Raw genomic sequence first — 115,343 nt, forward strand, 5'->3', positions numbered from 1 at the left:
ATCATGCATGAGTTTATTTGCTTCATTTTCTGATAGAAAGCCTCCATTAACAAGAGCTGATAGTCGGTGATTCATCCTGCACACTCTCCTTTTCTGAGAAAATATGTTCCGCAAGCTGAATGGCTTTCAAAAGTGCTCCTGCCTTGTTACAAGTCTCTTCCCATTCATTTTCCGGGACAGAATCAGCCACAATGCCGGCGCCTGCTTGTATAGAAGCGGTCTGATTTTTGACGCTCATCGTACGAATGGTAATACAGGAGTCGATATTGCCGTCGAATCCAATATAGGCAATACAGCCGCCATACGTTTCTCTTGGCTCAGGCTCCATTTCATTTAATAATTGCATCGCTCTTATTTTCGGGGCACCTGTTAATGTGCCTGCAGGGAATGCGGACATGAGCGCATCGACTGGATGTGTATCCCGCTTTAGCTTTCCTGTCACAATGGAGATGATGTGCATGACATGTGAAAAATTCACTACTTTTGTAAAGGTAGGTACGGATACACTGCCGTATTCTGCCACACGGCCAACATCGTTTCTGGCAAGATCCACTAACATGTAATGCTCGGCTTTTTCCTTTTCATCTTCAAGCAGCTCTTTTGCTAGCTCAGCATCCTCTTCTATCGTTCTTCCTCGTTTTCTTGTGCCAGCAATAGGATGAATTTCTAAATGCCCATTTTTTGCATGGATTAATCGTTCTGGCGAGCTGCCGACTAAATCACGATCTTTTAATTTCATAAAATACATATAAGGAGATGGATTCACAATCCGAAGCACGCGGTATAATTCAAATGAACTCACTGACACAGGGATATCAAAGCGCTGCGAGAGTACGCCTTGAAAAATGTCACCCGCTCGAATGTATTCTTTTATTTTTTCAACATCTTTTAGAAATTGCGCTTTTTCATAGGTTGACGTCACATGTTCAAAGGACGGCGGCTCATTCATATTCCCTGATAAAATCAGTTCTTTCATATCAACCTTTGAATGAAGCTTGTGAATCATCTGTTCAAGCTGTTTTTGATTTTCTTTGTAAGCGCGTATTTTTTCGTCTTCTGTTTCATGTCCGGTTAGCTGGGTGTACTGGATAAAATGAACATGATTTGTTTCATGATCAAAAGCAATCATCGTTTGGCAGACAAATAATGTGCAATTTTCTGCCAGCGATGCGCTGCGGTGAGGCCTGACAGAAGGTTCAATGTTTGGGATTAGATCGTAGCTTAAGTACCCAACAGCCCCGCCTGTAAATGGGATATCAATATCTGGCGTTTTGATTTGATATTGCTCTTTCATCCAATCCAGCAGTTTTTTCAGCTCTTGCTTTTGCATGACTTCCTGCCCCGCAGCGTCACGTGCAACGTATTTGTTTTGGTCATCATGTAAGGTTAAAAACGGATGCAATCCAATGAAGGAATATCTCGACCAGCTGGAAGACTCATCTTTGCTTTCTAGCAAATACACAATATCTTGTTTGAGTTTTTCAACAATTTGAATCGGTGAGAGCGTATCGACTGTAATGGTTTCAACAATTGGGATCGTTTTGTAGGACTCACTATCCTTTAAAAATTGAGTCAGGTTTGATTGGGAATTCATAAGCACACTCCTTAAATGGGATTAAGGAGAATGAGGGGACATATAGAGGGTTTGTATGAGTATACAAAATAAGCCTAAAAGAGGGTTACTCTTTTAGGCAGTATGATTAAATAGAAGTATCGTATCTCTGCTCAACTCTACTCATCTCAACTACCCTAGTCTCATTCTCATCTTCTCTAAGCTTGCAATGCCGTTTACACCTGTGTGTAAACTTCGGCTGTTCATATCGTATTATAATTCCTTGTTTTTTGTCAACTGTAAATCAGGGCGAAGCGTCACAGCTTCTTCCAAGTATACATGCTGTATGTCTTCCTGCTTTGTATCTGTCTGGACAGTCATTAAGACACGAATACATTGCTTTAAACCGCCATCAATGTCCAGTTCCTGCATACAAGTAACCGGTACATATGTCCATCCTTCAAATTGACGAAGTGCTTTTGCCGGAAAAACGGAGTGAATATCTTGTGTAGCTGAAATCAAGATCTGCACGACACGTTCTGGATCTACTTGGTTTCTTGAAATGATCGCTTCTAGCAGCTGTTTCGTTTTATTTAACACTTCTGTTTCTGTATCTTCTATCACAGTTGTAGCCCCACGTATCCCGCGAAACATCATAGACATCCCTCCTCCCGTTTCCATTCTTCGAGCCAGTAGTGCAGCTCATCTTTTGTGAAAGACTGTAAGGTGACGTCTCCAACCTGTTTTAATAAAACAAATTGAACACTGCCGCCTCTTGCTTTTTTATCACCAATCATCCGGTCAACAAATGTTTTCGTGGAAATATCTTTTGTGACTTTGACCGGGAAACCGAGCTCTTTCATCCACTCTTTTAGTTCCAAACGATTAAGGCTGAGCCCCAGCTGCTTTTCGCTCACATACAGCGCAAACTGCATGCCGATTGCAATGGCATCTCCGTGCGTGATGGCGCCATATCCATACTCTGCTTCAATGGCATGCCCTAGTGTATGGCCTAAATTCAAAAATGCACGCACACCTTGTTCTTTTTCATCTTCTTGAACGATTGACGCTTTGACTTGAATGCCTTGATACAGCATATGTGCCAGCTCGCTTTTTGATAAATCCGTCAAAGAACGAATGGACATGAGTTCTGATAAAAATTCTTCACTTGAAATCAGTGCATGTTTGATGACTTCTGCAAAGCCTGATCTTCGTTCAATTTGAGAGAGGGTCTCAAGCATACTAGTATCATAGATCACAGCTTTCGGCTGATGAAACGCACCGATTAAATTTTTACCGAGCGGATGGTTGATCCCTGTTTTCCCGCCAACTGCACTATCATGTGCCAGCAGCGTCGTCGGCACTTGGATAAAATCAATGCCTCTCATATAAGTGGCAGCAGCAAAGCCAGCCAAATCTCCAATCACGCCTCCTCCCAGCGCAATGATGCAGGAGGAACGATCAAGCTGAAATTGAATGGCTTTCGTATGAATATGCTCAAATTCGGCAAAGGATTTTGACTGCTCTCCGCTTGGCACAACCACTTTGTTCACAGGCCACTTCTGCTGAAGTAAGCGAACCATCTCATCCCCATAAATGGCATCAACAGCTGCATCTGTGACGATTAAGAGCTTCGTATAGGAATGCCCAGTGGAAGTTATCAAGTCGACGATATTGCGTTTAATCCCATCACCGATAAATACAGGATAAGTGGCTGAAGACGTCTTAACTTCCAGTGTTTTCATTAAAATTCCCTCTGAAGCTGGCGCATTTTCTCAACATTTTCTTTAATGCGGTCGATTTGGTCAAGGCCAAACTGCTCCACAACTGCATTGGCAATTTCCCATGCAACGACTGCTTCTGCAACAACACTTGCAGCAGGAACAGCACAGCTGTCAGATCGTTCAATACTTGCAGAGAAAGGTTCTTTTGTTTCAATGTCAACGCTTTGAAGCGGCTTATAAAGCGTTGGGATTGGTTTCATAACCCCTCTTACGACAATTGGCATACCGGTTGACATTCCGCCTTCAAGACCACCTAGGCGATTTGTTTTTCTCGTATAGCCCTTTTCTTCATCCCAGATGATTTCATCATGGACCTCACTGCCGTTTTTAGAGGCTGCCTCGAAGCCAATACCGAATTCAACCCCTTTAAAAGCGTTGATACTAAGTACAGCGCCCGCAAGCTTGCTGTCCAATTTACGGTCGTAATGAACATAGCTGCCAACCCCAACCGGCATCCCTTCAACGATGACTTCAACAATTCCGCCAATTGAATCGCCGTTTTTCTTCGCTTCATCAATTGCATCCATCATTTTCTGACCTGCTTCACTGTCATAGCAGCGAACAGGTGATTCTTCTGTTACCTTCTGCAAATCTTCAATAGACTCATATGCTGTATGAGCTGCTTTCACTCCGCCAATTTCAAGAACGTGGCCAGCTACTTTAATCCCTAGATGTGCCAAGATTTGTTTGGCAACTGCGCCTGCTGCTACGCGAACAGTTGTCTCGCGGGCTGATGAACGCTCTAAAACGTTTCTCATATCACGGTGTCCATATTTGATCGCCCCATTTAAATCCGCATGTCCTGGTCTTGGACGGGAGATTTGACGCTTCATTTCACTTTCTTCTTCTTCCGTGATCGGCTCTGCCCCCATCACCTTTGTCCAATGCTTCCAGTCGTTGTTTTCAACAACAAGTGCGATTGGGGAACCTAATGTTCTTCCGTGGCGAACACCACTTAACACTTTCGCCTGGTCTTTTTCAATCTGCATTCTTCTTCCGCGGCCATGACCTTTTTGTCTTCTAGCCAATTCATAATTGATGTCATCCTGCTCTATGTAAAGTCCCGCTGGAACTCCTTCAATAATTGTGGTCAGTTGTGGACCATGTGATTCACCTGCTGTTAAGTATCTCATGACTCAATCTCCCTTCATCGCATTAACGCTTTTAAGTAAAAATATAATAACACACTTGCTACTAAAAAGTCAGCTACATACCCTTCTTTTGATAAAAGAAAGTATCAGCAGATGTCAGTCCAAACTTTTCTGGGTGAAAAATTTGCTCTGTAGAACCAACAAATAATACGCCATTTTGTTTTAAACTGCTGCTCATTTTTAAGTAAATTTCTTCTTTTGCCTCTTCAGTAAAGTAAATCAGTACATTTCGGCAGACGATGAGGTCAAGCTGTTTTTCATATGGATCTGCTAAAAGGTTGTGCTTCTTAAATTGAATATGCTTTCGAACCTCATCCTTCACAGTGTAAAATGAAGAATCTTCTTTTGTGAAATATTTTTGCTTGATATGATCTGGCACCTCTTGCAGAGAGCGTTCATGATATCTGCCTTTTTGAGCTGACTGCAGAACTTTATCATCAATATCAGTTGCAATAATTTGGAAGTCTTTCACAAGAGGATGGCTTGACAGCAGCATGGAGAGTGTATATGGCTCCTCTCCTGTCGAACATGCTGCACTCCAAATCTTTAAGGTGCCGCCATTTTTCGAAAGCAGCGGCAGAATTTTTTGATCAAGTACTTCCCAGCGCTGATAGTTTCGGTAAAATTCTGACACATTTATCGTCATGCGGTCCATCGTTTCATCTAATAATGCTCTATCCTTTTCAAGCGCGGCCGCGAATGCTTCAAAATTTTTATATCCTTTTTTATCATAAAGTGATGTTAATCTCCGTTTCATTTGTGCTTCTTTATATAAATTCAGATCAACCCCGGTTAGTTTTTTCCATTTTCCAACAAATACTTGATATGGATCCATCAATGTCCTCTCCTGTCTCATCTATCTTTGTCCTAGTATAGCTGTTTTTATCGAAAATTTGTATCTTCTCATGCGAAATTTCGTGCAGAAAGTTCAATATAAAAAAAAGCCAAAGTGCCCATTAGATGAACACCTTGGCTTGAATCTTAATAAATCCAGCTTGAGATGGTTTGATCCCAGCTTGTGAGTTCTTCTTGTTTGAAGAATAAGTTAATTTCTCTTTCAGCACTTTCTGGTGAGTCAGACCCATGGATAATGTTTTTCCCAACAGTCAATCCATAGTCTCCTCTTATTGTTCCTGGAAGCGCTTCCTTTGGATTTGTTTTGCCGATAATCTGTCTTGTTACGTCTACTACCTGTTCACCTTGCCATACCATTGCAAATACAGGTCCTGACGTAATAAAGTCAACCAATTCCCCGAAAAATGGTTTTTCTTTATGCTCTCCGTAATGTGTTTCTGCTACTTCCTTTGGAATACTCATTAGTTTTGCACCAACAAGCTGAAGCCCCTTTTTTTCGAATCTTGACACAATGTCACCGATTAATTGTCTTTCCACACCATCAGGTTTGACCATAAGAAATGTTTTGTCCATATACGTTTTCCACCCCGTCGTTATGTATGTATAGGCTTACATTGTTACAAAGTGATCGTATCATTTTTTTTTATAATAATCAATTTTTGACAAAAAATTTCACAAAAAAACCAATCAACATCACGTTGATTAGAATTTTCGTTTCCCAATATATTTTGCAATGGAGGCAAGTGACGTTCTCGCTCGTCCTCGAGGAAGTTTGTCGAGCTGTTCAAAAGCTTTTTTCAAATACATTTCACTTACTCGAATCGAGCGGTCGATCGCATCTGTTTGTTTAAGGCTTTCAATGACAGGCTCCAGCTGCTTCTCCGTCGTTTCACTATTGATCAGCTTCAATTGGCCTTCTAGTGTCGGATTTTTCAGTGCATATAAGACTGGGAGTGTGACATTCCCTTGTAAAAGGTCTCCTCCGACAGGCTTGCCCAGCTCTTCTTCAGTTGATGTGAAATCAAGGACATCATCAATGATTTGATAGGACATGCCGACATAGTATCCAAACCAATAGAGGGCTTTATGTGTTTTTTCATCTGTTCCTGCTGCAATGGCGCCTAATTGACAGCTGCCTGCAATGAGCAAGGCTGTTTTTCGTTTGATTCTTCTTAAATATGTACGGAGGTTTTGATCCATATTATATTTATCTTTCACTTGCTCTATCTCACCAAGACAAAGCTCAACAACCATTTTTGACAAAATTTCATGTGCCATTGGGTGATTGATTTTTGTCATGTATTCAAGTGATCTCGCAAACATATAATCCCCTGTGTACATGGCAATTCTGTTATCCCATTTTGCCTTTATCGTTGGTTTGCCTCTTCTCAGCTCTGCATCATCAATGACATCATCGTGAACAAGTGATGCCATATGAATCAGCTCGAGGGCAACGGCAACATATTTAATTTTATTAATGTCATAGTCACCAAACATGCCTGAAAGGAGAACAAAAACGGGGCGGATTCGTTTTCCGCCCGCTTGCAGCAAATGAAGACCTGCTTCACTTAACAATGCATAATCAGAGCGAACGGTTTGTTCAAGCTCTTTTTCAATTATATCGATATCATGATTTAAAAAAGAGATCATTGCTTTTAGTTTCATTATCTTCACCCAAATATCGTTTATTCAAAGCTTCTTTCCGATATGTGTTGCTGCTACACCGCCTGTAAATGGATGATACGAGACATCAGACAACCCGGCCTCCTCGAACAGAGCCGCCAGCTCTTTCATGCCAGGGAACGTTTTGGCTGATTCTTGAAGCCATGAATACTCCTGATAACTTTTGGCAAACAGTTTACCAAAGAGCGGCATAATGTATTTGAAATAGATGTAGTAGCCCTGTTTAAAACCGATCATCTCAGGCTGTGATGTCTCAAGACAGACAACCATTCCGCCAGGCTTCACTACTCTTGTCATTTCCTTTAGCACCGTTAAATAATCAGGAACGTTTCTAAGTCCAAAACCGATGGTGACATAATCAAATGAGTTGTCTTCAAAAGGAAGCTCCATCGCATTGCCGTGAAGCAATTCAATCTGATTGTAGCCCCCAGTCTTCACCTTCGTTTCTCCAACACTCAGCATGTTTTTACTGAAATCAAGGCCTTTGACCTCGCCTTTTTCTCCAACAGCATCTGCAAGCGCAATTGTCCAATCGGCTGTCCCGCAGCATACATCTAATGCTTTAGAGCCTTTTTGCACATTCATGAGCTTCATTGTTTTATCGCGCCATTTCTTATGCTGTTTAAAGCTGATGACAGAGTTCATTTGATCGTAGTTTTTATAAATTTTTTCAAATACACCGTGTACTCGCTGTTCTTTTGATTGCTGCATGACTTACCCTTCTTCCACTTTCTGATGGTACGCAGGCTCATTTTTCATATGATCCAAGCGATTTAATAGCTCTTTTTGAACGACCGGAGATGACACAAGATGCTCCTCGATCGGTCGTTTGGCCTTTTCATAGCCTTCATTCTCAAAGTTGTCAAAACACGAATAGGCGTCCGTATAACGATCGTTCAAAAAAAGTTTTAAATGTTTGTCATTTTCTGCTTGTTTCATGAAGCGTTTATAAACAAGAAAACGACTTGCAATCTCATTCCAATGCGTTAATTGAAAGTGCTCAGAAATCCTTTGGAAAAGCGCAGATTCAACTGTAGCTACACTTTTGTAAAAGTGCGCTGCATCTTGAATGGACCGGTCATACAGTCTAATTTTATGTTCATTGATCTCTTTGATCGCCGTAGCGAGCGTGCGGATCATATAAATGTCTTTCATGTCAGAGAGAAGAGAATAATAGAGACCACTGAAATAGTCTCCTGCCAGGATGGTCAGCTGACGATTTTTGAATTCGTCTTGCTTGATGGCTGCAGCAGTTGTGACTTCGTCATGGGTATCAAGGGCAATTTGCACAAGCATCGCCGTTAAAATATAATTTTCTTTTTTCTCTGCATCAATTTGAGCTTCTTCAAACATTGCATGAAAAAGAAGGAGCTTATCTTCATCGATGAGTGGTGCGCGTAAATGCTTCGCCAAATAAGGATGAGAAAGCTTTTTATTTAATTTTATATTTAGATTAGATAAAATTCCGTAGATGTCTTGCAAAGATATCACCCTTGTCCCAAAAATTACAGTTTCATATGTAGACCTGCACATTGTATAGAGATTTATTATACCATATCAGCTCTCACTTTTATGCTATCAAGTGCTACAAGTTCTTTATTTCTTTGCTTCGCTTTGAATTTCGCCGAAGCTTGTTTGAATGACAGCATCGCCTCTTACTTTGATCGCTGACGTATGCTCAGTAAATTGTGCAATGATCACTTCACCTTTATCGAGTTTCTCGGAATGGTGAAATCTTGTATCAGAGCCTCTTGTTAGGCCGATGACGTTTACACCATTATCAATGGCTTTAATCACCACAAAATCAGATGCTTTATTTTCACTCATTTTGTTCACCTTCCATCTATTGAATTAGTCGTTTTTAATAAAGGAAAGCACTTCTGCTCTTGCGGCTGCATCATTTGCAAATGTGCCGCGGACGGCTGAGGTCACTGTTTTAGCGCCTGGCTTTTTCACTCCGCGCATCGTCATACACATATGCTCTGCTTCAACGACAATCATCACGCCATGCGGATTAAGTGTTTCCACCATACTATCTGCAATCGTTGATGTAATGCGTTCCTGAAGCTGCGGGCGTTTTGCCACGGCTTCTACAGCTCTTGCCAGCTTACTAAGTCCCGTTACTTTTCCTCCGCGCGGAATATAAGCGACATGGGCTTTCCCGTAGAAAGGCACAAGGTGGTGTTCACACATTGAATGGAAAGCAATATCTTTTACAAGGACGAGTTCTTCGTGGTCTTCGCCAAAAATGGTTTTAAAATGTTCTTTTGGATCTTCATTTAATCCCGAGAACACTTCTTCATACATTTTTGCGACTCGTTTTGGAGTATCAAGAAGTCCTTCACGATCCGGATCTTCTCCGATTGCTTTTAATATATCGCGTACTGCGTGTTCGATTAATTCTTTATTTATTTCACTCATGTATTATATCCTCCAAAGGCGATTACATTTCATTCAGATTCTAGCACACTTCAGATCCTAAAAGCAAAGGAGAGCGTTCTAAACGAACCTTTTGATTCAAAAGGAAAAGCCCCTTATGAAAGGGGCTTTTCTAGACCAGTGTGAAACTGTATATGTATAACTCCTTCAACAGGATCATTACACATAACGATTATTTACCTGCCACCGCGTCTTTAAGTGCTTTACCTGGTTTGAAAGCAGGTACTTTGCTTGCAGGGATTTCGATCTCTGCACCAGTTTGTGGGTTACGTCCTTTACGAGCTGAACGCTCACGTACTTCAAAGTTACCAAAACCAATAAGTTGGATTTTGTCACCATTTTTAAGTGCATCTAAAATTGTATCAAAAACAGAATCAACTGCTTTTGTCGCGTCTTTTTTAGATAACTCGCTTGCTTCAGCAACCGCGTTAATAAGTTCTGTCTTGTTCATGCCTTTCACCTCCTCCCAAAAATATGCATTCAGTAGATTGTTATCATTTCTTCACAATTCATCTTCTTTCTATACCCTTTTTCAGAAAAAAAGAGCGTCTAGAAAGCGTTATACATGGCTTTTCATTAGAAAACATCTCTTTGAAGGAATGTTTGTCCAACAAAGTGAAGATTTTCTGTAAGTAGATTAACACATATGAAATACCATATCAAGCATTTTAAAGGGAAGAATCCTTATTCGTCAAGGATTAAGGGCACTTTTACGAACGAATATTCCTAATTTCAGCCTGAATCTGACTAATCTTTATACAATTGTCTTTTTATGACTCATTCTACACGCAAAAAAAAGACCCCATCAATGAGAGGTCTCACTTGCTATAAAATAATCGCGATCAAACCGCCTGATCCTTCGTTGATGATTCTTTCAAGTGTTTCCTTCAGCTTATATCTTGCGTTTTCCGGCATAAGAGACAGCTTCGCTTGAATGCCTTCTCTGACAAGGGAGCTGAGGGAGCGGCCAAATATATCTGAATTCCAAATCGAAAGCGGATCATCTTCAAAATCTTGCATTAAGTAGCGGACGAGCTCTTCACTTTGTTTTTCTGTTCCGATAATCGGTGCAAATTCACTCTCTACATCTACTTTGATCATATGAATAGATGGAGCGACCGCTTTTAATCTCACACCGAATCTTGATCCCTGCCTAATGATTTCTGGCTCATCTAAACTCATATCGGACAACGCTGGCGCTGCAATCCCGTAACCAGTCTGCTTCACCATTTTTAATGCGTCTGATACTTGATCATATTCTGTCTTAGCATGAGCAAAATCTTGCATCAGCTCTAGAAGATGGTCTTTTCCTCTAATTTCTACACCAACCACTTCTTTTAAAATATGATCATATAGATCATCTGGCGCATACAGGTCAATCTCTGCAATCCCCTGACCCATTTCAATTCCTGCTAAACCCGCTCTTTCGATAAAATCAAATTCACTGAATTGACCAACGACACGGTCGACATCTCTTAATCTTTTAATATCCTTTACAGTTTCCTTTACTGAATCCTGATAGCTTTCTCTCAGCCAGTGATCTTCTTTTAGCACCATCACCCAGCTTGGCAGGTTCACATTCACCTCTAGGACTGGGAATTCATATAATGCTTCACGAAGAACGCTGAGTACGTCTTGCTCTCTCATACTTTCTACGCTCATGGCGAGTACTGGAATATCATACTTTTGGCTAAGTTCCTGCCGGAGCGCTTCTGTTTCAGGATGATATGGCCTCACAGAGTTAATGACCATAATAAACGGCTTTCCAACCTCTTTGAGTTCATCAATCACACGTTCTTCAGATTCAATATAATCATGTCTTGGAATTTCTCCAATGGAACCATCTGTTGTAATCACTACACCTATTGTTGAATGCTCTTGAATGACCTTGCGTGTACCAATTTCCGCTGCTTCATGAAACGGGATTGGCTCTTCATACCACGGCGTATTGATCATTCTTGGGCCATTTTCATCTTCATACCCGCGCGCACCAGGGACAGTATATCCCACACAATCGACAAGTCTGATGTTGACATCAAGGCCGTCACTCACGTGAATTGATGCGGCTTGATTCGGTACAAATTTTGGCTCTGTGGTCATAATGGTTTTTCCTGCTGCGCTTTGCGGCAATTCATCCTGTGCTCTTGCACGATCTGCCTCATTATTGATATTCGGGAGCACCACGAGCTCCATAAACTTTTTAATAAACGTAGATTTCCCTGTACGAACAGCGCCAACGACTCCTAAATATATATCGCCTCCTGTTCGTTCAGCGATATCCTTGAAAATATCGACTTTTTCCAAGTGATCCCCTCCCGGACTTGCTATCCTCGTTTTCAAATGAAATACTCTATTCTTCAATCAAACTGTGCTTGAAAGGTGTCTGGACAATATATGTGTATGACGTTGTCCTATTTGAATATGACACCTTTTTGTTTTGAGAGTAAGTTTAGCCATAAAAAAACCTTTCTCCTCATTTATATGCAGAGGAAAAAGGTTCATTCTTGTTTATGACGTCTTTTTTTCTAAAAAGGCAGGCTCACCTTTTTTGTTGATGGTATATGGGACAGAAAACGCGGGTACAAACGGGGTTTCCTGCCAATATACATCCTGAATGTTTTCACCTGGTTTCAGCTTTTGCTTCGTATTCTTCAAAATATGAGCAAAATCACTGCGGTAGTCCACATAGATGTCACCGTTTGATGAAATCAGTAATGGGAGGGAATTCCCTGTCACAGGACTTATCACCGCAGGCGGCGATTTTAATCCTAGTTTTTTTTCATTTAACGTATATAAATTGGCTGATACGACTTTGCCGTATGGCGGATATGTATGTTCATCTTGATACACCTTGATTCTAAGCCGTAATTCATTGATGGTCTGCGTCATTTTGACATCAAGCAGTTTCACAGTGGGTTTCTTTTCGACGTCTGTGAGGACATAAATATATTCGCCCCCGCCTTCATAAGATGTAGACGGTACATCGTGTAAATATCTTGGTGACAAGCGCTTAAAGTCGATGACATATTTCTGATAAACCGGCGTGTCTGCTTCTTTTGTTTCTATAGGCAGAAGACCATTTGTTGCTTTTTGAAATTCCTCAATCGCTGTCTGTACACTTTGCAGCTGCTCTTCGTATGGCACCCGGTTCTCAGCTTTGCGATTCTCTGGATACAGACATCCTGTTAATAAAATAAGTGCTAACAGCGTGACACTGACTTTTGCTTTGATCATCACATTCTTCCTTTTTCTTTATTCATTAACCGGTCCGCTAATGACAACTAAAAACACAATGATACCTGATATAAGCATCAAGCTGTACGCAACGGTCGAGGCCGTTATTTTAAGAAATTTGCTTTTCAGCTTAAACCTGCTGAAATAAATGGTTACTACGGCTAAAAACATGAGCCCCATTGAACCAAGCGCAAACCACATCTTGATTAAAGCAAAACTCATCGTGCCTGTCCCCCTTCAAAACGAACGAATTGTAAGCGTTTATATTTCATTTTAAACCAAAAATAAGGTAAATATCAATCATTTTTCCAATCATTCAGAAAAAAGCGCATAAAAAAACTGAAGCAAAGAGGGGGACTCTGCTTCAGTCATTGGATCGACTATTTTCCTCATTCTGTAGAGGCAAAGCTCTATTCAAACTTCATTGCTATGTTATGCAAGTCTTCCCCTTCTTGCATCCTCTACATGCCTAAGTTCAGTCTTTCCTTTTATTTTGTTTGGTTTTCAAACATGTTCACAAGGTCTTCCATCTCATGTGTTTTCACACGTGCCATCAACGATTCTACAGCATCGTCAACCTTTTTCCCTTCAAACAGGACGCCGTAAAGAGCCTCTGTAATCGGCATGCTGACCTTGTATTCTTTTGAGAGCTGATAAGCGCCTTTTGTTGTGCGGACGCCTTCGACAACCATGCCCATTTTTTCAAGCACTTCTTCGAGCTTGTATCCTTTACCGAGTAAATTCCCGCAGCGCCAGTTACGCGAATGAACACTTGTACATGTCACGATCAAATCACCAACGCCTGTTAATCCGGCAAATGTAAGGGGATTCCCTCCCATTTTCGTGCCAAGACGTGCGATTTCAGCAAGTCCTCTAGTGATAAGCGCCGCTTTTGCATTGTCACCATATCCAAGTCCGTCTGTGATACCAGCCGCAAGAGCAATGATATTTTTCAATGCGCCGCCAATTTCCACCCCAATCACATCAGGGTTGGTGTACACTCTAAAATGATTGTTCATGAACAAATCTTGAACAAATTGAGCTGCTTCAATGTTTTCTGACGAGACAGTGACAGTTGTCGGATGACGCAGACCTACTTCTTCTGCATGACTCGGCCCTGATAGGACAACGACAGCCTCTCTTTTCTCAGATGGAACTTCTTGTTCAATCATTTGAGAAATTCTAAGAAGTGTATCTGGTTCAATTCCCTTACTGACATGGACAAATGGCACCTTCGATGAGATCAGCTCATTTGCCTGCTTCAATACCTCACGAATGGCCTTTGTTGGCACAGCGACAATAACCGCCTCTGTCCCCTCTAAAGCCTGCTTCATATCGGTTGTCGCCTGAATAGACGCTGGCAGTTCGACATTTGGCAAGTAATCATGATTTTCATGTTTCTCATTGATTTGATCAATGAGCTCTTGTCTATGTCCCCACATGTGTACATCATGATGATTATCAGCTAATACAAGCGCAAGAGCTGTTCCCCAGCTGCCTGCTCCAAGTACTGAAATTTTCTTCATCCTGCTCACCCTTTTTATTTTCTCGCTCTCGCAAATATTTTAATCGGTGTTCCTTCAAAACCAAATGCATCTCGAATGCGGTTTTCTAGAAAACGCTCATAAGAAAAGTGCATAAGCTCTGGATCGTTGACAAACACAACAAAGGAAGGAGGCTTAATGGCCACCTGTGTTGCATAGTAAATCTTTAGGCGCTGTCCATTATGGGTCGGCGTTGGATTCATCGCCACCGCATCCATGATGATATCATTTAAAATATTGGTTTGAACGCGCATTGCATGGTTTTCGCTTGCTGTGATAATAGACGGCATTAATGTATGAATTCTCTTTTTCGTAAGAGCAGACATAAACAAGACAGGTGCATAATCAAGGAACTGAAAATGCTCGCGGATGTTTTGCTCAAATTCCTTCATCGTGCGCTCATCTTTTTCAACAGCATCCCATTTGTTCACAATGATGACAACAGCTTTACCAGCTTCGTGTGCATAGCCCGCAATTCGTTTATCCTGCTCAATAATGCCTTCCTCGCCGTCAAGTACAACAGCGACAACATCAGAGCGGTCAATGGCTTTTAATGCACGAAGTACACTGTATTTCTCTGTTGTTTCATATACTTTCCCTTTTTTCCTCATACCTGCTGTATCGACAATGACAAAGTCACGCTGATTGTACGTAAACATCGTATCGACAGCATCTCTTGTTGTACCAGCAATGTTGCTGACAATGACGCGGTCTTCTCCGAGCATCGCATTCACTAAAGAAGATTTTCCTACATTCGGGCGGCCAATTAAGCAGAACTGAACAACTTCTTCAGCATATTGCGTATCCGGTAAGTTCTTAAAGTGTTCTGCCACTGCATCAAGCAGATCACCAAGACCTAATCCGTGCGTTCCAGAAATCGGAAACGGCTCGCCAAATCCGAGTGCATAAAAGTCATACACATCGCTTCTCATTTCAGGGTTGTCCAGTTTATTGACAGCAAGTACAACTGGCTTTTTCGTACGATATAAAATTTTTGCGACTTCTTCATCCGCAGATGTCACGCCATCTCGGCCATTCACCATAAAGATAATGACATCCGCTTCATCCATTGCGATTTCTGCCTGATGGCGAATTTGCGCCAAGAATGGCTCATCTCCAATATCAATTCCACCAGTATCTATTAAATTAAAGTCATAATTTAACCATTCAGCAGAGCTATAGATTCGATCTCTTGTTACACCAGGTGTGTCTTCTACAATCGATATTCTTTCGCCTGCGATTCGATTAAAAATTGTAGATTTTCCAACGTTGGGCCTTCCAACAATGGCTACGACAGGTTTACCCATAGTACCCTTCCTTTCAATCCAGCCGCGATTCAATATGTTCATCATCATGTTTCAACCGGGATTTATAATTTTCATTCAGTTTTATGAAATAAACCCTTCAAACATGAAGGGTTCAACTTATATATTATATCAATTTTTAATCAGACCACAATGAATAACTTAAAAATGTTTGACAATCAAGTAAAGATCTTCTCCAATGCCGTGTGCAATTCCATCTAAAATGGCCTCTAAATTCATGGCATACATGTCGAGCTCTTCTTTATTTTCACAGAAAAAAACCGCTGTTCCGCCAATGACCCGCTCTTTATTAGTTGTCGCCACAGCCAATATAAATTGTTCAATGGTGTTCGCCATATCTCGTTACCTCACTTTCTTTTTAATGAAATCTGTCGGCATTCTAATGGCATTTTCTAAAATAGGCACCTCTTCTAATACACGGACAGCCAAATCTTCACGCTGCCATTGCGGTAATATGAACACACCAAGTGTACCGGTATTCAGATCACGTTTTGCGAGCGGACAGAGCGATGGTTCACCAGAATCGCGGTACACGCCAAGCACGTTTGATAAATCAAATAAAATGGCTTGCCGCTGTCCAAGGTTGGCAATCGTTGTAGCAGAGTTGAAATTTTTCGGTGTCAAAATAAAGCCCATCCCATGTTCTAAAATGAGTTTTTGCTTTTCAGGCAGCCCGATATTCATAATGTATATATCATTCACATAAAGCCCTGCCCCATCAAAGCGAAGTTCCCCTTTTTGAATGCTGACGATATCCTTTAATTGACTGCCTGACATTAATAGCTTTGCCATGAAAAAACAAAGAATACCGACTACTGTTCCAACAACAAGCGAGAAGAAAATACAGGCTGTCGTTGTAATAAGTGCAGTGAGAATGGCAATATAATTTCGACTTTCAAAGGCAATGGCAATGCCTTCTATATATGTACTGCCTCGTGAGACAAGCTCATACGAATCCATTTGGGTTAACGTATTTCTTTCCATATTTCGGACATCTCGAAATTGTGTGGCTGCCAAAGTGAGAAAGGTAATCGCTGTAAATTCCTCCTGAATTAGTGCAGGCATAATGATCGCACCTAATCCTGACGCAATAAAACCAAGTGCAATGTGAATCACTTGTCCATGAATATACGTCGGGTATTGCCGGTAATCCGTTCTTAACATGTAAAGTCTGGCCGCCATCCCAAAGATGACACCAATAATCACAGGAAACGTATAGTCTGTCATGTTGATTTTGCAGCCCCTTTTACTGATTTTCTTGATGAACGGGCGTTTAAGAGCTTTTCAAGCTGATCGACACCTAATAGGAAGACCGCTCCTTGTACAACGAAGGAAAGAAAAGAGAGATCCCCTAGGACAATTGATGATGTGAGGCGGTGAATCGTCAGCGCATAAAGGGCTTCGCCGAGACATACTGACATCATCCATAAGGTGATTCTTTCCGTTAACGGCTGTCCATATGTCATACACATTAAGATCAGCAGGGCAAATACGACCCAATCCACCTTTATTATCGTGAACCAAACAGGGTCATATAATGCAAACATCATAAAAAAGGCATACGCGCTCACCATCGAGCCCAATTGCATGATTCTCATCATTCGGTAACTAGGCCTATATATGACGAAAGCAGCACATGCATATAAAAAAGTCATCAAGAATCCCGCATTGATGCTCATATCTAAAACGGATATCATGATATGACTGAATATAATATGGACAAGTACACAGATGCCCAGCACGCTGCGCCACAAACTTTTTTCCATGATAAATGTCACCATAATCCAAACGAACCATATAGACCAATAATAGTACAAAGCCTCCAACGCCTCATCACCTCAATTACATTATGGGAAAATCTCCAATTTTTAAACATGCGGATCGTTACCGGCTCTGTATGAAATAAACAAGCGGTGACACCCTAATAACCTGAGGAGGGATACATGATGGGAAAAGATAGACAGGAAAAACGTTTAAAGGCGTCAAAAAGAGTGGAATCTGACCGCGATCAATCCATTCATCATAAAGGTGCAACAGCATTAGAAGGTCCAGAAAGCGCTCGAAAAAGAAATCAATAAAAAAAAGGCATGTGATATCACATGCCTCTCTGACTATAGTACGTTGTGTCAACGCCTCTTTCTTTGAGCCAATGACTTGTTTCCCCTGAGATCACAACTTGAGCCTGTCTCAGTTCTTCAATCGTCTTCACGCCAAGCACTGTCATCATCATCTTGATATCTTCTTGAAGTTCCATGATATCTGCGATGAGGCCGCTTTCTCCTCCACTGGTCAATGATTTTAAGAAAAATCCAGCTAGACCAGCAGCAGATGCGCCAAGAGCCATTGATTTGGTTACATCAAGAGCATCTTGAATACCTCCGGAGGCTAAAATCGTTTGATTCTGAAAGGCTGTATGTACTTCAGCAAGACTCGCTGCAGTTGGAATTCCCCATTGATCAAAATAACGAAGTGCTTTTTGGCGTCGGAGATTTTCAATCTTGGAGAAGTTCGTCCCACCAAATCCGCCTACATCAACGGCTGCAACCCCAGCATGAAATAACTTTCCTGCCGTCTCCTTGCTCATGCCAAACCCGACTTCTTTTACAACAACAGGCACACCAACAGATTCAACGATCGCTGCAATCCGCTCAAGCGCCCCTCTGAAATCGCGATCGCCTTCAGGCATGACAATCTCTTGGATGACATTCAGATGAATTTGGAGCATATTTGCCTCGAGCATGTTGACTGCTTCTTGAGCTTGCTTCATTGTCGCTTCACTGCCTAAATTCGCAAAGACAATTCCATCCGGATTGACTTTACGAACGACTTCATATGTTCGTCTTTCTTCTTTATCTTTCAGTGCAGCCATTTGTGATCCAACTGCTACTGGGATATTGGTCTCCTTCGCTGCGATCGATAAAGAGCGGTTGATCTCATAGGTGGATTCTCCGCCTCCGCCAGTCATTGCATTGATAAAAATTGGCGAACCGAAAGTCAGTCCGCCAATTGTCGTTTGTGTATCAATTTGTGATGTCGCAAGATCTGGTAAACTGGCGTGAACGAAGGAAACATCATCTAAACCTGTTGCTGCATGCTGGCCAGTGGACAACGCATGCTCAATATGCTGCTTCTTTCTTTCTGCTCGCGTCAATTTTGATCACCAAATTATTTTAGTTTATTGAGTTTATCGCCGATCAGATCACCAAGCTGGAATCCGCTTGTGTTTTCTTCTTTCGCCTGATATTGACGATAATCCTCTTCGATTTGTTTTTCAGGATTTTCTTCTAAATCACGGATGCTTAGTGAAATGCGCTCTTCGTCTTCATTCACATCAAGCACTTTCACTTTCACAGTCTGCCCTTCTTCAAGGACTTCTTGCGGCGTGCCGATATGTTTATGAGAGATTTGGGAAATATGCACAAGTCCTTCTACACCTGGCAGAATTTCAACAAATGCACCAAAGCTCACAAGACGTTGAACGGTTCCTTCAAGCACATCACCTTGTTTTACCTTTTCACCAATTTGGCTCCAAGGTCCTGGTAATGTTTCTTTAATAGATAGTGAGATACGTTCGTTATCACGATCAACAGCAAGTACTTTGACCTTGACTTCCTGTCCTTCTTCTACTACGTCAGATGGCTTTTCTACATGCGCATGGGATAGTTGAGAAATGTGAACTAATCCGTCAATGCCGCCAATGTCAACAAATGCACCAAAATCAGTAAGCCGCTGCACTTTACCATCAATCACACTGCCTACTTCAAGCTTTTGCAGGAAGTCTTGCTTTTTGTCTAATTGCTCTTGCTCAACGACTGCACGGTGCGAGAGAATCACGCGATTTTTTTCGCGGTCAAGTTCTACCACGACTAGTGAGAGTGTTTTCCCTTTGTAATCTGTGAAATCTTCTACATAGTGTGCTTCTACAAGAGATGCAGGAATAAATCCGCGCACACCAATGTCAACGACAAGACCACCTTTTACAACGTCTTTTACTTCAGCTTCAAATACTTCTTTTGTTTCAAACTTTTTCTCTAGGTCTTCCCAAGCGCGGTCTGCATCAACAGCACGTTTAGATAAAATCAAAGCATCGTCTTCGACCTTTGTTACTTTAAGCTCTAACTCGTCGCCATCTTTCACGACATCTGATGCTTTTTCAACGTGAAGACTTGATAATTCACTGATTGGGATGATACCAGGTTGTTTCACATTGACGATATCTACATTGACATGCTTGTCCTCAACTTTAGAAACAATCCCTTTCACTACATCTCCAACCTCTGGTACCTGAACATCGATTTGATTCATTTCCTCTGTCATTTCGATAACCTCCTTGGTCCAAACCTACACAGCTTAGTTAAAACGACTGGGCGAATATGTGTCTTAAGCATGATGATTGCCAGCCGAATATGTATTATAGAAACATTCAAATCAATATAATTGCTTGAATGATCAATAAAAATAGTATTAGTATAAACTTCTAATAAAAGACCTTGTTTGTCAAGAGATAAACCTCTAACTTATAAAAGTTTTCTAAAATTTCTTACTGTTTCTCCACGCGGTCTGCTGCATCTAAAATTTTCCCTGCCACCTCTTGAATAGAAAGGGAAGTGGTGTCAATTTCAATGGCGTCATCCGCTTTCTTCAAAGGTGAAACTTCGCGCTCAGAATCAAGCTTATCGCGTCTTGCAATCTCTTCGATCAGCTGATCGTAATTGACATCGTAGCCTTTTTTCTGATTCTCTTCAAAGCGGCGTTTTGCTCTTTCTTCTACTGATGCAAGCAAGAAAATTTTCACTTCAGCATCTGGAAGTACATGAGTACCTATGTCTCTTCCGTCCATAACGACGCCGCCTCGTTTGCCAAGCTCTTGCTGCCTGCGGACCATTTCTTCCCGAACAGCTCTGTGCTTTGCAACAACCGATACCTGGTTGCTTACGCGGTCTGTGCGAATATCCTCTGTGACATCCGTATTGTTTAGATGGACTTTTTGACCCTCGTCTGTTGTTACTAGTTCAATGACCGTTTTTTTCAGTAATGAATCAAGTGCCTGTTCGTCTTCAAGGTCTACACCTTGATTGAGTGCCGCAAGTGTAATCGCGCGGTACATAGCACCTGTATCAATATAAATATATGATTTTTTGGCTGCGACAATTTTTGCCACAGTGCTTTTGCCTGCTGCTGCAGGACCGTCAATTGCTATAGATAATTTCTTTTTCATAATACCTCTCCTTGATTGAATCTCCCTTATGAATTGTAACACGATCACCGCTCAAACGGGGGAATTTTCTATCAATCCTTCTGCTTAAACGTTTCAATCCATTCTTCAATACTCATGTTATTCACACCCTCATACTGCACGACTTTTGACAAAAAAAGCTCTCCTTTCGTCAAATGAAGTGTAATCTGAACAGTTAGCAATAAAACAAGCTGAATGAGCACCACTTTCAATAACCATCTTTCCATTGTCTTCATACAAAAAGCCTCCACGCTAGATTCTTTCCTCTCTAGTATGGAAGCTTTTTACACCCTTTATTCTTATGCTTTTTTCACACGTGTTAAAAGCTGCTGCTGGAAGCAGTATTTCATGATGTGCTGCTGGTGATCATTTGTGATCTCTGAAAACTCCATGATCGCTCTTGTTTTGCCAGACTGTTCATCTTGATATACTCGATTCATCTCTGCAACCGCTTTTATTTTCACGGGCTCTTTTAGGGGAAGTTCAAACTCTGTGACCACTTCTCCATATTCTTTCAATGACACGCCCTCAGGAACAGAGATTGCTACGCCGCCAGCACTCATATTCACAATAAACGTTTCAAAGGCCTCTTCATCCGTTTGCATAATGGTGGCTTTGACCATCGTATCCACTCTCAGATATTCTCTTCGCTGAAGCCGAATCATTTCTTCTTTTGGCGGAATGGAAATAACAATCATCGGGATATCTTCTTTTCTTTTTCCGATGACTTCGCTTGTACATTTGTATGGAATTTGGTTTTCGTCAAAAAAGAAGACGGTGATTTCTGTTTGCTGGTTTAAGTAGATGGTGCGTCCCGTTTCTTTATCAGCTGGATAATTAATGCAAATATCATCGTTATTATTTTCCAAAACCTTCGATTTTGCTGTTTTCACTTCTTTGTTCTCATTGACATATTCAATTGTGATTGCATCCCCTATTTGTAACATTCCTCATCACTCTTTTCATCTGTGAAATCGTATCCTCTCCTATATTAAACCATGTCTAAAACAAAAGGAAAAGACTTATTAGCCTTTTCCTTGTTTCCTTTTCTATAGGTCTTTATATATAGGTTCTGCGTTTTTTAGTTTATCTACTCGTTCTTCTTTTCCAGTATCTGCATTAATGAACATGCGATACGTATCGTTTTTTATCGTTCCGAGGAACTCATAGCACAGAACTTCCTCTGACATATCATTTTGCACAATCGCTAAATGAGTATCTTCGATCTTTACATGCTGATTTAATGTTTTCTTCGCTTCTTTTTGCGAGATTTTAGGTGATTTAATGTCACGTGTTTTATGATTCGTTAAATAATCCTTCGCTGAAAACCCAACAACCTCACCATCGTCCAATGCGACTTTCATGCGTATGCTATCTGGATAAAGCAGAACATTTTTCTGAAGAGGAACATAGGTAAATACACCGATATTATCAAATTGTGCACTTTCATCTAAATGGAACGATTCTGTATCAAACCCTTGCTTCTTTAAAAAGCTGAGTGCTTTTTCTGATGCATCATTTAAACTGATTTTCTGTTTTTTCACGTCACGATTCTGAAGAAGGTAAACTGGGTGTCCTCCTTTTTCAGTTAAGTCTAAATAAAAGTTTGCATGGCTGTCTGGATCAGACATCGATAAGCTGTACACGTCGCGATTGGTTTTGCTGCCGCTTTTTCTCACTTTAAAATGTTGATTATGGTCAGGTGTGAATTGCTGTGCAATGCGGATCGCTTCTTTTTTTGAAATCTTATCGCCTTTTAAATGATTGTATCCTTGTGTTTCTTTTTCTGTGGACACATTTGTAGGCCCAAGATCGACATCTGCAAATGCATCTGCATTTCTCTCGACTGTTTTCAGCCCGTCAATGATGGTGTTGTCGTTCTTTCGATCGCCGTCAGCGAGCGCCATTTCAACATCCATCCATTTTAAGTTTTTATTAAGTACGAGGTGCTGCACTTGTCTAAGTTCGTTTTGGATATCTGACGCTTGATTATATAGAGCTGTAATGGTTTTGTGTGTATCTTTATTTAATGGTTCATCTGATAAAGATTTGACTGATGATTTGTAGCTAAAGTCTCCGACATTCGCCAGAAATTCTTCCGTTTTATTAAAAGGCATCAATGTAAGCGGGAGCTGGCTGACATTGTTATGCGCTTCTGATGACATTCTCCATACATCTGCAAGTGCTGGTGAGATGGATGTTTGGCTGTTCATCGCAAGTGTTGCGCCCAGTTTGTCATGCAGCTGATCCACCTGATACGTTAAATCGTGGAAGGCTCTTTGGTAGTTGTTCTCAGCATGAAGCAGCACGGCGTCTTTTTCTTGATGTTCTTTATAGCCCCAGTAACCTGTTGAGATGACAGCAATTCCTAAAATAGCAATCAATATTCCTCTGATCATTTATTTACACCCCTTTTTATTCGCAGAATATATGTTTCCCGATTCGTTTAATTTGTGGTCTTCCCCAAATCCATGGACTTGTTGCTGTATCAGGATTAAAGTAATAGATGGCGCTCTCAGATGGATCCCAGCCATTGATTGCATCAAATACAGCTTTTTTTGCCGTTTCATCTGGCGTCATATAAAATTGCCCATCTGCTACAGCAGTAAACGCAAGCGGTTCAAAAATGACTCCTGCGATCGTATTTGGAAAGGTCGGATTGTTCAAGCGGTTTAAGATAACGGACGCGATGGCCACCTGTCCTTCATACGGCTCACCTCTTGCTTCACTGTAAACAGCTTGCGACAAGAGCTGAATGTCATTACTAGAAAAACCACCAGGCATGTTGGCTGCTGTTTGTTTTGGTGTTTGATTTCCCTGCTGGCTGCCTGACTGATTGCCGGACTTCCCAGATGATCCACTTTGACTTTTTTGATTTTCTTTTGTACCTTGGGCTGTCTTTTTTTGCGAGCTTTTTTGCGCAGGAGCCTTTGTTTGCTGATCAAGAGGCTTTCCGCCATAATGGGTAAACTGGTTCCCTTGCTGCAGCTGTTTTTGAACAAACTCTTTGTAGTATTTCGTCTTTTGAACTAATAAGTTTTTTGTTTTCTCACCTACAAGTCCATCGACCTTCTTCATGCCAAATTGGCTTTGAAAGTTGCGAACGGCCCAGTACGTCCCCCAGCCATAGACGCCATCGATTTTGCCATTGTAAAACCCATTGTATTGGAGCCGCGCTTGCAGCTCGACTACATCTTCTCCTGTTGCCCCGCGCTGGATGACTTGGCCGGTGAATGCTTCACTTTTACTGGCTGTCAAAAGTGAAGACGCAAGAAGAACGATTGAGAAGATAAGAACAATTTGTTTCATGAAACGAGCTTTATCCATATTTGATCCTCCTGTACTTTTGATGTTTGAATATATGTTTCTTCCGATCCCTATTTTTATACATTCAACACAGGAGAGAATTGGATGGAAAAGACAAAAAAACGCCCTATAAACAAATAGGACGTTTTCCAAATTAAATTTGCACCATTTTTACCGCACGGGCTTTTTTTGCTTTCCTTAAACCAAACCACCATAAAAAAATCATGAACGGCACCATGATATATCCCCAGTTTTTCATCCCTAATAGAATGAAATCATACAGGCCGTGAAACAGCACAGGGAGCGTTAAAGAAAGGATCAGCCATTTGCGCTGCTCTTTTTTATCAGAGAAGCGGGCTTTTCCGATATAAAATCCCATCACAACACCAAATAATGCGTGACTTGATACAGGTAATAAAGCACGGGTAAACGCATATTCGACCCCGTGGCCGACTAAGTAAAGGATATTTTCAAGTGTTGCAAAACCAAGTGAGACACTCGTTCCATACACAATTCCGTCATAGTGTTCGTCAAACTGGGCATGTGCATAAACGCTGACCATTAAAATAAACCATTTTAATGATTCCTCTAAAAAGCCCGACGTCACAAATGAAATCAAGATAGGATTTGTTGCAATATTTTCCTCTTGAAGGACATATTGAATAAACATGGTTGGAAACACAAGTATGACACCTAGCATAAAAGATCTGATGACCATGTGAACCGGCTCATTGTCGTACTGATCTTTCAAATAAAAATAACTTAAAAGTGCGATGCCGGGAGCTAAACCTGCTGAGATGATTGCGATCATAACCAGACCTCTTTCCCTACATTATCCTTCATTATCGTACCATGATTTACCCTTTTTTTATATGACTCGGGCCCATTTTTCTAAAAATACCTTTCTATATAATCCCAATTTATAAAAAAAAGAACCGAACCCCTTTGAAGGATTCAGTTCTTTTTTTATCCGTTAATTCTTTTTTTGATTTCTTCTGCAATGAGTCCGCCATGAAATCTTCCATTTTCGATAAAAATTTCATTGGCATTATTTCCAGCTGCAATGACTCCTGCAATGAAAATGCCTTCAACATTCGTTTCCATCGTCTCTTCATCAAATGCTGGACGGCCTGATTCTTGGTCAATCGTGACACCCATTTTTTCTAAGAAAGAATGATCTGGGTGATAGCCAGTCATGGCAAATACATAGTCACTTTTCACTCGATCCGTTTGATTTTGCTGGTTTGTGAAGATCACATCTTCTTCTGTGATTTCTTTCACCTGCGCACCAAACTCCATTCGAATCGTTCCATTACGGACAAGCGCTTCAAACTCTGGTAAAATCCAAGGCTTGATGCTGGATGAATATTCAGTTCCTCTATACAGCACAGTGACTCTGCTTCCGCATTTCACAAGTTCTAACGCAGCATCAACACTGGAGTTCTTCCCGCCGATCACCGTCACATCTTTATCAAAATATGGATGTCCTTCTTTAAAATAGTGATATACGTGGGGAAGGTCTTCTCCTTTGACGTTCATATAGTTTGGATGATCATAGTAGCCAGTCGCAATGACGACGTAATCACATGCATAGTCGTCTTTTGATGTATTCACCGTAAAACGGCCATCTTGTTTCGTCACGGCGTTTACTTTTTCAAAAGCATGCACACGCAGTTTTTTTCGTCTGACGACCTCTCGGTAATAGGAAAGCGCCTGAATACGAACGGGCTTACGGTTTTCAGTAATAAAAGCAACATCACCGATTTCAAGCTTTTCACTTGTACTAAAAAAGGTTTGATGTGTTGGGTAATGATAAATACTGTTCACGACATTCCCCTTTTCAATCACAAGTGCATCAATCCCAATTTGCTTGAATGCAATGGCAGCTGATAACCCGCATGGGCCGCCTCCTATTATGATCGCTTTTTCTTGTTTCATTTGTTCCACTCCTGTCATTTCACTGCAATAACAATTGCTGGGCTGTTTGATTCTTTGTTCCATTCCATAAAAAAATCTCCTATTTAAGGATAGGAGATTTTAAGGCGCGATGCAAATCAGCCGCTTAAATCCAGCCTCTGAATCGAGAAGCTTCAGCCATTTTACGTACACCGACCATATATGCAGCAAGACGCATATCAATTCGGCGGTTTTGCGCCATTTCATAAATATTATTAAATGATTTCACCATCATATCTTCTAAACGAGTTTCAACTTCTTCTTCTGTCCAGTAGAATCCTTGGTTATTCTGAACCCATTCAAAGTAAGAAACAGTTACACCACCCGCACTCGCAAGTACGTCTGGAACAAGCAGTACACCACGATCTGAAAGAATTTTGGTTCCTTCCAGTGTCGTTGGGCCATTTGCTGCTTCTACGACAATTTTGGCTTTAATGTTTGCCGCATTATCTTCTGTGATTTGGTTTTCAATGGCTGCAGGTACTAAGATATCACAATCCAGCTCAAGCAGCTCTTGGTTTGTAATTGTATCGTTAAATAGTTTAGTGACGGTTCCAAAGCTGTCACGTCGGTCAAGCAAGTAGTCAATGTCTAGACCATCTTCATCGTATAATCCGCCGTACGCATCTGAAATTCCTACGATTTTTGCTCCAGCATCATACATGAATTTAGCTAAGTAGCTTCCTGCATTTCCGAATCCCTGTACGACAACACGAGCCCCGTTAATGTCAATTCCTTTTTTCTTCGCCGCTTCTTTGATGCAGATCGTCACACCTTTTGCTGTTGCCGTATCACGTCCGTGTGATCCTCCAAGAACAATTGGTTTTCCTGTAATAAATCCTGGCGAGTTAAATTCATCAATTCTAGAATATTCATCCATCATCCATGCCATAATTTGAGAGTTCGTAAACACGTCTGGTGCTGGAACATCTTTTGTTGGTCCAACGATTTGACTGATGGCGCGAACATAGCCGCGGCTTAGTTTTTCAAGCTCTCTGAATGACATTTCTCTTGGATCACAGATAATACCGCCTTTTCCTCCGCCATAAGGAAGATCCACAATTCCACATTTTAAACTCATCCAAATTGAAAGCGCTTTTACTTCTTTTTCCGTAACGTTCGGGTGGAAACGGATTCCGCCTTTTGTTGGACCGACAGCATCATTGTGCTGTGCGCGGTAACCAGTGAAAATTTTCACCGATCCATCATCCATACGTACTGGAATTTTGACCGTTAATAGACGAATTGGCTCCTTCAGCAATTCATACACTTCCTGCGGATACCCTAATTTGTCTAGCGCTTTATGTATGACGGTTTGAGTTGACTTTAAAACATCTAGCTTATCTTCTGCGTTATGAGCGGCGTTTTGATCGGCTGCCATTAAAATAAACCCCCTAGAAATCTTTCATGATCTACTGCTCCCTTTCAAGCAATAGTATACACCTTCGTACTGGTAAAGCAAAGGTAAAAAGCGTTTTTTATCAAAATAAAATATCAGCGTTTATAAATATAAAAAAGGATATAAAAAAATACTGTTGTTTCATCACAACAGTATTAAATATAATAGAAAAAAGTGATTAAAAATACATTTGAATCGTTTTCACAGCATCTTCTTGCATGATCACTTTTCCATATTCTTTTAGCCGGTGAATGGTGAGTGTCGTAGGTGAACCAAACTCTGCTAAAATCGAAATGACTGTATCAGCAGATAATTCTCCAACATCATCCAGGCTGAGGTAATATTGACCTTCATAATGGTAAACTGTACCCCCTAAAAGTCCAATACGACTTAAACTATGGGACAGTTGAATCACATCTTCAAACGAGGCAAATTGATAGAGCACATGCTTACTCTCGTCGAGCTTGACTTGCATCTCAATGTAATCTTCATCAAACTCATCATCAGCATCTTCCTGCTGACTCTTTGTGACAATGACGACCATCCCCTGCGCCTGAAGAGAAAATACTTCAACAGCAATCGGTCCATTCGCTTCAAAACCGAGCTCCTGATTCGCTTCGTTCATCATGTCTTTAAACAGCTGATGGACTTTGAACGAATCTTTCCAAAGGTCTTCTTTCGTAAGACCTCGGTCTGTCAGGTCATCTAGTGTGAGAAAAATTTTGATTTTATTATAATTCAGACGCTCCAGTCGCATAACGTTCCCTCCTGCCTCTTCTAAACACACATCATACTGTAGTATATGAGATGATGAGTCATAGGTTCTTAATTTTGTATTCAGTTTACACTGTGTCATGACGGAAGACAAGCACGAAGCTACGCTTACGGTGACTTTTATGGAAAATATTGAGGGTGCCGCAAGTTAACGCGTTTTTAGAGGCATTAAATAGATCAGATGGGTTTCTGGTTCTGCTCCGAGACGCAAGGGAATTTTTGTTGTTCCGTAGCCATTACTAATGAGAAAGAACGCACCTTTGACCTGGCCTGTTCTTCCTTTTTCATACGGTCCAAATTTCCCAATTCGAATCTGTCCCCCATGCGTATGACCGCTCAGGACAAGATCGATTCCTTCTTCTTCACTCATCAAATGATGTACATCTGGATTGTGTGATAAGAGAATATTGACATCATCTTTCACAAAATCAGGCCGTATCGCTTCATAATCTGCTTTTTCAAGCCGAATATCATCAATTCCTCCAATTTTGATTCGCTGCCCTTCGAAATTCCATACAGCCGTTTCATTTTGCAAAGTCGTGACATCGTATGCATGAAGAATTTCTTTAAACCTTTGCTGGTGCAGCTCATGATCATTATTTCCCCAGACAAAATAAACCGGCGCAATTCTTGATAAACGTTTCACATTTTCTTCAATCCTTGCATAGGGTACACCTTTTTCTGCTAAATCTCCGCCAATCATAATCACATCTGGCTCTTCCTGTCTGATTTCTGCTAATAAAGTGTCACTGATGAGACGTCTGTGTGTATCAGAAATAAAGAAAATGACAGCAGGCCGGTCTGATTGAAGTGCTTCTATTGTAAAGTAATGCTTTTTGATGTTGTTTTGTTTTGCCGTTTTCACCATTTTTGCCGTTACACACACACCTGTTGTAACAGCCGCAATGGCGGCAGTAAATCCGATGGCATATTTCATCACAAATGGCTCCCTTACATATCTTTCTTTCATAAGACGCTTGAATGAAAAAAGACGTTTCAACTGTTAAACGTCTTTTTTTCTCATTTATTTACTTTCATAATAGAGATTAATGTCGTATTGCTTCTGCATATAGTGAAAAACCGTCTCGCGCTCTTTCCACTGATTTGATTGCGGCCATAAATCTGTGCTTTTTTGTATAATTTCACATCGAAGCCGATGATATTCATCCTCAGCCTTTTCTTCTTTTTTCTTGTAGTAATAAGAGGCGTAAAAAGCAAAGACTTCAGCCATGATCCAAAACAGAAAAACTTCATGACCAAGCAGTGTTGCAATCATGGCTTCCGGCTGAAGCGAGCCGCCTCCCGCATTTGCCGTGATCACAAAATAAAACAAAAGAATGGCCAGCGATAGAAGGGCTGTCCATTGCCATCTTTTGCACTGCTTGGCAAAGCCCTCATATTTATGCTTTCTTTTGATCAATGTTTCCATCATTTTCCGTGTCGGCTGATCCATATATCGGCTGATTGCGTGCAATGTCATCACATACACCCTGTCCCTTTTTTCTACATATGTATGTGCGTGCTTCTTCATTCATGTCAGGTGATTAGTTTTCTAGTGGAATATTCAGCACTTGACCACTATACACGCTGTTACCTTTCAAATGATTATAGGCTCTAATTTTCTCTTCACCCGAACGGTTTTTGTAATACTTCATTGAAATTCGATACAGGTTTTCCTCTGGACCAACGGTGTGCTGCACGACACGAACTGGTTTTTCTTCCTGCTTCTTTTTCTCTTCGGCCTCTTTTCGTTTTTTCTCTTCCTGTTGCTTTTGCAAGGCTAGCTGCTGCTGTTCACGCTTTTTGGCAGCTTCGGCTCTCGCGCGTTCTTTTTCTTTCGCTGCTTGTTCACGCTCTTCTTTCTCTTTAGCAGCTTTTTCTTTTTTCTGCTGTTCAGCTTTTTCTTTCGACCGCTGTTTTTCTTTCTCTTTCTTTTGCTTCTCATCATCAGACGCATCCGCTTTATCAACGCTTGAGTCATTTTTCGTTTCGACAAGTGCTGACGGGACTGGGTCTGTGTCAGCACTTGATGTAGAATCAATATTATATACATCTTGATTATTATTATGGTTGATTTCCTTTGATGTGTAGTAGATCAAAAGAAAGAACACTGTGACGACGATAATAGGAAAGATAATAGCAAGTGTTGTAAACAATGGATTACGCACCTTTTTCGTGCGCTGCTTTTTATATTCATGAAAATCTTCTCGTGTAGGAAAGTGAGAGTCATCTGAAGGCTGCACTTCTTCTTCAAAAATTTTCTCTGCATCATCGTCATGGATGTTTGTCAGCTGCTCCTTCTTTCTCTTCATTCTCGACATTTCTTCCATGTTCATCCCTCCCCCTATATTTCAAACGAATTTGACAAGCAAAGACTAAGTCAATGACAAAATGGGTCATGACAGGAACAAATAAATTCCCAGTCCACTCGTATAAAAGTCCTAAAAAAATACTAATTGAAACCACAAGGATAAACAAGAGTATTTTTGATAAGTAGCGAAAGTGAAGGAGCGCAAACACAATACTGGCAATCTCCAATCCAAATTGCTGCTGGACGATCCCTCGGAATAGAATTTCCTCTGAAAAGGCGATGAGCAGTGTTAACCAAACAATATGCGGGATGCTGCGGTTTTTGAACATTTTTTCATTTAATCCGCCATCATCATACATATGAGCAGGAAACACCTTCATAACAATCGCATCCACAATGATCACAAGCACAGCGCCGCCAATTCCATAAGTCAGTATCCGCGCATCTTGGATCTCCCAAAGGGATGTAAAATCTGTCCAATGATCGAACATAAATATACCTAGTAAAAAAGAAATGATCAGCATCAGCAGCTGCGTGAAATACAGCTGTTCTACAACTTGTCGATCGGTTAATTTTTCGATGATTCGGCGATGTTGTTCAATCAATGCTGCGCCTCTTTTGTCAGATGAAACATACGATCCAGCACGGTCTTCCAGTGTTTCATTTCATTCAGCTCCAATGGTTGATCTTTTTTTTCATAATCAGACAGGTCAAGTCCGCAAGAAGAGCAGCAGCTGCCAGAGGATGCGCTCTCCGTTTGATCAAGCTGTTCGTAAAAGTATGATAACAGAGATTGTCTAAAGCAGCTATGATCTGTGATCCGCTCCTTAAATTGCCACACTTTTCTCAGTTTTTCAGTTTGTCTGTCCTGCAATTTCTCTTTCAGTTTCATCAGGAGCACACGAGGCTCGTCAGATTGATACATCCTGTAATAATGGATCAGCATTCTTGCACGTGTCTCCTGAAGCCCTGATTCCATCAATTGTTCACGTAGTTTCTTTTCATCATTTGTCTGCATTTGTGTCAGCCTGGCTAAGAAAAAATCAATTTCTGGATCATCAAAGCCCTCTGCTTGTATTAAATGCTGTTGAATATCCGCGTCCTCTTCTGTATATAAAAGAATGCTCACACTATTTTTCCCGTCCCGTCCTGCTCTTCCAATTTCCTGCATAAATGCTTCAATAGACTGCGGCGGGCTCATATGAATAACAAATCGTATATCTGCTTTGTCAATTCCCATTCCAAAAGCACTTGTACAACAAATGAGGTCAAGCTGTCCGCTGATAAATTGCTGCTGAATAAGCATGCGGTCTCCTGCATCCATTCCGCCATGGTAATACTCTACACGCTGATGGGTTTTTTGTTTCATTATGAGCGCCATATCTTCTGTCATTTGCCGGGTCGGGCAATAAATCAGGCCAGGGCCTTGCAGGAATTCCACAAGCTCAATGGCCCGTTTCTCTTTTGCTTCTTTCGTTTCGTGCGCTTCTTTGACTAATGCGATGTTTGGCCGGTTGACAGAATGGATATGAAAGTCTGGATGCTGCAATCTTAACGTTTGCACGGTATCTTTTAGCGTTTGTTTTGTTGCAGTTGCCGTGAGTGCTAAGGCGACAGGATAACCTAACGCTTCTCTCCATTCTCCCAGCTTGGAATATTCCGGACGGAAATCATGCCCCCATTCGGATATACAATGGGCTTCATCGACGACGAACAGACCAATATGCATCGATTTGAGCTGTTCTAGCAGCACCTCTGACATTAATGCCTCAGGCGCGACGAATAAAAATTTATATGATGGCAAATGCCGAATGATATGCCGTCTCTCCTGAAAAGATAATGTGCTGTTCAGTGCCGCCACTCGTTTTTCTCCGCGCATTTTCATTCGTTCGACTTGGTCCTCCATAAGCGATAACAGCGGCGAAATAATGAGAACTAATCCTTCAGTCATATAGCCGGGAATTTGATAGCAGATGGACTTCCCTCCGCCAGTAGGCAGCATGGCAACCGTATCTTTCTGATTCAGTACACTTTGAATAATGTCCTCTTGACCTGCTTTAAATGAGTCGTAACCAAAATATCGCATGAGCGTCTGATGAAGCTTATCCATTTGCTTTCACCATCCTTGTCAGAGCCAATCTTATTTGAAAATAAGTAAATGGATGTTCGAGTTTTTCTTTAATCAGCTTCATTTTATTTGTTTGAAGCTCCCTGGCTACTGCATGAATGGCCTGCTGCTCTTCTTCGCTCACATACGGCTCTATTGAGAAGCTCGGTTCATGTATGGACAGCTCGACAATATGGTCTTCGATCGTTGCCTTTTTTAATGAACGAATGTGAGCAATCTGATCAATATCATAGCCTTTTTGCACAAGCTCGAGCGTTTTATGGGTAGAGGTTGTTAGCACGCGTTTGAATTCAAGGTCACCTACGAGCTGCTGCATGACCTGCGCTTCACCTTTTTGGGCAGCATGAATAAAATAATGGAGGACATTCCAAAAAAGCAGGTACACATACCACACATCTTCTTTTAGCCACTCTGCCATTTGCTGATACGTACGCCCAATTCTTTCATTTGACGTCAATGAGTAAACAAAAATCAGCGCCTCTTGATCACTTATACGGGAAAGGAGCTTGTCTAGTTCATGATGCAGCTCTTCCGAAAGCTTATTCTTCTCGTGATGCTGTTTTAAGAAGGATTTCGTCCAGCTTTGTACAGATACATCTCTTTGTATTGGAACATATTGATGCGATCCAGCCAGATGGTGAGACAGCACTTGTACAAGTAAAGAGAGTCTCATCCATAGCACCTTTGCTTTATCATGATATTTGGCACCGTGAAAATAAGCGGGCATCGGTTTTTCTGAAAAATACTGGTTTAGCATACGCTGTCCTGCATTTGTAACAGTGAATGTCTCCCCTGTTTTTACAATGTAGTGCTTTTCGTCAAGCTTTATAGCAGAGCGATTCAGCTGATCCCTCGTAAACCCTGGGTAACAGCCGAAGTACTTTGAAAGCTGAAACAAACTGGCATCCTGTATGGTTTGTGATGATTTCTTTCCTTTAAAAAGATGGTAGACAGCACTTATGGAGCGTTCGCCGTTCAATTTATGTACGCTGTCCATTAACATGACATCCAAGTAATGAAGAGTCATTCGCCAAAGCACCTGTCTTCCTGACAAAATTCGAATATTTTCTCCCTTTATTTTAACAGATTTCATAGAAGAAGAAATGTTTAAACTCAATTTGTGGGGGAAAGTTATGAACAAACCCTTATGTGATAAGCATTCTCAATCACTTTACAGTTGAAATGTGAAATTAAAATCATTACAATAAGGTTTGAGGAAATTGTTTTTTATCGGTGAAACTAAAAAGGTTAGACCATTTGTTCCATCGAACAATCTGGGAGGTATTTTTTTAACATGGCAAAATATACAATTGTAGACAAAGACACATGTATTGCTTGCGGCGCATGCGGTGCAGCTGCTCCAGACATTTATGATTATGATGATGAAGGCATTGCATTTGTTACGCTTGATGACAACCAAGGGACTGTAGAAGTTCCAGAAGTACTTGAAGAAGATATGCTTGATGCATTTGAAGGATGTCCAACAGATTCAATCAAAGTTGCGGACGAATCTTTCGATGGTGACCCGCTTAAGCATGAATAGTATAAAAGCCCCTTATGCAGGGGCTTTTTTTATATTAACTATTTTGAAGTCGGCGTTTATTTTCAAACCATGGACGCATTTTCACAAAAATGAGGCTAAACACGATGGTAATGATGATTCCTTTAATAAGATTAAAAGGCAATATCCCTGCTGTTATCGTCGCCTTGAGCATATTATCCGAAAGTTGAGGCGCATTTAAAAACCATGTGTAAGCCGGCAGAAACAGGAAGTAATTTAAAATACTCATCATCACAGTCATAAGCACTGTGCCCAAGAACATAGACCATACAATGCCCTTTGCCGATTTGATTTTTTTGAAAATGAAGGCCACTGGTAAAATGAACAATACACCTGCTGTAAAGTTCGCTACTTGATCAACAGGAACACCAGACATACTGCCATGAATGAGATAATGCAGTACATTTTTTAATGCCTCAACAGCAATCCCTGCACCCGGCCCATAAATTAAAATCGCAATAATCGCTGGAATATCGCTGAAATCAATTTTCAAATATCCTGGAAGCCCAGGGAACGGGAAGTTTAATAACATTAAAACAAATGAAATACTGCTAAGCATACTGATTACAACTAAACGCTTTACTTTACTTTGATTCAATATTCTCTCTCCTTTTCGATCAAATCTTTCGAAAAGAGGATTGTTCCATTTTAGCCACAAAAAAACCGCCCTTGAAAACAGGAGCGGGGAAATTGGGCTAGACAAATAAACGTGTGAACATCAATGTTTTCAACGTTTATGAACCTCCATCTTCTCCCATCCAGACTATACTGTCGGCTTCGGAATCACACCGAATCCTGCCAAAAAGGCTCGCGGGCTTAGAGACTATGCTCATCACCGCCGGTAGGGAATTACACCCTGCCCCGAAGATTGATCATTATTCAATTCGACATCATTATATATGATATATGAGCATTTGTACAGATAAAAATCTGAGCAAATTCATCAGTTTTAAGAAATCGTAAAAAACACAAAAATTATAATGACAAATGCGCAAAAATTGGTTATCTTTTGTTTAAAGGTGTTCATTCTTTATAAAGACACAAAGAAATGTTCGTGTTTTCTTTTTCACTTTACTGCTTTAATTTGATTGACACAGTGAAAAGGAATATGGTAAATTATCAGATATTTATGACGTTTATTTTAGGAGGAAATCTTACGATGTTTCGAGTATTAGTCTCAGATAAGATGAGCAATGATGGTCTTCTACCACTTTTAGAATCAGATTTTGTTGAAATTGTCCAAAAAAATGTAGCAGAAGCAGAAGATGAATTACACACGTTTGATGCCTTACTTGTCAGAAGTGCCACGAAAGTAACGAAAGAGCTTTATGAAAAAATGACTTCATTAAAAATTGTCGGCCGTGCCGGTGTGGGAGTAGACAATATTGACATTGATGAAGCGACCAAACACGGCGTCATTGTGATCAATGCACCAAACGGTAATACGATCTCGACAGCTGAGCATACGTTCGCTATGATTTCATCACTTATGCGTCATATTCCGCAAGCCAACATTTCTGTCAAATCAAAAGAATGGAACAGAGGTGCATATGTTGGTGCTGAGCTTTACGGAAAATCTCTTGGGATTGTCGGCTTAGGCAGAATCGGAAGTGAAATCGCGCAGCGTGCAAGAGCATTTGGCATGACAGTCAACGTGTTTGACCCATTTCTCACAAAGGAACGTGCAGAAAAAATTGGCGTCAATGCGAAATCACTTGATGAAGTACTCGAAGTATCAGATATTATTACTGTACATACGCCATTAACAAAAGAAACAAGAGGACTTCTCAATAAAGAAACGATTGCAAAAACGAAAAAAGGTGTTCGCCTTGTAAACTGTGCGCGCGGCGGCATTATTGACGAGGCTGACCTTCTTGAGGCACTTGAAAGCGGCCATGTCGCAGGAGCTGCACTCGATGTATTCGAGGTAGAACCGCCAACTGATAATCCGCTTGTGGATCATCCACATGTCATTGCAACTCCGCATCTTGGTGCCTCTACAAAAGAAGCACAATTAAATGTAGCGGCGCAAGTATCTGAAGAAGTCCTTCAATTTGCAAAAGGTCTTCCTGTCATGTCATCTATTAATCTACCAGCGATGACAAAAGACGAGTTCAAAAAGATTCAGCCTTATCATCAATTTGCAGGAAAACTTGGACGTCTTGTCTCTCAATCAATGAGAGAACCTGTAAAAGAAGTAGGCATTTCTTATGAAGGCTCTATTTCAAAACTCGAAACATCCTTTATCACAAAGAGTCTTCTGTCAGGCTTTTTAAAAGAGCGTGTTGATTCGACTGTGAATGAAGTAAATGCTGGAATGGTCGCAAAAGAACGAGGCATTAGCTTTAGTGAAAAAATTTCTTCCAGCGAATCTGGTTACGAAAACAGTATTTCCATTGAAGTCAAAGGTGATCTTTCAACCTTTACTCTAAAAGCGACTTACATCCCGCATCTAGGGGAGCGCGTTGTTTCTATTAATGGTTTTAATATTGATTTTTATCCAGATGGACACCTTGTCTATATCCAGCATACAGATGCACCTGGTGTGATTGGAAAGGTTGGACAGATTTTAGGCGACCATGATGTCAACATCGCCACAATGCAGGTGGGACGTAAAGAAAAAGGCGGCGAAGCCATTATGATGCTTTCTTTCGACAAGCATCTAGAGGACGAAATTGTGAAAAAATTAACTGAAGTGCAGGATATTCTTTCTGTCCGCCTGATTGATCTATAAAAAACAGTGATAAACCTCATGCTTTGCATGAGGTTTTAGATTGTCGACAAAGAGCTAAAATGATTTTCATTTTAGCTCTTTGTCTTCTTTTCAGCGTGATTGAAAACCTTTGCAGCCCTAGGAAGGGCGGCTTATCTTTGCGGAGCGAATTTGACATTCGTGAGCACCGGCACGCAGCCCTGACAACGAATGCGAGGGTTTGTCTACACGCTGACCTCATGCAAAAGCATGAGGTTTATTTAGTTGAAACCATTAAACGGTCTCCTGTTCGAATGAGGTGAGTGGTCAGCTCATTAATCTTTTTCAATTGTTCTACAGTCATTTCATGCGCCTTTGCTATCGACCAAAGGGTATCCCCTTGTTTAATGACATATGTATTTTTTTCATGTCCATTTACATGAAGAGCCGGCTCTTGGAAACGTTCCACAGCAATCATTTTGAGCGGATCTACCGCATCCTTTTTGCTGACTGACCAATTGCCACGATGTACTTCAAAATGCAAATGAGTGCCTCTGGAGGCTCCTGTGTTGCCAATTATGCCAATCGGCTGTCCCGCTTGTACATGGTCACCCTTTTTCACAAAACGCTCGTGTAAATGAGCATAGACGGTTTCGTATCCATTTGGATGCTGAATAAATATAACTTCTCCATATGTAGCCGATACATACGAACGCGTGACCACACCTTCACTTGCAGCAAAAATGGATTCTCCTTCTGGCGCAGCTATATCTAATCCCTTATGCGAGCCGCCCCTTGTCCCAAACAAGTCAGTGACTTCTCCTTTCACTGGTTCCACCCATTCGTTTGTCTTCTGCGCATGGGCAGATGGCGCTAAGATCAAGAGCAAAAAACAGCTGGCACCTATGAAGCAATACCTTTTCATCAGTGACTCCCCTTTTTTGAGGTTCTTTTCATGACAGCTTAGTATACAGCAAGAAGACCCTTTTCTATACATCAAAAAAGAACGCATTGAAATGCTTGCGTCCTTTAACGATCTTTAATGACAACTGGATTCGGCAGGGCCGGTACCTCTATTGGTTCATTTAATTCATATGGTCCTACTTGATCTGTTCCTTCATATTGAATGGTGACATCTGTAAAACCAAAATCTTTCGCTGTGAGCAGCAGACCTTCAATGAGTAGAGTATGATCAATTGAGTCCGATAATTGTGCTGATGCTCCAAACGTGATGGTTACATGCTTACCTTTTGATGTCACTTCTTTAATGGGTTCTTCTTTAATTAATGGTTCAAGTCCAGAATCACTCGTGCGTTTCATGGCCTCTACAGCTTCTTCATAAGAAGAATAATGTGTTTTGGAGGGCACCAAAAAAGTCCCGCTCTTATTTTCTAACACGTAATAAGCTTTCTTCGTTTGTTTATCAATTGATATTGCGCCAATGCTGCTAGCCCCTAATTGAAGATGAGAGCCTTTGACTGATTTGACTTCCACTTGTTTATACCTGCTCCATTTGAGCGTTTCTTTTACCATATCTTTAAATCGATTGGCTTCCTTTATCGTATCAAGGGACAAATCATTTTTTAACTGAAAAACAAGTGTATTCCCATTTTCACGAAGGTCCACCATCTCAAGATAAGATTGAAGTGGCTTTGTCATTTCAAGCAGCTGCACCTGTTCATATGTGTTCATCATTTCCTGCAAATGGTCATGTTCATTCTCTTTTTCAATACTAATGGGAACCACTTGAGATGTTGATTCATCTATGTATGCAACCGTCATATACTTTTGCTTGTCTTCATGAGAAACAACGTGTGTGGTACCATTTGCCTGTTTGACCGGCTCTAATGTGGCATTTGCCTGTCCTTTGTCAGCACTTGAGTCCATTTTTATCTGTTTATGCTGTTCTTGAGCAGCCGGCTGAAATAAATGAGGAGAAATTAAAAACGCCATAAATAAAACCACAACGGTTGCCACCGCTGGACCGATCCATTTGACACTTTTCTTTTTCTTCCCGCTTGCCATCAGCACCTGCTGGTATATCTGCTTAGATGAACGGTTGTCCTCCACCTTTGGAAGCTGACTTAGTAACACCTTGATTCGTTCTTCGCTCCAATCGGACCTGTTCGTTTTCATTCACTAGCTCCTCCTTCAAAAGCTCCATATGTTTTCGGAGCACTTTCAGGCCTCGGTGCTGCGTTGTTTTGACTTTGCTTTCCGAGAACTTTAGCGCCTTTGCCGTCTCCATGATTGAGTAGCCCTGGATAAACCTTAAAATGATGACAGCTCTTTGATCAATCGTGCAGTGATCAAGCGCGGCATAAATTTCTTTAGTATTTTCATCCTGTACAGCCAGTTCGTCTGGGAGCAAGTCTGGGTCTTTTACATCCTGCTTATCCCAATCAAACGTGCCGAGTACCCGTTGTCTAATGGTTTGCTGCTTGCGAAACCAGTCAATCGCCACATGCCTTGCAATTGAAAACAGCCATGTTTTCTCGCTGCTTCTTCCTTCAAAAGTTTTATATGAGTGAAGTACCCGAATGTAAACCTCCTGTACGAGATCCTCTGCCTGATTTTTATCTTTAACCATATAAAATAAAAACTGGTACAAATCTTGATGGTACGAATCATATATTTTTTGAAAGGTTTCATGCATAGGAAACCCCTCCGTTCACTTATTTTTGTCGAGTGACTCTTATAAAACGTTACATTACAACTTTATGACAAATATATTACAAGTTCGACAGTTTGGAAAGGGCTTTTTGTTTAACTTCTCCTTAAAAATTTTAAAATAGAAAAAACACTTCATTTTCTTTACGAAAAGAAGTGTTTCTCATGTAACAAGATTCTTCGTCAAGATTAGACGAGTTCCTGCTTTTTTCTCGGAATATAGAATGTGAAGTGTGTACCTGCCCCCGCTTTGCTGTGAGCATGTATAGAGCCTTGATGCGCCTCGATGATGTTCTTCACAATCGCAAGGCCAAGTCCAGTACCAGAACGCCCTCTCGTCCTTGCTTTATCGGCTTTATAAAAGCGTTCGAAAATAAAGGGCAGATCCTCTTCCGGAATTCCGCTCCCCGAATCTTTTACATCCATTTTCAGTCCGTTTTCCACCGATTGAACCGAGAAGTGAACCTCGCCGCCCTCTGGTGTATGACGAATAGCATTATCAATGAGATTCGTAAACACTTGCTCAATCTTATCTGGATCGAATACAAAGTGCGGTTCATCCACTTGAATATCATACGTAAGGTCGATTTGTTTTTCTTTCGCAATCCCGAGAAACTTACGGTAGATCTTCTCTGTCAGCTCTTCCGTATCTGTTGATTCAAGATTCAGTGTAATGTGACCTGCTTCCATTCTCGCTAGATCTAGAAGATCATTCACAAGTCGTCCCATTCGCAGTGATTCATCATAGATAATTTGCGCAATCTCTTTCTTTTCTTCTTCTGATCCTGCAATATCATCTACAATTGCCTCGCTGTACCCTTGCAGCATGGCAATTGGCGTACGAAGCTCATGACTGACATTGGCAATGAAATCTTTTCTCAGCTTATCAAGTCTTCGTTCCTCCGTCATATCACGAAGGACTGCAACTGCTCCTCTGACATCCTGCTGATTATACAGAGGAGACATGAGAAGAACCCAGGTACGCCCTTGCAGCGTAACTTCGATCATTTGCTCTTTTTCTGTACTGACAGCTGTATGAAATAGCTCGCGCGCTTCTGGCGGCAGTTCATCTCCATCTTTGATCTTCATATTTTGCTCGTAATACCATGCCTGTAAAAATCGTTCTGCTGGAGGATTTGTCATCAAGATCGTTCCATCAATATTGATGGTGATGACGCCATCAGCCATACTGCTTAAAATATTAGATAAATGTTCTTTTTCTTGATTTAAGGCTGTGATATGGAATTTAAGCTGCTTCCCCATTTGATTAAAGGCGATCGCCAGTTCTCCAATTTCATCTTGCGTTAAAATAGGAATCTTTGTATCAAATTTCCCTTTCGCCAAATCTTGTGCACCCTCTCTCATCTTTCTGAGAGGATAGGTGACACGTGTTGACAAGAAGAAAGCGAATATAGTGGTCAGTACAATCGCAATTCCGGCGGCTAAAAAGATGTAGCGTGTCGTATGTTTCGTTGTTTGTTCTACAGCGAGGAGTGACTGAGAAAGAAAGACCATGCCTTTTTTTCCGTTCGCCTCATATGGAACACCGACTACAATCCGTTCATCTTTTTGATTGCCTGCATCAGGTTCTGCACGTTTACTGATTTTTTTACGATCTTTCAGTGCTTGATTTAAATCGCTGTCTGCTTCAATTTGTTTCTTTGTAATCGCAGGAAGCTTCCCGTCTTTTTCAGACGAATACCACTCTAGCCCGTCCTCTTGGATGATCGCAATACTCGTCAATTTGTCAGCGAGCTCTGATGTAATCGACCTTGCAAGCGATTGATCCTCATGGCTTTCTAAAATGACCGCTACTTTGTTTGCCATTTGTGTTAAATCAGATTTTGCTTCTTCTACATGATAATTCTCAATGAACTCTAAAAGAAGCACAGTTAAAATAGATAAAACGATCAGGACGAGGAAAAGAATGGTTAACCATAGCTTTCCTACAACACTTTTCCACAGTTTCATTCAGCGCCGACCTCAAATTTGTACCCGACACCCCATACAGTTACGATTTTTTTCGCTGCTTCTGGTGACACTTTATTCAGTTTTTCACGAAGTCGTTTGACATGCGTATCAACTGTTCGTAAGTCTCCAAAGAATTCATATTGCCATACTTCTTTTAGCAGCTTTTCTCTGTCATAGACCTTATCTGGTGTTTTTGCAAGGAAATATAAAAGCTCATATTCCTTCGGCGTGAGGCTGACTTCTTTGCCATCAGCCGTCACTCTATGTGCATCATGGTCAATAGAAAGATGAGAAAACACAAGAACATCCTTTGTTGTTGTCCCAGTATTCAAATAAGACGTTTGAGACGATCTTCTGAGCAATGCCTTTACACGTAAAACCACTTCACGCGGGCTGAAAGGTTTGACGATGTAGTCATCCGTTCCTGCCTCAAATCCTTGAACGCGGTTGGCTTCTTCTCCTTTTGCCGTCAGCATAATGATTGGAGTCGCTTTTTTGTCTCGAATTTGATTACACACTTCGATTCCATCTGTACCAGGCATCATTAAATCGAGCAAAATGAGGTCGTAATCGGTTTGAAGCCCTTTTTGAATCGCCTCATCTCCATTTTCCGCTTCATCGATTTCATAATTTTCACGTTCTAAATACATTTTTAAAAGGCGGCGAATTCTTGCCTCATCATCTACGACTAATATTTTCGTTTGAGTTGTGTGTTCCATTAGACAGTCCTCCTGCTTTCTCCGTTGTTACATTCATTTTAACAAAAAGCCGAATTGAATTATAAAAGTTGGCTTTTCCTTGTGATTATGCGTAAGAATGAAGCCCCGCAATGACAAGGTTGACAAAGATGAGATTAAACATAATAATGGCGAAGCCGATCACAGCAAGCCATGCGGACTTTTCACCATGCCAGCCTCGCGACAAGCGAAGATGAAGATAGGCAGCATAAAAGAGAAACGTAATCAATGCCCATACTTCCTTCGGGTCCCAGCCCCAAAACCTAGTCCATGCGATTTGCGCCCAGATCATGGCAAAGATCAGCCCGCCTAACGCAAATACAGGGAAACCAATCGAAACCGCCCTATACCCAATTTCATCAACTAAATCTAGGTTCACCTGTTTCACTAGCGGTTGAAGCAGTGCGCTCAGCCGTTTGCGAATGATCAATCGAATGAGCCCGTATATGATCAGCCCTACGCCAAATGACCATAACACCGTATTGACCTTTCTACCTGAAAAAACAGGCGGCAGCTCAACAAACGGTTCCAAACGATCTTCCGTCACAAGCTCCCCTTTATGAGGTCCGACAAGAGCTGGCAACTCATAGACCATCTCACTTTTTTCTTTATTTTTATCGATCCAATTAAATGTCGCTTCATACCCTGTCATTCTAAAGATAGACGTAACAGCGATAAATGCAAGTGTGACCACAATCATAAACATGACAAGCTCTAAACCAAACGTCTTCTTCCCTGGCTTTGTTTGATCCACATGCTTTAATAGAAAGATGACACCTGCCACAAAGCTGATGGCTAAAATGGCTTGGCCAAGTGCTGCTGTTGTCACGTGAATATAAAGCCAATTACTTTGAAGTGAAGGAATCAGCGGTGAAATATCTGATGGGAACATACTTGCATAGGCAATAATTAATAAAGCGATTGGAAGTGTGAATAAACCAAGTACAGACACTTGATACACAAAATATAAAATGATGAATGCAAGCACCAGCATCATGCCAAAAGCCGTTGTGAACTCAAACAAATTACTGACTGGTGCATGGCCAGATGCGATCCATCTTGAAATAAAATAGCCCAACTGGCTCAAAAAACCGATGATGGTAAGCGTAATGCCAATGAGTGCCGCCTTATTCCTGCGCGGTCCTTCTTCTTTTTTTCCCTTAATGGCACCACCAAAAAAAGGAACTGCCGCTAAATAAAATAGAAAAGCTGCAAATAACAGATTTTCACTGACTGCCGCCATCTAATCCTTCCCCCTTGCTTTTGCTGATACTTGTTGTATCAGGCAGTTCTTTTTGATCAACTGGCTGTTTGATGCCACTGCCATTCAGTAACACACCAAGATCGGACTTTAACCCGAACCAGTTTTTGTTTGTATGTCCTGCCACCAATACTTTTCCATCCTTTGCCGACAGCCAGATTCTTCTATGCTGCCAATACATCCCCTGCACGACACCAATCATGAAGATGATTCCGCCTACTATGAGCACGCCAAGTGTTAAATCCTTTCTAACTGTTAACCCTGTGACGTTTTTCGTTTCAACCCGATCAAACTTCATTTTATATAGATTGTTATCAGAACCCTCTACTGTCTCTTGAATGGCGACAAAGCTTTTTTCACCTTTAGGTTTTTCAGGAGAAATCATTTCGAACACGAAAGCAGGATTATTCGGATTCCTTGTTTTCGTACTCGGCGTTCCATCATCGTCAAAATAAAAATCAGGCAGATAGCTCATCACCTTGACTTTGTAACCGCTACCAAGATCATATTCTGACTTAGGCTCCAGCAGATTAATCTTCACTGTACCGAAAGATTTTTCTGTATCTTTACGAATCAGCTGAAAGACCATTTGATCGAGTTCATTTTGCTTAAAATCTACTTGATATAATGAGAAATTGTCAAACTTGAGCGGTTCATTCACTTTGATATCGTGTTCTGTTACCTGCTTCAGCTTGGGCTTTTCACCAAATACAACTTCTCCTTCACGTTTGTATAAAATGGCATCCGTTTTATAGCTTTTCACCACTTGACCGTCGCCAGCTTTTTCAATGGCATTCTCAAACACTTCTTTCTCATTTCCAGCTTCATAGCGATCAATTGAAAACGCATTATTTTTCAAGAAGTATTGACCATCCGTACCTGGAATTGGTGCAGTTTCCCCTTCTCTGACCCAAAGCGTTTCATCCACGTACATGCCCGGGACAAACCGGAGCATCGCTCCAATGAGAAAGATGATTAGTCCAATGTGATTGACGTAAGGTCCCCAGCGTGAAAAACGTCCTTTTTCGGCTAAAATATGCCCATTTTCTTCTCGCACGCGGTAACGCTTTTGTTTCATTGCTCTTATGATGCCTTCATATGTATGCTGATCTAATGTTTTGTCTGTCTCGCTAAACAGACGCTGTCTTCTCATAAAGCCTTCTTTTTTGATAACCCCTTGGTTTTTGAGTGCTCGATAAAGAGGAATAACGCGGTCGAGACTGCAAATGACAAGGGAGATTCCGATTGATGCGACAAGAGCTAAAAACCACCAAGAATTATAAAGATCATGAAATCCAAGTGTGTAATACAGCTTGCCAAACGATCCATATTGCTCTTCATAATACGTGGAAGCAGATGCACCTGGCGGAATAAATCGCTCCTGCGGAAAAATCGTTCCAAGCGAAGAAGCGAGCAGTGTAATGACAATCAGCCACACACCCACTTTAACGGAAGAAAAAAAGTTCCATACTTTATCAACAATCGTTTTGTTGTATGTTTGCGAGCGTCTTGCACTGCCGTCATATCTCATATCAAGCAGCTTTGAAGAGTTTTTCTCTTTAGCCGCAATGGGATTCCCGCATGATTCACATAGAACAGTACCGATTGGATTAATATGTCCACACTCGCACTTTACCTCTTTCATTCTATGACCCCTTTGGTTTAATCAAATTCATATATTCATAGACATTACGTTCTGTCATCGTTCCCTTTATGACTTTGATTACCTTGCCTTCAGGACTGATTAAAAATGTGGTTGGCAGCGGCGTAATATCATATGCCTCTGTCACTTGGCGATCTTTGTCCATGGCAACAGGAAAATTCACGCCATAGGACTCCATAAAATTTTTCACGGCAATCTTGGATTCCGCTACATTGACTGCAACAATTTCCACACCGCGATCCTTGAACACTTCATATTGATTCGCCATATAAGGAAATTCTTGTTTACACGGACCACACCATGTACCCCAAAAATTAAGAAAGACACCTTTGCCTTTTAAGTCCTTTAACTCAATCCGATCCCCATCGACAGATTGAAGGACAAAGTTTGGCGCAATAGATCCTTCTTTGACTCGATCCTGTTTGGCAAATACTGAGTTATACATTGTATAACATAGTGCAGCAAGCATCACGAGGAGAATGCCCGTCCGTATGAAAAACCGTCTTTTTTTCATCTGAAGTACCCCTTCCCCATAGACATTCAGGTAAATTATAGCATTCTCCTTCTTTTGATGCTTCTTCATTTTTTGAAGTTTATGTGAAAATTAAAAAGCGCTTTTCCCATGATCAGCAATTGCTCTCAGGCGTTTTACTTCATGCGGAGACAATTCTCTGCGGTCTCCTGGTCTCATACCTTCAATATGAAGGAACGAATATTGCTCCCTTTTTAGCTTTAACACATCATGTCCAATCGCTTCAAACATGCGGCGCACCTGTCTGTTTCTGCCTTCGTGAATGGTTAATTGAACAATACAAGTTTGTTTTCGTTTATCAATAGAAAGCATTTTCGCACGAGCAGGTGCTGTTTTTTTATGATCTAACATGATCCCTTTTTCTAGCTTTCTAAGCAGTTCCTTTGATGGAATGCCTTTTAGCTTCGCTGCATACGTTTTATCAATTTCGTATTTCGGGTGCATGAGCTTATGGGCAAATTCCCCATCATTTGTAATCAAAATCAACCCGCTCGTATCATAATCTAACCGGCCGATTGGATAAAGGCGCTGCGGGACATCATCAAAGAAATCTGTGACGACCTTGCGTCCTTTATCATCCTCGGCAGCAGAAATGACGCCGCGCGGTTTATAAAGCATAAAGTAAACCGGTTCTTCTCTTTCAAGCTTTAATCCATTGACTTCAATTTTATCTGAAGAGCCCACCTTCACTCCGAGCTCTGTCACTGTTTGACCATTAACGGTAACTCGTCCTTCTTTAATTAATTCTTCAGCCTTTCGTCTTGAAGCGACGCCGGCATGTGCAATTACTTTCTGTAAACGTTCCATTTGTCTTTCACCTCATGTACTATCTTACTTGCTTGACTTAAAACAAACAAGCATTCGTGGAAAAATAAGCGTTTCGTCTGTCTAATTTCAGCTAAAAAGCGATTTTCCATCCATGAAATACAAAAAAGCGCCTGATTAGGCGCCGCTAAATAACAAACTGACGATAATCACAGAGGCAATGACACCAATGAGATCTGCTAGCAAACCTACTTTCAACGCATCTCCCATTTTTTTAATCCCGACTGCTCCAAAATAGACCGTTAAAATGTAAAGGGTGGTGTCTGTTGACCCTTGCATGACAGCTGCAAGCTGGCCAATAAATGAATCTGGGCCATAGGTCGCTATTAAGTCAGATGTCATTCCGAGTGCAGCCGTTCCTGATATCGGGCGAATAAACGCAAGCGGCACGACTTCTGGCGGGAAACCAATCGCTGTAAAGACTGGTTTTAATAGTCCCATAACAAAATCAAGCGCACCTGATGCACGAAATATCGTAATGGCTACAAGCATACCGACTAAATAGGGAATGATTGAAAAGGCAATTTGAATGCCCTCTTTTCCTCCCTCCACAAATGTTTCATAGGTTGGTACCTTTTTAATGGTTCCAGCAATCAAAATTCCTGCGATGATCAGTGGAATCAAAGCAAGTGACAGCCAGTTAATAAATGCCACAAGATCACCCCCGCCTGCTTCTGCGATAGTGGAAATAACGATCGATGATAATTGCACCGATTCCTGAAATGAGTGTTGCTAAAATGGTTGGCCCTACAATGTCTGTTGGCTGATCTGCCCCATAGGTCATTCTTATTGCTATGACGGTTGTTGGCACAAGTGTGATAGAGGATGTGTTGACCGCTAGAAATGTAATCATAGAACGGCTTGCTTCATTTTTCCCGCCGTTTAATGATTTCATCTGCTCCATCGCCTTAATTCCAAGCGGTGTAGCGGCATTCCCGAGACCAAAGAAATTCGCCATGAGATTGGACAAAATATACCCCATTGCAGGATGATTAGGCGGAATATCCGGGAATAGCTTTGAAATAAAGGGCCGGCACAATTTACTAAAGAAATTTAACAGCCCTGCCTCTTCGGCAATCTTCATAAGCCCGAGCCAAAAAACGAGGACACTAATCAAACCAATTGAAATAGTAACCGCTTCTTTTGAGCCTTTAAATACAGCCTCGTTCACTTCCTGCATCGTTCCATTAAACATCGCATAGACAAGACCGATGACAGTGAGAAATACCCAAATTAGATTGACCATGAAGATCCGCCTATAGATGTCTGAAAGACAGACTTAAACATTTCTTGAAAGCTTTTTTGAGGCATGCGGTTTCGTTTATTTTCATAAAAAATCGGTAATTGCTCGATCACCTGTCCATCTAATAAAATCGTCATTTTTCCGACAACATCTGGGATGGCTTCGGCGTTTTTTTTCCACTTCTTTTTAGGAGCGAGCATTTCCGTTTCAATTTTCACAAGTTTTTTTTCATCTTCATTTAAAAAATAGTCCACATCACGCTTGATAAACGCTTTTTTTTCGTAAAAGGTCCCTTTTAACGAAGCAAGCCTTCCTTTTTCAGCAAGCACATACGTTTTATAGTGATCAAATGCATATTCAAACATAGAGATATGATCCTTCCAGTCGTCCGGCGCATTAATGGTCACAGCGATCAGCTCGGCATCACCTTTTGCAGCGGTGGAGACAAGTGTTCGTTTTGCAAGCTTTGTATATCCTGTTTTCCCTCCGGTGGAATATTCGTATAAACCGGTGAGCAGCTTATTTTTATTTTTCCAATAGCCTTCCATTGTCTTCGCTTTATAGAAAGTTGTACCGGCAATTTTTTGATATTGTTTATGCTTCATTGCGTATTTTGTTAGGATCGCCATGTCATAGGCTGATGAATAATGATTTTTATGATCATCGAGTCCGTGCGGATTTTGAAAATTTGTATTCTCCATTCCTAGTTCAGCCGCCTTTTGATTCATCATAAAAATAAAGCCTTCTAAGCTGCCGCCAACATGCTCTGCAATGGCAACAGCTGCATCATTTCCAGAACGCAGCATGAGCCCGTATGTCAAATCTTCTAAGCTCACCTTCTGCCCTTCCTTTAAATAAATGGATGACCCCTCTGCCCCAATCGCACGTTTTGATACTTTAACGGTATCTTTCATTTTTCCTGATTCAATGGCTAATACAGCCGTCATGATTTTTGTAATACTGGCGATTCTTCTTTTTTCGTGCTCGTCCTTTCCAAATAGGACTCTGCCTGACTGTCCATCTATTAAAATGGCGCTTCTTGCACTCACTGATAATGAAATGTCTGCTTTGGCATGTGAAGAAAAAGGCAGTAAGAGTGTAAATAGAAGAAGGACTGCTGTTCCAATTTTTAAATAGGGCATGTTCATTCACGTCCTTGTCCGTTTTGTACAAGTGTATGCTCAGCTGAAAAAGTTATGATGCCTCGTCCATAAAAAAAAGCGCCTCTACATGTAGAGGCGCTTCTTCAAGTTGCTTATACCATTTTCACTTGCTGATGAGATGCCGTATATTCCAGCTCTTCTCTCATCGCTAAAAAGTCTTTTTCTAATGAAGAAAATAATTGTTTCATATCAGCGGATACTTCATGGTGAAAGACAATGCTGCTTTTTCCTGTATAGGCCGATCGGCTGTCTTCATACCATGTATCCTTTTTTGGCGTGAAAAATTCTTCAATGCATTGATGATAAATACGGTGAAGCATCTGCTGTGCGGCCTGCTGCGGGAATGTCTGCTGCTGGCCCATTTTCCTGCAAATGGCTGCTGCATCCTCGCTGTACACTGCAAGCTTCCGTAATGTACTCAATATGTCACAATAATAGGCTTCCGCTTCGGGGTTTAATCGTTTCAAGCTTGATAAGGTGGCTTCGTTCAGAAAACCATTCATTTCAATTGCAACCTTTGATAAAAAGACGCCTGCTTGATCAACTTGAGCCTTTACATTCATATGTGCCATTTGTTTCGTGTTTACCTTCCCCTCATGGCTTTGTCACCATTTTATCTGTCATCAAAAGATTTTAGACCTAAAATCTTTTTTATATTTTATCATACATTTTTCCTTCTTTTGAACTATTTTATGTCTTCAAATGTTTGATTGAAGTTTTCAAAAAATAGATCAGCCTCTTCTTGTACCCCGTCTGCTTCCACATTTTCTGGAAGCGGCGGTAATTCATCTAAGGCTTTTAAGCCAAATTGCTCTAAAAAGGTAGGGGTTGTCCCATAAAGAATCGCTCGTCCCGGACCATCGGCACGTCCTACTTCACAGAGCAGTGCTTTGGCTACTAAGCTATGAAGTACCCGCTCTGATTTGACTCCTCTAATCTCCTCTACCTCACTGCGTGTAATCGGCTGTTTATAAGAAACAATGGCAAGCACCTCCAGCGCTGCCTGCGACAAACCCTTGGATGGTGTCTCGACTAATTTTTTTAAATACATGCTGTATTCTTTTTTCGTCAGCAGCATATATGAATCTGCATATTCAATGAGCTCAATCCCTCGTTCTTGTTTTTGATATTCTTCCTTTACGGAAGACATAATGTCGAGTAATACCGACTCATCTACTTCAAGAACAGACATGAGCTGTTTTCTTGTTAAGCCTTCGTCCCCTGCTGCATACAGCAGCGCTTCTAAGATGGCTTTCCAATTCACGATATCAAGCGTCATGAATCGTTTCACTCCCTATGATATAAATGTCTTCAAAGTTCCCTTCCTGCTCTAACATGATTTGATGACTTTTCATCAATTCGAGAACAGCAAGAAACGTCACGACAAGGTGCTCCTTTTGATCATGCTGAAATAGAGTCATGAAATTGGTCCGCTTTTTTGTTTTTCTTAAATGGTTCATAATCTCATTCATTTTGTCTTCAATCGGGATTTCTTGTCTTGTAATCCTTGATGGTGCTGGTTTCGTTATTTTCTTTCGATTTAATACCTTTTGGAACGCACCTAACATATCATACACCGTTACGTGTAAATTTGTGTCCTTCGCTTCTGATTCTTTTGCAAATTCGCTTAAATCACTCGGTGGTTTTGTAAAGGCATTTTGCCTTTCTTCTTCGCGTTCCTTTAGTTCTTGTGCTGCATTTTTATACTTGCGGTATTCAATCAATTTGCCAATCAGCTCTTCTCGAGGGTCTTCTTCCTCTTCGAGCAGGTCTTCATCAAACAGCTCTTCCTCTTGTTTCGGAAGAAGCATTCTGCTTTTAATACTCAGGAGGGTTGCAGCCATGACCAAATATTCGCTCGCAACATCGAGCTCAAGCTCCCTCATCGTGTGGACATATAATAAATACTGCTCCGTAATTTTAGCGACGGGAATATCATAAATATCAATTTCCAACCGGTTAATTAAATGCAAAAGCAAGTCCAAAGGACCCTCGAACGAATCTATTTTCACCTGATATTCCAGCATCTTTTTCTCACCATTTCTACTGTCTTCTAAGTACCGTTTCACCGGCTAACCTTTAGTATAAGACAGGATAAAGCTCTCGTCCAATATAATTTCGGCCATAATGCCTTAGGCAAATCAAGAAAAACAGTGGATCCGCCCATACCAATAAGGGCATTTATACATAGAATACCATTGTAATCAGAACTGATGAAAAAGGAGGCCGTATCATTATGGGAGATGGCTATAACTTCGGCGGAGGATTCGCGCTTATTGTCGTGCTTTTCATCTTGCTGATCATCGTTGGCGCGGCTTGGGTTTATTAAAGAAACAGAGCGTCCTTTTCACTAAAGGGACGCTCTTTCTTCTTTTCTTTTCGATATGTTAGACTGAGAGTGGAAAAGGAGATGACCGCTGTGTATCCTGAAGCGTACGTGGCTTTTTTACACGAATTTCATACGACAAGAGATTATTTTGAGTGTCATGAAATTCTAGAGGAATATTGGAAAGAAGATCCCCCTAAGCAGCGCAAAGACTATTGGGTCGGGCTCATTCAGCTCGCTGTTGCCTTGTATCATCAAAGACGGGGAAATGGAAAAGGAGCAAAACGGCTCATTTCTAACAGTCTTCATTTGTTAGAAGCAAACCGTTCAGTATTATCGAATCTCGGTCTGGATGATGAGGCATTTCTGATGCTTCTGAGAACGCTGAAAAAGAAAATGGATGAAGATATGCCCTATGAGAGTGTGATGCTGCCGATCAAAGATGAAGCACTTCTTTCTTTATGCCAAGAAATGGCCCAAAAAGAAGGACTGCTCTTTGGACAGGAAAGCAACTTATCCCATACATTTTTAATCGAAAAACATAGACTCCGTGACCGGACAGAAGTTTTGCTTGAACGAAAAAAGCAGATTGAACGTAAAAAAAGCAGAGGACTGTAGCCTCTGCTTTTACATGTGTGATATTTAATTTGATTCGCTGTGACACTTATGAAAGAAGCCTTGCGTTAATTCATTTGGAATGAGTGTTTTGGTTTTAAATATTTCTTCCACGGCTAAAACCATTTCCTTGCCGATTCCTTGATCACGATGGGATGGATTCACACTAATATGCTCAATTTGTACTTGGTCGTCTGTTTTGAGCACACCAATAGCACCTACAATATCCTCGCCATCTTTCCATAGGAACAGCTGCCGATCTTCATCCATTTCATATGACTTCATCGTCTGCTGAAGCTGTTTGACGTCTTTCTCACCCGGCATAAAGGACAGAAGTCCCATGGCAATTTTTTCAAAAGACCTCTTGTAACGAATTAACATATATACCCCTCAATATTCAAATTATCCTAATTTCCAGCAAATGTCTTATGATTCATTTGCTCATCACACATTATAAACATTTTTATACCGTTTTTAAACTCTTTTTCACTAAATTAAGAGAACGTTCGATTGAGATTCGCCATTTCAATAGCAGCTGCAGCCGATTCGCTGCCTTTATTTCCTGCTTTTGTACCAGCTCTTTCAATGGCTTGTTCAATAGATTCTGTTGTGAGTACACCAAAGATAATCGGTACCCCTGTTGACATAGCACTCTGAGCAATTCCTTTAGCAGCTTCATTACAAACGTAATCATAGTGAGTCGTTGCGCCTCTGATCACGGTTCCAAGTGTGATGACTGCATCATATTTTTTGGTTTCTGCTAATTTTTTTGCCATGTACGGGATTTCAAAAGCGCCTGGTACCCACACAACATCGATATCATCACCATTTGCTCCGTGTCTTAGTAATGTATCTTCTGCTCCATCTAACAGTTTACTTGTAATAAAATCATTGAATCTCGCTACAACGATTGCAAATTTTAGTCCTTCTGCTACTACATGGCCTTGTATTGTATTCATATGTTGATCATCCTTTTTTGTGATTTTTATTTTGTTTCAATAGCGGCTGTTCGATTGTTGTTTAAATATGTCTGTAATGCTTCGATTGTCAGCATCTTTAAATCATGCTGTTTTTGGATCTCCTTTAGTTCAGGGACGCGCGCCATTGATCCATCTGCATTCATAATTTCACATATGACACCCGCTGGCTCTGAGCCTGCCAGTTTAGCAAGATCAACCGCCGCCTCTGTATGACCTGGTCTTTCTAGTACGCCGCCCTCTTTTGCAATGAGCGGAAAAACATGTCCTGGTCGGGCAAACTCTTCTGGTTTTGCGCCTTTATTTAACATGGCCAGCATGGTCGTCGAGCGCTCAAAAGCACTAATACCAGTCGTCGTTGTCACATGGTCGATGCTTACTGTAAATGCTGTATGGTGTGCATCCGTATTATGTTCAACCATTGGATGCAGATTCAGGTGTTTGGCGATCGACGCATGGACTGGCGTACAAATGAGGCCTCTTCCATGTAATGCCATGAAGTTAATCACCTCAGGTGTGGCATGCTCAGCGAGTGCCACAAAGTCTCCTTCATTTTCTCTGTCTTCATCATCCACTACGATAATGATTTCTCCTTGTTTAAGGGCATTTACTGCCTCATCAACGGAATGATACATACAATCGCCTCCTAGAATCCGTGCTCTTTTAGAAATGATGGGGTCAATCGAGATGGCTGTTTTTCGCTCTGCTCTTTTGTTAAAAAGCGATAAATGTATTTACCGATCATGTCACACTCTATATTCACGATATCCCCCATAGATTTAGTCGGGAAAATAGTTCCTTCAAGCGTGTGAGGAATAATAGAGACTGTGACATGTGAATCTCGCAAATCGAAAATGGTCAAGCTGACACCATCTATTGCGATCGAACCCTTTTGGGTGAGCATATCTGTGAGGGTCTTGTTCATCTTTAAATCATAGTAAATGGCATTACTCTTCTTTTCTATCCGGGTAATGACAGCCGTTCCATCAACATGGCCTGAGACAAAATGGCCGCCAAATCGTCCATTTGAGGACATGGCTCGCTCTAAATTCACTGGACTGCCTTTTGTCAGCTGATCCAGCGATGTGGCTTTGACCGTCTCTGGCATCACATCTGCCGCGAACTGTTCTTTTGTGAAGCTAGTGACTGTGAGACATACTCCATTAATGGCGATACTGTCTCCGAGGTGAACATCTTCCAGCACACGGCTGCATGTAATGACAATTTCCATGGCATCTGCTGACTTTTTACTTAATGACTGAACGGTGCCAACTTCTTCAATTATCCCCGTAAACATGTGATCCTCCCTTTCGTTTCATTTGTATTTCTCACTTTTAAAAAAAGCGATGTTAGGGACATGTGATCGATTGAGCACCTTCGTCGCTTTTTATGGTCCATACAAGGTAGATGAGGGATCACCTAATAAACACTGTATGCAGTCTATTAAAGACAGAAACATACAGAAAGCCCCGGAAAAAATTCCGGGGCTGTGGTTTTTTTGCATCAGAAATAAGACTATGATCAACAAATATTTTTCGTTCATAGCTTTCTTTATCCTTCTCCCATCCAGACTTTCACTGTCGGCTTCAGCTTTTCACTGAATCAACCGTTAATAAATTAACGGGTCACGGGCTGTAAAGCATTTGCTTTATTACCGTCGGTCGGGATTTTCACCCTGCCCCGAAGGATACAATCGATATTTAGCTGTCCTTAGGGGCTATTATAGCGATCCTTGTTGTCAAATGCAACAATCAAGATTTCTTCACAAAAAAAGCCTCCTTATAGGAAAGGAGACATGTTAATTGACGACTTTTACAACTTTTATCAGCCCATCTATTCTTTTTTCATTACTAAAGTAGGCTTTAATACGATCTCCTTTTTTCAGATCGGCCACATCATCTTCAAATTTCTTACCATTAAAAATGATTTTTGTGCCATTCTTCGCTTGACCGTAATATTCATCTCCATCAATTTTCGTAATGGTATATTCATAGATGGTGTAATCTTTATCATTATTTGTTAAGCTTTCGCCAATAGCTGTTGGCACATCTTCAATTTTCATGCCATTCATGTATAAATAACCTGCGCCTAAACAAAGCAGTAAAACAAATAAGATCGCAATTTTTAATTTAATTTTCCCCATATTTAGAACCTCCATCATCTGCACTTCGCCTATTTGTATGTTTTATTCCTTCTTTTATTGAAATAAAACCAAAAAAGCTGATTTTCATTAATGGTTACTTATATAACGATTCAGATGGCCTTTTGGTTCCACCTCTTAATCATTACATATGATACGAATATGCGTTCTTTATTAAGGGGGTCTTTTTCCTGTTTATTAGTTCGTAACACACCATACTGCAAGCTTTTCATTATATTCTTTTTTCGAGTGCAAATAAGTCTTCCTCTAACAATTGTGACCGCTGAACAGCGATGCTGCGGCTGTCGCGAACCCCTTGATTATAGTAGTAGCTTCCAAGGTTTTTTGTGATAAATTCTAGTATATTAATGGCTGCTAATTCACCAATCTCTTCTTCTCGTTCTTCGGCAAAATAACGCTGAATGGCCATCGTCATTTGATTTTTCTCTTCTTTTGTGAGTGGTTTCAAAGTATCCCCTTCTTTCTTTCCGATTTCTTCATTTGCATTTGATATGCTGGCACCCCGCAAATACGAATGTTTGTTCTCCTATCATATCATAAAAATACATTCTGCGCATGACTGCCCTATAAGAAAAAGCGTATTTTGATGTAATGGATCAAATACGCTTTCACTATGCTGTATGATTTTTTCATGGAAGCTGTCATAGCGTGTTGTCCATTTTATTTTAAAATGGATAGGATCGTCGCTACAGAATGATCTACAAATGAACGCTCTGGACGTGACTTCATGAGGACGGTAAGCCCGATGAAAGAAACGACCAGTGTCTGTGCTAAGGCTTTAGCATTCAAGCTGCTTTCAAGCTCACCCGAGCGAATACCTTGCACAATCTTTTCTTCAAATATGACCGAAAGATACATCTGATGCTCTCTTGTCAGAATTTCAAATTTCTCTTCGTGTGGAGCAAGTTCCACTATCGTATTAATGCAAAAACAGCCTTTACTCGGGCCATCTCTATATTCCTCTTCCACTACATCTGTAAATAAAGTATGAAATGCTTTCTTTACAGATTGATTGTTTTGAAGTTTTGTTCGAATACGGGCTGCATGCTGCTTTGTATATTTACGTAATGCAGCCTCAAATAACTCCTCTTTATCTCCAAAGGCTGAGTATAAGCTTGGCCGCTGTATTCCCATTTTTGCAGTCAAATCGCTTAACGTTGTAGCTCTATACCCCTTTTCCCAAAAAAGCACCATTGCATCATCCAACGCTTTTTCCTCATCAAACTCACGCTGTCGAACCATCCTCAATTCCTCTTTTCAACAATAAAATCATTTCACCAAAACAATTATTCATTTATTTGTAAGGATATCATTTTTTATTACTAATCAGTACATTATAATTTTATTTTATTCATGTAAAATTGTCAAACTGTCTTTCTTTAATCAAGATCAACTTAGAATAACTGGATGAAACTCTTGACTTTAAAATATTTTATTGGTTATCATTAACAGGAATCATTTTATACCGATCGATATATTATACTCTTTAGTATAAAAAGGAGAGGATGCAATGAATGGTTAAAGATGAAATGACTCCAAGAGATCATCCTGATATGAATTTTCGGCTAAAACCTGAATCAAAGATGAGTCACTATATGGCACTACTTTTTGCAGCAGCGTGCGGGATGGCTGTTGCAAACATATACTTCGCACAACCGTTACTAGATTCACTGGCAGACGAGTTCGGTATCACGTATTCATCCATTGGTATTGTCATTACGATTACTCAGCTTTGTTATGCGGCGGGGCTGCTACTGATAGTACCGCTTGGTGATCTGTTGAATCGACGACGGCTCATTATCAGTCAGATGCTTTTATCTGTGCTTGCCCTCATTCTAGTCGGCATCGCTCCTATCGTCACCGTCCTATTTCTAGGATTAGCAGTGGTCGGACTGCTCGCTGTAGTCACTCAGGTACTCGTTGCGTTCGCAGCAAGTTGGGCTGCTCCAGAAGAACGCGGCCGTATAGTCGGCTTGGTGCAAAGTGGAATCGTAACCGGCATTCTTCTCGCTCGAACCTTTGCTGGTGTATTAACCGATTTTGCTGGCTGGAGGTCTGTTTATCTTGTTTCTGCCGTCATCATGCTTATCCTAACTGGCGTATTGTTCCGAGTGCTCCCGCGTGATGACAGCAAAAGAGAGTCATTATCCTATGTTCATCTGCTTCGTTCAATGTTTATATTGTTCATACAAGAACGAATCCTGCGCATCCGTGGGATTTTGGCTCTTCTGATTTTTATCGTCTTTGGTACGTTATGGACTTCACTCGTACTGCCTCTCAGTACTGCGCCATACTCTCTTTCACATACTGCAATTGGCGCATTTGGTCTTGCTGGAGCAGCCGGAGCGTTAGGGGCTGCTCGGGCTGGCGGCCTTGCTGATCGAGGTTTTGGACAGATCACAACTGGTATAGCCCTTGTCCTATTATTCATTTCATGGTTTTTCATCAGTTTGACTGAACATTCACTTATTGCATTAGTCATTGGCATTATCATTCTTGACCTATCTGTGCAGGCAGTTCATGTGACCAATCAGAGTATGATTTTTACAGTACGGGCTGAGGCAAGAAGCCGGCTTACTGCGGCTTACATGATTTTTTACTCCATCGGCAGTGCGACCGGTTCAATTGTTTCAACCAGTATATACGCGACCTATGGCTGGAGCGGAGTATGTCTCTTTGGTGCCTCTATCAGCGCTTTAGCCATTTTGTATTGGTTCATCACCTACCGCCTAACGAAACAAATCACAGTCGTCTCACAAACAAAATAAAAAAACACCGCGATTAAGCGGTGTCTTTTATTGTTGACAAAGGGCTAAAATGAACTTGATTTTAGCCCTTTGTCTTTTTTTCAGCGTGTTTGAAAACCTTTGAAGTCTAGGAAGGGCGAGCACTGGAACGGAGCGAATTTAACATTCGTGAGTACCGGAGCGCAGACCTGACACCGAATGCAAGGGTTTGTCTATACGCTGAAACACCGCGATTAAGCGGTGTTTTAGATTAAGCATCTACAACTTCAACTTTTTCCATGCCTTGCCCTTGCTCCATATCAAGTACAGCCTCGATACCAGATGTTACCTTGCCAAAAACAGTGTGAACACCGTTTAAGTGCGGCTGCGGGTCATGTACGATAAAGAATTGGCTGCCGCCTGTGTCTTTACCAGCATGTGCCATTGATAATGAACCTCTTTCGTGCTGATGAGGATTTCCTTCTGTTTCACATTTAATTGTGTAACCAGGACCACCCGTTCCATTACCGTTTGGGTCGCCGCCTTGGCTGACGAAGCCTGGGATCACGCGGTGGAATTTTAATCCATCGTAGAAGCCTTCATTCGCTAATTTTTCAAAGTTTGCTACTGTACCTGGAGCAGCCTCTGGGTAAAGTTCAAACTCAATTTTCTTTCCATTCGTTAATTGTATGTATCCTTTTTTCGCCATTTTTCACATTCTCCTTTCAGGTTAAACAACGCTCATTATAGCACATTTTCGGTGATGTTAAACATCCCCTGCTCTTCGATTGTCATTTACCTCTTAGCTGATGATTGATAAAATAGGGTTGCTTGATTCTTTTTTCTTAATAAAATGATATTTGACTAAATGACATGTCTTCATTTATCGGAACAGGAACACACCTTAAAAAGAAAATTGAAACGTCAAGCCAATTTGTTACGTCTATATGATGGAGTGCACTACTTTACGTGTACTCAAAAGCTAAAGTTTCTCTTGAAAGGGGAACGCTTTCGACTTGAAGGAGGTCAACATGTTTAAAAAAATGATGCTTGGTATGATGGCAGCGCTCCTTTTCCTAATTGGTGCGCCAAAAGTCAGCTTAGCGGATGCAGCTGTCGGCGATGTCATCGTCACACTCGGGCAAGACTTAACACCGGCTGATCGCCAGAAGGTGCTTGACGAGTTGAATCCACCTGAAAATGCGACAAAAATTGAAGTAACCAATAAAGAAGAGCACGAATATTTAGGAAAATACATCCCTCGTTCTTCTATCGGGACGAGAGCATTATCATCTTCATCGATCACCATTGAAAAATCAGGTACAGGTCTCACTGTGGATACACACAACATCAAGACCATTACAGATGAGATGTATTTAAATGCTTTAATGACAGCAGGTGTCAAAGATGCCAAGGTTGTCGTGACTGCTCCATTTGAAGTATCTGGTACAGCCGCACTGACGGGCTTACTAAAAGCGTATGAGGTGTCAAGCGACAAAGCCATTCCCGAAGATGTGAAGCAGGTGGCAAACGAAGAGCTTGTGACAACTTCTAAATTGGGTGACTCTATCGGGAAAGATAACGCTTCTGCCCTTATTGCAAAAATCAAAGATGACATTGCAAAAAACGGTGTCCCTAAAACCACAAAAGAAGTAGAAGAAAAAGTGGATCAGGCTGCTTCTGATTTGAACTTAAATCTGACGCAGGATCAAAAAGATCAGCTTGTCTCGCTATTTGATAAAATGAAAAACATCAATATCGATTGGAATCAAGTAGGATCTCAAATTGATAAAGCAAAAGACAAGATTACTAAATTCATAGAATCGGATGAAGGGAAAAACCTTCTTCAAAAGATTTGGGATTTCTTTGTCTCCATTTGGAATGCGATCGTTTCTGTATTCACTGGAGGAAAATAATTCATGAAAAAAAGCTGCCTGAACTCCAGGCGGCTTTTTTTAAGTAGATGATTTCACTTTTGATTGATACGGTAAATCAAGTTTCACAATGTCCTCATATGTTTCACGCTCAACCACAAGCTGCGCTTCCCCGTCTTCTACAAACACAACAGCTGGGCGCGGGATACGGTTATAGTTGTTTGACATACTATAGCCGTAAGCTCCGGTACAAAAGACAGCTAATAAATCCCCTTGTGATAATTCTGGCAGATCGATATCCCAAATGAGCATATCTCCGCTTTCACAGCATTTCCCGGCAATTGAAACCGTTTGATCATGCGTTTGGCTCATTTTGTTGGCACTTGCGGCTTCATATTTCGCTTGATATAAAGCTGGACGAATGTTATCACTCATTCCGCCATCTATCGCTACATAATCACGGATGCCAGGTACATGTTTTGATGATCCGATCGTATAAAGAGTCGTCCCTGCATCTCCAACAAGAGAACGGCCTGGTTCTATCCAAATCTCTGGCATATCGAACTCATAGCGGGCCACGTTCTCTTTCACAGCTTGGATAATTTTTTCGACATATTCTGTCGCAGGAAGTGGTTCATCCTCTTCTGTATAACGAATCCCAAAGCCGCCGCCTAAGTTTAATACTGTAGAAATAAAACCAAATGATTCTCTCCATTCATCCAGCTTCAAAAAGATTTTATCTGCTGCAAGGACAAAACCAGCCGTATCAAAAATTTGTGAACCGATATGACAATGAACACCTAAAAGCTCGATCACTTCTGAACCAAGCACTTGTTTCACCGCTTCATCTGCTTGTCCATTGTGAAGATCAAAGCCAAATTTTGAATCCTCTTGACCTGTCGTAATGTAATCATGCGTATGCGCTTCGACACCAGGCGTGATGCGGAGCAATACTTTCACTTTTTTTGACAGCTCTTGACCAAGCTGTTCAATGAGCTTCATTTCATAGAAATTATCCACAACAATACAGCCGATCCCATGCTCTAAAGCCATTTTTAATTCTTCTCTGCTTTTATTATTGCCATGGAAATGAATTTTTTCTACTGGGAATCCAGCGCAAATGGCTGTGTGAAGCTCACCGCCTGATACGACATCAAGAGATAATCCTTCTTCTTTGGCAAGCTGAAACATGGCGATGGAGGAAAATGCTTTACTCGCATATGCTACCTGTGCCGTTAATTCTTCTTCTATAAACGCTTTTTGAAAGCTTTTTGCGCGCTCCCGTATTAAAGCCACATCATATACATAAAGTGGTGTCCCATACGTTTCAGCTAAAGAAACAGCATCAACACCACCAATTTCTAAATGACCGAGTTCATTTTGTCTGCAAGTGCCGTGTAAATACAATGTCATTCCCTCTTTCTCCACTTCGGCTGAAAAAAGGCAGCTGCGTGAGCTGCCTTTTGCCGTGTCTCAAAGTTAAAAATACAATATCACAATCTTCAGCCACTTTCAATGAGCGTTAAGAATTTGGCGGAATTTTTGATCTGTTTTGAGGGTGAACGATGCTCGGCCTTACTTTTGAGCCAGGAACAGACGTCCGAATCAGCACTTGCCACAAAGCCTTTCCATTGAAAGGAATGAACGGCCACATATAAGGCGTCTGTAATGAACGAATGGATGTTAAATAAATGATTAACAACGTAAAACCAATGATGAGTCCATTCAGCTTAAAGATCGCCACTAGTGCTAGGATGATGAGTCTTACAATTTTATTGGCGACACTCAGCTCATAGCTTGGCGTTGTAAAGGTACCGATCGCTGCCAGCGAGACGTATAAGATGACCTCTGGTGTAAATAAACCGACATCAATAGCGATTTGTCCAATTAAAACAGCTGCTATCAACCCCATGGCGGTCGACAATGCGGTTGGCGTATGAATGGCTGCCATCCTTAAAAACTCCACCCCGAAATCAGCAAGAAATACTTGGAGAATGACAGGGATATGAGAAGGTTTGTTAAACCCAATATAGCTTAAATTGTCAGGCAGGAGATTTGGTTCGAGAATAAAAAGAAACCAAATCGGCAAAAGAAAGGTAGAACATAAAATGCCTAAAAAGCGTACCCATCTTAGGAACGTACCAACGGCAGGCGCCTGGCGGTATTCTTCTGCATGCTGAACGTGGTGAAAAATAGTGGTTGGTGTAATGATGACACTAGGGGATGTATCCGTAATGATGATGACATGCCCTTCTAATATGTGGTTAGCGGCGACATCCGGACGCTCGGTGTAACGCACTAGCGGAAAGGGATTATATCCTTGCTTAATTATAAATTCTTCAATCGTTTTATCAGACATCGTCAGCCCATCGACTTTGATTCCTGATACTTCTTTTTCTATAATATCTACTAAGTCAGGGTCTGCAATATCTTCAATATAGCAAACACAAACATCCGCTTTTGAACGTTCGCCTACTTTGAGCATTTTGTATCTCAGCTTTTCATCCCGCACTCTTCTTCGAATAAGTGCTGTATTCACAATAATGTTCTCAACAAAGCCGTCCCTTGCTCCCCTGACCACCTTTTCTGTATCCGGCTCCTCAGGCATTCTGCCAGGATAGCTTCTAACATCAATGATAAAGGCGTAGTTTTCACCTTCTACAACGACTGCTACAAGCCCAGACAGTACTTGATCCACTGCTTCATCCAGCGTTTCTACCTTGGAGACCTGCTGATTGACGAGGCGGTTCTCGACTACATGTGCAAGATCATCGGATTCAGGTTCGTTGTCATTGATTTCGATTAGCTCTTTTAATAAGTAGATAATATACTGTGTATCACACAATCCGTTTACATAGTAAAGCTGGATTTCCTGATCGTGTATATAAATTTTCCGAACACCAAGGTCAAAGCTGAGACCCATTCCGACATTTTCCTTGAAGTAATCTTCATTTTTCTTCGGGTCTCGGTACACGTTTACCTTGTCTTTCTTCATGGAAACCACTCCTTTCTAATATTAATTCCACTGCTTTCATCGTGATTGGAGATCCCTTGCTCAGATCATCTTTCCGTCCCATCTTGCCAATATCTCCAATACCGACAACTAACGGAAGATTGAGGGAGTCAAGACAATACACTGTATCACCGCTCATTTTATGGGGCTCCATTTCGGGAAGACCGTGTTTGTCGACACCGTATTCTGTCAGTTCACCTTCCCTGTCAATGGAGACATGGACCTTTGTCCATTCGGCTTGGTGCGTTTTGGATGCCACTGCAATCGCTCCAATGACTTCGATTTCAGGGTGGCGCGCCACATGTTTCATCGCTGTCTCGCCTGTTCCTTCACCTGTCAGTCCAGAATCATCGAACATCACAAAGACTGGATCATACGGCGTTTTTAAAATCATCTGAACAAGTTCAGGTCCTGTCCGTTTGCTTGGATTTCCTTTTGAGCTGGAAATACATCGTCCGCCAACGTTTTTAGCGGCAAGCTCAATGGTTTTGGCAGCATATATATCTCCGTCTGTCACTAAAATGACTTTCCGTCTTTGCCCCATATTCGGTTATCCTTTCGGTTTAAAGATAAGTGCGATAATAAATGAAAATAAAATCGCAGCTGATATTCCAGCAGAGGTTAATTCAAAGATACCGATACCGATGCCGATGAATCCGTGCACATCTGCCTGATGCATGGCCCCATGAAGCAAGCTATGACCAAAGCTGACAATTGGTACAGTTGCGCCCGCGCCTGCAAATTCAATAAATTTATCATAAATACCGAATCCGTCTAAAATGGTACCTGCCACAACAAAAGTAGTCATGACATGTGCAGGCGTGAGTTTGAGTACATCTAGCAAAAGCTGGCCAATGACGCAAATAAGTCCGCCTGCCACAAAAGCGATAAGATAATCCATTAGCTCTCTCCTCCTGCACGCTCAAATACGACACCGTGCGCAATGGTTGGAATGGTCTCTTTTTGCTGAACCATCATTGGGCTGAGTAACGCCCCGGTTGCCACAACGAGTACTCTTTGCAGATTCCCTGCTTTCATTTCTTGAAAAATATGACTAAATGTCACAACAGCTGAACAAGCACAGCCGCTGCCTCCAGCGAATACGTTTTGGTCGGGTGTATAGATGATTAAACCGCAATCATCGTGCTTTCGCCCAAGCTGAATGCCTTCTTCTTTCAAGAGATCCTTTAAGATCGGTGAACCAATGCCTGATAAATCTCCAGTTAAAATCAAATCGTAATCATCTACTGTTCTGCCTAAGTCTTCTAAATGCTGCTTGATGGTGTCTGCCGCTGCTGGTGCCATGGCCGATCCCATATCAAATGGATCTGTAATGCCAAGATCCATGACCCTGCCTACCGTTGCGCTCGTAATTTGAATTTGAGAGGGTTCTTGGCTGATAATAACGGCTCCGCCACCAGTTACTGTACTTGTTGCTGTATCTGGCTTTTGTCCCCCGTATTCTGTCGGATTACGAAATTGGCGTTCTGCAGTCGCATTGTGACTGCTTGTTGCTGCGATGGCTCTATTTGCAAAGCCGCCATCAATGAGTGCTGACGCAATGGCGACCGATTCCATTGAAGTCGAGCATGCCCCAAACAAGCAGAGAAACGGGATCTTCAGCTCTCTTGCCACATAGTTTGCTGTGACGTTCTGGTTGAGTAAATCTCCAGCCAGCAAAAGATCAATATCGTTTTTTTGCAAATTTGCTTTTGATAATGCGGTTGATATCGCATCATCCATAAGCTTCCTTTCAGCCATTTCCCAGTTCTTTTGATCACAGTGCATTTCATCGTACGTTTTATCAATTAAATGACCAATCGGGCCTTCTTTTTCTTTTGGTCCTGCAGCAGTTCCTTCTGCATTGACATAAAGCTTGTGCTCAAATACCCAAGATTGTTTACCTGTTAGTTTCACCTTTCATTCCTCCTACGAAAACATCTTTTCCAAGACGTATCGAATGATCCCTACGACATATGCCGAAACGACACCAAATACAATGACGTTCCCAGCGAGTTTAAACATATTTGTGGCAACACCTAAAACAAGCCCTTCACTTTTATGCTCAAGGGCAGCACTTGTCATACTGTTAGCAAAGCCTGTCACCGGGACAGCTGATCCGGCTCCAGCAAACTGGCCGATTCTATCGTAAATACCGATACCCGTTAATAGAGAAGAAATTAAAATGAGGGTCGCCACTGTCGGGTTCCCTGCTGTCTTTTCGTTAAAATCAAAAAAGTGGATATAGAAATGTTGCAGCCCCTCCCCTATCAGACAGATTAAACCGCCAACTAAAAACGCCTTAATGCAGTTGAGGACATAAGGAGGTTTGGGCTGATATGTTTTCACCTTAGATGGATAGTTCTCTTTTAAACTCGACACGTGTTGTTCCCTCCAATTGATTAAATATAAATAAGCCAATGAAATAGTGAACCAAATACCTTTCCTAAGACGATGGCCATGAGCAGCAAAACAATTTTCCCGTCCATTCCAATTCTTTTCGTTAATATAGGAAGTACATTTAATACTTCAGTGAGTGCAGCTGCAAGCATGCCGACGAAGATGCCTGATAAAAGACCGACCGGCATTGCCAGCCATTTGGTTAAATGCAGATGTATTTGACTTAAGGTGGCCCAGCCCCCAACAACCGCCCCGCTAATAACAGCCGCCTCGTACCCTTGTATGAACCGCTGCGTTTTGGTTAATTGCATTAAGCGGGGAATGATGCCAAGCACTGTAAGAAAAGCCACAAATCCTGCTCCGACCGTTAAACCGCCGCCAAGTCCAACGAGTACGACAAAAAGCCACTTACCGATCATGGATATCCTTCAATGTTTCTTTATTTTCATTGAGTGCGACATAATGATCGAGATCGAGCTGATATTTAAACATTTCCACTTCGAGCGGACTTGGTTCTTCATTTAAACGCTTTTTAAATACATGATTGAAAAACAAAATCATGCCAAAACCGAGTCCAAAGCTATATGGAATTTGTAATAAATACGGATGCTCAACCGTTTTTCCTGTGATCATTTCATATAGGCGGATATGAACGAGCCGCATACTGACATCCTCGTGGAAATTCATAATAGCAAGCGCCGCTCCAACAAATAATAGGAGCCATACAAACACAAATAAAACAGGAGAAAGCTGGCGTTTGCCTGTATCAATTTCAACAATAGCTTCAGAGCCGCCGACGGTTTGAATGTCGATATCCGGCCACGTTTTTTTGATCGTTTTGACGACATGCATGATATCAAGTACGACGATGTGACGATCCTTTTTGCTGACATGATACACCGGCATTTTGCTAAGCTTTTGCACAGCAAACTCATCACCAGTGATTTGGGCGATATCCTCTAAATAAATGAGCTGATCAATACCAGTTTTGATTCGATGGCGCAGCCGAATAAAGATTTGTCCGTCCATCCAAGTCACTTCCTATACGATGGGTTAAAAATAGTATGTGGTGAAAAATGGTTCTCATACTGATAGAACTTGATTTACCGGTAATTACCACACAAAAAAAGCCAGCCGAATTGGCTAGCTGTCTTTTTGATCCATTTGCATTTGGATTTGTTTTAAAATTTTCTTTTCAAGCCGTGAGACTTGTACTTGTGAAATGCCAAGTCTTTCTGCAACCTCAGATTGTGTCTGATCTTTATAATACCTTAAATACACAATGAGTTTTTCCCGTTCTTCTAATTCCTTGATCGCTTCTTTCAGTGCGATTTTGTCAAACCATCTTTCCTCAGAATGATCAGCAATTTGATCAAGCAATGTAATCGGATCCCCATCATTTTCATACACCGTTTCATGAATGGATGATGGGGAGCGCACCGCTTCTTGGGCGAGGACGACATCCTCTGGTGTGATATCAAGATATTCAGCAATTTCCTGAACGGTCGGCATTCTTCCATGAGACTTAGACAATTCATCCCTTGCCCGCCGAATTTTATTTCCGAGTTCCTTTAGTGACCGGCTGACTTTGACCGTTCCATCATCCCGAATGAATCGTTGAATCTCACCAATGATCATGGGAACGGCGTACGTTGAAAACTTTACATCATATGACAAATCAAATTTATCAACAGATTTCAGCAGTCCAATACAGCCAATCTGAAACAGATCATCTGGTTCATATCCCCTATTTAAAAAGCGCTGAACAACGGACCAAACAAGACGCATGTTTTTTTCTACGAGGAGGTCTCTTGCTTGCTGATCACCGTCTTGGCTTTTTTTGATGAGCTCTTTGACTTCATCATTTGACAGCTGGGCTTTTTTAGCTTGCTTTTTTACCTCCACATCCATATGAGCAGCTCCTTTAATTACAAAGCGCTTTGCTTTTTGATAGATGCTTTGTTAAACGGATGGTCGTGCCCATTTCTGGAGATGAGTCCACCATGACATCATCCATAAAATTCTCCATGATGGTAAAGCCCATTCCAGAGCGCTCTAAGTCTGGTTTTGTGGTGAAAAGCGGCTGTCTTGCTTCCTCAAGATCTGTAATACCCATACCTTCGTCACGGATGGTGAGGTAAACGACATGATCATCTAATGTGACATGGATGTGCACCTTGCCATCTGGATTCCCATCATAGCCATGGATGATGGAGTTTGTCACTGCCTCAGATACAACGGTCTTGATTTCTGTTAATTCATCTAAAGTCGGATCAAGCTGAGCGATAAATGCCGCGACTGTCACCCTCGCAAACGATTCATTTTGGCTTAATGCCGAAAACGTCAGGTTCATTTCATTTCTCATGATGCCACCCCCAATGTTTGCAAAGCCGTTTGCTCAGAAGGCTCCATCCGAATGATTTTAAACAAGCCAGACATATCAAATAACCGGTTCACTGCTGGCGAGATGGCACAGACGACCATTTCCCCGCCAAGCTGCTTAATTTCTTTATATCTTCCTAAAATCACTCCGAGTCCAGAGCTGTCCATAAACGATAAATCAGCCAGATTCAGCACAATGTGGCGAATGTCCTCTGTTTCCAAATAATTCGTCACCTTTTGTCTCAATGTTTCTGCGGAGTGATGATCGAGCTCTCCTGTTAACCGAATGCAAAGTACGCTCTCTTTTACTTGAAAATCAATACCAAGGCTCATTTTTATTCCTCCTTGCTCTAATTTCGGATAAAGAGTGTTTCTCTTTTATATGAAATAAATCCTTCACCATGACAAAACTAGTGACCATTCGTCACATTTAGATGTTCTTTTCTTTTCTCATAGCAAAAAGACTGCCAATTACAGCAGCCTTTCGCCTTTTATTTCCATTTCACAAAATCAGCCATTGCTCGTTTGAAGAAAGTCCAAACGCCTGCCTTTTCCATTCCTTCTTTTGCTTCTACAGGGCTTTCATGCAGCACTTTTCCGTCTTTTTTCAAGACGATCGTACCAAGTTCCGTTCCTTTTGAAAATGGAGCTTTGACATCATGAGACAATTTGATTTCTTTTTTGATCTGATCCACATTTTCGCCTTTTTTCGTTAAAAGGGATATCGGTTCAGAAGTAACGAGCTGAATGTTTTTCTTTTTCCCTTTGCTCACTTTGACCTCCGCCACATCTTGCCCTCTTTTGTAAAGCGGATGAGTCGTATATTGACTAAATGCGTAATCTAACATTTTGACTACCTGAGCATTTCTGTCTTTCGGAGTGCTTGCGCCAAAGACAACCGCAATGACGCGCATGTTGCCTTTTTTAGCAGATGCAGTTAAACAGTATTTCGCTTCACCTGTAAAACCGGTTTTTACCCCATCGACCCCTGGATAAAATTTAATCAGACGGTTTGTGTTGACAAGCCAGAATTTTTTATCTGTGTTTTGCCGTAAATAGTCTTCGTAGACACCTGTGAATTTGGTGATTTGTTCATATTTCAACAGCTCTTTTGCCATTTTTGCCATATCGTGAGCTGTGCTGTAATGGTCTTTTTCAGGAAGTCCTGTTGGGTTTTGAAAGACCGTTGAGGTGAGGCCAAGCTCTTTCGCCCTTTTGTTCATCTGCTCAACGAACTGTTCTTCAGATCCTGCAATATGCTCTGCCATGGCAACTGAAGCATCATTTCCTGACGCAATCGCAATGCCTTTCAGCATTTCTTTCACGGTCATTTCTTCTCCTGGTTCAAGGAAGATTTGTGAGCCTCCCATGGACGCTGCATAGTCGCTCGTTCTGACCTTGTCTGTCATTTTTAGTTTACCCTGATCAATGGCTTCCATGATGAGAAGCATCGTCATGATTTTGGTCATACTTGCGGGTGCAAGCTTTTCATCGCTGTTTTTATTGTAAAGCACCTTTCCCGTGTCTCGTTCTATTAAGATCGCTGATTTGGCTTCGTGTGCCAATTCTGATGTTTGTTTTTCTCCTGGTTTTTCAATCTTTTCTTTTGCTATCGCTGATGGTGAAACCATTGAGATAAGGATCATTAAAATAAACAATGCACATATATGACGTTTCAAGTGGCAGACCTCCATTATCGTAATCCTTTCTATTTTTTCCTCATATAGGCTGTTTTATTCAGAGATCGTATGATTGCAAATAAAAAAAACCTTCTGCTTGGGTAGCAGAAGGCTTCTGGACACATGCTATGAAAGTTGTTTGACAATGTCTTTTACTAAATCAAGAAAACTTGCTTTCACTTTTTCCGTTACTTCGATCACTTCATCATGAGACAGCGGCTGATCCAAAATACCAGATGCCGCATTGGAAATGCATGAAATGCCAAGTACTTTGATTCCCGCATGACGCGCAACAATGACTTCTGGAACAGTCGACATTCCGACCGCATCTGCTCCAAGTGTTCTTAAGAAACGAACTTCAGCAGGTGTTTCATATGAAGGCCCTGTCATCCCTGCATAAACCCCTTGCTGTACAGATATACCTAAACGCTGGGCTGTTTCTTCTGCAAGTGCCAGCAATTCTTTATCGTACGGTGCAGACATATCAGGGAAGCGAACGCCTTGACTGTCATTTGGGCCAATTAATGGATTGGTTCCCATCATATTGATATGATCTGTGATCAGCATGAGATCTCCTGGGCGGAATAACGTATTCACACCGCCGGCTGCATTTGTGACAATGCATGTGTCAATGCCAATTTCTTTCATCACACGGACAGGAAACGTCACTTGCTTCATATCATATCCTTCATAGAAATGAAAACGTCCTTGCATAGCGCAAACGACAGTGCCTTTCAGCGTTCCGATCACGAGCTGCCCTGCATGTCCCTCTACTGTTGAAACAGGGAATCCAGGAATATCTTCATATTTTATTTTGATTGGATTTTCAATCTCATCTGCTAAAATGCCAAGTCCTGATCCTAAAATGAGCCCAACTGTTGGTACATATGTCGATGCTTGTTTAATGTATGCCGCCGCTTCTGAAAACTGTGCTCCCACGAAATTTCCCCCTATTTGAGTTTAGATAAAAAGCTTGTTCCGTATTTTGGCATCGTTGTCTTGAAATTATCTGCAACGGTTGCCCCAAGATCAGCAAACGTTTTTGCTGTTGGCAGTTCATTTGCTTCCTGATGCTTTTTGCTGTAAGCAATGAGCGGAACATATTCTCTTGTATGATCTGTTCCGTGATGAACTGGGTCATTACCATGATCTGCTGTGATCACAAGAAGGTCATCCTCTTTCAACAGGTCAAACACTTCAGGAAGACGTGCATCAAATTCCTCTAGTGCTTTTCCATAACCCTCTGGATCTCTTCTATGTCCGTAAAGAGCGTCAAAATCAACAAGGTTTAAAAAGCTGAGTCCTGTAAAGTCTGTTTTAAGTGTATCGACCAGCTTGTCCATTCCATCCATGTTTGATTTTGTTCTAAGAGATGATGTGATACCCTCGCCGTCATAAATATCAGAAATTTTTCCGATCGCAATGACATCGAGTCCATCATCTTTCAGTTCATTCATGACTGTACGGTCAAATGGTTTTAACGCATAGTCATGACGGTTTGGCGTTCTAACAAATGCGCCAGGCTCTCCGACAAACGGACGAGCGATAATCCGACCAACCATATATTTTTCATCTAATGTGAGTTCACGGGCAATTTCACAAATACGATAAAGTTCATCTAATGGCACAACTTCTTCGTGCGCAGCAATTTGCAGCACAGAATCCGCAGATGTATAAACAATTAAATCGCCTGTTTTCATGTGCTCTTCGCCAAGCTCATCTAAAATTTCCGTACCAGACGCAGGTTTATTTCCAATAATACCTCGGCCTGTTTTTTCTTTTAGTTCATTTAATAGTTCATCTGGGAATCCTTCTGGAAAGACTTTGAACGGTGTGTCTATGTAAAGACCCATGATTTCCCAGTGTCCTGTCATTGTGTCTTTACCGTTTGATGCTTCTTGCATTTTTCCATAATACGCAAGCGGTTTTTCATCCGCTGGAATTCCTTTGATTTCTTTAATATGACTCAGCCCAAGCTTCGCCATATTCGGCATATGAAGCCCGTTCATTTTTTCAGCAATATGTCCAAGTGTATCTGCACCTACATCATTAAAATCAGCAGCATCTGGTGCTTCCCCAATTCCTACTGAATCCATGACGACGAGGAAAATACGTTTATACTGATAATCAGGCATTAAAAAGCGCCTCCTTCAATATTCTTGTCTTTTGACCTTACAAACAGTGAGAGGTCAGACATCTCAAGTATAAACCGTTTACAAGCCAGTTGACAACCATAAACGGTGTAAACATGAAAAAGCATGACACCCGTTCACTGTGTCATGCTTTACTTATGCCCTTGGATGGAATTTGTGATACACATCTTTCAGTCTTGTTTTCGTCACATGTGTATAAATTTGTGTTGTCGAGATATCGGCATGTCCGAGCATTTCCTGTACAGCTCTTAAGTCCGCACCGTTTTCAAGCAGGTGTGTAGCAAATGAATGTCTGAGCGTATGAGGCGTCAGTTCCTTTTGAATCCCTGCTTCGATGGCTCGTTTTTTCAAGTTCTTCCAGAAGCCTTGACGCGACATTTTTTTTCCATGATGATTGAGAAATAGGGCATCGGACGGCTGTTTTTTTAACAGCTTGCTTCTTCCCTTTTCGATATATTCTTCAATTGCGCTTGCAGCAGCTTCACCGATTGGCACAATACGCTCTTTTCTTCCTTTTCCAAAACAGCGGACAAAGCCCATTGTGAGGTGAACATCGGCAAGGGTCAGATCCAGCATTTCACTGACGCGAATCCCCGTTGCATATAAGAGCTCAAGCATTGCTTTGTCTCGGTAGTCAAAGGGAGTGTGCTGATTTGGTGTATCAAGCAGCTTTTCGACCTCCCCTAATGATAAAACTTTCGGTAAAGTCCGCTCTGTTTTTTGCGTTTCAATGTTCCATGACGGGTCATTCGTTGTCACTTTTTCCCGAAGCAGAAATTGATGAAAGGAACGGATCGATGATAGATGCCGTACAGACGTTTTACTCGATTTCCCTTCCTCTTTTAGCTGCTTTAAATAATGAATGATATGCAGACGCGTGACATCGCTAATATCCGTCAGCTGTTCATGTGTCATTAAAAAAGACAAGTAGTTCTGTAAATCTCTTTTATAAGAAACAATGGTATTTTCAGAGAGTCCTCTCTCTACGGTCATAAAATGAATAAAGTCGGATAATTGATCGTTCAATGATTTCTACTCCCCGTTTTGATAAAAATAAATCAATCGGTCTTGCCAATTTTCTTGGTTCGGCTGATCCATTTCCATCACTTTAATTGCTGCACCCTCTGGTTTATCATAACGATGGTAGCTTTCATATTCTGAATTTATCCATATCATAGCATAATAGAACAGGACGGTAAAACCAGTGAACAAGATAAATACTTTGATCACTTCACCTGTTGTTTTGAGCCATTTTCGCATAAACTTCAAGTCCTTTCTCACCTTCTCATTACTTCAGCATATGCCAGGTGGGACAAGGAATATACAGCGAAAATGCAAAAAACCTCTTCATCTTAAATGAAAAGGTTCCAATTCGGATTATTTGCCGGATTCATCATCATGACACCGGTGGCAAATACCATGGAATGTCAATCTATGATCCTTAATTTTAAATTTCCAGTCACGTTCAATAATCTCTTCGACATCTTCTAATAAATCATCTTCTATCTCATCGACTGTTCCGCATTCCATGCAGACAAGATGATGATGGAAGTGAGCGGCTCCTTCTTTGCGAAGATCATATCGCGAAACGCCGTCTCCAAAGTTAATTTTATCAACAACTTTCAGTTCAGTGAGCAATTCTAACGTCCGATAAACAGTAGCAAGACCAATTTCAGGAGACTTCTCTTTTACGAGGAGGTATACATCTTCTGCACTTAAATGGTCTTCTTCATTCTCAAGCAGTACTCTTACTGTGGCTTCACGCTGTGGCGTGAGCTTGTAGCTGGAAGAATGAAGCTGCTTCTTAATTCGATCAATCCTATTTTCCATTGACTTTCCCTCCTACGCCACATTACTTGATCATTATATCAAATGATGTGCTGAGAGCCAACTATAATCATTTTAAATTGATAAATAAATTGATTATTAATTAATAACAATTATAAAAGAACACCTGCCAGCTTTTTCATCAGCATGAATGATATGTACGATTCAAAAAAAGACGACAGTGCAGCAAGCGCTAAAATCATCAGCAGAACAGATGCATACCGGCCAAACCACTGGACGGGTGCTTGACTGATGGTTTTTTTCATGAAGAGCTGTCCAATGAGACGGATAGAAAACGCAATCGCACAAGTGCCAATCACTAAATAGGCTGGAATGAGCAAAATGTTTTGCGGAAGCACCGATACAAACGAGAGAAAAAATCCACTCAGCCCCATTTGATTCACGAGAAAACCAACAGTAAACCCAACAACAATTCCTTTTAAAAAGATCATGAGAAAGATAAGCGGCAGACCAACGATGGAGATTCCCAGAATCCACATAAGGCCTAAATATTTCATATGATGCAGGAAGCTTTGTAGAAACATTTCTTTTGATTCAGCTGCTTTCTCATTCGTCAGTTGACCAAAAAATTGATTTAAATAATAGAATAAATCCTCTTTCTGGCTGAATGTCATGCTATTGACAATAATCGCCCCGAAGATCACACCCATTAAAAAGAGTACAGAGACAAATAAATAAATCGAGAGATGATCTTTTACGTGCTGAAGAAGATGCTCCTTCCAAGACTTTTTCCGCATGTGTCTTCCTCCCAAATAGTAAGGTTACTAGATTCTATGAGAGAGATTACGAAACATGACAGTTTTATTGAAAGAAAAAAGAGAAAGCAGCCTGCTCACTGCTTTCTCTTTTTCATTTATCGTGCGGCTTTTTGTACGTTCACAAGCCCGGCACCGTAATAAAAAGGTTCTCCAAGCTTTGTCGCCGTTTTTGACAGTCTCTCGCGTACTTCATCGTTTGTCAGATTCGGATGTTTTGATAGAATGACAGCCGCAGCGCCCGCTACATGCGGTGATGCCATTGACGTTCCGCTCATGTAGCCATATTCGTTATGAGGAATGGTGCTCAGCGTTGAAACGCCTGGTGCTGAGACTTCCAGTTCTTCGCCAACAGATGAATCAAAAGCTCTTTGCTTTTTTTGGTCTACAGAGGCAACCGCCATCACGGAACTGTATTTAGCCGGATAGTCAATCGTATTGAGAGAGCCATAGCTTCCTTCATTCCCTGCAGAAGCCACAATGAGAATCCCTTTATCATACGCTCGATCTACCGCTTCTTTCAGCGCCTCAGATTCACTTGCTCCCCCCATACTAATATTGATGACATCCATGTCATTCTCAATGGCCCATTCAATCCCTTTTATGATCCAGCTATAGTAGCCGTCACCATTTTCATCTGCCACCTTGACAGCATAGATAGAAGCTTTTGGTGCAACACCCACGACACCTACCTTATTATCTAATGCTGCAATTGTGCCTGCCACATGCGTTCCATGTTTATGCGGATCAACAAACGGATCAGACTCTGCCGGTACAAAGCTCACGCCGCCGGTGACATGTAAATCCTCATGTTTGCCGTCGATGCCGCTGTCAAGAACGGCTACTTTGACATTCTGTCCAGCGTATCCATGTTTATGTACCTTTTGTGCTTTGATGCTTTTGATGCCGTATGGAATCGTTTGAGCGCTTGTTTTTGCTTTTTGGTCTTCCTCGATAAAGGTCACTTCTTTTGCTTCATTCAGTTTCTTTTTCGAAGTCTCATTCAGCGACACTTTCATCATATCTATTTGCTCTATTGATTCTTTCACATGCCCGCCAGCTTCTTCTACAAGCTGTTTTTGTGTTTTGTCTTGAACGGAAGAAGAAAAGCCGATCATGTACTCTTTTTTTGTTTGCTCCTTTGCAGAAATATCTGACGCGCCAAACATGACGGATGTCACAAGCACACTTGCCATACAAAGCCCTGCTCCAAATGACTTGACGTTCACGATACTCACTCTCCCTTTCGTTTCTTTTTGTCATTTAACTACATATTTAGACAAAAAGAAACGACCGTTTGTCCTATTTTTTAAATTTTTCCATTTATTTGATCTAGTTGTCACAAAAAAGCAAAATAAAAATGCTTATGATCCTCTTGATAGTGATCATAAGCATTTCGTCCTTTATGTTTCTTCATCATATGCTGCAAGGCTTCCTGTTTTGTTTTTGTCTTCCTTTCGTGTGTGCTAAAATGCGGCATGTTTCCTCTCGACAGTTCTGGATTACGGCTCTGCTGCCTTTGGATATGCTCTCGTTTTTTCTTTGCTTTGCTTTTTCCCATTTGGCAAAACCCCTTTCGTTGACGTTATGATACACGATGTTACATAAAAAAGATAGACGTAAAAACGTCTATCTTTCTGTTTTCACCATATCAAGATGCGGAATCCCATCTTCATCATAAACATCTGAGACGGCCTTGAAACCAAATGATTCGTAAAATGACTTCAGGTAGGCTTGCGCCTGTATTTTGACACTTGTTTCACCTAATTCACTAAGCTTTTCTAAAGCCTTGATGAGCAGCAGCTTTCCATAGCCTTTTTTCCGGCCGGCCTGCGTCACAAGAACGCGGCCGATGGACGCCTCTTTGTACATGATCCCGTTTTGGAAAATTCGGCAATACGCCACAATGACGCTGTTCTCTTTTGCGATGAGATGAAGCGCTTCTTGGTCCCTGTGATCAATTTCAGGGTAAGGGCATGTTTGTTCTACAACAAACACGTTGACTCTTTCCATGAGAATTAAGTAAAGATCCTCTTTTGACAATTGTTCAAATGTGTGACATGTCCATTTAATGTGACTCATGATTGATATCCACCTTACCGTACACTCCGCCTCCACCAGCGATGAGTCCGACTTCGCCCTTCCTTGCTTTGATGATGTAGCCCGCTGTCTTTTCTGGCAGAACGGCTTTTAGTTCTTGTTCTGTTGCTTGATGTAAAATATTCATCTCTGTGTGAAACACGGCTTTTAGCTTCTCCAGTGTTTTAGGTCCAACACCTGGAATAAACTGAAGCGGAAGCTGGTGAACATAAGGAGGTCTCGTTCTTTTTTCACTTTCTTGGTCAGCAAGCTCTTCTAAACGTTCACTTACTCCTTTTGTCATCCGTGTATGTCCGCATACATGGCACTCTTTTTGATCTGGTGCGTGAGGTCTAACCCCGCATTTCTCGCAGGTCGTATGATAATACTTCCCAAGCCGCGGAGCAAGTCCATAATTTCCTGTGACAGCTCTGCCATCTTTTTCTTCAAGGGCTAGCTTGAATTCGGCAAAAGAGGCATGATCCATTTTGATTTTTGTATATTCCCGCGCGATTTTCCCTAAAGAATGAGCATCTGAATTCGTTAAAAAGGGATACCGGTTCAGCTCACTCAACTGGGACGCCATTGACGTATCACAGCTAAGACCAAGCTCAACAGCATCAATAAGGTCAGGATCAAATACTTCCGTTAAAGAAGTGTTGACCCCTTTGCCGTATAGACTTTTATGCGGCGTAAAAATATGAGCAGGAATAAACAAACCTCCCAGCTCCTTAACCTTGCGCTGAAGTGTTTTCCCATCAACATAGAGGCGCTGTGAACTCAAATGCACATTTTTCATATGAAGCGAAAGCCAGGCGGAAAACTCAGACATTTTGTGTAGTGTGGGCATAAATGCCAGCACATGAATCGGTCCCTTTGAATGGTCATCATTGATTTCTAATTCACTGCCTAAAAGCAGCACTGTCTCTCCAAATGATAGACCGCCGTCATTTAGTTCAGTGTACCTGCCTTCCTCTACACCTTCTATTAATTCTTCTAGGACTTCTGGAGATTGTGCATCAATCACACCAATCATCCCCATCCCTTTACTTTCTGCTGCTTCAATAAGAATTTGATCAATTGTCAGTGACCTTGCACCTGTAATTTTGACAGCTCTGCCTGTTCTTGTTCTGCCAATATGGATATGGATGTCTGCAAAAAATTCCTTCATTTTGTTGACTCAAGTACCTCTTGCAGTTGTAAGTACTGAATGGCATAGGCTGTTTTTGCATCATAAATATGCTGCTCTTCAATGAGGTGCAAGGCTTCTTCTAATGAAACTTCCATTACTTCGACAAATTCATCTTCATCCAGCTCTCTTTTTTCTTCAAGCGGAACTAGCTGATCTGCTAGATAGATGTGAACAATTTCATCTGCAAAACCAGGTGATGTATAAAAGGCCGTCAGCTTTTGAAGCTGCTGAGTTGTATATCCTGTTTCTTCTTCTAATTCTCTTAATGCTGTATGTGCCGGCTCTTCCCCTTTTTCTAGTTTTCCGGCCGGAATTTCAACGATGGCTCTCTCTAGTGCTTTACGGTATTGTTTGACCAAGATGATTTTATTTTCGTCTGTACGTGCAATGACGGCTACTGCACCAGGATGTTTAATGATTTCGCGTTTGCCTTGTTTTCCATTAGGCAATTCTACATCTTCAAGAACCAAATCAATGATTTTTCCGTTGTATAATTCTTTAGACGATAATGTTTTTTCTTCAAAGTCCTTCAATTTTGTCAGCTCCTCGTTCTACTTTCACTTTTTACTTCATTTATTTTAACATAGATGATTTAAGAGAAGCGAAAAGCGAAACGCTTGCTTCAATGCGCCATTTGAAATCACCTAGCTTGAATTCCTGATTTTTTTCACTTAATGTGAAAGGATAGGAGTGTGATGGAATTGAAAAAAAGACGAATTGGCACCTCAGATCTCTTAGTGAGCGAGGCGGCACTAGGATGCATGTCTCTTGGGACGGAAAAAGAAAAAGCGCTCTCTTTATTAGATGAGGCCATTGATCTCGGAATTAACTATTTGGATACAGCCGATTTATATGATTTTGGGACAAATGAGGAAATTGTCGGGGAAGCCATTAAAAACAGACGGCAGGATTTGATTTTGGCGACAAAAGGCGGCAACCGCTTTGAAAAAGGCAAACCAGGCTGGGACTGGGACCCTTCAAAAGCGTACATAAAGGAAGCAGTAAAACAAAGCCTCAAGCGGCTTCAAACAGATTATATTGATTTATATCAATTGCACGGAGGCACGATTGATGACCCCATTGATGAAACGATTGAGGCTTTTGAAGAATTGGTAGAGGAAGGCGTAATTCGCTATTATGGCATTTCATCTATCCGTCCAAATGTCATTAAAGAATATGCCAAAAAGTCCAATATCGTAAGCGTGATGATGCAATATAGTTTACTCGACCGCCGCCCAGAAGAATGGTTCTCTCTACTTGAAGAACAAAGCATTAGTGTCGTCGCAAGAGGTCCTTTAGCGAAAGGATTATTAACTGAAAAGCCACTTTCTCAAGCAAGTGCAGCGATTCAAAAAAACGGCTATCTTCAATATTCATTTGAAGAGCTTCAGCAGATCATTCCTTCTTTAAAGAAAGTCGCTTATGACCTATCACTCACTGAACTGTCCATTCAGTATATACTGAAACATTCTGCGGTCAGTTCCGTTGTATTTGGTGCAAGCTCAGTGGATCAGTTAAAAGAAAATATAGCAGCAGCAAATGCACGTTCATTAAGTGACCAAGAAGTCAAAGCATTAACTTACTATACAAAACCATCTGTGTATGAAACGCACCGGTTCAAATAACAAAAAAGATCACATGATGTGATCTCTCAGATTGTAGAAGAACTCATGTTTTTCTACAATCTTTTTATTTTAGCGTATGTATGATGCTAGTGTTTCTCTATTAAAAATGAGGAGGGGCTAAAAGCCCCGTTGTCCTTATCTTGCACTTTCATAATATGCATAATTTCCAGATTTGCCTTTAAGATAAAATGTAGTACCAAAGCGACTGAAACTATTTGCAAAAGAACCATTATCTGAATACATACATAGTCGATTACTTGCGCCTTTAAAAGGGGTTACAGAACAATCAACAATTGAAGTAGCCTTTGTACTTAAATCCGCATTCGTTAAATCATTTGTTGCAAGAGCTTGTCCAGAAACAGGTAAAAGCAATCCTAAAGATAAAGCGACTCCAGCCATTGTTTTTCTCAATTTCATGTGAATCATCTCCATTCCCAAATTTTGTAATACACCTTCATTATAAGGAGAATGATCCTCTATCAAAAGGGTCTTAATAACCATATTTTCAATAAAAAGGAATTTAAATAATTCAATACTCACCTTTTTACTTCTATCTTAAACTTAAGTTATGGGATTTCGTTTCGTTTGACTGTAAATATCATACTGTCACGATTCTGAAATGAAGTGATGTGAAGGGGGAAGAAGTGCTTTTCTCTTTAAACACTTCTATGTTTCTGCTGTGGATCTATCTTAAGAAAAAAAGAGAGCATCATCGCCCTCTTTTTTAGCTTTTATACTTTCTCCAGTCTAAATGGCTTTCATCTAGCAGCTCTGAAAAGCTTTTGTTTTTTTCTTTTTCTTTCTGCTGCCGAAGGAGGTCTTGTCGTTTTTGTTCTTCTCTTTTTTCTGTCTCGACGGCAAGGTTCTGCTTCATTTGAAGAAGCTGCTGTTTGACATCATCGTTTATGCCGTCCTTTAATTTCGCTTGATCTTGTTTGGTCTTTTTCATTGTGCCTCTCTCCTTTTGACTTAGTGTATCATCCGTTTTATTTTCTGAGCAAGAGGCACGCCAATCTCCCAAGATGTGGTATGATCTTCATAGAAAAAAACCCAGAAAGGAAGAATCGGCTAGATGAAGAAATGGATCGCTATATTTGCCTTCATATTATGTCCACTCGCTGCAATCGGTATTTTTTTCACCAATAAAATGATGTATATTCGAAAATTAACGGATGAAGAGCTCATCAAACGAGAATCAGATGGAGGCCATTATCAACACGAGGAATTTCAACAGCTTAAAAAAGAGAAAGTGTGTATTCCTTCAGCATTTGGTTATGATCTCCATGGCTATTTTGTGCCGTATCCCCATACAACACGAACAATCGTCCTTTGCCACGGTGTTACAGTCAGTTTGATTAACTCCGTTAAGTATATGAAATTATTCCAAAAGCTCGGATGGAATGTGATGCTTTATGATCATAGAAGACATGGAATGAGCGGCGGGAAAACCACAAGTTATGGATATTATGAAAAAGAAGATCTAGCAAAGATCGTAAAGTGGCTCAGACAAAAACTCGGAGAAAGTGCCATCATTGGGATACACGGAGAATCAATGGGTGCAGTCACGACCTTGTTATATGCTGCAAAGCCGAAAGCAAACGCCAATTTTTTCATAGCAGACTGCCCTTTTGCTTCTTTTGAGGACCAGCTTCTTTATCGATTAAAAACAGATTTTCGCCTTTCAGGAAAATGGATTCTTCCACTAAGTGATCAAGTGTTAAAATGGCGGGACGGATACCGCATTCGGCAAGTTTCCCCTCTTGATGTGATCGATCAGGTGAAAGAACCTGTACTTTTTATTCATAGCCGCCATGACGACTATATCCCCTGTGAGCAAAGTCAGCAGTTATATACACGAAAAAAGGGTGACAAACAGTTATTTATTGCGCCACACGGTGCGCATGCAATGTCTTTTAGCGAAAATAAGGAAGCTTATGAGCAAGAAATTCAAGCATTTCTTCAAAGATTTGAATTGAATGAAAATAAAAGAGGAGAATGAACAGCAGTTCGTCCCCTCTTTTTGAGCTAACTTATGCGATAGTCACCACTGTTGTATGGTGTCTGCCCGCAAGCTCCATATGGCTCTCTTCCGATTGCTGCTGACTCATGACCGATAATCCTGCAGTTGCTGCCAATAAAAGAACTATCAAACTCGTTTTCATATAAATGACCCCCATTTTGGATTTTTGATATGGCTTGAATTTTCCTTTCGTAAAACCGGGTAGATACTTCAAACAGTCCAAGCTCATTGTAATAATGAGCCGCATCAAGTGCCAATTCCTCAATATCTGGGTATAAGCGCTTGTCCTCGAGCAGGTCTAATGTATCGTCTATGATTGTTATGTCTGCATCAACGTACAATGCTTTTAAGAATTGAAATTTGCAGATGTAAATTTCATCTTCTAATTCACAGGCCTTCATAATACCTTGTTGATAGAGGGTTAATGACTCTTCTATTTGTTTTTGTTTAAACAGGATTTGTGTCAGCATAAATAGTGGGTCTAGAGAGCGATTAAGATGGGTTAAATTCTCCTTTTCAAACACTTCAATAGAGTCTTTCAGATAACGCCTTGCTTCCGCAAGATCGTTCATTTGATAATAACAGTTACCTAAGTTGAAAAGGGCCGAACCTATGACTCGAGGGTTTCCAATTGAGCGTGCTCGCTTTAGAGCATTTTTAAAGTAGGGCAATGCATGTTCATAGCATTTCAAATCATCATAGTTTGCACCAATGACAAATTCACAGTGGATGATTCTCAGCGTGTACGTTCTGTAGGCAGAATACGTATCTAACGCTTGCAAGGCATAGTGCATCGAAAAGTGGGTTTGTTTCATGTGGTAGTAAATTTCTGCTAATTTAAAGTAAAATTCTGCTCTTTCTATATCATCTGATATGAGATTGAGCTTTTTTTCTGCTGAGCGGTAATAAGCAATGGCACTTAAATAGTTTCTCTGTTCAAATTCAAACATTCCTGTGAAAAAATGAACATAGTATTCAAGCATATCCGTTAATTTCGTTTGTGAATGTTCAATCGTTTCTAGCAAATTCTTAATCTCTTCATCATTCGAGGCTTTCTTTGCCGGTTCAAAATATTCAAGCATCACCTTGTGGCGAAAATCCATCAGCTGGTAAAACAATAATAAGTTTTGATCCTGCTCCATCTCCAGGATTTCCTGCTCGATCTCCGCCTTCAGCTTCTCTGCTTTCATCACATGAAATCCGCAAATCTGCCTATACCATTCGTTTATTTTGATTCCAACCTGAGGCGATGACAGCTTGAGCTTCAATTCACTTTAGCACCTCCCTTCTCATATACGATACATGTTGTATTCTATCACATTTCCTCGAATGGAAGAAATATGAAAAGTCATTTTTCGCAAAGTTTTCGGTATCCCGCAATAAACGCTGCAAATGCCTATTTTTCGGCATTTACAGCCATTATTTTTTTATTTCCAGCTTGCTCATTTTGTCGAATTGTTTGTTGAAAAACGGCTTTTTTCGCTTCAAAAGATCATTTTTCAGATTAGACAACCGTACGGTGTGATGAGATGATAAACGCACGAAAAAAACCCTTTCGAAAAAGGGCTTTTATAATACATCTGTTACTTGGTCCATATTCTCTTTGATCCAATTGACAGCTAAATCGAGCGTTGGAAATTCTTCTGTTTCAAATGTGACTTCATCTTGAAGAAGCCAAACGTCCTTTTTCACCGAATCCATTCCACCTATTGACCAGTGCAAAAGGCTATAGGGATGATTGTTATTTAAAAACGACACCCATGTTTTATTTTGTGCCGTATTTTGTATTGCTTTTAGCTTTTGATCCACTACATTTCCACCTTACTTTACAAGTATACCCATTCTCGGGCTGAGTATTTGTTGAGGACTTTTCAACATGAGTGTGTTGGCTTTTTCGTTAAAATCAATCGTCATTTCCTCGTCAAAAAAGACCTTTTGTGCTGTGTGTATGTACAGCTTAAAGAGCTGATTATGCTTGAGTTCTTCCCATTCGCCTGTTCTTTCGCCTGTGAGCCAAATCATTGGGACACCGCTTACCGCACAGCCGCACCCATCTGAATCATATCGAAGGAGCAGTTCTTTTGTTTCATGCCCTGCTTGTTGTTTTGTAAGGAACGCTGCTGCTGGTTCTGTTATATGAATATACATGCCGAACATCCTTTTTTCGTTGATTGTTACATTGTAACATATCAGTCATCAATTAAACATGTTCACGCCCTGTCAGCTCTTATGTCTGATCATTTGTCTTTAACTGGTCTGACCAATTGTACGCTTCTTGTTCAATTTCTTTAATGAGCTCATCTTTTCCTTTGATATAACTTGCCATATCTTCAGGATAGGCTTTTGCCAATTGACGCTTTTTATCTGCATAGACTTTGGCACGGTCAGGTGCAGCTTTTAAATAATCTCGGAACACCAAATGCCTTTTTACATCATCATGTCCGGCTTCATAGGCGTGAACGTGATGTGTTCGGTTCAAGCCGCCTTTTCTAAAAAAACGTCTTCCCTTGAGTCCATTTTCTCCGAGCGGTTCATATCCAAGCTGGCGAAACAGATGGTTACACTCATCTAAGCTGCTGATATGCTTCACCTCTAGCAAGATATCAATAATTGGCTTAGCCGCCATTCCTATGACTGACGTACTGCCAATATGGTGGCCATATACCCAGTTGTCGCCAACTATCTTTTTCAGCTTGTCATGCTCATCTTGAAATTGTTTTGGCCAGCTCGATTGGTATTCAATCACTTCCACCTTTCGAAGCATCAAACGTTCCATCTTTGTTAACATCAGATTGTTTTCCACCTGCAAACGGGCCTTCTGTTTAAACCCTAATTTTTCATAAAGCTTGATTGCTGGTGTATTTGCCTCTGCTGTTGTGAGCTCGATTGTTTTTTGATGCTGGATAATGGATTGCAGGAGCGCTGTCCCGATTCCTTGATTGACATGATGTGGGTGCACAGCTAACCGGCTGAGGATGATCCGATCGTCATGTAGTTCATATGAAGCGATCCCTAACAAATGCCCCTCTTTTTCAAATCCTATGAAAATCTCATCTGTTTCTATTATGTCTTTAACCGTTTCTTTTAAGGGCGGTAAATCTTGATAGCCAATTTGTTCTGCCTCCCGCTGATATGCGGCTAATTGTATATGTAACAGCTCTTTTGCTATTTCTTTATTTTTTTGATCCAGTCTGATGATCATGCTTTCGCCTCCAGCTTTTTCACAAATAGCACCCGGTCTTCATGAATGCCGTCGTAATCTGAAAAAACTGAAATGCCATCCACTGTTTTATCTCCCTTTTCTATCTGAAAACCGAGCTTTGTATGGTAAGCAATCGAGACTTTATTGACAGGAGCTGTGATGGCCTTAATCGTCGTTCTTCCTTCCTTTTCAGCCGCTTCATAAAACGCTTGATAGAGAATTTTGCCAATCTTTAATTTCCGGTGGTCTGGATGTACCCCGACAAAGTGAATATACGCTTCATCTGAATGTGATTGCGATAAAAAACCGACTAAAAAGCCGATCAGTTCACCTTTTTCAACAACAACAAAACTTGTTTGCTGAAAATGTTCGAAAAATAGCTTTGGCAATTTTGCGCGCAAATCTCTGCCTCCCCACCAGCTTTGAATGACGGATGTGACCGCATAAAAATCTGACGGTTTTACTTGACGTATCATGATGACCTCGCTCCTTTTCGTTTTTAGCTGTACCGCTCTTTTTTCACAAAAAATCAACTGTTTCAATAGTCTACCTGTCTGATCAATTGTTTGTAAAGGTGATGTATCAGCCTTTTTTCCTTTCAGCTTTGTTGGTTCTTCGTTCTTTCGCTGTCATCTCCTTTTAAATCTTCACACTTATTTCAAAAAGTTCACTTTTTGTGCGAAAGTTTTATTCTTTTGTTATGTTAAGATGGATCATATAGGAAATGGAACAAACGTTTATTGGAGATGATGATATTGGTTTGGATTGTTACTTCACTTGTTGTGTTTAGTCTTTTAAAGTTGCTTGTCACTTCGCTGCCTTCGGGTGTTGTTGAACGCCTTTTTAGTCGTTATGCGGTGCATGCAAAAGTAACAAGTGATCAAACAACGATGACGTTTCAAGGACGTCCACTCGATGATCAGCAAACATCTGAAATTATTCAACATTTTAATGATGCGATCTTTATTGAACGCTACTATATTTACCCTGGTGATGAAGAGCGTTTTCTTCATCCACAGGAAGGACCGGCGCCGCTTACCATGCAAACAAAGCTTGGCAAGCATGATGTAACCCTTTATCTGTATCATTACGATGACCACGTGGATGTGGTGCGGCAGTTTACCCATAAGCCTAAGAAAAAACTAACGGCCTATCGTTTGCGTTCTGAGCCGCTCCAAACATCCAACAACTTGGCACATGCTTAAAATGACTCATTTTACACAGATGAGACGAAGTGGAGACACTTCGTCTTTTTTGTATGGATGATTTATACTCTTCTCTTTGAATGATTTACCAGTATCAATTTCACCTTCTGGCGGTTAAAATGTATACAGAACATACGTTCTAAGAGGTGAAAATCATGAATGAACGAGCCATTCTGCTTGTGGATATGCAGTCGTTTTATGCGTCAGTCGAAAAAGTGGAGGCTCCCCATTTGAAGGATGTGCCGCTCATCGTTTCAGGAGATCCCGAGCGGCGGAGCGGGGTCGTACTTGCGGCCTGCCCGCTCGCTAAAAAACGGGGCGTACAAAATGCATCAAGATTATGGGAAGCAAAGGAGAAATGCCCTGAAGCCGTCGTTGTACGTCCACGTATGCAGCGCTACCTTGATGTCTCTGTCATGATGACAGAACTGCTTGAACAATACACAGATCTTGTCGAACCCTATTCAATTGATGAACAGTTTCTCGATATTACAGGGAGTGTGACACTACTCGGTTCACCCCGCGAGATCGCTCAAAATATACAAACGACCATTATGAACCAGACGGGCATTTACGCACGTGTTGGTATTGGTCCTAATAAAGTGCTCGCTAAAATGGCCTGTGACCATTTTGCTAAAAAAAACACATCTGGCATCTATGAACTTCGTGCAGACCGGGTTGCGGCTGATTTATGGCCGCTTCCGATTGGAAAATTATTTGGTGTCGGCAAACGGATGGAGCACCACTTAAAACGAATGGGCATCAGTACCATCGGGACACTTGCTGCTTATCCGTTAGACCGGCTAAAAAAACGCTGGGGAATCAACGGGGAGCTTCTGCAACGAACTGCTTTAGGACACGACCCTTCCCCGGTCACTCTTCACACACATGATCAGCAAAAAGCGGTTGGGCATCATATGACCCTTCCCCATGATTATGCGTCCTTTGGGGACATCAAAGTCGCCCTTCTTGAATTGAGTGAAGAAGTGGCAAGACGTGCGCGCTTTAAGCATTATGTTGGGCAAACGGTGTCTGTTGGCGTAAGAGGTGCTGATTTTTCTCATCCGACTGGATTTCATAGACAAATCAAGCTCCATTCACCCACACAGTATGGGACAGATATTGCAGAAGCAGCTATTCAGCTATGTCAGCAGCACTGGGACGGCCAGCCCATTCGCAGTGTAGGTATTACTCTCTCGCAGCTGCAGCCTGACAGCCAATATCAGCTGAGTTTATTTGATCACCATTTAAAAAAAGACAGACTCAGCAAAGTATTTGATGCGATCCATATGAAGTATGGACCTGCTGCACTCTTGCACGCTTCGTCACTAACAAGCGCAGGGCAGGCGTATCACCGCGCCGAAAAAATTGGTGGACATTACAAATAACGGAGGCGAAAAGCCATGAATCCCAATAAATTAACACCTGGATACAACATCATGTGGGAATCAAGCCGAATGATGCTCCCAGAGCACCGTGAACAGCTGCTTGCTCAAAAACGGAAGAAAAAAGAATACACGCCTCCTCCGCTGAGCACTGATCAGCTAGAGGAAATGAATTTTTTGATCACACAGTCGATTACAGAGGATCAAGCGATTTGCGTGACATATGCTGCAGCAGGTATGAAACAGCAGTTTTGGGGCTGGGTGAAAGCCATTCATTATGAAACCCGGCGCATAAAAATCGTCAATGATGAAGATGTTCTCCACCTGTCCTTGCAGCAAATTGTCGCGATTGATCTTGATTAAATTGTCTTTAAGTGATCGTACGAATCAGCATACTAAAAGACATAGAAGCACCGGGAGAAAAAAACAAGACTTCGAATTTGCGGGGCCATTAAAGGCTCCTCTGTCCTATGGCGGATGTCTCCTCCATCAAATTGTGTATTTAATTTGCACAATTTTTCATGTATGATTGGAACATCTTAACACTCAGGGGAGAAACATCATGAAAAATAACTTACGTACTTTACATCCACTTAGTTGGACGATCATCATCGGCACCATATTCGGCCGAATGGCGACGTCCATGAGCATTCCTTTTTTAGCCGTTTATTTGACACAAGTCAAAGGGGCTTCAGCTTCTTCAGCTGGGTTAATCATTGCCGTCAGCTCCCTTATTGGGATCGTGGCGAGTTTTTACGGCGGCTATGTTTCTGACCGAATCGGCAGGAAAAAGGTCATGCTTCTATCCATCTTCGGCTGGACACTTGTCTTTGTTGGCTTTGCGTTTGCAGATGCCATTTGGGTCTTCTTTCTCATGAACGCTTTAAATGGACTGTGCCGGGCACTGTTTGAACCGACGTCTAAGGCACTCTTATCCGATGTCACCCCATCAAGTATTCGGTTGTTTGTTTTTAATTTACGGTATACGGCCATTAATATCGGGGTGATCTTCGGCCCGCTGCTTGGCTTATATCTAGGATCATCGAAAACAACATTTCCATTTCTTGTCGCTGCCTTCATTTATTTGTTATATGGATTAACACTGGCCTGGCAATTTCAGAAGCATCCAGTTGCTGCTCCAGAAAGTACGAAACAAATCAGCGTCAAAAAAGCCCTTTCCATTATCCAAAAAGATACGGTCTTTAGCATCATCCTCATCGGCGTTACCTTATGTTCGTTCGGGTATTCGCATTTAAGCTCAACGCTGCCTCAATACTTATCAGCGTCACCTATGATTGAGGATGGTCCTAAACTGTTTGGATATCTTTTATCTTTAAATGCAGTGGTTGTCATTGTTGTACAATATCCGCTCATCATGATTGCGAAGCGCTACTCCACCATTTTGTCGCTGACCACCGGGAATATTCTTCTTGCCGGCAGTTTGTTTGCCATTGCTTTTTCACAGAGTCTCGGCATGCTTGCTTTCATCATTGTCGTGTTTACGATTGGGGAGGTTCTGCTGTTTGCGATGATGGATCTTTTTGTAGACAATATTGCAAAGCCTGAAGTGAAGGGATCGTACTTTGGGGCGATGGGATTTTCTCAGCTCGGCAGCGTCATCGGACCATTTGTCGGCGGACTGTGTATTGACTATTTTGGCGCAGCCCATCCCCTCTCCATTTTTACGGTCTTGTCAATGATCACCATCGCAGGCGTTCCATTTTTACTCATTGGATATTACCGTCTAAAAAAGCGATCGGCAGCAGCCATAGCTGTTAAAGTAAGTGGAGATCATTAAAAAAACCGCTCTTTCGTTTGAGCGGTTTTTTCTTTATACCCGGCGGATGGCGATCTCTTCCACCTTGTGCTGATCCCCTTTTTTCAAAATGAGATCAGCCCGATATTTTGTCGGTAAAATATTTTGATATAAATTAGGGCGGTTTACGGTATTCCAAATCGTGCTTGCCATCTGATCTGCCTCTTCATCCGTCAAATCTTTATATTGATGAAAAAAGGATTCAGGATCTTGGAAGGCTGTTTCTCTGAGCAAACGAAATCGTTCTTTATACCATGATTGAATTTGCGTTTCAGCGGCGTCTACATAAATCGAAAAATCAAAGAAATCTGATACAAACACACGCGGTTCATCCTTCAGATCATCCAGCGCTGGTGATTGGAGCACATTGATTCCTTCAATAATGACAATATCCGCATCCTCTACTGTTTCATACACCCCTTCTAGCCGGTCATAGGTCAGATGCGAATATACCGGGGCATGCACAGTTTGTTTACCTGATTTTAATTCATTCAAAAAAGACAGCAGGGCTTTGACATCATAGCTTTCCGGGAAGCCCTTCTTTTCCATCAGCCCTCGATCCTTTAATTCTTTTTGAGGATATAAAAAGCCATCTGTTGTCACAAGACTCACCTTCAGCCCATCTCCAAGCCTCGATAAAAGCGTTTCAATGATACGAGCCGTTGTGCTTTTCCCGACAGCTACACTTCCAGCAATTCCAATTAAAAAGGGAATTTTGGCATGGTGCGGGTAGTTTAAAAAGGCATTCACATGCTGGTTTTTTTGTTTTTCTGCAAAGACATGTAATGTCAAAAAACGAATAAGCGGTATGTAAATATCTCGAACTTCTTCCAGCGATAAATAGTCATTTAACCCTTGCAGCGCTCTCGCTTCCTCTTCTGAAACAGATACCGGCATATATTCTCCAAGAGCTGCCCAAGCCTCTCTCGTATGGCGCGTGTATAGCGTATTAAAATCTAGTCTCGTGTCACTCAAAGTCTTTCCCACCAATCTTCACTAAACTCGTAACCCAAAAAGACGATAATCCGATTGTAGCTTAAAATGAAGGCGCTGTCTTTATTTTTCAACGAAAGTTTACTTCTTTTGCAAAAAAAAAGCATTAAAAAAAGGAATATGAGGGTAAATAAGAGTATTCAGTACGATAGATAGAAGGGAGCAAACCAAATGAAATATGTGATGATTGGCGGAGACGCAGCAGGAATGAGCTGCGCTATGCAAATATATAGAGAGGATCCAGATGCACACATTGTTGCTTTTGAAAAAGGAGAGATTTTCTCATATGGACAGTGCGGACTCCCCTATTTGATCGGCGGTCTCATTGATCATCACAGAAAGCTGATCGCACGCAGTGCCGAAACCTTTCGCGAGAAATATGGAATTGACGCCAGATGCTTACACGAAGTGACCTCTATTGACCCAGAGCAAAAAACAGTGTCGGGTCATCATACGAAAACAAAAGAACCCTTTACAGAAAGCTATGACCGCCTCTTAATTGCGACAGGAGCAAGCCCTGTCACACTGGATTTAGACAGCCAGCCATTAGAAGGCGTACACGTATTAAAAACCATCCCGCATGCGCTGTCCATTTTAGACCATTTAAAAAAGGACGTCACACATGTCACGATCATTGGCGGTGGATATATCGGCCTTGAAATGGCTGAAAATTTAAAAGCGCTCGGAAAGAACGTACATATCATTCAGCGGGGAGCAGCACTCGGCCCGGGCTTTGACTCCGATATGGCAAAACACCTTAAAGAAGAGGCTGACGCCAAGGGCATTCACGTATCGCTCGGAGAAACGGTACAGCAATTAGAAGGCAAGTCACATGTCACAGCTGTTATCACAGACAAACAAACCATTCAAACAGATATGGTCATCATGGCCATCGGCGTCACTCCGCAAACCTCCTTTTTACATCATACCGGAATCAAGCGCCTTCAAAATGGCGCTATTGCAGTAAATCAATACATGCAAACCAATATAAAAGACATTTATGCTGCCGGTGATTGCGCGGCGACCTACCACCGCATCAAAAAATCACTGGATTATATTCCGCTTGGCACAACTGCGAATAAACAAGGGAGAATCGCAGGATTTCATATGACAGGAACAAACCGGGCATTTCAAGGCGTGACTGGAACAGCCGTCATGAAATTTATGGACGTGACAGCGGGACGAACAGGCTTATCAGAAAAAGAAGCAAAAGAGGCAGACATTCCTTTCTCCGTCATCACCATTGATAGTACAGATCACGCGAAGTATTACCCAGAAGCGCAGAAAATGAAAGTGAAACTGATTTACAGAAGCGATGACCGTACCTTGCTTGGTGCCCAAATCATCGGCAGAAACGGTGTAGATAAACGGATCGATATCGTGGCGGCTGCCCTTTACCAAGAGCTGACCATAACAGATCTTGAAGATTTAGATATTAGCTATGCACCGCCTTTTAACAGTGTATGGGACCCGCTTCAGCAAGCGGCAAGACGGATATAGAAAGTGTCACAATGAAGCCTTACCTCAAAAAAAGAAACCAGTTCAAAACCGGTTTCTTTTTTGTTACTTTTTCATCATCGCTTTTCTTGCTGCTTTTTCAAATAAAAATGGGAATAACTGATACAATTTGCTGCCAGCGTTCATCCAGCCGGGCAGATTAATCTCTCTCTTTTTCGTCATCATGGCAGATACGACCTTCCCTGCCACCTTGTCCGCACTCAGCATCATAAAATCAACGTTCTTCACATATTCACCGCTGCGGTCAGCGATGGTAAAGAAGTCTGTGGCAATTGGTCCTGGGTTGACTGTCGTCACGTGAATGCCTGAGTCTGCCAGCTCCATTCTGAGGCTGTTTGAAAATCCAAGAACGGCATGCTTTGATGCGGAATAAATAGCTGATTTGGGAGTTGCAATCTTTCCTGCCTGGGATGCGATATTGATAATATGTCCCTGCCCTCTTTGTTTCATCTCAGGGATGACCTTTTTCGTGCAGGCGATTAAGCCAAACACATTCACCTCAAACATCGACACCATTTCCTCTATGGAGGCATCTTCGACGAGATCGAATACGCCAAAGCCGGCATTGTTGACCAAAATATCGACCGGCCCCACTTCTTCATACGCGCGATCAATGTCCTCAAGCTGGCTGACATCAAGCTGAGCGATGTGACACACCCCGCCAGCACTCATAATTTTTTCTTTCACACTAGTAAGCTTTTCCACTCGTCTTGCTGAAATAATGATCTCTGCGCCTTCTTCTGCTGCCAAGTACGCCATTTTTTCACCAATGCCCCCAGATGCGCCAGTAATCCAAACCCTTTTTCCTGTCAATCGCCCCATGCGTTTCACTCCTTAGTTTGCTCTGTAATAGACGATTCCGTCTTTTTGCATTTCTCCAATTTGCCCAGCCTCTAAGAGCACATCCAGCTGACCGACTGTCTCTGACATCGTTAAAAACAAGGCCTCTTCATACATCACTGGAAATAACTTGCGGCAAAGATGAAAGGCCGTCATTTCTTTTTGTTTAAGCAGCTGATACATCGTATTTGCTCGTTTCTCTTGTTTCTTAAATCTTTCTTCAATCAATTCATGGTGGGACGTGATGAGCTGACCGTGTCCTGGATAAATCGTCTTGATTGGCAGACGCAATAACCGATTGAGTGATGCTTTATATTGAAGCAGTGATTTTTGACGTTCCTCGCCTTCATACGGTGCTTCCATTAACGGATTTGAAGAAATGGTCGTCAAAAGCAGGTCGCCGCCAATAAAATTCCCCGTTCTTTCATCTAAAAAAGAAAGATGAGATTGTGCGTGTCCGGGTGTTTCCATCACAAAGAAGTGTTCATGCCCGCTTAAACGATCACCTTCTTTAATGATCTCATCTACATGTGAAGTACAAGAATATGTATAAGATTGCTTCACCATTTTTTCACACTCATTTTGCCGAAGCGGGACACCTAACTGCTGAAAAAAAGGAATCATAAAGTCCACTTGGCGCTGCTTAAAGACTGGATCCTGACTAATATAGGGCTCATTTAGCTGGTGTCCGATCACACGGACATGAGGTTTCATCAGATTTAACAGACCGACATGATCTGCATGATGATGGGTCAGCACCACTTGATCAATATCGTCTATCGATAAACGATGTTCCTTTAATTGCGTGACAAAAGCATGCTCTGCCTCTTCTGTCATCGGACCGCAATCTACTAAGGTGACGGCCTCTCCTTTTAATACATATGCATGCACATCCCCAACGGCAAACGGCGTCGGGATGGATAATTGAATGATGTTTTCTTTCACTTTTATACGTCATCTCCTGCTTTTTGACTCATGATTGTGGGTACTTAAGCCTTCATACTTCATTGTATCTTGCAAAAGGCAGACTGTCATGCGGTTTAGATGGGCAATTTTTTAAACTGCCCTATTGACATAAACTTGTCCATCGTTGCATAATGAACAACAAATATATGATGCGCGGGTGACAAGGATTAGTAAGCAAAATAACGATGCAAGAGAGTGAGGTCCGCCGGCTGAAAGACTTCACCATCCTCTTATTTGCTGAACCTGCCCTTTGAGCTGTTAGGCAAACCTAAACGTTTCCCGCGTTAAGGGACTAGAGCTGAGTATGCAGGTTTGCATGCTAATTGAGGGTGGTACCGCGAAAAACCTTTCGTCCTTTTCAGGCGAGAGGTTTTTTTATTTTCTACAAGGAGGAGCAGCTTATGAGTAAAATTGGATTTATCGGTGCAGGCTCAATGGCAGAGTCTATGATCAAAGGTTTATTAAAAAGCGGAATGATGTCGAATGAAGATATCATTGTTACAAACAAAACGAATGAAAAACGATTAGAAGAATTACAGGTACGTTATGGGGTCAAAACGGATTTCGCTCGGTCCTTTATTTATGAAGAAGCGGATATTCTCGTTTTTGCCTTAAAACCGAAGGATGCAGAAAGCGGAATTTCTGAAGTCCAGCCTCATTTACATGGACAGCTGATCATTTCTATTTTAGCTGGTATTTCCATTGAAACGATTCAACACTATGCTGGCGGAAAGACAGCAGTCGTTCGTGCGATGCCAAATACATCAGCGGCGATTCAGCAGTCAGCAACAGGTATTGCCGTAAGTCATGAAGTGACAGAGGAGCAAAAGAAAAAAGCCGTCGAGCTGTTTGAAACAATCGGGCATGTCACAGTATTAGATGAATCGCAGCTAAATGCTGTGACAGCCATCGCAGGCAGCGGCCCAGCCTTCATTTATCATTTGATTGAAGGAATGGAGCGAGGAGCTTCGGAACTTGGAATGGACCAAGCAACTGCGAAATTACTCATTTGCCAAATGATTGCAGGCGCCGCCAATATGCTTCAAGACAGCGGAAAAGAGCCTGCCCAACTGCGCAAAGAAATCACAAGTGAAGGCGGAACAACAGAAGCAGGCCTGAACACACTGGCTGCCTATCAATTTGAAGAAGCCGTTGTCGATTGTGTCAAAACAGCTACTAAACGCGCAGCAGAATTAAACGAAATGTTTTCAGCAAGCACGTATAAATGAAATTGAAAAGCACCTGTTTTGATGACAGGTGCTTTTTCACATATGACCCTCTATTTTTTTTCGCTGGCCACTGGGTGTGAATTGCGTGATTCACACTTCGGTTCTTTCTGTTCTTTACTAGAAATGGCTTGTTCTAATAAAGAATCACGTGCCTGATAAAAATTCACATCAACTAATAATTCTTGATGCTTCACTTTAGCACCTCCTCATGTAGATGATTCACTCATTGACATGATGGCTTTGATTTGATCCAGATGATGTTGTTCATGTAAAGCGATGGTTTCAGCTAATATTTGGACGGTCATCACTCCTTCTTCCGGATGCAGGCCTGATTGTGCCCAAATATCTTTTTCTAATAGCCGAAGCGTGTTGTTTCTTCTCTCTTTCATCCGTTTGATCAATGCTTTGATATCGTCAGCGTTATACCATTCATACGCTCTTTCTTTCACGTATATTTCAGGATCATACGATTGAAAGGGCGTGTGATCATCTGATATCGCTTGCTCTATCCGCTCTGACCAGACTTCTTCTGTGTCATACAAATGCCCGGCGAGCTGCTTAATTGACCACTTCCCCTCCCCCAAAGATTGATCCAGTGTGTAATCATCACAAGCCTTCACTATCTTCTCTAGTTCACTCATACTTTCCTGAAGCGATGTGATGATGTCTGTTTTTGTTAATTTCCCAGTTTCCATTACGCAATCAACGTCTCCTTTACAGTGAATGCATTTCTACTTTTGATTTATCTTGATGCTTTCCTTTTAGTAGCAGTAAGCTGTTCATCAAACCTGCTACTATCACAAGCCCTGCCATCCCTATAGCGATGACATGTATAGGAATCAAATCTCCGATAAATGCCATGAGGATAAACCCACTAATATAAAATATGCGTGATAATGCAAGACCTGCTGAAAACACACGGGCTCTTAAATGACTGCTTGCATATGTCATAATATTAGTAGAATACAAAACTTCGATTGGGCTATATAATAGATTGGCTAATAAAACAACAATCAAAAATCCAATAAAAGTCGTTTGTTGATACGACAATGCATGTAATATCGCAAGCAATATAACCGCTAATGTAGACCACCTTTTATAAAATTGAAAGGAGAATTTCACTTTTTTGAAGTACGCTGCAAGTGTAAGTCCACCGATAATTTGCCCTAGTCCACTAATTGTATGACCAAGCCCCAAGCCAAAATTCCCTTCTCTTGCCACTTCTAAAATATACAGACTAAATAAAACATAAACGATGCTTAAAGCAAACTCTCTTGACATCAATATCCATATGGCGCTTTGAATTTTGGGTGATCCCTTGATTTCTTTAATTCCTTCTTTAAAACTTTGAACATATGACACATACTCTTTTTTTTCAGACGCTTCTTTCGCTTTAATTGGAATTAACAGCATAGCTGATAATAAAAATGTCAGCGCATCTACTAAATAAATTGTGGAAATTGACCAAATTTCTGTCACCAACCCGCCTAATCCTGTCGCAATGAGCATCGATGCGCTAAAAGATGTGGCCAGTATACTATTCCCCTTAGAAAGCTGCTCCTTATCAAGGATTTCAGGTATCATAGATGAACGAGCAGGCAGATATATACCAGAGAAAGCACCATTTAACGCTAATAATAAATAAAGGATAAACGGTGTAACATTCATTGTGACAACTAAAACAAACCCCAGTCCAATGATAAAACGTGCCACATCTGCGAATATCACAACTTTTTTGTAAGAAAACTTATCTATAATTGGGCTCAAAAGCATGGATGTTAAAATGAGAGGGAGCATGGAACAAATAAATAGAATGCTTAGATGGGTCGCTTTCCCAGTAAGTTCATAAATTAAACCAATCGTCGCTATCGTTCTAAACCAATCTCCAAAAGCAGATAAGTTTTGCCCAATAAAGAAACAGACAAAATTTTGATCTTTGAAAAGAGATGTCGTTTCTTTCTTTGAAACCATTAGAGGAGCACCTCAGTCGACTCGTACCAGCCTAACTCTTTTTGCATAAACTCCACGGCTTGATCATAATTTTCTCTCTCTTTTTCTGGTATAAGATCAACTAAGATCGCCGGATACCATGGCTTCGCTTCTTCTTTGATTACAAAATATTGCTCCGCTTCTTCAACTACTCCTTTCATTATGAGCAGTTGTAGTTTACGATAGATTTCCTCGCGCTTTGGCATTCGATTGAGATATGTTTTTTCTATTTTCATTGTTTTAGGGAAGAAGACGAGTCTTCTATCAAAAGCATGATATTCTCTTGATTTAACAATAGGTAATTCTTGATTCGTCAGGCTTTCGATATACTTTTGCGTATTTCCTTCATTTGACCATATCATGCCTTGCATGTAGGAGATCGCTCCTGTTCCCAAACCAATATATTGATCTTCATATCCCCCGTAAATCACTTCGCCATATTGAAAACGTTTATTCTGATGCTCTGGAGCCATAAACGTATACACATAATTTTGATGCCAGCCATTCTTTTTTAAATGACGATATAATGTATCACTAAACTCAAATTTTTCTTTAGGATTTGGCGGCATTGGCACCTTGCCTTTGTTAATTTTTGATAACCATCCCTTCGAACAAGCAATATATTCTAGTGGATACGTATCAATACTTGTGCTTCCTAATGACATCACTCCATTTATGTCCTCTATCATCTCTTCTATCGTTTGTCCAGGCAGCTGATAAAGCAAATCAATGTTATAAGATTGGAAATGACGTTTCATTAAGTCCACAGTCTGAGAGATTTGATCAAAACTAGCCGTTAAGTTGAACATTTTCCGATAGTGTTCATTTAATGTTTGGACACCAAAGCTCCCTCTGTTGGCTCCACCTTCAGCCATAGCAGCCACTCTTTCTGGTGTAGCTGTTTTTGCTTCACATTCAAATGTCCATTCATAATCAGCAGATAATGAGAAATTTTCTTTTATAGCGGTCGAAAGTCGATAGATTAGTTCTGGGGGCATTATGGAAGGAGTACCTCCACCAACGAACACCACATCAAACGTCATTTTTTGGATATTAGGGGATTGGGATAAGATACGCATCTCATTGATTAAAGCATCTATATACTTTCCGATAATGGGCTCATATTTCGTAGATTTAATAAAAGGACAAAACGAACAGATCGTATCGCAGAAAGGGATATGTAAATATAAAGCGTTTTTCCCTTTTTGAAATGTTCGTTCTTTCTGAATGAATTCTGTCACACGAGATTGTGCTCCTTCTTGGCTCGCTTGGCCAAAAAAAGGATAAAGAAAATTCCATAAAGACGGATGCTCATCATAATAACTTTTCATATTTGACAATTCTCTCACCCAACTCTCGTCTATTTTTATCCCACATACAAATTCACAGAGAAGCTAAAAAAATCACTTCTCTGCGAAACACTCTTTTCAGTAAGTATTGATTCTATTCATTAGATTGCAATCCACTCGTTACGCTTCATTTTCATCACCTCCTTTTAATTAGATAAATTGTAACTTAATTACATAATTGATTATAATAGACTTTTCTGAATATTTCAATCATTTTCACTATTTTTTGTAAGGACTATTGTTTTATATACAATTTACGTATGAAACTTTTGGTATAACCATGAAAATATAGACTGAACATTCACAACCAAAAGCCCTATCATTAAGATAGGGCTCTTCATTACATCTACTTACTTTTTCTCTAATAAAGCATGAATCGTTGATTCTAATAATTCTGGCAAAGTGCCAAAAGAGAACGGGACGTGCAGCCGCTCTGTCCATTTGTGCGGGTCCTTTCCTAGTGGACCTACGTTGATGACTGGAACGTAAAGGGCTTCCTTTTCTCCTTGCGGTAAAGAATAGCCTTTTTGGTAAAGCGGCATATTGGTTGTATAATGACCTACTTCCTGCTTTTCGAGCTGTAAGTAACTTAAATCAGACAATCCCGGGAAATATTTCACTTCCTCTACTTCAAGTCCATATACCTCTTTTGCCTCTTTTTGAATCTTCTTGAATGTCTTCTGAATATGCGTATCTTCTGTTGAGGACACCGAAGGGTAAAATGGCGGACTATAAAATAGAACAATCAGCGGTCCTTCTTCCTTACATAGTGTCGTCAGCTCCGAGACAATTTTCGTTGAAAAATCACGATCTCCAAGTTCACCTCGGTTGGCGAATGCATAGTTGACAATGCGCTCGACTTCCTGTTCACCAGAGCGATCTGCGGCTTTTTGATACAGCTCGTGATATGTGAGAACCGTCACCTGAGTGTCTATTGGTGTAAAGTGTTTAAAGCGCTGAAAGTCAGCTGTTTTCTGCCGAAGATTTGCCTCGATTTGGTCTGCTGCTTGTTTCGCAGTTTCATAGAGAAGTCCGTGCAGTTCTTCACTTGAACGTTTCATCATGAGCACATTAAATAAAGATACGGCTGTGTGAGGTGTTTGAACGGAATAGGCTTCTTTCAAGTCCTTTTGCATTAAGTTCGTTGGAGGCGGCGTTACTTCACCATCTGCTTCCTCACAATAGTCACTATTGAGCTCTAACAGCCGGTTTAGTTCAGATACCATACAATTCGCATTTAAGCCTGAGAAAGGCTCTCCTACATGCGTTTCGATCCCTTTACAGAAAAATCCGGCTAATACCTTTCCTATACTGCCTGTATACATATAATGATGTTCATCCCCTGGATACTTTTCAAACATCGGCTCACTGTTTAAACACGCGGTATAGTCAAGATCATGTTTTTCTTTAAGCTCTTTTAATTTCGGCACAGCCTCAAGCATTCCTTGTGAATTTACTTCCTCATCAGGAACTGTGACGAGCAGGACATTTCCATCAAATGTTTCTGTCATCGCTCTTTCCAGCATAGAAAGCTGTACGGTGAGACCTGCTTTCATATCCATGGCCCCTCTTCCAAACAGCCAGTCGCCTGAAGCAAGGTCCTCTCTTGCCCTCTTTGGAAGAAGCTCACTTTTTTGCGAAAAGGAAGTCATTAACTCTTCAGGCTTGCATGCCATGTTTTGAAATTCGCCGTAATCTTCTGTATCGACTACATCAAAGTGACTAAGAAGCAGCACGGTACGCTGCAGCGTACTTCGCTTCACAAGTGCCGTTAAATAATACCGGCCATCTTTCATCGGATGCAAAGCCAAATGATCAGGGTTCTGCTCAAAATAAGGCCGCTCCCTCAGCAAATAATATAAATATTCCGCTAACGCGACTTCTCCTGTTGTACCTGATATACTTTCATACTGCATAAGAGCTGTCAGGAGCTCCTTTAGTTCACTCTCTGTTTGCCATTTCATCCGTTCTCCCCCTTTGATGTCTCTATCTCTCCATTATACAAAAACGTGTATAAAAGCTATATTCTTTGAGCACCTTTTATGACGAAAGTTTGAATGGCTGTTATAATCGGCTATACAATTCCATGAGGAGGCGAAGGTATTTGGAAACAAAACTCTTTTCACCTTGGACATTAAAAGGTGTTACACTGAAAAACCGCATCGTGATGTCCCCGATGTGTATGTATTCATCCTATGACCGTGATGGGAAATTACAGCCTTTCCACTTCACACATTATATTTCCCGTGCACAAGGTCAGGCTGGTCTCATCATGGTGGAAGCCAGTGCTGTATCTCCCGAGGGAAGAATTAGTGATCAAGACCTCGGTATTTGGAGCGATGAGCACATTGAAGGTTTCGCTTCATTAAACGAACAAATCAAAGCATACGGAACGAAGACAGCCATCCAGCTAGCCCATGCAGGACGTAAGGCTGAACTTGATGGAGACATTCTTGCACCATCAAGCATCCCATTTGATGAAACATCTAAAACCCCTGTCGAGATGTCTGTTGACCAAATCAAAGATACCGTTCAGGCGTTTCAGGATGCAGCTGTACGGGCAAAAAAAGCGGGTTTTGACATCATTGAAATTCATGGTGCACATGGCTATTTGATCAATGAATTTCTTTCACCGCTGGCGAACCACCGAACAGACGACTATGGCGGTTCACCAGAGAACCGTTATCGTTTCTTAAGAGAAGTCGTAGATGCAGTCAATACCGTATGGGACGGACCTTTATTTGTCCGTGTGTCGGCTTCTGATTACACGACAAAAGGACTTGATATTGCAGATTATATCGGGATTGCCACTTGGCTCAAAGAGCAAGGTGTCGACTTAATCGATGTCAGCTCAGGTGCTGTCGTACAGGCGAAAATCAATACATTCCCCGGCTACCAAGTCACATTCGCAGAGAAAATAAAAGAAGGTGCCGGCATTCAAACAGCTGCTGTCGGTCTCATCACATCTGGTGTACAGGCAGAGGAGATTTTACAAAATCAGCGTGCGGATTTGATCTTTATTGGCAGAGAGTTTTTACGGGATCCATACTTCCCAAAAACAGCTGCTCAAGAACTCCGTACATCCATCGAAAGCCCGCGTCAATATGATCGCGCTTGGTAAAAGCTCTTAGGAAAAAAGGTGTCTATTTTTCGAAATAGGCATCTTTTTTGTTTTTAAGAGAAACATATCTGCCTTTTGTGCCGTCTTTTAGCTAAAGAACTGCTTAGAGGAGATGGAAGAATGAATTCGGTAATGATTGAAAAAATGTATCATATAGATGGACACCACTTTTATACAAAACATCGTCAAGGCAAAAGGCAAGCCACGATTATCTTTGAAGCAGGCTACGGCATTTCTAGTGATACGTGGTCGAATATGGCACGTGATATTGACCCAGAGCTTGGGGTTTTCTTATACGACCGTTTAGGAAATGGAAAGAGCAGTGAGAGCGGTGAAGGAAGAACCTTGCATGACCTCGCTGATGATTTAGATGCGCTGCTGAAAGAAGCCAATATTCAGCCGCCATTTCTTATTGTCGCTCACTCATTTGGCTCTCTTGTCAGCCGGTTATGGGCAAGCCGCAGAGGAGATGATGTCATTGGCATGGTGCTGTTAGACCCAGCAAGCGAGGAGCAAGAGCAGATGATCCTGCCGCTTTTATCAAAGGAAGAACGCACTTCATATATGGCGCAGTTTACAGCAGAATGTACGCATGAGGACTTTCAGCAAATGTTAAGCACAATGAAAGAGGAGCAAACTCATTTTGGAATGATGCCGCTTCTTGTCATTTCATCAGGTAAGAGCCGATTGTTTCACCCAGCTCATGAAGCTTGGCTCAGACTTCATAAACGCATGCTGTCTTTGTCATCCCAAAGCGGATGGATTCAGGCGCAAAACAGCTCGCACTATATTCATCATGATGAACCGCATATTGTACAGCTTGCTATCTATGATGTATGGTGTGCAGCCAAACAACCTGTCTCCTATTATCAAACAGCTAATTAAAATAAAAAACTCCTTGACCCGTTATGAGTCAAGGAGTTTCTTCTATTTATGCCGTTGGAGCAGATTGACTTTTTTCAGAAAGCAGCTTTTCAATGCTGACAAGCTGAACACATAATGTAAAGATGTCAATCGCTTGCTCTAGTTCTTCAAGAGCCGGGAATGTTGGTGCAATGCGAATGTTGCGATCAAGCGGATCTTTTCCATATGGATATGTTGCACCTGCACCTGTCATTGTGACACCTGCTTCTTTTGCTTTTTGCACAACAGCTTTTGCACAATGATCAAGTGTATTTAAACTAATGAAATATCCACCATTTGGCTTGTGCCATTCAGCGATGTCTTTCCCGCCAAGTTTTTCGTCAAGAATGGAAAGAACGAGGTCAAATTTTGGCTTAATGATCGCCGCATGCTTTTTCATATGTTCCTTCAAACCTTCTGGATTTTGGAAGAAACGAAGATGTCTTAGTTGATTGATTTTGTCTGGTCCGATCGTTTGAATCGATAATTGCTTTTGAGTGAAGCTTACATTGTCAGGACTAGACGCCATCAGTGCAACACCTGAGCCTGGGAATGTAATTTTAGACGTAGACGCAAACATAAACACACGGTTCGGGTATCCTGCCTCTTCAATTGCTTGAAAAATATCTTTTAACGTATCAGGTGTATCCGTTAGATGGTGGACTGCATATGCATCATCCCAAAAAATGCGGAAGTCGTCTGCTTTTGTTTTCATTGAAGCTAGGCGGTCAACGACTTCATCTGAATACGTAATGCCGTCTGGATTGCTATATTTCGGTACACACCAAATGCCTTTAATCGCTTCATCTTCTGCGACCAATTTTTCTACCTGATCCATATCAGGTCCATCAGCCTTCATATCGACCGTGATCATCTCTATGTTAAATAGCTCACAAATGGCAAAATGACGGTCATACCCTGGGCTTGGTGCAAGGAATTTTACCTTTGGCAGCTCTCCCCAAGGAGTTTTGCTGTCACATACGCCGTGAGTCATCGCACGTGCAATGGTATCATGCATCATATTCAGGCTAGAATTACCGCCGATGATGATTTGTTCTGGCTTTAAATTGAGTACTTCTGCAAAAAATGTCTTCGTTTCAGGAAGGCCTGTCAAGCCGCCATAGTTTCGCACATCTGTGCCATCTTCAGCTATCATTGCATCCTTTGATGTCACAACATCGAGCATGCCCATAGACAAATCGAGCTGTTTTGGTGAAGGCTTCCCTCTAGACATGTCTAAGTGCAAGTTTTTACTTTTGTAAGTTTCATACTCATTTTGTAGTGCCACATATAGGTCATTCAATTCTGCTTCACTTAATGCTGTAAAACCGCTCATCTTTGATTGTGCCTCCCGTATTCTTCATAGTTTAATTCGTCATTTGTTTTTTCTTCACCATTTTACCACTACCTGAAAAAGAGCGTCATCATAAATATCAAAAAAATCACACAACTTTTTTTGACGATTCATCCAATTTTTACAGGGTGCGTTCAATGGGGAAAGAAGAGAAATCATGTGCAGCTTCTGTCAGCGGGAATATATCGCGGGCTTCTTTCAACAGTTGTTTCAGTGCCTCTTCTCCTTGGTAACGTGCACTTATATGGGTCAAAATGAGCCTTTTTGCGCCCGCTTCCTGTGCTGTTTTCGCTGCTTGTTCTGTTGTACTGTGATAATAATTGTAGGCTAAATCTGCATCTTCTTTACCGAATGTTGCTTCATGGACTAACACATCCGCATTTTTGGCAAGCCTTGTTATATTCTCGCACAAACGGGTATCTCCTGAAAATGCAACGATTCTCCCTTTTTTAGGGGGTTCCAAATAATCGGTTCCATCAATGGTTCTTCCATCTTCGAGTGTCACGGTTTCCCCATTTTTCAACTTCTGATACAAAGGTCCAGGGTTTACACCGATTTCTTTTAGGTCTTCGGCTTTTAATGAACCAGGCATATCTTTTTCCACAACCCGATAGCCGTAAGCTGGAATCCCGTGAGAGACTCTTCTTGCTTCTACTTGAAAGGTATCATCTTCAAAGACGATCCCTTCATCTATTTCTATGATATGCAGCGGATATGTCAAATGCGTTTGTGTAGCTGAAAGTGCTGCATTCACAAAGGCCTTGATGCCCTTTGGTCCATAGATCGTCAATTCATCCTCCCCGCCTTGAAAGGATCTGCTGCCAAGGAGTCCCGGAAGGCCATATACATGATCACCGTGCATATGTGTGATAAATATTTTCTCGATCTTTCTCGGTTTAATCGTTGTATGTAAGATTTGATGCTGCGTTGCTTCTCCGCAATCAAAAAGCCACACTGCATTTCTTTCTTCTAAAAGCTTTAGCGCTGTGCAAGTGACGTTTCTTGTTTTTGCAGGTATGCCTGCACCTGTTCCTAAAAAGAGCAGTTCCATTACTTTTCCTCCTAAAGCCGGTATACAATATCTTCATTCATATAGAATACATGAAGACAAGGTAAATGTGAATTCAGCGGAATTATTGAAAAAAGTGAAACGAGAGCAGAAAAAGTCGAATCAAATGTTTGCTTTACGAACAATGAAGCTTTAAAATAAAGAAAATGTACATACATTCTCGGTTTTTACAACAATGCTACGAATAAAGTGAGGTACTTCTCGTGAATACAGAAACTAACAACCCTAAAGCAGTCATTGTCATTTTTGGCGCAACAGGAGACCTTGCCAAACGCAAGCTCTACCCTTCTATACATAGACTTTACCATAGCGGAAAGCTAGGTGATCAATTCGCTGTTGTCGGAGTTGGACGCCGCCCGTGGTCTCATGAGGACCTAAGAGCTGTGGTAAAGGAATCTGTTTCTTCTGATGATGCAGAAGCAAAAACAGAGGAATTCATTTCACATTTCTATTATCACGATTTTGACGTATCAAGCCCTGCTTCCTATCAATCGCTAAACACGCTTTTAACAGGCCTTGAAGATACGTACAGTATTCCAAATAACCGCATGTTCTATTTAGCTATGGCACCGGAATTTTTCGGAACGATTGCGAAGTTCCTAAAGAGTGAGGGCGTATCAGAAACAACCGGCTGGTCACGACTTGTCATTGAAAAGCCATTTGGGCACGATCTGCCAAGTGCCAAAACATTAAATGAAGAAATTCGTGATGCATTCACAGAAGATCAAATTTATCGTATTGACCACTACCTTGGTAAACAAATGGTTCAAAACATTGAAGTCATCCGCTTTGCAAATGCCATTTTTGAACCACTTTGGACAAACCGCTATATTTCAAACATTCAAATTACATCCAGTGAATCCTTAGGGGTTGAAGACCGGGCTCGATATTACGAAAATTCTGGTGCACTAAGAGATATGGTCCAAAACCATATGCTTCAAATGGTTGCCCTTTTAGCAATGGAGCCGCCAATTAAACTGAATACAGAGGAAATCCGCAGCGAAAAACGGAAAGCACTGCGCGCTCTTCGTCCTTTCTCTAAAGATGAGGTCGATCAATTCTTTGTCCGCGGTCAGTATGATACTGGTACGATGAATGGCAATGTCGTTCCTTCTTATCTGGAAGAGCAAAATGTTGACCCGAACTCAAACACAGAAACATTTGTGGCAGGGAAACTGCTGATTGATAACTTTAGATGGGCCGGGGTGCCATTTTACATTCGGACAGGAAAACGGTTAGAAAAGAAATCTACTCAAATCGTGGTTCAATTTAAAGACATTCCCATGAACCTGTACTATGGAAACGGGAATGCCATGCACCCAAACTTACTCGTCATTCATATTCAGCCAGATGAAGGCATCACCCTTCACTTAAATGCTCGCAAGCTGGATGGCGGCACGTATGCGAAACCGATTAAGCTCGACTACCAAACAAACTATAACGACATCATGAATACACCAGAAGCATATGAAAAGCTGATTCATGACTGCTTGCTAGGCGATGCGACAAACTTTGCTCACTGGGACGAGGTGGCACTTTCTTGGAACTTTGTTGATCCGATTTCTGAGAAATGGGCAGAAAGCAAAACATTAAAACCAAACTATCCTGCTGGTTCTATGGGACCGAAAGAAGCTGATGAGCTTCTAGAAAAAGATGGATACCATTGGTGGAATATATAAAATCATATGAAAAAAGAGCAGTCTCCCTTGGGGGTTCTGCTCTTTTTTTAACGTCCTGTTTTCGTTATTTCAACCGTTGAAAAGTCAAATTTATCATAGCGATGATGGCTAAATGAATATTCAAACGGCTGCCCGGTGTTTAAATAAGCAACCTGCTCGACTTCAAGCACAGGATCTGTGGGGTCACACCCTAAATACTGCTGATCCAGCTGATCTGATTTAGCCGCTCTAATTTTCTTGTGCGCTCCTGCTATTTTTAAATGAAGCTGATTTGAAATGTAGCCATAGATAGAACCCAGTAGAACTTTTTCATCTATGCCCTTAATGAGATTAATAGGCATAAACGTTTTTTCTAATACATAAGGCTCTTCATCCACAAGACGGAGCCGGATGATATCATAAATAGGTGTGGTTGAGTCAATAGATAAGTGGGCTGCCACCTCTTCGCTTGGAAAATGGACATCAAAATGAATGATTTGAGTCGTGACGTTTTTATCTGCCATGACCTTTGTGAACCCTTTATTTTCATGGCCTGATACATTGATTGCCCCTTGATTGAGCGCTGCCTTTACAATAAATGTACCGTGGCCTCTTTTTCTAAAGAGCAGACCTTCTGCAACGAGAAGATCGAGCGCACGTTTCATTGTCATTCTGCTGCATTGAAATTCGGCGGCAAGCGAGTTTTCATCTGGAATGGGTTGATCTTCTGGATAATATGCTGTTCCTATTCGTTTTCTGATTTCTTCTGAAATGAGTTCATACTTCTTCATCTCACACCACCAACTGACTTGTTTTTTCATAGCGCTTTATTCTAGAAGGAAATATGGCGTTTTTTAGCCTTCCTCTCATTTTACACTAAGGGATGTGAGCTTAAAAGGTGCCAGCCATTTTTGTTTCATCCACTTCCCGTCACATAAGAAAAATACCTGCTCTTTTCAAGGAAAGAGCAAGTATTTTGATTAAAAACCGTTATTCTTTGAAACGGATTGAAACCAGTATCCGCTTTTCTTAATCGTTCGTTTCCCGTCTTTTTGAAGATCGACTGAGACAAATCCATAACGATTTTTATATGCATTCGACCAGGACCAGTTGTCCATAAAGGTCCATAGATGATAGCCTTTCACATTGCTTCCTTCTTGAATGGCTTGATGCACCCATTTGAGATGCTCAGAAATAAAGTCAATGCGGTAATCGTCATGAATCATTCCTTCTTCATCCTTAAACCGCTCTTCTCCTTCGACACCCATGCCATTTTCAGAAATAAAACATTCAATATTATCATAGTCTGTTTGGACTTTTTTCAATATGTCATAAATGCCCTTTTCATAGATTTCCCAGCCTCGATACACATTCATTTTTCTTCCCGGCATCTCAAAAGAATCAAAATAATGGTTCGGCATAAATGGTGCTTGAGGGTGCGGCATATGCTCTTTCGCTTTCACTCTTCTTGGCTGATAATAGTTGATGCCAAGAAGATCAATCGTATTCTCTCGAATGAGCTCAAGGTCCCCTTCTTCCATACTTGGCATAAAGCCTTCTTTCTTTAAGACTTCTACTAGCTTTTCCGGGAAATGCCCCTTCACCGCAGGATCTAAGAAGGAACGGTTAAAGAAAGCATCTGCCATCTCTGCTGCTTCTACATCGCGCGGATGCTGGCTTCGCGGGTACGAAGGAGTCAGGTTTAGGATGATGCCAATCTTACCGCCTTGCTGCAGCTTTTTATAAGCCGCAATCGCCTTCGCATTTGATAAAAGTTCATGAAAACCGACCTGTACAGCCTTTTGGAAATCGACTTCGTTTGGATAATGAAAGCTATACATATATCCGCCTTCTACAGGCACAATCGGTTCGTTATGGGTAAACCATTTTTTCACCCGGTCACCAAATAATTGGAAGCATAATGCCGCATAGCTGACATAGTCGTCGACCACCTGTCTGTTCACCCAGCCGCCCTTCTCCTGAAGCGCCATTGGCATATCGAAATGGTATAGGTTCACAAATGGCTCGATATCATGTGCAATCAGTTCATTGATCACATCATTGTAAAAAGACACCGCTTCTTCATTGACGGCACCTGTTCCTTCAGGTAAGAGGCGTGACCATGAAATCGACAGCCGAAATGAATTGTGGCCAATTTCTTTCATGAGACGGATATCCTCTTTATATTTTCGATAAAATTGAGATGTCACGTCCGGCCCTACGCCATCAAAAAAACGAGTCGGCTCTTGTTCAAACCAATGATCCCAAATGTTCGGTCCCTTTCCATCGCCGGGGACGCTCCCTTCTGTTTGCGTCGCAGAAGCAGAAGATCCCCACCAGAAACCTTCTGGGAATGTATATGATTGCTTGTTAGTTTCCATCGACATGTATTGAGTCTCCTTCGCCTTTGATATTTGCTGCCTTCGTTTTTTCTGTTGTCGTTATTTTTTCATTTTTCACATTCATACGGTCAATAAATTTCAGGAACGGGAACCAAATGACAAACACAATCATCAGGTTAAACAGCTGAAGCAGACCGCCCGCTAGTGAATTTGTTGCCATCATTCCGCTAATAAAGATCGGTACTGTCCATGGGATATTCACGCCTGTCGGCGGCGGTACAATGCCTGATGCCATCGCAAAATAAGTAATACATGTAATGACCATTGGCGCCAAAATCCACGGAATGAGAATAAGCGGATTCATGACAATCGGTAAACCGAAGATAATCGGTTCATTGACGTTAAATAATCCTGGTCCTAAGCCAAGCTTGGCTACTTGTTTTAATTGCTTACTTTTCAGGAAAATTAAAATCGTAAACACAACAGCAAGCGTCATACCGGTTCCACCCATTCCAACCGTATAAATTTCAATAAACTGCTTGCTGATGATATTAGGAACCTCACCTGTTTTTGTATAGCTTTCTAGGTTTTGTATGGACAATGTATTCCAAATCGGATCCATGACAGAGTTGATAATAATTTGGCCATGGAGCCCAAAGAACCAAAGAATTTGTATAAAGAAAACAGCGATCAACGTCGGAATGATACCGCTTCCAAGACCGACAAGCGGCGCCTGAATGGCATGATAAATCAAATCATGCATATTTGTTTTGAAGCCTTGTGTAATGATGATATTAATAAACAAAAAGGTTGTAAGTGTCAAAGTAGCCGGGATCAGTGCAGCAAAAGACTTGGAAACAGCTGGCGGAACCCCTTGCGGCATATTGATCACAAATTTCTTCTGGACAAAATAACGATAAATTTCAGCAGACAAAAAGCCTGTGATCATTCCTAGGAACATTCCCTTTGCACCTAAACGATCAACTGGGATAACGCCTGCAATCGTTGCACCGCCTTCTTGTTCTAGTAAAAACGGAGTTAGAAGCAAGAAAGAGGCTAAAGCAATCACGCCGCCAAAGACAGCTTCTACATCATAGCTTTTTGATAAATAGTAGCCGATCCCAAATACAACAAACACACTCATAATGCTGATGGTCGCACTCGGTGCGATATTCAGTGCAGACTGGACGCCTTCCAGTACGGTTTTACTCATGATTTTATCTAAAAATGGCAAATTCATCAGCACAACCATAATGGAACCAAAGATGGTGAGCGGGAACGCAAGCATAAAGGCATCACGTAAAACGCCTAAATAGCGGTTGTTGTTCAATCTCCCAGCAATCGGAACCAAAATGGCACTTATTTTATCAAACATTGGTTTCCCCCCTTGTTTACACCCTTTATTGTTTAAGCGATTGGAATATCGGCAGGAGCTCTCCCACAAGCTCCTTGATGGTAATGGTCGACATTAAGTGATCTTCAGCGTGCATGAGCAGTAAGGAAAAGGATGCCCTTTCTCCGCCTGCCTCTTTCTGCACGAGTTGAAAATGGATGTCATGTGCAAGCCGTAAATCTTCTTCCGCTTCTTTCATATGACTAAAAGCTTCTTCTTCTAGACCTTCTCGAAATTGTTTCAGAGCCTGAAGCAATTTGCTGCGTGCATTCCCGCTGAGTAAGATCAATTGAAAGCTCACTTGTTCCTCCGTGAGCCCTTCGAGTGTTTTCTTTTCCATCCTTTAAGATTCCCCCATCAATGTAAGTGCCTGTTCATACGCTTTTTGTCCATCGGCAAGCCCGTATGCCTGCATATCAATGACCTCTACCTCAATCCCGTATTTTGTTGCTTCTTTTTGAAGGTCTCCTTTTAAAAAGCTCATTTGCGGTCCGATTAACACAACATCTGCATTCGCCATTTCTTTTTTTGCTTGATCTTGACCAACTGCCCAAATTTCTGCTTCGTCCCCAATTGAATCGGCATGTGCTTTCATCTTTGTCACTAGTAAACTCGTAGACATTCCCGAACTGCATGCTAATAAAATACGTTTCATTTCTCTCACCCCATTGTTGTAATAAAAGCGCTTCCAATTAATATTATATATTTTTATTTTTAAATGTCTAGACATTTAATTTTATTTGTCTGTATTTAATATAAAAAAGAGCGTATTTTACGCTCTTTGTCTTCATTGTCTTATCCTTTTCCTGCCTGGAACCCAGGATACTTTGTCATGCCGCCGTCTACATATAACGTCAGGCCTGTGACATAGCTCGCCTCTTTTGATGCCAGCCAGACAGCACATGCTGCCACTTCTTCTGGCTTTCCAATATAGCCGATTGGAATCAGCTCAATCACGCCTTTTTTCAATGCTGGATCATCGAATTTCTCCGCATTAATCGGGGTATCAATAGCGCCAGGTGCAATGCTGTTTACACGGATTTTTTTAGGGGCATATTCAAGCGCCAATGTTTCTGTCAAAAGCTTTGCGCCTCCTTTACTGGCTGCATAATGCACGAAATGAGGCCAAGGAATTTGCTGATGAACCGACGACATATTAATGATCGAACCTTCTATCCCATGATCTGTCATATACTTCAGTGCATCACGGCACCCTAGAAACATGCCTGTTAAATTGGTAGACATCACTTTGTTCCAATTATCCAGCGTCATTTCGGTAGAAGGTACTTCATTTTCAATGCCTGCGTTATTGATCATCACATCAAGACTGCCAAATGTATCAACGGCTTTATCAATCATCGCCTGCATATCCTCTTCCTTTGATACGTCTCCCTTGATTTTCACAGCCTGTCCGCCATGTTTTTGAATTTCTGCAATGGTATCATCCGGATTTTCTTTATCGGAGAAGTAATTGATCACCACATTGGCTTTTTCTTGTCCAAATCGGCGGGCCATCGCTTGACCAATCCCTGTACCTGCACCTGTAATCAGAACTGTTTTTCCTTCTAAATCTGGATACATTCGTGTAACCTCCTATTTTGTAAAGCCTAGCAGCACACCGCCTGCAATAATCATCAAGCAGCCTGCAATGACAAAGCTTGTTCTAGATGCTTTCTCTTTTAATAAGTAAATGCCGCCTAGTGTTGAGATAACAATCCCTGTTTGTGACATTGAAAAGCTTACGGCTACGCCGATTAATGGAATGGCCAAAAGCAGACCAAGATTTCCTGTTGACCAAACAAGACCGGCAATGATATTTCTAAACGTATATTTACTAAATGGGTCCTGCTTTAAACTAATCGCTAAGGATGAAAGCAGCATGCCGACGGATTGCGGGACAAGTGCAGACCAGCCATCAATATCAAACCATCTTAAAATGACGACATATCCGACGTAGCCAACGGTTGAGATGAGCAGAATAATGATCCCTTTTTTAAAATTGCCTCTGCCATCCCCGCCGCCATTCTTTTTTTGACCGAGCGATGTCATCACAACACCTGCAATGATCAGTAAAATGGCGCAAGAACCAATGAGTATGACCGTCATCGTCTGCCATTCTTTGAAGACCATGACACCAAATAGCGTTGTGCTCACAAGCTGCATGCCCGTTGATAAAGGAACCGCTTTAGATACACCGAGAAAAGCAACACTTGAAAGCTGATTCATTTGTCCAATACTCCAGAAGATGCCTGAAATGACGGAAACCGCAAAAATAAGCGGTGTCAGCTCTGGCATTTTGATGAAAAACGCTGCAATCGAAAATAAAAATGCGCCGAGCGTAATGCCGAGGGTTTGCTGATACGCATTCCCACCTAGTTTGACACTGATGAGAACAATACTTCCCCAAAATATCGCTGGGAGAAGTGCATATAAAATGCCCACTTCTATCCCTACTTTCTTGTCTTTTTTACATAGCATCCCTCTTTTTCACATTTTTAGCCGAAAAGATACAAACAAAAAAACCTTACCAAAGGTAAGGTTTTTCAGTCGTTCTCTATTTATTTCATCCATTCAGTATGGAATACGCCTTCTTTATCTGTGCGCTCATACGTATGTGCACCGAAATAGTCACGCTGTGCTTGAATTAAATTCGCTGGAAGGACAGCTGTGCGATAGCTATCAAAGTAAGCAAGTGCACTTGAGAATGAAGGAACAGGAACTCCTTGTTCCACTGCAAGTGAAATGACTTTACGAAGTGATGATTGATAGTTTTGAGCAATATCCTTAAAGTATGGATCAAGCAATAGGTTTTTCAGTTCAGGATTACGGTCATATGCTTCTTTAATTTGTTGTAAGAAGGCTGCACGAATGATACATCCGCCGCGGAAGATCATCGCAATTTCACCGTATTTTAAATCCCAGTTATATTCATCAGACGCTGCTTTCATTTGCGCAAAGCCTTGTGCGTAAGAGCAGATTTTACTCATGAATAGGGCTTTTCTAACCGCTTCGATCAGCTCTTGTTTATTCTCAGCTGATTGCGCTGGCTCAGGACCTTCGATCAATTGACTTGCTTCCACACGCTCATCTTTCATTGCAGAAATGTAGCGCGCAAAAACAGACTCAGTAATGATTGGAAGCGGGACACCTAGATCAAGTGAGCTTTTGCTTGTCCATTTTCCAGTTCCTTTTTGACCAGCTTTATCTAAGATCACATCCACAAGCGGCTGGTTTGTTTCTTCATCCACTTTTGTGAAAATGTCAGCTGTAATTTCGATTAAATAGCTGTCAAGCTCGCCTTTATTCCACTCTGAGAATACTTCATGAAGCTCCGCTGCTGACAAACCAGCAACATGCTTCAAGATAAAGTATGATTCAGAGATCAATTGCATATCTCCGTACTCGATACCGTTATGAACCATTTTGACATAATGTCCTGCTCCATCTGGGCCGATATACGTTGTACAAGGCTCACCATCTACTTTCGCAGAAATCGCTTCTAAGATTGGTTTCACTAGCTCATGCGCTTCTTTTTGACCGCCTGGCATGATGGAAGGGCCTTTTAGCGCGCCTTCTTCACCGCCGGAAACACCTGTACCAATGAAGTGAATACCACTCTCTGCAAGCTCTTGGTTACGTCTTTGTGTATCCTTGTAATATGTATTTCCACCATCAATTAAAATGTCACCTTTCTCTAGGTGAGGAAGTAATGATTGAATGGTTGCATCTGTTGCTGCACCAGCTTTTACCATTAAAAGAATTTTACGCGGTGTTTCAAGCGACTGAACAAATTCTTCGATGCTGTATGTGCCAACAACGTTTTTTCCTTCTGCTTCTTGAAGAAACTCTTCTGTTTTGCTGCTAGATCTGTTATAAACGGATACGGAGAAACCGCGGCTTTCAATATTGAGGGCAAGGTTTTTCCCCATAACGGCTAGTCCAACCACACCGATTTGTTGTTTTGACATAATTCTGACGTCCCTTCTAACACACTATATTGATTACTGCTGAAATGATGTACCCTTTGAAATTACCACAACATCACCTCTTTTATCAAGTTTTCAGGCTAGTCATTTCCTCTTTCGTCCTGAAAAAAATCTTTATTAAAACTTGTCCCGCTTGTTTTGCTCTCTTTTTCCTTAATGGTGATCCCTCTTTGCACCAATGACTTTCCATATTTTTCTTTCAGTCCATCTAAAATGGTTTGGAGGGGCTCTTCTTTTGCATCTTCTGTATATGAAAATAAATCAAGCTGTTTAACAGCTGCTTTTCGTTCGACAAGGTCTGTCCCCGTCACACCTAAGAGCCTCACTGGCTGGTCATTCCAATGTTTAAGGAATAACTGCTTTGCCGCTTCAAATATATCTTCCTTTCGATCCGTTGGATTCGAGAGCATGACACTTCGCGTGATATTTTTCCAGCTTGCATACCGAATCATGATGAGCAGCCGATTTGCCATCACTTCTTTTCTCCTTAACCTTGCACTCACAGATTGTGACAGCTTATCAATTAACGTGACAAGTTCATCTGAATCATCCGAATCATGAGGCAGAGTGGATGAATTGCCGACGGATTTAAATTCGTATATTCTTTCTGGGTCCACGATGCCGTCATGTTCACCATTCGCCTTTTGCTTTAATCTCGGACCATTAATGCCAAGCAATTCTTTTAGCGTATACTCATTCGCTTTCGCTAAGTCTTCAATAGTATGAATTCCGATTTTCTTTAATTTATCTGCCGTTTTTTGTCCAACCCCGTGCATGTCACCAGCAGGGAGCGGCCAGAGCATGTTCGGCACATCTCGTTTACGCAATATGGTGATGCCCATTGGCTTTTTCCAATTAGACGCCATTTTCGCTAAAAATTTATTCGGTGCAATGCCGATACTTGAAGGTAGCATCAGCTCCTCTACAAGCCTTGTTTGAATATCATGAGCCGTTTTTACCGCATGCTCGGCATATGGTGTATGCGTTAAATCAATATAGCCCTCATCAATCGATACAGGTTCGACTAAATCACTGTATTCTCTAAGTATTGTAAACATCTCTTGTGAGGAGCTGCGGTATCGGTCAAAGTTCGGTGTGCGGACAATGAGTCCCGGACATAGCCGCTTCGCCTCCCACAAGGGCATCGGGGGCTTCACTCCTAGTGCTCTTGCCTCGTAGCTGCACGTCACAACAATCCCTTTACGCTCTTTTGCATTTCCGCTGATGGCTAAAGGTTTCCCTCGCAAAGAAGGATCATACGCCATTTCTACATTGGCATAAAAAGCATTCATGTCTATATGGAAAATAATATTTGACATTGGCATAACCCCATTTTCTTGTCTACCTGTATTTTGAACAGCTGTTTCCTCATATATCAACAATGATGGATCCCTTTTATGCTCAATTATACATTGATTTATATCATCTTTCCTCAAAAAAACCTTCTCTAAAATAGAGAAGGTTCCACGTTCATTTACACTTTTTCTTCAAGTATACCATGTTGATATTGAATGTCCTCATATGTGAATACTTCATTTTTTTGAGGATATAATTGTTTCACAACCGGAGTGGGCTGTTGATTAAAATTCATACTCAAACTTTGATTGGAGTAGTGTCCAGCCGGATCAATATAAAACTTGTAATCAATGACTCTTTCTACATCAATTTCAGCGTACGCAATTCCCTCTGTTTCAGCTGGAACCATATCACTGATCGGTTCCCCATCCGGCCCGTAAATGCACGTATGCCCGCTCTTAAATGTTTCAAAGTAATCTCTTTGCTCCTGCGTTAAGCAAATCATCTCTTTCATTTCTTCCGTATATATAGATGAAGTCATCAGCACAAATGTCTGTGTCGCGATGGCATAATATCTGCTTGAAATTTCATCGTCAAAATAACCTGGCCAAGAGGCTACATGTACCTGCTCATTTTGGGCATTCATCGCCATAAGATCAAGTGGAACTTGATGCTCCCAGCACATCAATCCGCCAAGGTTTCCAATGTCAGTTTGAAACACCGGCATCATACTTCCACTTCCGTCCCCCCAAATGAGTCTTTCTGCTACAGAAGCTCTCATTTTCCGGTGTTTTCCAATTAAATCCCCATTCGGATTAAACCAAAGCTGAGCTAAATAGAGAGAGCCGCCATCTTTTTCACTGCATGATATACAAACGTACGTTTCATTTCTTTTTGCTGCCTCACTGA

General features: G+C 41.3%; 130 protein-coding genes and 2 riboswitches (2 of these 132 only partly in view). Of the genes, 18 read left to right on the forward strand and 112 right to left on the reverse strand.

The genetic code is table 11. The features are described 5' to 3' along the window. The 21 genes from trpD to NSS65_RS10685 form a co-directional block, all read right to left on the reverse strand. Positions 1-75, reverse strand: the 5' end (the start) of a protein-coding gene (gene trpD / locus NSS65_RS10585) for an anthranilate phosphoribosyltransferase (protein ID WP_061109290.1). Its footprint begins 948 nt before the window's first position; only the first 75 of its 1,023 coding nucleotides appear in the window; the start codon lies at positions 73-75; its stop codon lies off the left edge, out of view. Further along, a complete protein-coding gene (trpE, locus tag NSS65_RS10590) occupies positions 47-1,594 on the reverse strand; it encodes an anthranilate synthase component I (RefSeq protein ID WP_046311614.1) in 1,548 nt (515 codons plus the stop codon). The genes trpD and trpE overlap by 29 nt, the downstream gene beginning before the upstream one ends. Positions 1,595-1,825: 231 nt before the next feature. Beyond that, positions 1,826-2,209: a chorismate mutase gene (aroH, locus tag NSS65_RS10595; protein WP_024422804.1), complete on the reverse strand. Its 384-nt coding sequence runs from the start codon at positions 2,207-2,209 to the stop codon at positions 1,826-1,828. After that, positions 2,206-3,297, reverse strand: coding sequence for a 3-dehydroquinate synthase (gene aroB / locus NSS65_RS10600; protein WP_034280427.1), 1,092 nt, complete (start codon positions 3,295-3,297; stop codon positions 2,206-2,208). Before aroB ends, aroH begins: the two co-directional genes overlap by 4 nt. Beyond that, positions 3,297-4,469, reverse strand: a complete 1,173-nt coding sequence (aroC, locus tag NSS65_RS10605; RefSeq protein WP_024422806.1) for a chorismate synthase — start codon at positions 4,467-4,469, stop codon at positions 3,297-3,299. Before aroC ends, aroB begins: the two co-directional genes overlap by 1 nt. 73 nt (positions 4,470-4,542) lie before the next feature. Further along, positions 4,543-5,322, reverse strand: coding sequence for a protein-glutamate O-methyltransferase CheR (locus NSS65_RS10610; RefSeq protein WP_034280426.1), 780 nt, complete (start codon positions 5,320-5,322; stop codon positions 4,543-4,545). Positions 5,323-5,468: 146 nt separating this feature from the next. Further along, the gene (ndk, locus tag NSS65_RS10615) at positions 5,469-5,915 is read right to left on the reverse strand and encodes a nucleoside-diphosphate kinase (protein ID WP_024422808.1); all 447 of its coding nucleotides are present in this window, start codon (positions 5,913-5,915) and stop codon (positions 5,469-5,471) included. A 129-nt stretch (positions 5,916-6,044) separates the two neighbouring features. Then, positions 6,045-7,007, reverse strand: a complete 963-nt coding sequence (gene hepT / locus NSS65_RS10620; protein ID WP_024422809.1) for a heptaprenyl diphosphate synthase component II — start codon at positions 7,005-7,007, stop codon at positions 6,045-6,047. 24 nt (positions 7,008-7,031) lie between these two features. Beyond that, entirely contained in the window at positions 7,032-7,736 is a 705-nt protein-coding gene (locus NSS65_RS10625; RefSeq protein WP_034280425.1) for a demethylmenaquinone methyltransferase, read from the reverse strand. A 3-nt stretch (positions 7,737-7,739) separates the two neighbouring features. After that, entirely contained in the window at positions 7,740-8,507 is a 768-nt protein-coding gene (locus NSS65_RS10630) for a heptaprenyl diphosphate synthase component 1 (protein ID WP_041117831.1), read from the reverse strand. 114 nt (positions 8,508-8,621) lie between these two features. Further along, positions 8,622-8,852 carry a trp RNA-binding attenuation protein MtrB gene (gene mtrB / locus NSS65_RS10635; RefSeq protein ID WP_008344541.1) on the reverse strand — a complete coding sequence of 77 codons (231 nt, stop codon included), beginning with the start codon at positions 8,850-8,852 and terminating at the stop codon, positions 8,622-8,624. A gap of 24 nt (positions 8,853-8,876) precedes the next feature. After that, positions 8,877-9,446, reverse strand: a complete 570-nt coding sequence (folE, locus tag NSS65_RS10640) for a GTP cyclohydrolase I FolE (protein ID WP_003215789.1) — start codon at positions 9,444-9,446, stop codon at positions 8,877-8,879. Between the two features lie 190 nt (positions 9,447-9,636). After that, the gene (gene hbs, locus NSS65_RS10645; RefSeq protein WP_003215863.1) at positions 9,637-9,915 is read right to left on the reverse strand and encodes a non-specific DNA-binding protein Hbs; all 279 of its coding nucleotides are present in this window, start codon (positions 9,913-9,915) and stop codon (positions 9,637-9,639) included. A gap of 374 nt (positions 9,916-10,289) precedes the next feature. After that, entirely contained in the window at positions 10,290-11,768 is a 1,479-nt protein-coding gene (gene spoIVA / locus NSS65_RS10650) for a stage IV sporulation protein A (RefSeq protein WP_008344534.1), read from the reverse strand. A gap of 204 nt (positions 11,769-11,972) precedes the next feature. After that, positions 11,973-12,698: a hypothetical protein gene (locus tag NSS65_RS10655; protein ID WP_041117833.1), complete on the reverse strand. Its 726-nt coding sequence runs from the start codon at positions 12,696-12,698 to the stop codon at positions 11,973-11,975. 18 nt (positions 12,699-12,716) lie between these two features. Next, complete coding sequence (locus NSS65_RS10660) at positions 12,717-12,920, reverse strand: DUF2768 domain-containing protein (RefSeq protein WP_041117835.1); 204 nt, start codon at positions 12,918-12,920, stop codon at positions 12,717-12,719. A 266-nt stretch (positions 12,921-13,186) separates the two neighbouring features. Next, on the reverse strand, positions 13,187-14,224 hold the full coding sequence (locus tag NSS65_RS10665; protein WP_024428086.1) for an NAD(P)H-dependent glycerol-3-phosphate dehydrogenase: 1,038 nt from the start codon (positions 14,222-14,224) through the stop codon (positions 13,187-13,189). 14 nt (positions 14,225-14,238) lie between these two features. Next, positions 14,239-15,549 carry a ribosome biogenesis GTPase Der gene (gene der, locus NSS65_RS10670; protein ID WP_034280419.1) on the reverse strand — a complete coding sequence of 437 codons (1,311 nt, stop codon included), beginning with the start codon at positions 15,547-15,549 and terminating at the stop codon, positions 14,239-14,241. 159 nt (positions 15,550-15,708) lie between these two features. Further along, positions 15,709-15,903: a hypothetical protein gene (locus NSS65_RS10675; RefSeq protein WP_008344527.1), complete on the reverse strand. Its 195-nt coding sequence runs from the start codon at positions 15,901-15,903 to the stop codon at positions 15,709-15,711. Positions 15,904-15,909: 6 nt separating this feature from the next. Then, positions 15,910-16,794: a YIEGIA family protein gene (locus NSS65_RS10680; RefSeq protein WP_024422816.1), complete on the reverse strand. Its 885-nt coding sequence runs from the start codon at positions 16,792-16,794 to the stop codon at positions 15,910-15,912. After that, a complete protein-coding gene (locus NSS65_RS10685) occupies positions 16,791-17,333 on the reverse strand; it encodes a hypothetical protein (RefSeq protein ID WP_034280415.1) in 543 nt (180 codons plus the stop codon). Before NSS65_RS10685 ends, NSS65_RS10680 begins: the two co-directional genes overlap by 4 nt. 180 nt (positions 17,334-17,513) lie before the next feature. Between NSS65_RS10685 and NSS65_RS10690 the strand changes: the two genes are divergently transcribed. Further along, positions 17,514-17,645 (forward strand): YpzI family protein, encoded by a 132-nt coding sequence (locus NSS65_RS10690; RefSeq protein ID WP_064497540.1) that lies wholly within the window; start codon positions 17,514-17,516, stop codon positions 17,643-17,645. Between the two features lie 17 nt (positions 17,646-17,662). Here the strand turns inward: NSS65_RS10690 and fni are convergent, their stop codons facing one another. The 17 genes from fni to NSS65_RS10775 all read right to left on the reverse strand — a co-directional run bounded on the left by fni (position 17,663) and on the right by NSS65_RS10775 (position 33,704). Continuing rightward, positions 17,663-18,718 (reverse strand): type 2 isopentenyl-diphosphate Delta-isomerase, encoded by a 1,056-nt coding sequence (gene fni, locus NSS65_RS10695; RefSeq protein WP_065214679.1) that lies wholly within the window; start codon positions 18,716-18,718, stop codon positions 17,663-17,665. Between the two features lie 14 nt (positions 18,719-18,732). Next, positions 18,733-19,884, reverse strand: coding sequence for a 30S ribosomal protein S1 (gene rpsA / locus NSS65_RS10700; RefSeq protein ID WP_024422818.1), 1,152 nt, complete (start codon positions 19,882-19,884; stop codon positions 18,733-18,735). A gap of 223 nt (positions 19,885-20,107) precedes the next feature. Next, positions 20,108-20,785: a (d)CMP kinase gene (gene cmk / locus NSS65_RS10705; protein WP_024428083.1), complete on the reverse strand. Its 678-nt coding sequence runs from the start codon at positions 20,783-20,785 to the stop codon at positions 20,108-20,110. Positions 20,786-20,856: 71 nt separating this feature from the next. After that, the gene (locus NSS65_RS10710; RefSeq protein WP_024422820.1) at positions 20,857-21,039 is read right to left on the reverse strand and encodes a DUF5359 family protein; all 183 of its coding nucleotides are present in this window, start codon (positions 21,037-21,039) and stop codon (positions 20,857-20,859) included. A gap of 63 nt (positions 21,040-21,102) precedes the next feature. Continuing rightward, positions 21,103-21,750 (reverse strand): flagellar brake domain-containing protein, encoded by a 648-nt coding sequence (locus tag NSS65_RS10715; RefSeq protein ID WP_024422821.1) that lies wholly within the window; start codon positions 21,748-21,750, stop codon positions 21,103-21,105. A 102-nt stretch (positions 21,751-21,852) separates the two neighbouring features. Then, a complete protein-coding gene (ypeB, locus tag NSS65_RS10720; RefSeq protein WP_046311625.1) occupies positions 21,853-23,202 on the reverse strand; it encodes a germination protein YpeB in 1,350 nt (449 codons plus the stop codon). A 16-nt stretch (positions 23,203-23,218) separates the two neighbouring features. After that, positions 23,219-24,130, reverse strand: a complete 912-nt coding sequence (sleB, locus tag NSS65_RS10725; protein ID WP_101676905.1) for a spore cortex-lytic enzyme — start codon at positions 24,128-24,130, stop codon at positions 23,219-23,221. A gap of 133 nt (positions 24,131-24,263) precedes the next feature. Beyond that, positions 24,264-24,920 carry a glutamic-type intramembrane protease PrsW gene (prsW, locus tag NSS65_RS10730; RefSeq protein ID WP_024422824.1) on the reverse strand — a complete coding sequence of 219 codons (657 nt, stop codon included), beginning with the start codon at positions 24,918-24,920 and terminating at the stop codon, positions 24,264-24,266. A gap of 155 nt (positions 24,921-25,075) precedes the next feature. Next, on the reverse strand, positions 25,076-26,047 hold the full coding sequence (locus tag NSS65_RS10735) for a YpdA family putative bacillithiol disulfide reductase (RefSeq protein WP_034280402.1): 972 nt from the start codon (positions 26,045-26,047) through the stop codon (positions 25,076-25,078). Positions 26,048-26,171: 124 nt separating this feature from the next. Next, positions 26,172-27,446 carry a Glu/Leu/Phe/Val dehydrogenase gene (locus NSS65_RS10740; RefSeq protein ID WP_007500982.1) on the reverse strand — a complete coding sequence of 425 codons (1,275 nt, stop codon included), beginning with the start codon at positions 27,444-27,446 and terminating at the stop codon, positions 26,172-26,174. Between the two features lie 196 nt (positions 27,447-27,642). After that, positions 27,643-28,221: a genetic competence negative regulator gene (locus tag NSS65_RS10745; RefSeq protein ID WP_024428080.1), complete on the reverse strand. Its 579-nt coding sequence runs from the start codon at positions 28,219-28,221 to the stop codon at positions 27,643-27,645. A 165-nt stretch (positions 28,222-28,386) separates the two neighbouring features. Continuing rightward, positions 28,387-29,175: a metallophosphoesterase gene (locus NSS65_RS10750; RefSeq protein WP_120208149.1), complete on the reverse strand. Its 789-nt coding sequence runs from the start codon at positions 29,173-29,175 to the stop codon at positions 28,387-28,389. An 87-nt stretch (positions 29,176-29,262) separates the two neighbouring features. Further along, positions 29,263-29,718, reverse strand: a complete 456-nt coding sequence (locus NSS65_RS10755) for a DUF2663 family protein (RefSeq protein ID WP_070326536.1) — start codon at positions 29,716-29,718, stop codon at positions 29,263-29,265. Positions 29,719-29,782: 64 nt separating this feature from the next. Beyond that, positions 29,783-30,568 carry a LysM peptidoglycan-binding domain-containing protein gene (locus NSS65_RS10760; RefSeq protein ID WP_061109299.1) on the reverse strand — a complete coding sequence of 262 codons (786 nt, stop codon included), beginning with the start codon at positions 30,566-30,568 and terminating at the stop codon, positions 29,783-29,785. After that, on the reverse strand, positions 30,513-31,154 hold the full coding sequence (locus NSS65_RS10765) for a CPBP family intramembrane metalloprotease (protein ID WP_280806409.1): 642 nt from the start codon (positions 31,152-31,154) through the stop codon (positions 30,513-30,515). The genes NSS65_RS10760 and NSS65_RS10765 overlap by 56 nt, the downstream gene beginning before the upstream one ends. Beyond that, positions 31,151-32,659, reverse strand: coding sequence for an ATP-dependent DNA helicase RecQ (locus tag NSS65_RS10770; RefSeq protein ID WP_217008818.1), 1,509 nt, complete (start codon positions 32,657-32,659; stop codon positions 31,151-31,153). The genes NSS65_RS10765 and NSS65_RS10770 overlap by 4 nt, the downstream gene beginning before the upstream one ends. Beyond that, positions 32,652-33,704: a helix-turn-helix domain-containing protein gene (locus NSS65_RS10775; protein WP_034280391.1), complete on the reverse strand. Its 1,053-nt coding sequence runs from the start codon at positions 33,702-33,704 to the stop codon at positions 32,652-32,654. Before NSS65_RS10775 ends, NSS65_RS10770 begins: the two co-directional genes overlap by 8 nt. 267 nt (positions 33,705-33,971) lie before the next feature. On the opposite strand from NSS65_RS10775, the gene NSS65_RS10780 reads away from it, so the two are divergent. Continuing rightward, a complete protein-coding gene (locus NSS65_RS10780) occupies positions 33,972-34,220 on the forward strand; it encodes a ferredoxin (RefSeq protein WP_008361239.1) in 249 nt (82 codons plus the stop codon). A gap of 34 nt (positions 34,221-34,254) precedes the next feature. Here the strand turns inward: NSS65_RS10780 and NSS65_RS10785 are convergent, their stop codons facing one another. After that, positions 34,255-34,836 (reverse strand): ECF transporter S component, encoded by a 582-nt coding sequence (locus NSS65_RS10785; protein WP_024428075.1) that lies wholly within the window; start codon positions 34,834-34,836, stop codon positions 34,255-34,257. 144 nt (positions 34,837-34,980) lie between these two features. Next, positions 34,981-35,111, reverse strand: a riboswitch (FMN riboswitch). Positions 35,112-35,397: 286 nt separating this feature from the next. Here NSS65_RS10785 and serA point away from each other — a divergent pair. Continuing rightward, positions 35,398-36,972: a phosphoglycerate dehydrogenase gene (serA, locus tag NSS65_RS10790; protein ID WP_024422834.1), complete on the forward strand. Its 1,575-nt coding sequence runs from the start codon at positions 35,398-35,400 to the stop codon at positions 36,970-36,972. Positions 36,973-37,207: 235 nt separating this feature from the next. Here serA and NSS65_RS10795 read toward each other — a convergent pair whose 3' ends face one another. The 15 genes from NSS65_RS10795 to NSS65_RS10865 form a co-directional block, all read right to left on the reverse strand. Next, entirely contained in the window at positions 37,208-37,855 is a 648-nt protein-coding gene (locus tag NSS65_RS10795; protein ID WP_046311648.1) for a M23 family metallopeptidase, read from the reverse strand. Positions 37,856-37,959: 104 nt separating this feature from the next. Continuing rightward, the gene (locus NSS65_RS10800) at positions 37,960-39,066 is read right to left on the reverse strand and encodes a sigma X negative regulator (protein ID WP_144496196.1); all 1,107 of its coding nucleotides are present in this window, start codon (positions 39,064-39,066) and stop codon (positions 37,960-37,962) included. Further along, the gene (sigX, locus tag NSS65_RS10805; RefSeq protein ID WP_024422837.1) at positions 38,978-39,586 is read right to left on the reverse strand and encodes an RNA polymerase sigma factor SigX; all 609 of its coding nucleotides are present in this window, start codon (positions 39,584-39,586) and stop codon (positions 38,978-38,980) included. The genes NSS65_RS10800 and sigX overlap by 89 nt, the downstream gene beginning before the upstream one ends. 203 nt (positions 39,587-39,789) lie before the next feature. Next, on the reverse strand, positions 39,790-41,571 hold the full coding sequence (locus tag NSS65_RS10810; protein WP_326134801.1) for an ATP-binding protein: 1,782 nt from the start codon (positions 41,569-41,571) through the stop codon (positions 39,790-39,792). Continuing rightward, positions 41,568-42,290, reverse strand: coding sequence for a response regulator transcription factor (locus NSS65_RS10815; protein ID WP_003215596.1), 723 nt, complete (start codon positions 42,288-42,290; stop codon positions 41,568-41,570). The genes NSS65_RS10810 and NSS65_RS10815 overlap by 4 nt, the downstream gene beginning before the upstream one ends. An 85-nt stretch (positions 42,291-42,375) precedes the next feature. Then, positions 42,376-43,551 (reverse strand): c-type cytochrome biogenesis protein CcsB, encoded by a 1,176-nt coding sequence (gene ccsB / locus NSS65_RS10820; protein ID WP_044332831.1) that lies wholly within the window; start codon positions 43,549-43,551, stop codon positions 42,376-42,378. Beyond that, positions 43,535-45,214: a cytochrome c biogenesis protein ResB gene (locus NSS65_RS10825; protein ID WP_268437382.1), complete on the reverse strand. Its 1,680-nt coding sequence runs from the start codon at positions 45,212-45,214 to the stop codon at positions 43,535-43,537. Before NSS65_RS10825 ends, ccsB begins: the two co-directional genes overlap by 17 nt. Position 45,215: 1 nt before the next feature. After that, on the reverse strand, positions 45,216-45,746 hold the full coding sequence (locus NSS65_RS10830) for a thiol-disulfide oxidoreductase ResA (RefSeq protein WP_024422841.1): 531 nt from the start codon (positions 45,744-45,746) through the stop codon (positions 45,216-45,218). 90 nt (positions 45,747-45,836) lie between these two features. Further along, entirely contained in the window at positions 45,837-46,571 is a 735-nt protein-coding gene (rluB, locus tag NSS65_RS10835) for a 23S rRNA pseudouridine(2605) synthase RluB (RefSeq protein WP_024422842.1), read from the reverse strand. 135 nt (positions 46,572-46,706) lie between these two features. Continuing rightward, a complete protein-coding gene (locus NSS65_RS10840) occupies positions 46,707-47,243 on the reverse strand; it encodes a spore maturation protein (protein ID WP_024422843.1) in 537 nt (178 codons plus the stop codon). 4 nt (positions 47,244-47,247) lie between these two features. After that, positions 47,248-47,835, reverse strand: a complete 588-nt coding sequence (locus tag NSS65_RS10845) for a nucleoside recognition domain-containing protein (RefSeq protein WP_034280382.1) — start codon at positions 47,833-47,835, stop codon at positions 47,248-47,250. Beyond that, positions 47,823-48,974 (reverse strand): D-alanyl-D-alanine carboxypeptidase family protein, encoded by a 1,152-nt coding sequence (locus NSS65_RS10850; RefSeq protein ID WP_326134802.1) that lies wholly within the window; start codon positions 48,972-48,974, stop codon positions 47,823-47,825. Before NSS65_RS10850 ends, NSS65_RS10845 begins: the two co-directional genes overlap by 13 nt. Positions 48,975-49,087: 113 nt before the next feature. Then, positions 49,088-49,567, reverse strand: coding sequence for a YpuI family protein (locus NSS65_RS10855; protein ID WP_041117855.1), 480 nt, complete (start codon positions 49,565-49,567; stop codon positions 49,088-49,090). A 113-nt stretch (positions 49,568-49,680) separates the two neighbouring features. Next, a complete protein-coding gene (gene scpB / locus NSS65_RS10860) occupies positions 49,681-50,274 on the reverse strand; it encodes an SMC-Scp complex subunit ScpB (RefSeq protein ID WP_024422847.1) in 594 nt (197 codons plus the stop codon). Then, on the reverse strand, positions 50,264-51,022 hold the full coding sequence (locus NSS65_RS10865; protein ID WP_046311657.1) for a segregation/condensation protein A: 759 nt from the start codon (positions 51,020-51,022) through the stop codon (positions 50,264-50,266). The genes scpB and NSS65_RS10865 overlap by 11 nt, the downstream gene beginning before the upstream one ends. 209 nt (positions 51,023-51,231) lie before the next feature. Between NSS65_RS10865 and NSS65_RS10870 the strand changes: the two genes are divergently transcribed. Further along, on the forward strand, positions 51,232-51,324 hold the full coding sequence (locus tag NSS65_RS10870) for a YjcZ family sporulation protein (RefSeq protein WP_012010430.1): 93 nt from the start codon (positions 51,232-51,234) through the stop codon (positions 51,322-51,324). A gap of 90 nt (positions 51,325-51,414) precedes the next feature. After that, positions 51,415-51,939 (forward strand): DUF309 domain-containing protein, encoded by a 525-nt coding sequence (locus tag NSS65_RS10875; RefSeq protein ID WP_034280377.1) that lies wholly within the window; start codon positions 51,415-51,417, stop codon positions 51,937-51,939. 24 nt (positions 51,940-51,963) lie between these two features. Here the strand turns inward: NSS65_RS10875 and NSS65_RS10880 are convergent, their stop codons facing one another. From NSS65_RS10880 to NSS65_RS10910, 7 genes are all read right to left on the reverse strand, one after another. Next, entirely contained in the window at positions 51,964-52,317 is a 354-nt protein-coding gene (locus tag NSS65_RS10880) for a GNAT family N-acetyltransferase (RefSeq protein ID WP_024422850.1), read from the reverse strand. A gap of 113 nt (positions 52,318-52,430) precedes the next feature. Beyond that, positions 52,431-52,895, reverse strand: a complete 465-nt coding sequence (gene ribE / locus NSS65_RS10885) for a 6,7-dimethyl-8-ribityllumazine synthase (RefSeq protein ID WP_029706184.1) — start codon at positions 52,893-52,895, stop codon at positions 52,431-52,433. A gap of 26 nt (positions 52,896-52,921) precedes the next feature. Next, on the reverse strand, positions 52,922-53,548 hold the full coding sequence (gene ribB / locus NSS65_RS10890) for a 3,4-dihydroxy-2-butanone-4-phosphate synthase (protein ID WP_326133997.1): 627 nt from the start codon (positions 53,546-53,548) through the stop codon (positions 52,922-52,924). 11 nt (positions 53,549-53,559) lie between these two features. Further along, positions 53,560-54,210, reverse strand: coding sequence for a riboflavin synthase (ribE, locus tag NSS65_RS10895; RefSeq protein WP_024422851.1), 651 nt, complete (start codon positions 54,208-54,210; stop codon positions 53,560-53,562). A gap of 253 nt (positions 54,211-54,463) precedes the next feature. Beyond that, a riboswitch (FMN riboswitch) is annotated at positions 54,464-54,605 on the reverse strand. 106 nt (positions 54,606-54,711) lie between these two features. After that, positions 54,712-55,056: a hypothetical protein gene (locus NSS65_RS10900; RefSeq protein WP_008344451.1), complete on the reverse strand. Its 345-nt coding sequence runs from the start codon at positions 55,054-55,056 to the stop codon at positions 54,712-54,714. A gap of 229 nt (positions 55,057-55,285) precedes the next feature. Then, positions 55,286-55,522 (reverse strand): DUF2164 domain-containing protein, encoded by a 237-nt coding sequence (locus tag NSS65_RS10905; protein WP_024422853.1) that lies wholly within the window; start codon positions 55,520-55,522, stop codon positions 55,286-55,288. Positions 55,523-55,734: 212 nt separating this feature from the next. Then, positions 55,735-56,316, reverse strand: a complete 582-nt coding sequence (locus tag NSS65_RS10910; protein WP_024428067.1) for a TetR/AcrR family transcriptional regulator — start codon at positions 56,314-56,316, stop codon at positions 55,735-55,737. A 272-nt stretch (positions 56,317-56,588) separates the two neighbouring features. Here NSS65_RS10910 and NSS65_RS10915 point away from each other — a divergent pair, with 272 nt between their 5' ends. After that, positions 56,589-57,842: an MFS transporter gene (locus tag NSS65_RS10915; protein ID WP_034623429.1), complete on the forward strand. Its 1,254-nt coding sequence runs from the start codon at positions 56,589-56,591 to the stop codon at positions 57,840-57,842. A gap of 229 nt (positions 57,843-58,071) precedes the next feature. Here NSS65_RS10915 and NSS65_RS10920 read toward each other — a convergent pair whose 3' ends face one another. Then, the gene (locus NSS65_RS10920; protein ID WP_008359679.1) at positions 58,072-58,509 is read right to left on the reverse strand and encodes a peptidylprolyl isomerase; all 438 of its coding nucleotides are present in this window, start codon (positions 58,507-58,509) and stop codon (positions 58,072-58,074) included. A gap of 322 nt (positions 58,510-58,831) precedes the next feature. Between NSS65_RS10920 and NSS65_RS10925 the strand changes: the two genes are divergently transcribed. Next, a complete protein-coding gene (locus NSS65_RS10925) occupies positions 58,832-59,716 on the forward strand; it encodes a DUF1002 domain-containing protein (protein ID WP_024422856.1) in 885 nt (294 codons plus the stop codon). Between the two features lie 39 nt (positions 59,717-59,755). Here NSS65_RS10925 and lysA read toward each other — a convergent pair whose 3' ends face one another. The 23 genes from lysA to NSS65_RS11040 all read right to left on the reverse strand — a co-directional run bounded on the left by lysA (position 59,756) and on the right by NSS65_RS11040 (position 77,708). Continuing rightward, a complete protein-coding gene (lysA, locus tag NSS65_RS10930; RefSeq protein WP_034280367.1) occupies positions 59,756-61,081 on the reverse strand; it encodes a diaminopimelate decarboxylase in 1,326 nt (441 codons plus the stop codon). A gap of 115 nt (positions 61,082-61,196) precedes the next feature. After that, positions 61,197-62,678 carry a spore germination protein gene (locus NSS65_RS10935; RefSeq protein WP_024428063.1) on the reverse strand — a complete coding sequence of 494 codons (1,482 nt, stop codon included), beginning with the start codon at positions 62,676-62,678 and terminating at the stop codon, positions 61,197-61,199. Continuing rightward, positions 62,623-63,231: a stage V sporulation protein AE gene (locus tag NSS65_RS10940; protein WP_024422859.1), complete on the reverse strand. Its 609-nt coding sequence runs from the start codon at positions 63,229-63,231 to the stop codon at positions 62,623-62,625. The genes NSS65_RS10935 and NSS65_RS10940 overlap by 56 nt, the downstream gene beginning before the upstream one ends. A 6-nt stretch (positions 63,232-63,237) precedes the next feature. After that, positions 63,238-63,588: a stage V sporulation protein AE gene (gene spoVAE / locus NSS65_RS10945; RefSeq protein WP_007501045.1), complete on the reverse strand. Its 351-nt coding sequence runs from the start codon at positions 63,586-63,588 to the stop codon at positions 63,238-63,240. Further along, a complete protein-coding gene (gene spoVAD, locus NSS65_RS10950; RefSeq protein WP_268437380.1) occupies positions 63,588-64,604 on the reverse strand; it encodes a stage V sporulation protein AD in 1,017 nt (338 codons plus the stop codon). Before spoVAD ends, spoVAE begins: the two co-directional genes overlap by 1 nt. Positions 64,605-64,616: 12 nt before the next feature. Further along, positions 64,617-65,069 (reverse strand): stage V sporulation protein AC, encoded by a 453-nt coding sequence (gene spoVAC, locus NSS65_RS10955; RefSeq protein ID WP_024422861.1) that lies wholly within the window; start codon positions 65,067-65,069, stop codon positions 64,617-64,619. Between the two features lie 20 nt (positions 65,070-65,089). Next, positions 65,090-65,506 carry a stage V sporulation protein AB gene (locus NSS65_RS10960; protein ID WP_024422862.1) on the reverse strand — a complete coding sequence of 139 codons (417 nt, stop codon included), beginning with the start codon at positions 65,504-65,506 and terminating at the stop codon, positions 65,090-65,092. Then, positions 65,496-66,116, reverse strand: a complete 621-nt coding sequence (locus NSS65_RS10965; protein WP_034280357.1) for a stage V sporulation protein AA — start codon at positions 66,114-66,116, stop codon at positions 65,496-65,498. Before NSS65_RS10965 ends, NSS65_RS10960 begins: the two co-directional genes overlap by 11 nt. 114 nt (positions 66,117-66,230) lie before the next feature. Continuing rightward, positions 66,231-66,998 carry an RNA polymerase sporulation sigma factor SigF gene (gene sigF, locus NSS65_RS10970; RefSeq protein ID WP_024422864.1) on the reverse strand — a complete coding sequence of 256 codons (768 nt, stop codon included), beginning with the start codon at positions 66,996-66,998 and terminating at the stop codon, positions 66,231-66,233. Positions 66,999-67,011: 13 nt separating this feature from the next. Further along, positions 67,012-67,452, reverse strand: a complete 441-nt coding sequence (gene spoIIAB / locus NSS65_RS10975; RefSeq protein WP_024422865.1) for an anti-sigma F factor — start codon at positions 67,450-67,452, stop codon at positions 67,012-67,014. Further along, complete coding sequence (spoIIAA, locus tag NSS65_RS10980; protein WP_024422866.1) at positions 67,449-67,802, reverse strand: anti-sigma F factor antagonist; 354 nt, start codon at positions 67,800-67,802, stop codon at positions 67,449-67,451. Before spoIIAA ends, spoIIAB begins: the two co-directional genes overlap by 4 nt. 158 nt (positions 67,803-67,960) lie before the next feature. After that, a complete protein-coding gene (locus tag NSS65_RS10985) occupies positions 67,961-69,148 on the reverse strand; it encodes a D-alanyl-D-alanine carboxypeptidase family protein (protein WP_034280356.1) in 1,188 nt (395 codons plus the stop codon). Positions 69,149-69,274: 126 nt separating this feature from the next. Next, positions 69,275-70,087: a purine-nucleoside phosphorylase gene (locus NSS65_RS10990; RefSeq protein WP_326134804.1), complete on the reverse strand. Its 813-nt coding sequence runs from the start codon at positions 70,085-70,087 to the stop codon at positions 69,275-69,277. 11 nt (positions 70,088-70,098) lie between these two features. Further along, a complete protein-coding gene (gene deoB, locus NSS65_RS10995) occupies positions 70,099-71,283 on the reverse strand; it encodes a phosphopentomutase (protein WP_041117869.1) in 1,185 nt (394 codons plus the stop codon). A 153-nt stretch (positions 71,284-71,436) separates the two neighbouring features. Beyond that, positions 71,437-72,327: a site-specific tyrosine recombinase XerD gene (xerD, locus tag NSS65_RS11000; protein WP_041117871.1), complete on the reverse strand. Its 891-nt coding sequence runs from the start codon at positions 72,325-72,327 to the stop codon at positions 71,437-71,439. Positions 72,328-72,333: 6 nt separating this feature from the next. Next, complete coding sequence (locus tag NSS65_RS11005) at positions 72,334-72,561, reverse strand: YqzK family protein (RefSeq protein ID WP_034280782.1); 228 nt, start codon at positions 72,559-72,561, stop codon at positions 72,334-72,336. Positions 72,562-72,678: 117 nt separating this feature from the next. Further along, on the reverse strand, positions 72,679-73,131 hold the full coding sequence (gene fur / locus NSS65_RS11010; protein ID WP_003215577.1) for a ferric iron uptake transcriptional regulator: 453 nt from the start codon (positions 73,129-73,131) through the stop codon (positions 72,679-72,681). A gap of 110 nt (positions 73,132-73,241) precedes the next feature. Continuing rightward, positions 73,242-73,886 carry a stage II sporulation protein M gene (spoIIM, locus tag NSS65_RS11015; RefSeq protein ID WP_024422873.1) on the reverse strand — a complete coding sequence of 215 codons (645 nt, stop codon included), beginning with the start codon at positions 73,884-73,886 and terminating at the stop codon, positions 73,242-73,244. Between the two features lie 116 nt (positions 73,887-74,002). After that, positions 74,003-75,133, reverse strand: coding sequence for a S8 family peptidase (locus tag NSS65_RS11020; RefSeq protein ID WP_081124553.1), 1,131 nt, complete (start codon positions 75,131-75,133; stop codon positions 74,003-74,005). A 110-nt stretch (positions 75,134-75,243) separates the two neighbouring features. Then, complete coding sequence (locus NSS65_RS11025) at positions 75,244-75,465, reverse strand: hypothetical protein (protein ID WP_034280349.1); 222 nt, start codon at positions 75,463-75,465, stop codon at positions 75,244-75,246. Positions 75,466-75,533: 68 nt separating this feature from the next. Further along, positions 75,534-75,986 (reverse strand): GNAT family N-acetyltransferase, encoded by a 453-nt coding sequence (locus tag NSS65_RS11030; RefSeq protein ID WP_268423908.1) that lies wholly within the window; start codon positions 75,984-75,986, stop codon positions 75,534-75,536. Continuing rightward, on the reverse strand, positions 75,973-77,154 hold the full coding sequence (locus tag NSS65_RS11035; protein ID WP_024428054.1) for a TIGR00375 family protein: 1,182 nt from the start codon (positions 77,152-77,154) through the stop codon (positions 75,973-75,975). Before NSS65_RS11035 ends, NSS65_RS11030 begins: the two co-directional genes overlap by 14 nt. Continuing rightward, the gene (locus NSS65_RS11040) at positions 77,151-77,708 is read right to left on the reverse strand and encodes an NUDIX hydrolase (protein WP_024422878.1); all 558 of its coding nucleotides are present in this window, start codon (positions 77,706-77,708) and stop codon (positions 77,151-77,153) included. Before NSS65_RS11040 ends, NSS65_RS11035 begins: the two co-directional genes overlap by 4 nt. 168 nt (positions 77,709-77,876) lie before the next feature. Between NSS65_RS11040 and NSS65_RS11045 the strand changes: the two genes are divergently transcribed. Next, on the forward strand, positions 77,877-78,800 hold the full coding sequence (locus NSS65_RS11045) for an aldo/keto reductase (RefSeq protein WP_024422879.1): 924 nt from the start codon (positions 77,877-77,879) through the stop codon (positions 78,798-78,800). A 135-nt stretch (positions 78,801-78,935) separates the two neighbouring features. Here NSS65_RS11045 and NSS65_RS11050 read toward each other — a convergent pair whose 3' ends face one another. Further along, positions 78,936-79,340: an antimicrobial peptide LCI gene (locus tag NSS65_RS11050; RefSeq protein WP_224426704.1), complete on the reverse strand. Its 405-nt coding sequence runs from the start codon at positions 79,338-79,340 to the stop codon at positions 78,936-78,938. Positions 79,341-79,524: 184 nt separating this feature from the next. Continuing rightward, positions 79,525-79,749 carry a YqkE family protein gene (locus NSS65_RS11055; RefSeq protein WP_024422881.1) on the reverse strand — a complete coding sequence of 75 codons (225 nt, stop codon included), beginning with the start codon at positions 79,747-79,749 and terminating at the stop codon, positions 79,525-79,527. Between the two features lie 123 nt (positions 79,750-79,872). Here NSS65_RS11055 and NSS65_RS11060 point away from each other — a divergent pair, with 123 nt between their 5' ends. Beyond that, the gene (locus NSS65_RS11060; RefSeq protein WP_326134805.1) at positions 79,873-80,799 is read left to right on the forward strand and encodes an alpha/beta fold hydrolase; all 927 of its coding nucleotides are present in this window, start codon (positions 79,873-79,875) and stop codon (positions 80,797-80,799) included. A 26-nt stretch (positions 80,800-80,825) separates the two neighbouring features. On the opposite strand, the gene NSS65_RS11065 is transcribed toward NSS65_RS11060, so the two are convergent. From NSS65_RS11065 to NSS65_RS11085, 5 genes are all read right to left on the reverse strand, one after another. Then, entirely contained in the window at positions 80,826-82,088 is a 1,263-nt protein-coding gene (locus tag NSS65_RS11065) for a tetratricopeptide repeat protein (protein WP_046311682.1), read from the reverse strand. A 301-nt stretch (positions 82,089-82,389) separates the two neighbouring features. After that, positions 82,390-82,629: a YqkC family protein gene (locus tag NSS65_RS11070; protein ID WP_061109315.1), complete on the reverse strand. Its 240-nt coding sequence runs from the start codon at positions 82,627-82,629 to the stop codon at positions 82,390-82,392. Between the two features lie 12 nt (positions 82,630-82,641). Continuing rightward, a complete protein-coding gene (locus NSS65_RS11075; protein WP_024428050.1) occupies positions 82,642-82,968 on the reverse strand; it encodes an iron-sulfur cluster biosynthesis family protein in 327 nt (108 codons plus the stop codon). A gap of 79 nt (positions 82,969-83,047) precedes the next feature. Beyond that, complete coding sequence (locus tag NSS65_RS11080; RefSeq protein WP_034280332.1) at positions 83,048-84,022, reverse strand: GNAT family N-acetyltransferase; 975 nt, start codon at positions 84,020-84,022, stop codon at positions 83,048-83,050. Further along, a complete protein-coding gene (locus NSS65_RS11085; protein ID WP_024428048.1) occupies positions 84,019-84,498 on the reverse strand; it encodes a GNAT family N-acetyltransferase in 480 nt (159 codons plus the stop codon). The genes NSS65_RS11080 and NSS65_RS11085 overlap by 4 nt, the downstream gene beginning before the upstream one ends. A 279-nt stretch (positions 84,499-84,777) precedes the next feature. Here NSS65_RS11085 and NSS65_RS11090 point away from each other — a divergent pair, with 279 nt between their 5' ends. The 4 genes from NSS65_RS11090 to NSS65_RS11105 all read left to right on the forward strand — a co-directional run bounded on the left by NSS65_RS11090 (position 84,778) and on the right by NSS65_RS11105 (position 88,410). Further along, entirely contained in the window at positions 84,778-85,227 is a 450-nt protein-coding gene (locus tag NSS65_RS11090) for a YfmQ family protein (RefSeq protein ID WP_024422888.1), read from the forward strand. Positions 85,228-85,382: 155 nt separating this feature from the next. Continuing rightward, on the forward strand, positions 85,383-86,615 hold the full coding sequence (locus NSS65_RS11095) for a DNA polymerase IV (RefSeq protein ID WP_144496202.1): 1,233 nt from the start codon (positions 85,383-85,385) through the stop codon (positions 86,613-86,615). 15 nt (positions 86,616-86,630) lie between these two features. Further along, positions 86,631-86,975 carry a YolD-like family protein gene (locus NSS65_RS11100; RefSeq protein ID WP_034280328.1) on the forward strand — a complete coding sequence of 115 codons (345 nt, stop codon included), beginning with the start codon at positions 86,631-86,633 and terminating at the stop codon, positions 86,973-86,975. 199 nt (positions 86,976-87,174) lie between these two features. After that, on the forward strand, positions 87,175-88,410 hold the full coding sequence (locus NSS65_RS11105; protein WP_024428045.1) for an MFS transporter: 1,236 nt from the start codon (positions 87,175-87,177) through the stop codon (positions 88,408-88,410). Positions 88,411-88,443: 33 nt separating this feature from the next. Here the strand turns inward: NSS65_RS11105 and coaA are convergent, their stop codons facing one another. Next, positions 88,444-89,403, reverse strand: a complete 960-nt coding sequence (gene coaA, locus NSS65_RS11110; protein WP_024428044.1) for a type I pantothenate kinase — start codon at positions 89,401-89,403, stop codon at positions 88,444-88,446. A gap of 189 nt (positions 89,404-89,592) precedes the next feature. Here coaA and NSS65_RS11115 point away from each other — a divergent pair, with 189 nt between their 5' ends. Further along, the gene (locus tag NSS65_RS11115; RefSeq protein ID WP_034280326.1) at positions 89,593-90,921 is read left to right on the forward strand and encodes a CoA-disulfide reductase; all 1,329 of its coding nucleotides are present in this window, start codon (positions 89,593-89,595) and stop codon (positions 90,919-90,921) included. Positions 90,922-90,984: 63 nt separating this feature from the next. On the opposite strand, the gene NSS65_RS11120 is transcribed toward NSS65_RS11115, so the two are convergent. Further along, entirely contained in the window at positions 90,985-91,761 is a 777-nt protein-coding gene (locus NSS65_RS11120) for an SDR family oxidoreductase (protein ID WP_034280324.1), read from the reverse strand. 12 nt (positions 91,762-91,773) lie between these two features. Further along, entirely contained in the window at positions 91,774-92,724 is a 951-nt protein-coding gene (locus tag NSS65_RS11125; RefSeq protein ID WP_098677450.1) for an MBL fold metallo-hydrolase, read from the reverse strand. 422 nt (positions 92,725-93,146) lie between these two features. Here NSS65_RS11125 and proC point away from each other — a divergent pair, with 422 nt between their 5' ends. Further along, the gene (proC, locus tag NSS65_RS11130) at positions 93,147-93,974 is read left to right on the forward strand and encodes a pyrroline-5-carboxylate reductase (protein ID WP_065214657.1); all 828 of its coding nucleotides are present in this window, start codon (positions 93,147-93,149) and stop codon (positions 93,972-93,974) included. A gap of 50 nt (positions 93,975-94,024) precedes the next feature. Here the strand turns inward: proC and NSS65_RS11135 are convergent, their stop codons facing one another. From NSS65_RS11135 to NSS65_RS11155, 5 genes are all read right to left on the reverse strand, one after another. Beyond that, positions 94,025-94,168, reverse strand: a complete 144-nt coding sequence (locus NSS65_RS11135; protein ID WP_155267113.1) for a hypothetical protein — start codon at positions 94,166-94,168, stop codon at positions 94,025-94,027. Positions 94,169-94,180: 12 nt separating this feature from the next. Next, positions 94,181-94,669 (reverse strand): DinB family protein, encoded by a 489-nt coding sequence (locus NSS65_RS11140; RefSeq protein WP_041109709.1) that lies wholly within the window; start codon positions 94,667-94,669, stop codon positions 94,181-94,183. A gap of 19 nt (positions 94,670-94,688) precedes the next feature. Next, on the reverse strand, positions 94,689-95,945 hold the full coding sequence (locus tag NSS65_RS11145; RefSeq protein ID WP_041109711.1) for an MFS transporter: 1,257 nt from the start codon (positions 95,943-95,945) through the stop codon (positions 94,689-94,691). After that, positions 95,945-97,294 (reverse strand): radical SAM protein, encoded by a 1,350-nt coding sequence (locus NSS65_RS11150; RefSeq protein ID WP_144496203.1) that lies wholly within the window; start codon positions 97,292-97,294, stop codon positions 95,945-95,947. Before NSS65_RS11150 ends, NSS65_RS11145 begins: the two co-directional genes overlap by 1 nt. A 368-nt stretch (positions 97,295-97,662) precedes the next feature. Beyond that, positions 97,663-99,276, reverse strand: a complete 1,614-nt coding sequence (locus NSS65_RS11155; protein ID WP_144496204.1) for a M20/M25/M40 family metallo-hydrolase — start codon at positions 99,274-99,276, stop codon at positions 97,663-97,665. A 140-nt stretch (positions 99,277-99,416) separates the two neighbouring features. Between NSS65_RS11155 and namA the strand changes: the two genes are divergently transcribed. Together namA and NSS65_RS11165 are read left to right on the forward strand one after the other, a co-directional pair. Continuing rightward, on the forward strand, positions 99,417-100,433 hold the full coding sequence (gene namA / locus NSS65_RS11160; RefSeq protein WP_081124558.1) for an NADPH dehydrogenase NamA: 1,017 nt from the start codon (positions 99,417-99,419) through the stop codon (positions 100,431-100,433). Between the two features lie 120 nt (positions 100,434-100,553). Next, a complete protein-coding gene (locus NSS65_RS11165) occupies positions 100,554-101,318 on the forward strand; it encodes an alpha/beta hydrolase (RefSeq protein ID WP_046311700.1) in 765 nt (254 codons plus the stop codon). A 46-nt stretch (positions 101,319-101,364) separates the two neighbouring features. Here the strand turns inward: NSS65_RS11165 and NSS65_RS11170 are convergent, their stop codons facing one another. Then, complete coding sequence (locus tag NSS65_RS11170; protein ID WP_098677445.1) at positions 101,365-102,672, reverse strand: aminotransferase class I/II-fold pyridoxal phosphate-dependent enzyme; 1,308 nt, start codon at positions 102,670-102,672, stop codon at positions 101,365-101,367. A gap of 139 nt (positions 102,673-102,811) precedes the next feature. Next, complete coding sequence (rnz, locus tag NSS65_RS11175) at positions 102,812-103,741, reverse strand: ribonuclease Z (protein WP_326134806.1); 930 nt, start codon at positions 103,739-103,741, stop codon at positions 102,812-102,814. A gap of 221 nt (positions 103,742-103,962) precedes the next feature. Here rnz and zwf point away from each other — a divergent pair, with 221 nt between their 5' ends. Further along, the gene (gene zwf, locus NSS65_RS11180) at positions 103,963-105,438 is read left to right on the forward strand and encodes a glucose-6-phosphate dehydrogenase (protein WP_034280304.1); all 1,476 of its coding nucleotides are present in this window, start codon (positions 103,963-103,965) and stop codon (positions 105,436-105,438) included. Positions 105,439-105,485: 47 nt separating this feature from the next. Here the strand turns inward: zwf and NSS65_RS11185 are convergent, their stop codons facing one another. From NSS65_RS11185 to NSS65_RS11230, 10 genes are all read right to left on the reverse strand, one after another. Continuing rightward, positions 105,486-106,208, reverse strand: a complete 723-nt coding sequence (locus tag NSS65_RS11185; protein WP_326134807.1) for a GntR family transcriptional regulator — start codon at positions 106,206-106,208, stop codon at positions 105,486-105,488. A gap of 189 nt (positions 106,209-106,397) precedes the next feature. After that, complete coding sequence (locus NSS65_RS11190; protein WP_070326517.1) at positions 106,398-107,804, reverse strand: glycoside hydrolase family 1 protein; 1,407 nt, start codon at positions 107,802-107,804, stop codon at positions 106,398-106,400. Beyond that, positions 107,788-109,134 carry a PTS cellobiose transporter subunit IIC gene (gene celB, locus NSS65_RS11195; protein ID WP_034280299.1) on the reverse strand — a complete coding sequence of 449 codons (1,347 nt, stop codon included), beginning with the start codon at positions 109,132-109,134 and terminating at the stop codon, positions 107,788-107,790. The genes NSS65_RS11190 and celB overlap by 17 nt, the downstream gene beginning before the upstream one ends. 25 nt (positions 109,135-109,159) lie before the next feature. Further along, positions 109,160-109,492 (reverse strand): PTS lactose/cellobiose transporter subunit IIA, encoded by a 333-nt coding sequence (locus NSS65_RS11200; protein WP_326134808.1) that lies wholly within the window; start codon positions 109,490-109,492, stop codon positions 109,160-109,162. A 3-nt stretch (positions 109,493-109,495) separates the two neighbouring features. After that, entirely contained in the window at positions 109,496-109,807 is a 312-nt protein-coding gene (locus tag NSS65_RS11205) for a PTS sugar transporter subunit IIB (RefSeq protein ID WP_024422905.1), read from the reverse strand. 140 nt (positions 109,808-109,947) lie between these two features. Beyond that, positions 109,948-110,733 carry an SDR family oxidoreductase gene (locus NSS65_RS11210; protein ID WP_034622353.1) on the reverse strand — a complete coding sequence of 262 codons (786 nt, stop codon included), beginning with the start codon at positions 110,731-110,733 and terminating at the stop codon, positions 109,948-109,950. Between the two features lie 12 nt (positions 110,734-110,745). Then, the gene (locus NSS65_RS11215) at positions 110,746-111,594 is read right to left on the reverse strand and encodes a GRP family sugar transporter (RefSeq protein WP_034280777.1); all 849 of its coding nucleotides are present in this window, start codon (positions 111,592-111,594) and stop codon (positions 110,746-110,748) included. Positions 111,595-111,710: 116 nt separating this feature from the next. Further along, on the reverse strand, positions 111,711-113,120 hold the full coding sequence (gene gndA / locus NSS65_RS11220) for an NADP-dependent phosphogluconate dehydrogenase (RefSeq protein ID WP_034280291.1): 1,410 nt from the start codon (positions 113,118-113,120) through the stop codon (positions 111,711-111,713). Positions 113,121-113,218: 98 nt separating this feature from the next. Beyond that, on the reverse strand, positions 113,219-114,463 hold the full coding sequence (locus tag NSS65_RS11225; RefSeq protein WP_217008850.1) for a DNA polymerase IV: 1,245 nt from the start codon (positions 114,461-114,463) through the stop codon (positions 113,219-113,221). 149 nt (positions 114,464-114,612) lie between these two features. Next, a protein-coding gene (locus NSS65_RS11230) for a carbon-nitrogen hydrolase family protein (protein WP_034280773.1) crosses the window boundary here: on the reverse strand, positions 114,613-115,343 show its 3' portion. Its footprint extends 262 nt past the window's final position; the window shows 731 of its 993 coding nt (coding positions 263-993); the start codon falls outside the window, past its right edge; the stop codon is at positions 114,613-114,615.

The sequence above is a fragment of the Bacillus sp. FSL K6-1006 genome, assembly GCF_038593175.1.
Lineage (GTDB): Bacteria > Bacillota > Bacilli > Bacillales > Bacillaceae > Bacillus > Bacillus safensis.

Bases quoted from the DNA above. Each gene is read 5' to 3' on its own strand.
- folE (WP_003215789.1), bottom strand. From the start codon at position 9,446: ATGAGTGAAATAAATAAAGAATTAATCGAACACGCAGTACGCGATATA.
- rluB (WP_024422842.1), bottom strand. From the start codon at position 46,571: ATGGAACGTTTACAGAAAGTAATTGCACATGCCGGCGTCGCTTCAAGA.
- spoIIM (WP_024422873.1), bottom strand. From the start codon at position 73,886: ATGCGGAAAAAGTCTTGGAAGGAGCATCTTCTTCAGCACGTAAAAGAT.
- NSS65_RS10770 (WP_217008818.1), bottom strand. From the start codon at position 32,659: ATGGATAAGCTTCATCAGACGCTCATGCGATATTTTGGTTACGACTCA.
- NSS65_RS10795 (WP_046311648.1), bottom strand. From the start codon at position 37,855: ATGAAAAGGTATTGCTTCATAGGTGCCAGCTGTTTTTTGCTCTTGATC.
- NSS65_RS11210 (WP_034622353.1), bottom strand. From the start codon at position 110,733: ATGTATCCAGATTTAGAAGGAAAAACAGTTCTGATTACAGGTGCAGGT.
- gndA (WP_034280291.1), bottom strand. From the start codon at position 113,120: ATGTCAAAACAACAAATCGGTGTGGTTGGACTAGCCGTTATGGGGAAA.
- NSS65_RS10850 (WP_326134802.1), bottom strand. From the start codon at position 48,974: ATGCCCTATTTAAAAATTGGAACAGCAGTCCTTCTTCTATTTACACTC.
- NSS65_RS10740 (WP_007500982.1), bottom strand. From the start codon at position 27,446: ATGGCAGCCGATCAAAACGCCGCTCATAACGCAGAAGATAAGCTAGAT.
- NSS65_RS11105 (WP_024428045.1), top strand. From the start codon at position 87,175: ATGAAAAATAACTTACGTACTTTACATCCACTTAGTTGGACGATCATC.
- spoVAE (WP_007501045.1), bottom strand. From the start codon at position 63,588: ATGGATTATCTTATCGCTTTTGTGGCAGGCGGACTTATTTGCGTCATT.
- NSS65_RS10750 (WP_120208149.1), bottom strand. From the start codon at position 29,175: ATGAAATATGCCATCGGATTTACTGCCGCCATTGCGGCTGTTACAACA.
- NSS65_RS11005 (WP_034280782.1), bottom strand. From the start codon at position 72,561: ATGCGAAAATGGCTCAAAACAACAGGTGAAGTGATCAAAGTATTTATC.
- proC (WP_065214657.1), top strand. From the start codon at position 93,147: ATGAGTAAAATTGGATTTATCGGTGCAGGCTCAATGGCAGAGTCTATG.
- NSS65_RS11030 (WP_268423908.1), bottom strand. From the start codon at position 75,986: ATGAGTCACATTAAATGGACATGTCACACATTTGAACAATTGTCAAAA.
- NSS65_RS11150 (WP_144496203.1), bottom strand. From the start codon at position 97,294: ATGAAAAGTTATTATGATGAGCATCCGTCTTTATGGAATTTTCTTTAT.
- ypeB (WP_046311625.1), bottom strand. From the start codon at position 23,202: ATGATCAGAGGAATATTGATTGCTATTTTAGGAATTGCTGTCATCTCA.
- NSS65_RS11165 (WP_046311700.1), top strand. From the start codon at position 100,554: ATGAATTCGGTAATGATTGAAAAAATGTATCATATAGATGGACACCAC.
- NSS65_RS11060 (WP_326134805.1), top strand. From the start codon at position 79,873: ATGAAGAAATGGATCGCTATATTTGCCTTCATATTATGTCCACTCGCT.
- NSS65_RS11170 (WP_098677445.1), bottom strand. From the start codon at position 102,672: ATGAGCGGTTTTACAGCATTAAGTGAAGCAGAATTGAATGACCTATAT.
- NSS65_RS10675 (WP_008344527.1), bottom strand. From the start codon at position 15,903: ATGGCGAACACCATTGAACAATTTATATTGGCTGTGGCGACAACTAAT.
- NSS65_RS10655 (WP_041117833.1), bottom strand. From the start codon at position 12,698: ATGATCAAAGCAAAAGTCAGTGTCACGCTGTTAGCACTTATTTTATTA.
- NSS65_RS10920 (WP_008359679.1), bottom strand. From the start codon at position 58,509: ATGGCGAAAAAAGGATACATACAATTAACGAATGGAAAGAAAATTGAG.
- NSS65_RS11085 (WP_024428048.1), bottom strand. From the start codon at position 84,498: ATGATACGTCAAGTAAAACCGTCAGATTTTTATGCGGTCACATCCGTC.
- rpsA (WP_024422818.1), bottom strand. From the start codon at position 19,884: ATGACAGAGGAAATGAATCAAATCGATGTTCAGGTACCAGAGGTTGGA.
- der (WP_034280419.1), bottom strand. From the start codon at position 15,549: ATGGGTAAACCTGTCGTAGCCATTGTTGGAAGGCCCAACGTTGGAAAA.
- NSS65_RS11200 (WP_326134808.1), bottom strand. From the start codon at position 109,492: ATGGAAAAGAAAACACTCGAAGGGCTCACGGAGGAACAAGTGAGCTTT.
- rnz (WP_326134806.1), bottom strand. From the start codon at position 103,741: ATGGAACTGCTCTTTTTAGGAACAGGTGCAGGCATACCTGCAAAAACA.
- NSS65_RS11190 (WP_070326517.1), bottom strand. From the start codon at position 107,804: ATGTCGATGGAAACTAACAAGCAATCATATACATTCCCAGAAGGTTTC.
- NSS65_RS11025 (WP_034280349.1), bottom strand. From the start codon at position 75,465: ATGGGAAAAAGCAAAGCAAAGAAAAAACGAGAGCATATCCAAAGGCAG.
- ribE (WP_024422851.1), bottom strand. From the start codon at position 54,210: ATGTTTACGGGGATAATTGAAGAAGTTGGCACCGTTCAGTCATTAAGT.
- trpE (WP_046311614.1), bottom strand. From the start codon at position 1,594: ATGAATTCCCAATCAAACCTGACTCAATTTTTAAAGGATAGTGAGTCC.
- NSS65_RS10610 (WP_034280426.1), bottom strand. From the start codon at position 5,322: ATGGATCCATATCAAGTATTTGTTGGAAAATGGAAAAAACTAACCGGG.
- NSS65_RS10760 (WP_061109299.1), bottom strand. From the start codon at position 30,568: ATGGAAGAAATGTCGAGAATGAAGAGAAAGAAGGAGCAGCTGACAAAC.
- hepT (WP_024422809.1), bottom strand. From the start codon at position 7,007: ATGAAACTAAAAGCAATGATCTCTTTTTTAAATCATGATATCGATATA.
- NSS65_RS10825 (WP_268437382.1), bottom strand. From the start codon at position 45,214: ATGAAAGAGGTAAAGTGCGAGTGTGGACATATTAATCCAATCGGTACT.
- NSS65_RS11100 (WP_034280328.1), top strand. From the start codon at position 86,631: ATGAATCCCAATAAATTAACACCTGGATACAACATCATGTGGGAATCA.
- NSS65_RS10735 (WP_034280402.1), bottom strand. From the start codon at position 26,047: ATGAAACAAGAAAAAGCGATCATAATAGGAGGCGGCCCATGCGGGTTA.
- hbs (WP_003215863.1), bottom strand. From the start codon at position 9,915: ATGAACAAGACAGAACTTATTAACGCGGTTGCTGAAGCAAGCGAGTTA.
- NSS65_RS11155 (WP_144496204.1), bottom strand. From the start codon at position 99,276: ATGAAATGGCAAACAGAGAGTGAACTAAAGGAGCTCCTGACAGCTCTT.
- NSS65_RS10685 (WP_034280415.1), bottom strand. From the start codon at position 17,333: ATGGAAAAAAGTTTGTGGCGCAGCGTGCTGGGCATCTGTGTACTTGTC.
- NSS65_RS11185 (WP_326134807.1), bottom strand. From the start codon at position 106,208: ATGAAGAAGTATGAACTCATTTCAGAAGAAATCAGAAAACGAATAGGA.
- NSS65_RS10940 (WP_024422859.1), bottom strand. From the start codon at position 63,231: ATGGGGCAAAGACGGAAAGTCATTTTAGTGACAGACGGAGATATATAT.
- NSS65_RS10900 (WP_008344451.1), bottom strand. From the start codon at position 55,056: ATGGGGAAAATTAAATTAAAAATTGCGATCTTATTTGTTTTACTGCTT.
- prsW (WP_024422824.1), bottom strand. From the start codon at position 24,920: ATGATCGCAATCATCTCAGCAGGTTTAGCTCCCGGCATCGCACTTTTA.
- serA (WP_024422834.1), top strand. From the start codon at position 35,398: ATGTTTCGAGTATTAGTCTCAGATAAGATGAGCAATGATGGTCTTCTA.
- sigX (WP_024422837.1), bottom strand. From the start codon at position 39,586: ATGCATGAAACCTTTCAAAAAATATATGATTCGTACCATCAAGATTTG.
- NSS65_RS10845 (WP_034280382.1), bottom strand. From the start codon at position 47,835: ATGGTCAATCTAATTTGGGTATTTCTCACTGTCATCGGTCTTGTCTAT.
- NSS65_RS10800 (WP_144496196.1), bottom strand. From the start codon at position 39,066: ATGAAAACGAACAGGTCCGATTGGAGCGAAGAACGAATCAAGGTGTTA.
- NSS65_RS10830 (WP_024422841.1), bottom strand. From the start codon at position 45,746: ATGAAAAAAAGACGGTTTTTCATACGGACGGGCATTCTCCTCGTGATG.
- scpB (WP_024422847.1), bottom strand. From the start codon at position 50,274: ATGACGCTTGATATCGTGAATTGGAAAGCCATCTTAGAAGCGCTGCTG.
- NSS65_RS10625 (WP_034280425.1), bottom strand. From the start codon at position 7,736: ATGCAGCAATCAAAAGAACAGCGAGTACACGGTGTATTTGAAAAAATT.
- NSS65_RS11120 (WP_034280324.1), bottom strand. From the start codon at position 91,761: ATGGGGCGATTGACAGGAAAAAGGGTTTGGATTACTGGCGCATCTGGG.
- NSS65_RS11225 (WP_217008850.1), bottom strand. From the start codon at position 114,463: ATGCCAATGTCAAATATTATTTTCCATATAGACATGAATGCTTTTTAT.
- ndk (WP_024422808.1), bottom strand. From the start codon at position 5,915: ATGGACAAAACATTTCTTATGGTCAAACCTGATGGTGTGGAAAGACAA.
- NSS65_RS10855 (WP_041117855.1), bottom strand. From the start codon at position 49,567: ATGGCACATATGAATGTAAAGGCTCAAGTTGATCAAGCAGGCGTCTTT.
- NSS65_RS10745 (WP_024428080.1), bottom strand. From the start codon at position 28,221: ATGCGACTGGAGCGTCTGAATTATAATAAAATCAAAATTTTTCTCACA.
- NSS65_RS10715 (WP_024422821.1), bottom strand. From the start codon at position 21,750: ATGTTACAAATAGGGGATGCAATCACAATTGAATATGTCAATGAGAAC.
- celB (WP_034280299.1), bottom strand. From the start codon at position 109,134: ATGTTTGATAAAATAAGTGCCATTTTGGTTCCGATTGCTGGGAGATTG.
- ribB (WP_326133997.1), bottom strand. From the start codon at position 53,548: ATGTATCATTCCGTTGATGAGGCAGTAAATGCCCTTAAACAAGGAGAA.
- NSS65_RS10965 (WP_034280357.1), bottom strand. From the start codon at position 66,116: ATGGACGGACAAATCTTTATTCGGCTGCGCCATCGAATCAAAACTGGT.
- NSS65_RS11145 (WP_041109711.1), bottom strand. From the start codon at position 95,945: ATGGTTTCAAAGAAAGAAACGACATCTCTTTTCAAAGATCAAAATTTT.
- NSS65_RS11095 (WP_144496202.1), top strand. From the start codon at position 85,383: ATGAATGAACGAGCCATTCTGCTTGTGGATATGCAGTCGTTTTATGCG.
- NSS65_RS10880 (WP_024422850.1), bottom strand. From the start codon at position 52,317: ATGTTAATTCGTTACAAGAGGTCTTTTGAAAAAATTGCCATGGGACTT.
- mtrB (WP_008344541.1), bottom strand. From the start codon at position 8,852: ATGAGTGAAAATAAAGCATCTGATTTTGTGGTGATTAAAGCCATTGAT.
- NSS65_RS10815 (WP_003215596.1), bottom strand. From the start codon at position 42,290: ATGGAACACACAACTCAAACGAAAATATTAGTCGTAGATGATGAGGCA.
- NSS65_RS11205 (WP_024422905.1), bottom strand. From the start codon at position 109,807: ATGAAACGTATTTTATTAGCATGCAGTTCGGGAATGTCTACGAGTTTA.
- aroH (WP_024422804.1), bottom strand. From the start codon at position 2,209: ATGATGTTTCGCGGGATACGTGGGGCTACAACTGTGATAGAAGATACA.
- NSS65_RS10810 (WP_326134801.1), bottom strand. From the start codon at position 41,571: ATGAAACTGTGGAAAAGTGTTGTAGGAAAGCTATGGTTAACCATTCTT.
- NSS65_RS10680 (WP_024422816.1), bottom strand. From the start codon at position 16,794: ATGACAGACTATACGTTTCCTGTGATTATTGGTGTCATCTTTGGGATG.
- NSS65_RS11080 (WP_034280332.1), bottom strand. From the start codon at position 84,022: ATGATCATCAGACTGGATCAAAAAAATAAAGAAATAGCAAAAGAGCTG.
- NSS65_RS10775 (WP_034280391.1), bottom strand. From the start codon at position 33,704: ATGACTCTTCATTACTTGGATGTCATGTTAATGGACAGCGTACATAAA.
- NSS65_RS11055 (WP_024422881.1), bottom strand. From the start codon at position 79,749: ATGAAAAAGACCAAACAAGATCAAGCGAAATTAAAGGACGGCATAAAC.
- NSS65_RS10665 (WP_024428086.1), bottom strand. From the start codon at position 14,224: ATGAAGAAAATTTCAGTACTTGGAGCAGGCAGCTGGGGAACAGCTCTT.
- NSS65_RS10710 (WP_024422820.1), bottom strand. From the start codon at position 21,039: ATGAAGACAATGGAAAGATGGTTATTGAAAGTGGTGCTCATTCAGCTT.
- NSS65_RS11035 (WP_024428054.1), bottom strand. From the start codon at position 77,154: ATGAAGGAATTTTTTGCAGACATCCATATCCATATTGGCAGAACAAGA.
- sigF (WP_024422864.1), bottom strand. From the start codon at position 66,998: ATGGATGTGGAGGTAAAAAAGCAAGCTAAAAAAGCCCAGCTGTCAAAT.
- ccsB (WP_044332831.1), bottom strand. From the start codon at position 43,551: ATGGCGGCAGTCAGTGAAAATCTGTTATTTGCAGCTTTTCTATTTTAT.
- spoIIAB (WP_024422865.1), bottom strand. From the start codon at position 67,452: ATGAGAAATGAAATGAACCTGACGTTTTCGGCATTAAGCCAAAATGAA.
- fur (WP_003215577.1), bottom strand. From the start codon at position 73,131: ATGGAAAATAGGATTGATCGAATTAAGAAGCAGCTTCATTCTTCCAGC.
- sleB (WP_101676905.1), bottom strand. From the start codon at position 24,130: ATGGATAAAGCTCGTTTCATGAAACAAATTGTTCTTATCTTCTCAATC.
- NSS65_RS11140 (WP_041109709.1), bottom strand. From the start codon at position 94,669: ATGGAAACTGGGAAATTAACAAAAACAGACATCATCACATCGCTTCAG.
- NSS65_RS10780 (WP_008361239.1), top strand. From the start codon at position 33,972: ATGGCAAAATATACAATTGTAGACAAAGACACATGTATTGCTTGCGGC.
- NSS65_RS10915 (WP_034623429.1), top strand. From the start codon at position 56,589: ATGGTTAAAGATGAAATGACTCCAAGAGATCATCCTGATATGAATTTT.
- ribE (WP_029706184.1), bottom strand. From the start codon at position 52,895: ATGAATACAATACAAGGCCATGTAGTAGCAGAAGGACTAAAATTTGCA.
- NSS65_RS10865 (WP_046311657.1), bottom strand. From the start codon at position 51,022: ATGCTGGAATATCAGGTGAAAATAGATTCGTTCGAGGGTCCTTTGGAC.
- NSS65_RS10925 (WP_024422856.1), top strand. From the start codon at position 58,832: ATGTTTAAAAAAATGATGCTTGGTATGATGGCAGCGCTCCTTTTCCTA.
- NSS65_RS10960 (WP_024422862.1), bottom strand. From the start codon at position 65,506: ATGATCGGTAAGTGGCTTTTTGTCGTACTCGTTGGACTTGGCGGCGGT.
- aroC (WP_024422806.1), bottom strand. From the start codon at position 4,469: ATGAGATACTTAACAGCAGGTGAATCACATGGTCCACAACTGACCACA.
- NSS65_RS10690 (WP_064497540.1), top strand. From the start codon at position 17,514: ATGGGAAAAGATAGACAGGAAAAACGTTTAAAGGCGTCAAAAAGAGTG.
- NSS65_RS10910 (WP_024428067.1), bottom strand. From the start codon at position 56,316: ATGGTTCGACAGCGTGAGTTTGATGAGGAAAAAGCGTTGGATGATGCA.
- spoIIAA (WP_024422866.1), bottom strand. From the start codon at position 67,802: ATGAGCCTTGGTATTGATTTTCAAGTAAAAGAGAGCGTACTTTGCATT.
- NSS65_RS10870 (WP_012010430.1), top strand. From the start codon at position 51,232: ATGGGAGATGGCTATAACTTCGGCGGAGGATTCGCGCTTATTGTCGTG.
- cmk (WP_024428083.1), bottom strand. From the start codon at position 20,785: ATGAAAAAGAAATTATCTATAGCAATTGACGGTCCTGCAGCAGCAGGC.
- NSS65_RS10755 (WP_070326536.1), bottom strand. From the start codon at position 29,718: ATGACATTGCACGCAATCAGCCGATATATGGATCAGCCGACACGGAAA.
- deoB (WP_041117869.1), bottom strand. From the start codon at position 71,283: ATGCCTGATTATCAGTATAAACGTATTTTCCTCGTCGTCATGGATTCA.
- NSS65_RS10660 (WP_041117835.1), bottom strand. From the start codon at position 12,920: ATGAGTTTTGCTTTAATCAAGATGTGGTTTGCGCTTGGTTCAATGGGG.
- NSS65_RS11115 (WP_034280326.1), top strand. From the start codon at position 89,593: ATGAAATATGTGATGATTGGCGGAGACGCAGCAGGAATGAGCTGCGCT.
- NSS65_RS11075 (WP_024428050.1), bottom strand. From the start codon at position 82,968: ATGTATATTCATATAACAGAACCAGCAGCAGCGTTCCTTACAAAACAA.
- aroB (WP_034280427.1), bottom strand. From the start codon at position 3,297: ATGAAAACACTGGAAGTTAAGACGTCTTCAGCCACTTATCCTGTATTT.